Below are 115343 nucleotides of genomic sequence, written 5' to 3'. Positions count from 1 at the left end.
AATACATCTCCTACACTTTTAATTATTGCTACTAATATTCCTACTACTCCTATAGCTACAGCACTTAATATTGGGTCTAAAATTTTATCCATTTTAATTCCTTCTTTCTTAATTATTTAAATAAATTATTTTGTATTGCCCAAAAGAAAAATCCTACTAGGCTACCTGCAAATAGACCTAATGCCCATTTAAGAACTCCTGTAAGGCTTTCTATACTTTTACATAAATTTTGTATTTGTATTCTAAATTCTGCTTGTCCTTGTTCTAATTTATCTAATCTACTTGCATGATCGTTTAATCTTTTATCATGTACCTCTAAAATATGATTATTTAATTCTTCATTCATTTCATTTTGTCCTCACCTTCCTAGAGTTTATTTTTAGGCAATAAAAAAAGACTATCTAAAGTCCTCTAATATTGCCCTTATATTTTATTGTTGATTAACTGTTTCTGTTGGTTGTACTGGTGTAGGTTTTGGAGTAATTAATCCAGTTAGTTCTAAGTACTGCTCTTGTGTAATTTGATTTACCATAAAGAAAACATTAAGTTTATTTTGCATATCTTCCTTTTGGTAATTTCCTGTGCTAATCATTCTTTTTAATAATTCATAAATTGTGTTCATTGTTTATTTCCTTCTTTCTTTTATTTTAATTTTGATATTGCTATATCAGCTGTATTTGTAGCTATTTGAGGTATTAAGACTTCATCTATTAATTTATATATATCATTAATAGACTTAGCATTTTGTTGTATTATTGAACCTAAATTACTTGCTACTTTCATTTTTATATTTGGACTTATAGCATTATTAGAAAATACATAAGTTAAAGCATTGTAAGTATCTAAACTTAGTTTTGTATCAGATATTTTAGTTTCTACTGGTTCAGCAAGTTCATAATAAACTTCTACAGGATTAGCTTGTAACCACTTTTTAAAACCTGCTACATCTTGTGTTTCTAATTTATTTTTAGCTATTTTAAAGTAAATAACGTTATATTGAGTGCTAGGATAAAAACCCTCACCTTTGTGTGTACTATTATATGTCTCAGGATTAAGATTAAATAAGTTACTACATCCATTAGTCCCGCCTAATTTTTGAGCTGTGTGAAAAGTAATATATCCTTCATTCTCAACACCTGATAAATACCAATTTTCATCTACTCCACCATTAAATAGTTTTTTATCTATCCTTTGTTTTACATAACAACCATCATCTTTGTTATAGATTAGGTCTTTTACCCCGTTAGGTAGTCCTTTTAAACCGTCTGAAAATGGTAACTTAAGTTCTCTTTTATCAGATTTATAAGGTTCAAATATATTAGGTATTATTTTATCTTGAATTACAATACATTTAGTAGTATCTATATAAGAACTTATATCTTCTTTTGAACCATTAGTTGTTATTTCGACTCTACAGTATTTAGCATTCTCAGGAACTTTACCTGCTTTAGAATATAAATAAGGCTTAATACCTTTTTTATTAGAATCATAAAAACAATATACATTAAATCGAATAGAACTATTTTTATCATTTGTAACATTACAAGCTAAATAATCCATTCCTTCAACATTTATATAATTAGACCTTATATAAGCTGGATTATTATAATCAATACCAAAATCCCTATCTGTACCATTTGTGCCTCCGCTTTCTAAATGTGCACATAAATTCTTTCCACATGATAATGTATTAACTTTATTTTCTTCTGCTTCTCCAACAGATTTAATTCCTTCAAAGTAGCTAGGAATGTATTTGTTAGTATAATCACCTTCTAATAAATAGACTTCGCACATTTCTATTAGATTATCAGTAGATGATGTATTAAATATATAAATAGTGATACCTAAATTTCTAGAGTCATCTACATTCTCTGATTTAGTTGTAAATCTAGTTTTATTTGTGCCAACAGTTTTTATTAATCCTGCATCAATAAAAGTTGCATTTCCACCTATATTAATGTTATTATTTCTAACATTTTGCTTTACAGTATACACTAAAGTATATGTTGTGCTAGGTTTTAGTTTTTTATTTAATAAGATGGTTTTACTTGATATATTGGTATTTGTGCCATTAGAGCGAATTATAAAACTATCTTTTTGAAATTTTAATAAATTTTGATAAGTAATACCTTCTAAAACAATATCTTCTATTCTTCCATCTAGTGTATTTTCACATTTTAAGGATTGTCCCTCATATGCTAGTTCTTGATTGCTCTTAAGTCCATTCTGTAATACAGTTATATCATCTCTCATTTGAGGTAGATTTTGACTTCCATCTAAGTTTTCAATATATTTCTTTGTTTCATTTAAACTATTATTAAGTGTTGTATTTTTTTCTTCTGCAGTAGCTGTATTTTTAACTAAAGTATCATTTATTGCAGTAGCTCTATTAGTATTAATTTCTAAATCATTCTTTAAGTTATTAGCTTTATTTATATCATTTTCTAAATCATTCTTTAGGGCAGTACCATTAGTTACTAAAGGATTAAGTTCTGCATTTAAATTTGTAGCTTTATCTAATAAAGACATTAACTCTTTATAAGCACTATTTTCTAAAAGCTCTCCACTAACTTTCTCGAATATATTTTCTCTAACATATAAATTAAATGTACCAGTATGTTCTAAATAGCCAGTAGAATTATATATTGCAATCCCACAGCTATATAATCCATCTACTTTAGTTATTCGATTTGTAATAGGAAAATCTATTTCGCCTTGTATTGGATTGCTTACTCTTAAATCTTCTATAATATCTCCAAGATGGCTATCACTTTTAACAAAGGCAAATTTAATATTCTTATCTGTTAAATCTAATCGTCTGCTATTTTCAGTTATGATTAATTTATATGATCCTGTTAAATTATCATTTTGTGTAACTTTTATTGTACTATCAGAGCCATTTACAACATCTATAAATATTTCTCTCATTTAATTGCTCCTTTCTTATAATCAAAAAGAGTAAGGATATATCCTTACTCTAATATAGGTAATTTTCTTATATTTATTAATATCCGTTTTAATATCATAATAATAAATATAGAGGTTATAGTTATTATTGGAATTAATAAAATCTTTCCGATATTAAATATATTATAAAACCCTAGTTTTAATATGAGTTTTACAATAAAACCATGTACTAAATATATACTTAAAGTATTAGCTCCTAAAGTTGTAAAACATTCTTTTTTTGTTGGTATTAAACTAAATACAGCAAACATTATTATAAATTGCACCACATATAAGAAACTTCTATCAATTATTCCATTAAATTGACTTACTTTCAAATCTGAATATGATGAAAAACAATATAGCCAAGAATATTTTATAATTTTAATATTGCTAACTACAATAATAAAAGATATTATCAATATACCTAAAGCTATCAGTTTATTTTTAATAATATTTTTTATATTCAATCCATTTACTCTATAATAGTAACCTAAAATAAAGAATGGGAAAAATACAAAAACTCTACTTAAACTTAATTGAGTCCCTATATTATCTAGTAATCCTATTGCTAGTCCAATTATTAATGAAAATATAAATAATATCTTTAAATTTATTTTGCAGAATATTTTAAAAATAAATTTCCATAAAACTATAGCGAATATATACCAGTAAATATAATATGGAGTAAATAAAGTCCAAGAATAATTATTTACATTAATTAACTTAGTGAATCCAATAAATAATAATTGTACAATTATATACATTATTAAGAATTTAAAACACTCTTTAAAAGTTTCGGTCCAACTCTTTATTTTATTAAAATAACCAGTAGTAAAAATAAAACATGGCATATGAAATATATAAATAAAAGTGAATATGCTTTTAGTAATATCATTTTTATTTATACTTGGTTCTAATAAATGTCCTAAAACTACTAAAAAAATAAGTATAAATTTAGCGTTGTCATAATATGCATTTCTTGTCATAAAATATCACCTTTTAAAATATAGCATATTATTCCTTTTAAGACAATTTAATAATTTATATCTACGCCTCCTATTATCAAACATCTTACATCTGCATTTCCAGGTAATTCATTAAGCTTTAGCCAAGTATTATTTCTACGAAATGCTATTCTTATAGTCCTACCATCTCCGTTTATATCAAAACAAACAGATATTCCTTCTCTAACTAAATCCCAATCAGGTATACCGAAAAATGAAGCTACACTATAGAATGGTATCTTTAAAGTTAAATTTATTTGGTCATTATCTGTTTGAGTAACAGGTTCACCTTCAAATAAACTCTTAACTGATTGTCCTGAACCATTATTCCAATTCTCGAATATCCATTTATTATTAGAGGGATCACCATCTAATTGTTTTATTGTAAATGCAAGAATTTTAGGTACAAGACACTTAGAAGGATTACTATTCCTATACATAAGGTTAAGCATACTGGGAGTTGAAAATTGTTGTGCTTCATTCGTTCTTATTGAATATATTCTGTTGCTTCCATTGTAGCCAACTGCAAGGTAAGGTGTAGCTCCATCTTTTACTAATGTTATACCTTCACTTTCACCTGCTTTTTTCACACTAAAATGCCCTAATATTTCATGACTTTCTATATCAATACAAGTAATTTTATTATTAGTATAGTAATACATAATGCCATTATAATATTCAAGACCTTGTGGAACTCCTTGATTAGCAATTTTAAATTGTGGAGCTAAAGAATTACCATTAAAATCTAATATATTAAATAGTATTTCTCCATTATCCCCTCCTGGAGAAGTATGAAGAATAAGTCTGTCATTATCGTTGTCTATTGCTAATAATGCAGCAGTTCCGTATTTCTCTAAATTTATATCCCTAGTAACTCTTTTGTTATTGAAATCTACTTCATAAACATGAGTTGGATTAGAAGCTCCACCATTTGCTACATATATTTTCCCATTACTTTCTCTAAATCCTAATCCTGCTGCATGACCTATTCCAATGCTTCCAGTTGAATCAACTTTGACACCACTTTTAGTATATTTAACGATATCTCCTTGATTAGAACCAACATCAAATCCAATATAAAAATGGTCTAATGCATATGTTAATCCTTGTTGATTTCTACTATCATCAACATAAAACATTAAATCTGCTTGAACCCCAGTATCAAAATCTATTAATTTTTTAGGAGCTAAATCGCAATTATCAAGATTATTTGTTTTCTTTACAGCTGTATTATTTAGATTTATTAAACTTTTATCTATTTTTTCTTTTTCAGAATTTAACGTTTTTTGAAACCCTAATAGCTTTTCATCGTATTGATCCATTGTATTTAATGCTTCTTTAAAAGCTGTAAATTCATTAGATCCCTCAATTGCACCATCATTGTTTAATCTAGGAGCAATATTTAATTTCATTATTTTAGGTTTCAATTCACCTTGTTGTCCTGTAATTTCCAATTGATATTTTGTTGTTCCTGGTTGTAACATTGCTGTAGTAAGTTTTAATTGTGCTATTCCTCTTTTAGCGTCTACTATGGTTAAGTCATTAAAAACTACATTGTAATTAGAAGTATTAGCGTTAATTCTTACTTTACATCCAGTTAAATCAATATAATTAATTTTATTTTTGAACTGAAAATTAATAACTCTAGCCGTATCACCTTCCATGGCATAAAGCTCTATAAGTTCATCTTCATCTATATCTATGATCTTTAACTTTTCATATAGATTTTTCATCCTATCCCTCCTTTAACAAATTAATTTCCCCTTCATTTTCAAAATTCTTTCTCTTACCTTCTAATTTATATCTAAATCGAATGGGTTTATCACTTATAACAACAAAATATCCAGGATAAGTATTATAATCGTAATCTCCAAATCCTTTTTTATCTATCCACACAATATACTCATCATCTGTATTTATACATTCTTTTAAGTAATTAGGTATCTTAACAACACATTTATACGTTCCGTCTTTTGTAAGTTTTGTTTCGTACCAATCATTTACATTCGTTCTTGTTAATAGAGAATTAATATCCTCAGTTGAATAGAATGGTATTTTCCCATAATTTTTAGTCTGTTGAATACAATTCTTATTACCTAATACTTGCAAGTTTTTTCTTACAACCATAACATCATTAGTTAAATAAGAAATTACTTCTCCATTTATTGAAATTTCTTGAATATTATCTGATTTTAAACGTGCATTATAAATTGTGTTTTTATTCATTTCTATATCTTCATAAACTTTAATAGGTGCTTGTGCTTTATTCCCCATTACATTATATTTATCGAATTTCACATAACTACTATATCCTGTACTTGACGATTTATTTGGATATATTATTGCTATAGCACTATCAAAATCATGTACTAAACCAATCTCTGCTGCTGAATTGCTACTATTTATAAAAGAACCAAGTTCTCCAATGTAATCTCCATACTTTGCATAGTTATAAAACAGTAAACTATGTCCTTTCATTTCCATTGCAAGATTTTTATTAGTAAAATACTTTGCTCCACCAGTACCACTTAAATCTATTTGAAAACTACCATCTGAATTTTGTATTAATATAGTAGATAGAATGCCTGTTTGTATCATACTTGCGTTAAATACACCGTCCATAGTAAAACCATACTCATAATTGCCATTGTAACCAGTTTTACTATAAGCTCCACCATTTAAATTTAATCTCCATAATCTTTTACAGGTTTTAGGATTATCAGTATCCATTATTAATAATTCATTTTGCCTTACAATTACATTAGAATTTTTCAATCCACCTTTTATAACTGTATTTACATATTCACCTAAATTAATATTATTATTTTTTTTAAGCATATCTCTAATGCTACCAACTATTTGACTATCTGTTTTTTCTACATTTACAGGAACATTACTCACAGTCATTTTAGTAACTCTATTTTGTAAATAATCAATTTCCTTACTAATAACTCTAGTTTTTAGTGTAATACCCAAACTTGGGACTATAACATTTAAACTATCTCCTAAAAATAATCTTTCAGCTTGTAAATAATCTTTATATTTATCGGTTTTACTTAAATCTATAAAGTTAATATCATAAGTAGCTTGAATTTCATCTATTTTATTATTTTTAAATTCATTTTTAATTCTTTTATTTAGTTCTGCTTTAGCTTCTTCTAAAGTATCAAATAGCATAGAATTATCATCTGTTTCTTCAGTATCACTTTCTGTTCTAACTTTAACATCAGAATATTCTATTACTTTTACATAAGCTCTATCATATTTGTCCTTTAAAGGACTTTCTATATAATCTCCTAGGATACCGTCATAGCCTTTACCTATTGCAACCGTACATAAATCATCAGTTGATTTATTTCCTTCAAATCCAGTGAGGTTTTTGTTTTCTCTTATAGTAACTCCATTATCATTACCAATATGTTTATTAATTTCTAAGTTATATTGATGTCTATAAACTTCTCCACCCCATCTATTAATGAATGATTGATCAGCTGTGAATAAAGCATCGTGTAAAGTCATAAGTTGATAGTAAGCTGTATTAGTTGTCATTATATCTGAATTAAGCTTTATTTCTTTAGAAAATCCCATACTATCAGATTTATCGTACATATATTGAATTGCACTTAAACCATTCTGATTAGTTGGTCTTACATCAGTTAACCAAAGTGTTTTAGTATCTGTTATAGTAATTTGAAAAGCTATTATAGAAATAAGAAAAGGGGTAGGAGTTATAGTAGTTATTCTAAATATTTCATCTTCATCATATTCATTTTTAACTTTAAGTATTGCACCTTCATTTATAATTTTAAAAATATTATCTTTATTTATAAAATTACCAGTTAATCTAAAGTTACCAGTAAGGTCTTGCTCTCCTTTTAAAGAAGTGCAATATTTATCTAAAATCTTACCATTTTCAGTTAAAACAACTTCCTTAGATGTTTTTGGTAAAAATAAAGATACAGTTACTTTTCCATCGTTAACCAAACTCTTACCTCCTTTTATTTATATAAGGTTTCATATGTTAAATTTATTTTTTCAACATTTCCAACCCAATTTATTAAATTTTCTCCTTTTTTCAAATAAGGAAAATTACCATAATTTTTTAAGTTTAATCCGTTAGAATCTACTATTTCCATTAATTCGCCTTTTATTATTGCTTTATCTTGTACATTATCAATTCTTAAATAATTATCGTTAAAGTTTAACTCAATTGTTCCTGATCCATAAATCTCTAATGTTGGTAAGCTATTTATAGTTCCAAAATAATAAATAGTTGAATTATTTTCTGTAATTTCTAATTCTGTTTTATTTACATCAACTAAAAAAGGGCTACATATAAAGCTAATTTGAAACTCACCTTCGCTATAATATGCTTCCCTTTTTATATCATTTTTTAATACTTTTTTTACTTTATAATATCTATCTAATCTATTATAAAAAAGCTTATTATCTACAATATTATCAAGCCACTCATCAACTAAATCCATTCGCCCCCAAAAATTATCTTTAAAATAAACTAAAGCTAAACTAAATTGTATTGTAATGTCTTTATAAGTACCTTTATTGTATATAATAGAGCCATTTTTACTATCATAAGTTTCATATTCTTCCTGTGCTTTAGGAATATTTGGATACTCTTGAACAACTACTCCAAGCTCTTGGAGAATATTTGTATTGTTAAATATTAAAGTGTTTATATCTAATTCTTTCATTTAAAATCCTCCTTAAGCTAATCCAAGTTGTTTTTTCATCTTATCTATTTCTTTATCTTTTTCAGCAATTATAGTAATTAATTCTCTTTCATTAATTTTAACTATAATAGGTCTATTAGCTATTGCATCTAATTTACTCCATAAAACATTTAAAGGAATTACAGCTTCGGCGTTAGATCCTGTACCTTTAAATTTATCTCCAACAACATTTCCTCCACCTAATAGTGTTGGTTGTGTGAAAATACCACCATTATAAAGGTAATTTAAAGTTGGAAGGTTAACACCAAAATGTTGGCCACCAAATACAGGCACCCAACTAGGAATATCTACACTTAAAGAGTTTATTCCACCTATAGCACCGTTAATTAATCCAATTACAGCGTTAAGTGGTGCTTTTATAACAGCTCCTAATCCATCCATAATTCCACCGAATATATTAACTACACCTTGCCAAGCTTGACTCCAGTTACCAGTAAATACTCCAGTTATAAAGTCTATTAAGCCACCGAAAATTCGTTTTATTGCTCCAAAAATATTAGACATGTTATGCATGAAGGCATTTATAATATTTCCAAACACTCCAAAACTCTTAGTCCAATCTGTAGTAAAAACTCCTGTTAGGAAATCACTAAATTTTTTAAATAGATTAGTTATAAAACTCCAAACTGCATTTACTCCATTTCTAAACCATTCACATTTATTATATAAAGTAACAAAGACTGCTCCTAAAGCTAAAAGAATTGTTATAACAAGTCCTATTGGATTCATTCTCATAGCTAAATTTAAAGCCTTTTGTGCTAATGTCATCGCCTTAGTTGCTCCTGTAACTGCTAATTGTGCTGCTTTAAATGCTAATAATTTAACTTTTTGTGCCACCCATACAGCACCATTTTTTAACGCTACTGCTGTATTTTTAATAATAGCTAATGTAAATTTAGCTAAAGATTTTATACAATTTAAGATTTTCTTTGAAAAATCAGTTATACTTTTAGTTGCTTTCTTTATTGAGTTTGATGCAAACTTTGTCAAGCTCTTAGTTACATTAGATATTTTTCCACCAAACTTCCCAAGTACATTAGTTCCATTTTTAGTAGCTGTAGCAAAATCTTTTATTTTAGTAATACCTTTTTTAATATTTCCAGGAAGTCTTAAAAAAGCACCACCAACTACAGTAACTGATGTTATTAATTTACTTAATATAATTAAAACTGGACCAACAACAGCAAGAATTGCTAAACTTCCTGCAATAAACTGTTGTACGCCTGGAGGTAAGTTTCCAAAAGCTTCTGCTAAAGCTCCTAATTTATCAGCAAAAAAACTTATTGCTGGTGCACAATTTTGTATTATACTAATAGCTGCATTTTCTAAACTACCTTTCATATTTTCTACACTAGCTTTTACACCTTTATTTGCAATATCAGCAGTTCTTTTTGCCTCGCCATTACATTCTTTATATCCTTTAGTAAGCTTTCTTATTGATTCTCCACCTTCAGCCATAAGAGCCATTGTTCCACTCATAGCTTCTTGTCCAAAAACTTGTGCAATGAATTGTTGTTTTTGTTTATCAGTTAAATTAGCAGTAGATTTACTTAAATTATCTATTATTTTATTTAACGGAAGCATTTTCCCATGTGCATCATACGCATTAAAACCATATTCTTTCATTGCTTTTGTTGCTTCTCTTGATGGATTAGAAAGTCTTGTAAACATACCTCTTAAAGTAGTTCCAGCTTGTGACCCCATTATTTGCCTATTAGCCATTACACCTAAGGCGGCTGTTACTTCTTCAAAACTTTGTTTTGCTACATGAGCAGGTGTACCACAATATTTTAAAGATTCCCCCAAGCTTGCAACACTTGCATTTGTATCATTTGCACTTTTAGCCATTACATCAGAAATATGTCCTGTATCTTTAGCTGCAAACCCAAAAGAATTCATTGCTCCAGTTACAATTGCACATGTACTTGCTAAATCTTCACCCGATGCAGCAGCACCATCTAGAACTCCTGGCATAGCTTCAATAATTTGATTAGTATTTAATCCAGCACTTGCTAAGTTTTCCATGCCATCAGCAACTTGACTAGCACTAAATATCGTTTTAGCTCCTAAATCCATTGCTTGGTCAGTAAGTTGTTTTAATTGTGGAGTTGTAGCACCTGCAACTGCTTGAACCCTTCGCATCTTACTATCAAATGTTGCTCCAACATCATATATTTTTTTACCTAAAGCAACTAAAGGAACTGTTACACCTAAACTCATTTTTTTACCGGTTTCGCCCATTCTATCTGCGACATTATTCATTTTATTTCCAAGCCCTGTAAAATGACCACCAGTATTATCTGTGGTTTGGTTAGTATTATGCATATTATTTTCAAAACTTTTAGATTTATCTTCGATTTTATCAAAAGTTGCTACAGCTCTACTTCCATCTATATTTACTGAACCACTAGCATTATAAATTTCAGCCATTTAGTACCTCCTTTCTTTATTATTTAAGGAGTTTTTTAATTAAATTTTTATTTTCATCTTTACGTTTTTTAATTTTTTCATCTATTTCGTATTTACTTATCGAATTACCTGTTCTAATTAATTCTTCAAAGTTAATCCACTTCTCTCCAAATGCATAATTTAGTGCATTAGTTAGACAATATTGTTCAAAATTTCTTTCATTTGAAAATTGAGTTATTAAATCCTCTAATATCTCTAACCCTTCTGAAATATTAGACTCCATAAAAATTTGATAAGCATTATACTTCAATAAAATAGCCCTTACCTTACAACCTGTTTTGTTGTAAAAGTAAGAGCTTATCTGAAAAGACTTATTACATTTGCAATATCCTCACTATCTTTTAAGTGCATAATCATTGCCATTAAAATACCTACTCCCGCATTTGCAATGTCATCTGCCTTTTCATTATATAAATTACCTAACATTTCAAAAAATAAATCTTGATTTGCTGGAAATCTATCAATTAGTAAAGAATATAATATTTCAAAACCATCTGAATTATTCATAACTCCTAATCTAGTTTCTAAATCTATAAGTTTCTTCTCTATTTCTTTTAATTCATTTGTTGCATTTTCTATAAAGAATTTTTCTTTTTCTTTACTTTTTAATTTTTTGTATTCCTCAGCACCAATTTTTTCATTAACTATTTTTTGAACTTCATCTTGATACTCTTTATTAGTGATTTTATATTTAACATTTAGAGTTATTTTTTCTTCATTACTAAACATTTTCTTAAATTCATCTTTAAGACCTAATTTTTTAATAAAATTAAATATTTCTCCTGCTTGTTTTCCTGTAACTTTAATTTCCTTATTATTTATTTCTTCTATTTTTAACATACTTTAAAAACCTCCTTAAATAATAAAAAGAGTAGTTATTAACTACTCTTTTATGCTCCTACTCCACTTACTAATGCACCAAATGTAGGATATATTTCAACTGAATTCTCTGTATATTTATCATATACATTCTCTATATCTAATTTAAATGTGTTATCATCTTTTGCTACTGCACTAAGATTTAAACCTTCTTTATTTAAACAATTTCTAACTAAAATTATTTCAGGCTTATTCTCATCATTATATCCTATGACTATTACATCTTTATAGTCTGTAACATCAATCAATCCCATTTTAGATGCATATTTTGTTTCAGATTTTTCAAATAAACTTATATCTAAATAATTTTTATTAAAGTCTAATAAATCCCCTGAAATTTTAACTGTCCATTCATCTATTGTTTCAAATCCCTTTACTTGTTTAGCAGCATTTTTAATATTTCTAATTTTAGGTTTTGCACTTATTGTAACTTTATCTTTAGTCATACCTAAATAATATTGATCTAATGTTTTAATAAATTCATCTGTATTTTGAATTGTTAATTTACTAAAATCACCAGTGTAAATACTTGCTTCGCTTAATATTAAATTAAGTTCTTTAGCACTTTTAACTTCCATAAGAAACCTCCTATCTATAACTTTTAATTGTATACATTAATACAGAAATATATTTGTCTTTATCTACGAAATTTGTGTTATAAACATTTTCTCTTATTATCCAAAATTCATTTGGCATAATATAATTATTTAAAATTTTATCTATTTTTTTAACTTTATCTAAAATCTTGAATTTATTTTGTAATGATCCTACTACTTTAATTTGCAAATAAACATCATCACGATAAACTTTATCCTTTATGTTATCTCCTAAATTAACTTCTAAAGCATAATCATTATCTTTATAATTAAAATTTTCAGGGATTAAATCAATTGCATCAGGAAATAGCGATTGTAAAAAATCATAATAATATTGAAGATTAACCATTATAATTGAGCTCCTTGAATATGTTTATTTATAATATCCTGTATATCTTCTTCATCATCTTTAAAAGTACTTATTAAATAAGATTTATCTTGAAATTCAACCTTTTTTGCATAAGCTAGTGGAGAACCTATTTCTACTTTTAAAATCCCTTCATTTTTTACTCTATAATGACCTACTATACTTCTTCTTAATGCTCCAGGAGTTTCATCTTTTCTTTTAGGATCACCAACTGGAGTATTAACTTGAATATTAGCAGTTTCAGTAATTTTTATTTCATTAGCTGAATCTCTTAAAGCCTTTAAAAACTTTTCTTTTGCCAAAGGTATATTATCATGTATTATCATTATCTAACACCTCACAATCCCATTCCATAAGAGCATAAAGATAATAATCATCCCATGGTATTTTTTTCTCTATTCTATAAGAATTATTGTTATAAATAATTACATCATCAATATTTAAATTTTCATCACAATACATTTGTAATCTTGATTTTACATCTTCGCCAAATACATATTTGATTGCTTTTTCATCTATTGGTTGAATATCACAAGCAAATCCATATGATTTAACGTATTTTTTGATTACTTGCATATGAATCTTTTCTTCAATTAAAGTTGTTATAAAAAATGTTTTATCATAAAAGCAGTTCATAATATTACCCCATTAACTTTACAAAAGGTTTAGGCAATAAATCTTTAACATCATTACTTAAACTTGCAGAACTATTACTGTATGTAATACTTCTTTGCCCTTGAGTCATAGTCCTAATATTTTTATGCTTATTTCTTTCTATTTCATCACATACACCAACTTTAATTGCAGTTAAGTAATTTTTTATTATTACATCATTTGATGTATTTGTTAAATTTAAATAATTTTTTATTTTGTTTATAACAACATCTTGATAAAGTTGTAATTTAATAATTTCTGTATTTGGATTTAATTCAATTAAGTCTTTTATTAACATTTAACCACCTCAATTAAGGTGAGAGAATTTCTCTCACCTATGCTAGAGTAATAGTAGCTATACCTAATTCATTTCCATTTTCTAAAGTAGGTAAAGCTGTTGCAACCGCTTTAGTAAATCTCTTAACTGGATCTCCTTGTTTTTCAACTCCAACAAAAATATTTCCAACCATTTTAGCTACTTCCATATTTTTAGAACCAATTAGTTCAATTTCTTCTGCTGTAAGTCCATAAATAGTTTCTCCTAATTGATTTTCTGAGAACATAGATAAAATATTTTCAGGGAAGTATCTTTTAGTTGTATATTTGCCGTTTTTACCTTGAACTTTATACTTAGCATTATAAGTAGCTATTTTAGGTAATTCCATTGTTTCTAATAATGTATTTAGATCATTTTTAGTTATTACTCTATCGAAATTTACACCCCAAATTGCTTTTTTAACGCTTTCGCAAGCTAAAATTTTATTTAAAATCTTAGTAGAAGTAAGTATTCTAGTAGGTTTAGTTCCTGAAGTTACTTCAACAGCCTCTGCTAATTTTTGAATATCCTCTAAAGGTTTAGCAGTAGCTGAATCACTCCAGTTAAAAGATTTCCTATTACTATTAGGTACTTTGTAATCTAATGTTACTGCTACTCCGTTTTCATCTATAACAATTTTACCTGAAGATAATAATTCCATTCTCATTGCTTCAATTCTAGTTTGAACTGATGAAACCATTTTATCTCCATCTTTATATAGTTCAGTTACAAGTGCTTTTAACTCTGCATCCATACGAGGATTATTTATAGCAATTATTTCTCTTTCTCCAATTGCTATTTTTCTTTTTATTAACGCTAAATCAGCTGCACCTTTTTGTAATGCTTCTCTACTAGCTATTTCAGTTTCAGTATCAAAAGCATGAATACTTGCTGCAACTGGTAATCCATTTGCACCAGTGATCATATCAAATTTTATGTCTTGAATTTTTCTAGGTGGAAATAGTGTATCTCCAATCATAGCAGGTTGTTGTTTTTTTCTGTAATAATTTAAAAGTTCCTTAGTATTAAATAAATCGTCTATTCTTGCCATATAATTTCACTTCCTTCTTTCTATCTAAATGTTATTTTTGATAATGCTTTTATTGCTAATTCTTCAGGTGCTACTGGTAATCTATCTTTTAAAATATAACCTTCTACTATAAGTGAACCAGGTTGTGGTCCGTTAGTTACATCAACCTCTTCGGCTAAGATACCAATTACTGTACCATCATTTTTAATAGTCCCATCTGCTGCTAAAAGTGAACCTTTAGGTACTATCTTTTTACCTTCTCCATTGACTTCTACAGATGAGTCTGAAACAGTACAAGTGAATGTAACTCTATTTCTGTAAGTAGCCATTATTTCTACTCCATTATCAAATGTGTTTGTTTTTGCATTAAAATACATTTACGTATTCCTCCTTTTTTATAAAAAATTAAGCCCAAGGATTTGGACCTTCGACTTTAGTAGCATTATTTTGTTCTTCAGCAATTTGTTCCCCTATACTTTTAGTTGCTCCATTTCCACTACTTCCTGGAGTCCATGAAGATTGTCCAAGTCTTGTATCAACTTGTTCTTGTATCCATGGATTTATAGATTCAATAAATCCATCTAAATTAGCTTTTGTTTTTTCTAAATCTTCATCTAGGAATTTTTCAACTAAACTAGATGGTATTTTCTTTTCATTAGCATATTTAATAGCTTCTGTAAGTAAATCTTTCTTAGCATTAGCTTTTCTTTCTTTTTCTAGTTCCTTTTCTAACTCTAATAATTTCTTTTGAGTTGGATCTGTAACTAAATCAGGATATTTTTCTTGTATCCAAGGTTCAAATTCCTTCTCTAAATTATTTGTTTTCCAAGTTTCTAAAGCCTTTTGGAAGTATTTATCTTTTTCACTATCCATAAACGCCTTAAAATCTTTATCTTTCATTTTCCCTTTAAATGCATCTAAAGTTAAACCACTTTGTATAAGTGATTTACCTAACTCGTTTTGAGATAAAACTTCATCAACTGAACCTTCATCATCAATATTTTTTATTAATTCTAAAATCTCTTTCTTTAACATTTTCTTTCCTCCTTGTCCTTCTAACTCCTAAGAACTAGAAACATATATTTTAAACAGTTTTACGCCTTATTTAGGGCAAATTTACACTATGTTTATTTTGTAAATTATGGTAAAATATATAAAAAGGGGGTGTTTTTATGAAATTTAATGATAATTATAAAAGTAATCTAGCTAAAGATTTAACTTCATTAGCTATTCAAAATGGTTTGATTACTCGTACTGATAATGCTGAGGATACTGCTAAAGATGTTTGTAAATTTTTTAATACTATATTAGATAACATCGAAAAAAACGAAGCTAATAAATAAGATGTGCTCAAATTTGAGCACATCTTATTTTATACATAATAAAAGTAAGCGTTTTATCCAGCATTAAAAGCTTTTGTTAATACTTGTTCTTTTGTTAAATCTACACTCTTTTTAACTTGCCACTCCCCATATTCTCTATTAGCAAGTTCTATTGCTCTTTTTTCCGATTCTGCTACTATAGTTTGTTCTTTATATTCATCCCAATCAAAATCATCTTTTCTTTCTACTATATAAACATTTAAATGTATTTTAGCACTTATAAAATCTGCATTTATAATACCATTAGGTTTTTCTAAACTTAATTTTTTCAATTTTCACATTTAGCCTTTCTAAAACTCATATTAATTATCTTCCTTCCACTCATTAAAAGTCTTATAATCTATTGTTTCATTATTTATATTGTTAATCCTACGTTTAGGTCTATAATCTTCACTAGGTATTAAAATATAAGTACATCTACATCTAACGTGTTTAGGTAAGCTTGGTCTACTATCATCACTCTTTTTATATGTTCTTCCATCAAGTTCAGCACAATCACTACAAGTATGATTATCTAAAGTAGCACAATAAAGTAAATCTTCAAATTCAGGATTATCTTTAAAAAATTGTTCGTTAATTTCATCTTGAACTCTTGCAACTTGGTCTGAAATTAATCTTGAGCTATTATCTTTATTAATCTTAAATTTTTTATTTAAAATTTTGCTTATATTATTGCAGTTTGTTTCTCCATTTAAAAATCTTTTTATTTCTTTTTTAAGCTCTTTAGCAATTTTATCTTTATTTTTATAAATTCTATTACTATAAGTTTCACCTTGTATAGTATTTTTTAGAATTTTATTTAATTTTGTATCACTAATTTTTTTTATATTAAAATTAACTCCTAAACCTAATAAATAGGCACTGTAATTATATTTACTTTCGCCTACTTCTAATAAAGTTGTTGTTAACGTAGAGTTTTCTCTTCTATATTCATCAGCAAAAACACTATCTATATTTTTAAAGAATTCTTTTTTTAGCTTTCTTATATCTTTAGGTGCTAAGTTCATACAAGTGTTATCAATATCGTAATTTAACATTACTTTAGAAATCATATCAAAGATTTCTTTTGCATTTTTTTCTTGCAATTCTAAGGCAAATTTAAATACTTCAGTTTCTTTTTTATATAGTTTTTCAGTTGCATCAAAGAAATTTTCAACAAAAAAACGTTGATTTTCGCTTAGCTTTTCTATACCTTTAATCTTCAACATGTAAATCACCAGTTTCGTCATTTTCTTCTTTTATTTCTTTAGCAACTTTTTCTCCTTCAACAATAGCATTAGGAATAAAACTGAATAAACTTCTTCCAGTTTCCTTGCTTATAGTTTCATCTGGAACTTGTGATAAAATTTGAGCTGTCATTAAATCATCTTGTGGAATATTTGGAGTATATTTTATATTAATATCTTTAGGATCATATTCCTTACCAAACTTAACTCTTAAATATACACATAAAAAATAAATTCTATTTTTTATAATATCTTTATGTGCATTTTGATTTAAGCTACACTTATTTTCCATTGCATTTAATCTAGCTCTTAATGCTAAGCTTGAAGTATTACTTTGCATTTTTTCATTTGCATTGATATGGCAAGTTAATTGATACATCTTATCTTCAAATGTTGCTAATGTATTTTTAATAAACGTATCATTTATATTTTTAATAAGCCATTTTGCATCTGATTTATCACCAGGAAGTTGTATAACTCCTTTTTTCTTCATATCAGGAATATCTTCTTTATTAACACTTGCATTTAAAAATAAAAGATAAGCATTTCTAAAATCACTTATCTCATTACTTATATCACTTAAATTTGTTTCAGACGCATCTTGTAAGCCTTTTATATCATTGTAAATTGTATCGAATTGTTTCTCGTAACTTAACTCTCCACAACTTACTGGTACTTTCCCAAATATATGTCTAGTAGGCTCTACTACTTGTTCATACTTATCATTTAAATGATATATAAAATTATTTATATAAACATCTATAAACTGTTTATCAGTAATTTTTTGTTTATATGAATGAATAAATAAAATTACATTTCCAAATTCATCATTCAATGCAAATCCTTCTGTTGGTTTTATTATCTTACTGCTAAAGTTACCATCTTTATCTATGTAATAAAGTTCATAGTCCTCACTGAATATCAATAGATATTTCATTAAGTCCGAATTATGACTTGATTTCCAATGTGATATAGTATAATTTATATCTTTTATAAATTGATTGTTGCCTGAGATAGATTCATAAGCAATATCTTTACCAACACTATATGAAACTTCTTCCTTTATAAATTTTTTCATATAATTTAAGTGAATAACACTATTAGACCTTTCAGTAATCATTTTATAATTTTCTGTTGCATCTGTTTTACTTTTATAGTAATCATACATTTTATTATAAATTTCTGTAGAAGCTTGAAACAAATCATATACTTTTTTGACTACTTCTAAATGCTGTGAATTATTTAAATCAATCGTTACTTTTCCAATCATAATTTGTTGTATTAAATCATCAGTTGCACTCAATTTTAACCACCTCCTTATAAACCTAATAATCTTCTATCTAAAATTTTTACTGATTGAACAACTTCTATTTCATCAATTCTATTTGCAAATTCTGCTGTAGCATCAGGGGCATCATCATGCAAACTAAAATCTTGTCCCATAAATTCTAAAATTTGCTCTGTAAATTCTTCATCTTCTTTTGCAAAAATAATACGTCCACCGTTAACATCTGAAACAATAGTCGCAATTTTATCATCTTTATTCTTTTTTTGATGTTCATTTATTATAGTTATATTTCTATATCTTAAAACATCATCTTCTCTAATTCTTTTTTCTAATTGGTTAGCATCAGCACCATTGAAAGTATTCTTTTCAATATAAACATGAGTTATATCTATATACTCTTTTAATAAATTTACTGCTTTATCTATATATTTATCAAAATCAATTCTTGCATTTATTTTTTCAAGTTTAGCATATCTAGCATATTTAAAACTATTATCAGCAAGTCCACCTACTAAAAATGCAGAATAGTCGTTACGCTTTCCTCCACCTGATGCAGGGTCCATACAAAGCATTGTTTTAAGAAAAGTATGTGTTTCAATTTCTTCTCTTTTTTCAAGTCTAATTGATTTAAACCATTTTTCTCCTATGTTCTTTGCATCATTTTGTAACTCTTGCTTAAAAGCTATTGGATTTTCAAAATAATCTATCGCAGTAGAAAGGCAATCAAACTTATCGGGCCATATAGTTTCATATTGCATTTCTTTTTCATGCTGATAATAAAATTCCGTAGCATTAGATACAGGATCATCAGCATTTTTATCAAAATATAAATTTTTAAAATCTAACCAAAGACCTTCATTAAAAAAATCATCAACATTAAAATTACAAACTCTATGTTCTATATGATGATATTCATTTTTCTTAAGAAGCCTACTCATAAAACAATCTGAATGAAGAATTGTTCCAAGTACAATAAATTTTGTAGCTTGTTTTATCTTTTTACCTTTTCTATATACAGCCTTATCACCTGCATACTTAGAATCTTCTTCCCATGTTTTAAACTTTTTATCTCTTGCAGCTTGAGTAATAATATCTGCTTTACCTTGATAGTCATCTGCAATAATACAAGATGGTCTAGAGCCACTATACTTTTTACCTCTCATTGATGAAGTAGATGAAATAGCTTGAACTTTTGTTTTATTAGTTAACTCTAATTCTAATTTATTTACAGTAAAATTCTTTGAATCAACAAGTTCACCAAAACTTTCTATTATATATTTATTTTCAGTGAAGTTTTGTTTTACTTGTGCTAAGAACTCTTCTGAATCTCCCTCTGTACGACCACATACTAATGTATAAACAGATTTCTTATAACAATGTAACCACATACTTAATGCAAAATCTAATACAGTAGTTTTGGCCCATCCTCTTGGAGCTATAAGTTCCAATTTATCAAAAGCATCTTCTATAAACATTTTTTGTACGGATTTCCATAACTCAAAATGTGTATTTGAAAGTTCTCTTGCTGTATTATTAGGTTTTGGGATAAATGTATCTTGAAGATAATATAAACAGAAGAATTCAAAATCCTTCTCTCCTAAAGAATATGCAAGTCCTTTCTTACCCCAAAGATTATTATTATTTTTTATGATGATTTTGTTTGCCTTTTCAACGGAGCCAACTAATCTAGTTAGATGTTTCCTTAAAATATATAATCTATATTGTTCTTCATTCTTAAATTCAAATCCGTCAAACATTATTATATTTAAATTATCCAACATATTATAAGACTCCTTTCCGAGGTTTGAAAATTATTATAAAAAATTGTAGAACTCACGGCAGCACCTCTATGATGTCTAAAAATAGAAGTGTACCCTTATTAAAATATTTCCCAGAGTTAATATTTTTGAATATATTTAAGCGTATAAATTATTTCGCTAAACAAAGGTTTAGTTGAATATTTAAGCATATAAATAATATCAATCTAATTATATCTAAAGCTAGTAATATCAATGCATTAAGGCTAATAGATTTAACTTATTAATAATTTCGCTAAAATCTTTATGCAATTATTCATATAATTTTGCATTAATATTCGTTAATATACTTATTTATTCACCATTTATGCATTAGAATTATATTATTATTTCCCATTACTTAACCTTGCGAATATCTATTATATTATCTATTTCTTTTAACTCTTTATCTATATCTACTTTGCTACTATCCTCCTCATCATTGCTTACACCCTCTGCCTTTGTTGTACTCTTTCCAAGTACTCTATCCACCAGGTATTGCAGTGAACTAGCTCTAACCTTTTCTGATTTGCCTTTAAATGCTATACGCTCTAATTCGTCTATGTAGCTATCTAGTTTACTACTCATCTTTTTCCCAGCTTGGGTTTTTATTTCTGCTAAGCACCTGTCTATTTCACTCTTAACCTCATCATTATTCAACCAGTTATAACAACTCTGTCTAGTAACCCCTATTTTCTTAGCTATAACCGTTAGTTTTTCACCAGTTATATAGATATCTACAAACTCTCTTTGCTTATCAGTAATAGCCATAATTATAATCTCCTTTCCTAATTTACGATTTTACACTTACGTAAATTATATTTGATGCATTCTATGATTAATTCTTTTATATTTATCTCTATGATTTTTACAAACAATTTCTATATCATCATAAGGATTAATAATAATCTCTAGTTCTTCACAATGTTTATGATTATTACATATAGGATTTTTAAATAAACAAGCACATATCATTTCTCCTGTATCTTTATCCCATTTAGTTAACATTACTTCTTTTCTGCTTTTAACTTTACTCATTACTATTTCACCTCACTTGATATATTTATTAATAATAAAATAAGCACCTAGCTAATTAATAACTAGATGCTCTATGTTTGAATTAATATTTTGACTGGTGGAGAATAAGGGATTTGAACCCTTGCTTGATATTATTTAAATACCAACTGGCTGATTAGCAATCAGCTCTCTTAAGCCTGACTTGAGTAATTCTCCATGATAGCGACCTCTCCACACCCCTAGTCGCTTTGTTGCTTTCACCCTGATAAGCAATCCCTTTAGGCTTAATAAACTCCTGTTCCTGGTAGGAGTAACACCGATTGTTTTATTAAGCCCTAAATAGCAAAAATAAAAGCCTTGGTTTTCGTTCCCTTGGCTTTTATCTCTAGCTTAATTATATCACAGCTATATGTACTTTTTCATTTTCAACAAATTATCTTTTTTTTAGCAAAATATTCTCTATATTATTTTATTAAATGAAATTTTATGATAATATAAAAGTAAAGTTTTACAAACAGAGGTGTAATATGGCATTTAAGAATATACAAAAAAACAAAAGCAATATAAAAAGTCCTCAAGAATTATTTGGAGATTTACGAAATAGGAAAGTAGCTGGATTATTAGATCATCAATCTAACATGATTGATGCTTACATTAATAATCATATTGATACTAAAGATATAGCTTTAGAACTACCAACAGGTAGCGGAAAAACCTTAATAGGACTATTAATTGCAGAATTTAGAAGACTTAAATTTGGAGAAAAAATAGTATATTTATGTCCTACTAATCAACTTGTAAATCAGGTTGTAGAGCAATCAAAAGATAAATATGGAATAAAAACAATAGCATTTACAGGAAAATTTAAAGACTATACTCAAATTAATAAATCTTTATATAATTCATGTAAGAGTATAGCTGTAACTACATATAGTAGTTTCTTTAATAATTCTACTTTTTTTAACGATCCCGATGTAATAATTTTTGATGATGCCCACTCAGCTGAAAATTATATTTCCTCATTTTGGAGTGTTAATATAAATTCTGATAACAATAATGTATTATTTAGAAAAATAGTAGAGTTATTCAAAGAGTCTATCGGAGAATTATCTTATAATAAAATGATTAATTCTACTTCAAATAATGCTGATTTAGGTTGGAGTGATAAAATTTCTATTAAAGATATGATTGAAAAAATGAATGATTTGGTAGAAATTATAAACTCAGGTTTAGATGATGATTCTTTATATAGTTGGGTGAATATAAAAGATTATATACATGCATGTAATATTTATATAGACTGCAAAAACATTTTAATAAGACCATATATCCCACCAACTAATACATTTAAACCATTTACAAATGCTAAACAAAGAATATATATGTCAGCTACACTTGGGGAAAGTGGAGAACTTGAAAGAACAATAGGAGTGTCTAATATAAAGACTATTCCAGTACCTTCAGGTTGGGATAAACAGGGTATAGGAAGAAGATTTTTTATGTTTCCTACTGCTAAATATACAGATGAGGAAACATTAGAATTAATGAATAGTCTTATTAAAAAAGTAGATAGGTCTTTAATATTAGTTCCAAACACTAGAATTGGAACTAATATTAAAAAAAGGTTAGAAGATTTTCATGAAGTTAATTTTTTTAATAATTCTGATATTTCAGATTCAAAAGAAAATTTTACACATAGAGAAGGAATTGCAATTTTGGCAAATAGATTTGATGGCATAGACTTCGAAAATGATGAATGTAGATTAGAATTTATTATAGGATTTCCTAAAACAGTAAATTTGCAAGAAAGGTTTTTGATAACTCGATTAGCAACTTCAATATTATTTAATGAAAGAATAAAAACTAGATTAACACAAGCTATTGGAAGATGTACTCGTGGCATGACTGATTATTCTGCTGTTTGTATTATTGGAGATGAATTGTTAAAAGAATTAACTAGCATAAAAAAATTAAAACTACTCCATCCTGAATTGCAAGCTGAAATTTCATTTGGGTTCGATCAATCTATTGAATCAGATTCAATAAATGATTTCATAGAAAACTTTGATACATTCTTAGAACACTCAGATGAATGGGATGATGTAGAATCAGTTATAATTAATGAAAGAAGTGAAAAAATTCAATCTAAAAATCAAGATTATGAAAAACTAAAGAAAGCTGCTTCTCATGAAGTAAAATATCAGTATGCTCTTTGGAAAAAGGATTATAAAAAAGCTATTGACGAATGTGATAAAATTTTAAGTTTAATAAATGGGAATAGTTTAGCTGGTTATAGAGGGTTATGGAATTATTTTGCCGCTTGTAATTGTATAATGGCTGATCATGATGGGATATTTGATTTTAATACTATAAAAAATAGATATATTAATGCAGCTATAACATGTAATTCAAATATTACTTGGTTCAAAAATTTAAAAATTAACGAAAATTCTTCTTCTACGCATATAGATACACAACTAATTAGTTGTCTTGTAGAAGTATTGGAAAATACTTTAGCTCATAAAATAACAAATAGAAATAAGTTTGAAAGTTTAACAAATAAAATACTTATGTTATTAGATGGTGAAGGAACAAACGTTGAAGAAGGGTTAAAATTACTTGGTGAATTAATAGGCTTTGAATCTTATAATAATAAGTCTAATGGAGCACCTGATTCTTATTGGATTTTGGGGAATGAGTTATGTATAATTTCAGAGAGCAAAAAATTAACTAGTTCTAATAAGCCGCTTGATTTAGAAATGATTAGAGAAGCAAAAACTCATGAAGAATGGTTAAAACACAATATACCTAGAGTTAATAATATAAAAACTATGGTTACAGTGTTTGTAACTAATTCAAATTTTATTCACAAAGACGCTGTTTCTGTTTCAAGTGATTTATTTTATTTAAATTTAGAAACCGTAAAAAAATTTGCTAATAAAATTTTTGTTATAATTAGAGAATTATTGAATGTTTTTGTTGAAGAAGGTGATTTAACATGGAGGGATTTAGCTATAGAAAAATTTATTGAAGAAAAGTTAACTCCAAAAGATATTTTAGAGAATATAATCAGCTCTCCATTAAATAAACTTTCTATAAAAAGATAAATATAAAAATGATTCCTTAATTTTAAGGAATCATTTTTTAATATAAGTCTTTAGAAAATATTTTAATAACTTTTTTTCTTTCTCTATATAATGTAGATAGTGAAATATTTAAATCACTACATAAATTTTCATTGTTTAATTTTTCAAATTTATCTTTGGCAAAACATTCAACTAATATTTTTTTAGCAATAGGATCTAATTTACTTAAGGCAGTTTCTATATATTTAACAAAAGCTTTATGAACTTTTAATTTGTTTTCTAATACTGTTTTTTCATCAATTAACTTTTCTTTTTTATAAGATTCTTTTTTACAACCAGTTGGGCTTGGCATATCAGAATATTCCATACCGCTTACACCTTCTAATTCATAATTTATTACTTCTAATTTATTTAATATATTAGGAATTGTTCTATTTTTTAATCTATTATATTTTTTTAATTCCTCAATAACTTTAGATTCTTTCAAATATATTACTCCTTTCAATTTGCAAAAAAGCACTCAAATAGTTCTTATGAAGAATAATAATAGAGATAAAAGGACTTGAACCTTTATCTTAGAATGAAAGTCTATGCTTTACTTAAGCTATATCTCCTTAATGGTAGGAACTTAATCCTACCTATGGGTTAAAAGGGTATTGAAATTTATGAGAGGAAGGTGAATGATTTGCACATTCATAATACTATTCCTTCCATGTTGCAGGGAACTTAATCCCTGCTGATGCTTCTTACATAAGGAGGTTTTCAAGAAAAACTTTAACCATCGACCATATTTATTATCTCATATATTTTCACTTATAATTTATCATCTTTTTATCAAATGTTTATCATTTTAAGCCTTTTTTCTGAACATTAACGTATTTTTATATTCTGCAATTATTTCAATAACTTCTTCTCCCTTTCTGTAAGCTGTAGCTTGAGCCATATTTAAACTTCTCGCTATTTGTAATACACTTTTTTTATCACAATATTTTAGTTCTATATATCTTCTATCTTCTTCATCTAAAGTCTTTAAATTACCTTCCATATTTTCTATATAGTTTTCTTTTTCTCTTATTTCAAATTTTTTTCTAAATATTTTTTTACTGATTATAAGATGTTCTTTTTCTAACTTAGTTATTTCTTTACATATTTGCTCTTCTGCAAAGCTACTACCATTAGGTGATGTTTGTACTCTTTCTGTTATTCCAACTCCATTTTGATAATAATCTATAGTAAAATTAGCGTTCTTTATATCATCTTCTATTTTATTTAATCTTCTTTCTAAACTTTCTATTTGATTTTTTAAATATATTATTTGTTTTTTATATTTAAAATATATCTTTATTTCTTCCTCTGTCTTATCAAACAAAAACTTATCCATATTCATCACCTACATTTATAAAAATCTTTAATTAATTCTTTAACATCATTTACACTATTCTTAGCTTCAATGTTAAATTTATTAAGAAGTATATCTCCAAGTTTTAATTTTATATTATTTATAAAATCCCTAACTGTATCTTGGTTTTCTTCACTAACATGCCATTTTATTAAATTGCTACTATAGTAATTTAGAAAATTTATAAGGAACTCTTTTTCTTCATCATTTAAATTCAACTTTTTCTTTTTGGATCCACTAACTATATTAATTTTTTCTTCAACTTTTACTTCCTTAATATCAAGATCATTATCAAATATACTTGTTTGTCCATCTATCATATAATCACCTTCTACCATTTTCCTAACGTCAGCAATATGCTAATAATTAAGCAATAAATCTAATTCATCTACATCACAATATGTATTATCTAAATATTCTTGAATATCTATTAATTCGATATTTTCTTTAATTGGTAATAGTTTTACACAAGCTTTATGAAGCTTTTCATATTCTTCATCACTTGGCTTTTTCTTGGCATCTATAGTTATTTTTATATAACCATAATCCTTATTTCCTTCTTCATCCTCAGCTAAGCCCCATGCTTTATAACAAAAAGGTACCTTAATTATTTTATCCATTCTTCTATTCCTCCACTTCTAATAACTCTGGATTTTCATATATATTTCCTATTACTTCAACTTCCATAGCCTTTAAGCAACTAGGCTTTATCATCATTGTGTTACCTTTAGCGTTTCTAAGTCTATATCCTAAATTACAGCTTGATTGCCACCATTCTATAAGATTATTTTTATATTCAAATATTTCCTCGTCCTTTTTGAAATACTCATATCCCCTTTTCTTACATTTACAACGCAATATATCTCCCTCATAAATTTCCTTGCCATGCTCATCTTTCAAACCTGTATATTGCATTATTTCCGCTTCTATTCCATCTTCATAATCTAGTGCATAATGTGATTTATTGATTTCTACATCAGCTATTGTAATAACTATTTTATTTTTAGTATCTATCTCAACTCTTTCAAAATCATCTTGATATAACATGTGATTTGATGTTTTGTCCCAAATTCTAAACTTAATCTCTCTCATTTATTTCACCTCATTTATAATAAACTGGCTAAGTCTGTACAAATCGGTATTATGCATGTGATGAGGGTACATCACATCCTTTCATTTTTAAATTTAACCTAGCCAGTTATTAGCTTTATTTTTCTTCTTTTGGTTCAGGTATAGCTCCTTTAGTAACTACTGTTACATTACCAGGAGAATATATTTCTATTTCTTTACCATTTTCCATTTTAAAACTTACTTTTCCATCTTCACTAGTAGAATATTTTTGGATATTATCATACTTTATATACTGTCCATTGAAAAACAAATACGCACTATATCCATTTGTTGATTCTGATTCTGAACAACCTGCTAATCCTAAGGTTGACATTATTATTATTGTTATTAATCCTAAAATTTTTATATTTTTTCTCATATTAATCTCTCCTTATAAACTTACTGTTACAATCTTAAACTTACCTTTTGGTAAATTTCTATCGTTAAAATTTATTATTTTTCTTTTTTCCTTATCTTGACTTGAGCTATAATAAACTATTTGATTATTATTAGTTATTATAGGCATCAAATAAAAAAATTCATTATTTGAACTATATTTGTAAATTTTATAATCATATTTTGCTTTACTATTAAATTTAATATATTTGCTTTTTGAATAAGTATTACTACTGCTATTTACTATTTTGCTTTTATTACTCTTAAAAGTACTATTTGTTTTAAATTTAGAATTACTATAGGCTGATGTTTTAACTCTATTACTCATTGTATTTCTATTACTAGAATATCTAGATGTAGTATTAAATCTTGAATTTACCTTAGTTCCACTAAAACTTCTAGAACTTGTATGTGAGCTTGAATGTGAACTAGCATGTGCTGAACCTTTCGCAAATACTGTAGTAGTATTAATTGTAAATATAATAGTAAATGCTAATAACATTAAAAATACTCTGCTCTTCAATCACTAACACCTCTCTGTATCTCTCTTATAAACTCCATAGAATGTTTTATCTATTAACACAATATAACTATCCTCTTTCTCTAAGAAAACCTCATGTACACTATTTTTAGTTAATAGAGGATGGAGCCTTATCCAATCCTCCAGTAACTTTATTTTTGGTTTATCAAATATACTTATTTGAGCTCCTATCATAATATACCTTCTACTTTTGTAGTTTCCTTAACTATTCTATATTTAGCTTTAGAATTAATCTTCTTTTCTTTTTCTATGAATTTTTTCGCATCTTCTAAAGTTGCAAATGAACACATATAACACCAATTATATGATGGTTTCATGCTATCATTTTGAACCATATATCTAATACTCATTTTCCTTCACACCTTCCTCAAATTACGAATTAATACGCTCTAATAAAACTATAATCATCAGCATGTTCCCAAGTCTTAAACCATTTTGGTGCTAATTCTTCAAAAACCTTATTATATTCCTCTCTATTAGCACATATATAGCACTTCTTTTCTAATCTATATTCATTCAATCTATTTACTTTCCAACAACCATTAAATTCTTTTATATTACTTCTATTAGTTGTTCCTACATACCAATTTTCAATTTTATTATCAAGCAATATAGCATACGCAAATACTATTCTTGGATATTTTTCTTTCATGTTTTTCAATCTTTCCTCATATTCCTTACGACACTCATAAGTACAAAAGTAACCTTCATCATAAAAAGGTGTTTCTTTACCACAATTCAAACACTTTCCTGTTTCCTCTCTCCATTCTGGAATTCTAATTTCAACCATTTCCATATTCTATCCCCTTTAAATTTATATTTTTATGGTATTGTGAATTACTTTGATACTTCATTTTCCCATCTAGTTCTACAATCTTTACAACAAAAACTTTTACCAAATAAAAAATAAGTATCTGCTTTAATTGAATAAACTCCGCAATATTCACATCTATATAATCTATTTTCTATATCTAGCTTTTCTTTTATTTTATTCTTAAGTAACCACCATTCCATAAGCTAAACTCCTTATCATTTTTCTCATATTACAAACTTAACTCATCTTAAAATCATTTATATTTCTAATATTCCTATCTCCTAACATAACTTTAGGTATCATATCCTTTGTTACATTAGTCCAAACTTTATCTTTTTTTATTAAAAATTCTAGTGCATAAGGATCTATTATATCTGCAACATTAAAACACTCATTCCATAGATATTTTTTACGATCTTTATCCATAACATTAACCACCATATAGTTTTTATATATTCCTATAATCTTCCCAAATAACGGTGTATCACCTTTTGTACTTTTCTTTAATATCTTTATGTTAATTCCTTTCTTTAACATCATTTCACCTTCTCGCATTTTCTTCTCTTATTAAATCTTTAACAATTTCTATTGCTCCTTTAATTCCTAATAACTTTCCAACTACCAAATCACACTTAACATTATTTTTAAGCAAAAACTTAGATTCTTCTTCAATCTTATATTCTTCAAGTTCTAAAGCCTTTAAAACATCTGTTTTTCTTTCTTCCGCTGTTATAATTTCTGTTCTTAACATACAATCACCCTCTATTTAAAACTCTTTCTGCATATTTAAATTGTTGTTTAATATAATCATCTTCTAAAGTACCACCAGTAGCTAACCAATCACCTATTCTTTTATCTATATCTTCTAAGACCGATATAGGTAATCTATCAGAATAATTAAGAAAATCCTTAAAGTTATTAATTTTTATCATAATTACAACTCCTTATAAATCTTCACATATTCTGGATTAATAAAATGTAATCCGTACTTTGTATAATGTGCATATACTGGATTTTTCCTATAAAATGTTTTACCAAAATACACTACTTCAACCAAATTATATTTTCTAAAAGGCTTACACACTAAATTGCCTTTAAAATTTTTAATAAACTGAACTATATATCTTTTACCATCAACTGGATTAAACTTATTTTTCATACTTTTCCTTTCTTATCAATTGATTTTCATATGAGAATGAAAGGTTATAACTATAACTCAATTCACTCTCATATTTAGTTAATTAAATATCTATTTCTTTCATCTTTATCTCTACTTTTCAATTAAACTCTTAATATTCTTTAAGACTATATTTATACTTCCATCACCATTACTGATTATTTCAAACTTATCTTTATCATCATAAGAATCATCATCAATATAAATATCAATATCTGTATCAGCTTTTAGTCTTATTCGTTTTAATTTCTTTTCAACGTATGTTTTATCAATTTCAAATTCATCTTCAACATTCTTTAAAATTGTCATTTTAAAATTTTCTTGCATATCTTTAGGAATATTACTTTCAATAAAACCTTCTACATTAATTGCTTCATCTTCTTTAAGAGCAGTTCTTATTTTATCTCTAATATTTGTTGCTTGGTCCGGACTATCACTTAAATATCCTCTTACCCAATTTTCACTAGCTTTTAAAAATGCTTTTGTATTATCTCTTTCATTTATTATTAATGAACAACCTAAGAAATTGTTTATAAAGTAATTAGCACCATATTCATCTTCGTTTTTGCTTTTCTTTTGAGTATCAAGAACCATAAGATTATATTTTTCATCTTTTCTTATCGGTTTTATAAATGCTGCTTTACTTATCTTTTGGGAACTACCTGGTAATCCTGCTGATTGAGGTATTATTCCTATGCCTATCTTGTTATCTATAAAATCAACTTTGTGTGTGAAATTTTTTATATAATCCATTTTTAATATTGCAATCATTGGTCCTTTATCTGTTACTATAGATGCCACAATTAAATCACATGATGGAATATTTGTATTTCCATTCATTATTGCAAACATTTGTCTTGCAAGTTCTTTTGAAAGTCCTAGTAAATTATTATCTATTCCATTTAAAAAGTCTTGTGTTACCTCTTTTACAATGCTTCTTTCCTCATTGAATTTAGCATATTTTAAATCATCATTTTTTAAGCATTTTTCTATATGCTTGTATATAAATTTATAAGCTTCTTCATTCAAATCTAAGTAATACTCATTTAAAATAGGTTCTCCACCATTTGCATCTAAAACATGAATTACAGCATCATTTATGTTTATATCATTAATATATTCCATTTTCTTTCTCCCTTTCCTCATACATAGGTTCTAGTAATATATAAAATGGACAACTTTCTAATCCTTCTCCACTTTTTTCTCTAAATTCAACTTGCAATTTTTGTCGCCAAGTATGGCAACTAGCCTTGTAAGGACAATCGCATTTGCCTTTTTCTTTGTTAGTTTTAACTAAACATTCATCTTGATATTTACAATCATTATGACCTTCACACGTTGGATAATTCATAAAGTTACCAAAACACTTTTTCATAATTTTCTCTCCTTCTAAAATGGTAAATCCCCATCATCAACTGGTGTCATTCCATCATCAAAACTAGCTTGATTGAATCCTCCACCTGTATTATTGTTTTGATTTTTATTTCCTCCACCAACGAATTCAAAACTTTCTAATAGCACATCTGTTGTATATCTCTTTGTTCCATCTTGTGTATCATAACTGCCAGTTTGAATATGTCCTGTAAGAGCTATTTGACTTCCTTTTAGCATATACTGTGCTATTGTTTCAGCTTGTTTCCCAAATGCTACACAATTTATAAAGTCAGCTTCATTCTTTTTAAATTGCCTATTTACTGCTATTGTAAACTTACAAACTCCGTTTCCACTTCCTGCTGCAAATCTCAATTCAGGATCTTTAGTTAATCGTCCTATTAAAATTACTTTATTGATAATAACCACTCCTTAATCATATACATTGTTAATTCTTTTATTTTTAGCTTGTACAACGATTTTTATATTAAAGTAATGTAATTACACTATTTAATATTTAAACCTCTTAAAATTAATTTTAAACGTATTGCAAAACATCTTTTAATTCTGTCATTGTTCTAGCAAATTCTGCTATCTTTTCTTTTTCATATTTTCCTATTTCTTCTACACTTTTAAACTCTTTACCATTTGGGCTTATAACTGTATTATCTTTAACCTTATAAATTCCGTATTCACCTTCTATCTCTAATTCTTTTTTAATAATCTTTAATTTACTCATTTTCTTTACCTCCTTATTTTCTTCTTTATCAAGAACTATTGCTTTATCTCCAATTTCTATATTTTTTGGTATGTCCTTATGTTCCAAATTTTCATCTTCTTTATTATCATCAAATATATAAGCTAAAGCATCTTCAACATCTTTTCTACTTTCATTCATATCTTTAATCTTGACTCCTGCTAATTCATCTTTAAGTTCTTTAAATACTACTACTATATCTTTTTGAGCTATATCCTTAAATTTCTTTTCTGCCTTTATAGCTTTAACCATTGCATTTTGTGATTTAGTTCCACTTTCATAAAGTTTTTTCATTTCCTTTTTCATTTCTTCTCTTTGCTTTTCAAACATAATCATCCAATCCTTTCCGTATTTTCTTATATATTCTCTATCATCAGCATATTTATTAGCTAATACTACTAATTCTTGAATATCATTCATTGTGAATTTATCTTCATGTAATGTTATTAAAGCTGCTGAAAATGACATTTGAAAATTAACCATTTCAGCAAGGTTCATAGCAGCTGCTCTTTCCCTAACAACTCTATCTATTATTTCTTGTTTGTCCTTACTTAAGTTGTTAACCCAATCAATAGTTTTCTGATAAGCTCTCCTTTGTTGCCTATTCATTGTTTTAACTTCCAATGCATTACTCATCCTTTTTCACTTCCTTACACCAATTAGGTGTCCTTATTTTATTAACCTTAGTAGCAAAACCAAAATGATATTTATATTTGCTACATGAAATACTAATGCCATTAAATAATTTGCTTGTATCTTTTTTTAAAAATTTGCATTTATTACAATACATTTTCTATCACTCCATAAACTTTTTAAGTCTGTAGTTGCAATCACCTTTAAATGTTATTCCAAATCTTTTCCCACAACATTCTAGTATTCGCCCTCCAAGTGCTTCGTCTAAGTCTAGTAACATCATTGGAGTACATTCTGTGCTTATTAGCGTTGGAAGATAGTTTAAGTACCTATAATTCAATATTGGATATATATGTTTTAAATCTGCTTCCCTTAATTCTCCAATTAGTTTTCCTTTTTTAACTTTATCTTTGAATAAATCATCAATTATTAAGACCTTTGCTCTTTTGTATTTATCTATTTTCTTGTTGTAATACTCTTCATCCATGCTACAAGCTTTAAGCTCTCTCATCACTTCTAAATAAGGCATATAAACAACTGGTATTCTTTTATCTATTAAAGCCTTACCTACAGCAGTAACTATGTGAGTCTTTCCTGCTCCTGGTTGTCCCATAAGGCAGAAACCATTTTCTCTATCATTTTTTATAGAATCAAAAGAAGTTATATAATCTACTGCGATTTTTCTAGCTTTAGTAGTTATTTCATTCCAAGGTTCATAATCCCTTAAAGGTTTTATATCTTCAGTAGCTACACCAAAGTTTTCCCAAAGTCTATTTGCTAGATCTATTTCATAGCACTCACATCTTTTCAATCCATTTTTGCCTTGAATCCAAGTTGTATCTTTGCACTTAGCACATTTATAATTACTCGAAACATGAGAAGTCTGGCTTTTTAGTTTGGCTTGATTCATTAACCTCTCTAGGATTTCCTGCATTACTTTCACCTTCTTTATCTAAATAGTTACCTTCTAAAACTTTTGTAAAGTTATTAGGTTTAATAAGCCAATTGAATGTTATAATCCAATTCCTATTATTTTGTCCTTTAAGAAAACTGCTCTTTTCTATGCTTTTAATAGTTTCTATAACTGTTTCAATTCCATATTCCTTAATTCTTGCATTAAGCATTTTTAATCTATTGTCCTTAATGCTTTTTATCTTAGATAAGTTTAAAGAGTTCCATGCATTAGCTATAGGTACCAAACTTTTTGGTACAAGTATATCTTTAGATATACTATTATTAACCTTACCTAACCTATCCTTACCTAACTCTAACCTATCCTTACCTAACCTAACCTGGGTTTCCATTTGGTGTACATTTGGTATACCACCCTCGTTATCCCTTATATCTTCAGGTGTTTCGAGTTCTTCTGTTTCATTATTATCTTCTATTAATTTAGCTTCAAATGAATATGCTTTATTATCTTTAACTACCAATTTATTCAATTCTTCTTGATAAACTGTAGGCTTATATCTATCATTTCTAATATAATTGTGTATTCTCCAATGTTTAATAACACATATTCCATTTTCAAAAGGAATTATAAAATTCTTCATAAGAAGTAAATCAAAATCATTTTTTGATGCTCCTATCATTCTCGAGATTTTTTTTGCGTTATTTAAAAATCCATCATCATCAGCCCTCATACTCAAGTGAAAATATAATGCTTGAGTACTTAATGGCATATCTAAAAAAGCATCTGAATCTATTATTGTTTTTGCAAACATTCTTCTTTGTGCCATTCCTTCACCTCCTAGAATGGAAGTTCAAATTCAAAACTTGCTGCTAAACTTAAAGAGCTATATAACTCTTTTGTTTCTTTTGTATTCAGTTTCATTTCAACTCCATCTTTTTCTATTGTGGTTTCACAACCTTCATTTTCTTTTTCATTTGGATATATACTTACTTTAATCATCTTTTAGCACCCCTTCTTCTTTTTTCTTATAACTGCAATAAGTTACTTCAATATGTCGTTCCATAGCGAAAGTATTATCACAGTCATCACAATATATTTCATCTTCTGAATCATCCAATTCCCAACTATCAGTAAACTCATTTCCACAATAAGGACATACAACTTCTTTTGTATACAAACAATTTATATTCTCAAGATTCTTCATAGATAATTCCTCCGTTTTTGTATTACAAATCATTGTGCTATACATACACTACAAGAACAATATGCACATTCCATTTCTTCATCATTACAACTGCACTCTTCACATTTCTTCATATCATTTAACTGTCTTGGTGTTAGTTTTGTTACTATATAGCCACTTTCTTTTAATAACTTTATGGCTCTATCTTCATCTTTTGCTGTTTCAACTAGCATTTTTTCTAAATCATTAATATAGTTACATGCTTTTTTTAGCAACTCACACTCTCTCGTTCCTTCCATCTCATATTCTAAAATAGACAAATCATCTTTCATTTCTTGAACTTCCCAATTTTCCATTTTCAACTCTTCCTTTTCCTCATATTTTTACTCCTGTACCTGCTACATTAACAATGCATCCAGTAGCTTTTTGAATTTCTTCTTTGAAATAATTTGGATCTCCATATTCTCCACTTAAATGGATTAATGTAATATCTTTTGTATTGCTTAAGTCCCAACTTTTAAGAGTTTCTTTTAAAATTTCTAAACTCATATGACTACTTAATGTTCTAACTCTTTCAGGTGGAATCATATTTAAATCTCTTTCACTGTAATTACACTCAATTAAAACGTGTTCTAAGCCTTTAAACGTATACTTAAGGTAATAAGTGTCTGTTGCAAATAAAACCTTTCCTAGAGCCTTATGACTTATTAGAAACCCTAAATTAGGACAAACACTCCCGTCATTGTTTGTATGTTGGCAATCAAAAGGTAATATTGTGAATCCACCAACTTTAAATTTCTTTAATGGCTCTATAACTTTTATTCTTCTCTTATCAGTAGTTACACTATTTGCAACATCTTCATTACAATAAACATTTAAACTATGCTTTAAAGCTTGTTTTATGCCTTTAGAATGGTCTTTATGAACGTGCGAAACCAAACACCCTACTACGTTATTTAAATTGAATTTTAAGCCTTTTAGGACTTCTTTAAAGTTTATTCCAAGTTCAAGGAGAAGAATTTCTTCCCCTGCTTGAACTATATAAGAATTTCCTTTAGATCCTGTAGCTAATACCTTAATCATTCTTCACCTTCTAAATTAATGTTTTTATAATAATCTACTAATCCAGCTTTCTTGATATAGTAATATTTACTGGCACAAACTCCTTGAGTTCTACCTAATGCAAGACTTAAATCTTTGTATTTCATTGTTGGTCTCATTTGGCAAAGATATTGTAATTCTTCATCTGTCCATCTTTTTCCGTTATTTTCATGTAATTCCGGATTATATCTTAACCTATGATTAGATGCTGTATATTCATATCCTTCATCATCAAAATAAGTTTTTACCAAAATACTCACCCCTTAAAATGGAACATCTGCATCTTTTTTAGCTTGTTCTAAAGTTTCTTGAACCTCTTGTACTTCATCTACTTCTACAACTTCTGCATTTACAACTGGTGTATCTTCTTCTAAGTCTAAAGCTACTGTATTAGCATTTTCCTTTATTTCTTCCTTAACTTCTTCGTGAGTAGCTTCAACAATATCCTCTTCTCTATATTCATTAGTTCTATTTATACTTTCAATTAATGTGTCTGAATCGTCTGATGTATTAACAAATCTCTTACAAGCTCTGTTTATTACTGTTTTCTTTACCATTTCATCTTTGAAATTATTATGTGCAGTTGATTTTCCAGTTTTGTATGCTGTGCCTTGATTCCAAGCATTTTGAATTTGTTTCATATTCATTACTTCAACATAATTTGGGGCGTTTTCTCTAACAACTACTGCATAAGCTCCTAAAATATCATTTCCGATATTCTCAAATTTTTGTTCATGCTTAACAATCTCAATTAATCCTGTATCTAAATTAAGCTTGTACTCAAATTCATCACCTTTATAAATTACATTTGCAAATACATCTTTAACACCTTTAAGTCTTTTAGTAGCTGCTATATTGCCTAAGTAGCTTTTCATAAGCTGTAATTTACCACCATAAGGAACAAAGTAACATTGCTTTTTAGCTGGACTTAATCCTTGTATTGTCATATCTAATAATGCATTACATATACTAGCTTTAGAACAACTTTGTAATACTGGAACTTTATTTCTATCAACTGTTTCAGCTAGTATAAGTTGAGCTGACTTTAAAGCATTTGCATAGTTATAATTTGGTGGAAAAGCTATATCTCCACTTTGTTCAAATTCTTTAATTCTTGATAGTACACTATCTGATATACTCTTTTCTTGTTTAGTTTGTAATTGTTTATTCTCTGACATTTTTTAATCCTCACTTTCATAATTTCTTTTTATTATTCTTCTTGTAATTACTAACAGAAGTGATTCTAAAATATATAATTCATCATCACTCATTACTGGTGCTATATTATTTAGTGATTTCTGTATAAATCTTATCCTTCCTAAATCAGCCATTACTCTTCACTTTCTATCGTTTCTGTAGTTTGCTTAAGTATTCTATATTTTATTTTTGGATTAATTTTCTTTTCTTTTTCTATGAATTTTTTTGCATCTTCTAAAGTTGCGAATGAACATATATGACACCAATCATATGATGGTTTCATGCTATCATTTTGGACTATATATCTAACGCTCAATTAATTTTCCTCGCTTTCTTTTTCCATTCTTTCAATAGCACTATTTAAAATTAATCCTATTGCAGTAATTTCATTATCATTTAAATGAGGTGCTATTATTCTTATAGTTTCTAATAAGGTTCTAACCTTTGCTAAATTACTAATTATTCTTCTACCTCAACTTTTAATTCTTTGTCATTGCTAACTATTAAGTTAATTATTTGATTATCAGTTTTTATAATTTCATTTACTGCTTCTCTATTATCAATAAAAATAGGTGCTATTACGTTGTAATGATTACTTAGAGTATTTATAACCTCTAATCCTGCATTTATTTGTGAAGCTGTATTTGCATTACTATAAGGAACTCCCTCTACAAGAATTTCGCAAGTTTCTTCTAATCCACCATTGATTAGTTCATTGAATAGCTTGAATTTTAATGTTTTGAATTTCTTGTTTATTAATCCTTCTGAAAGTTCTACTTTAGTTCTTACAAACTCTTCGCATAAGAATAATTGACCTTCAAGTTCTGCAACTTTATTGCTTAAATCTCTTTCCTCTTCTCCAAGATCCTTAATTCTTTCTTTTAGTTTTTTATTATTATCTTTTGCAACTAAAAGCTTATTAACTTGTTCTAAATCACATTGAAGTTTTCTTTTATTTTCTTTTAGTTCAAAATTGCTCTCTAATTTAAAGTTACTTATATCCTCTTCTGTAGCCTTAATTTCACGTTCTAATTGTTCCTTGCCTTCAAAGTCTAAATTATCATCTAATTTAAAATTATTTATCTTATCTTCTATATTTTTAGCTTCCTGCTCTGCGACTAACTTATTTGAATTTAATTCTTCTAAATCATGTTTTATATCCCATAACTTAGCTTTAATTTCTCCAATAGAATTTTCATTTTCTTTTATTCTTTCATTAAATAAGTTACCTTTAGATACTATATCTTCTTTATTTTTAGCTTTTCTTAAGTTAAATTTTTCTTTTAAATCTTTAACGATTTCTTCTGAATTTTCTAACTCTCTATTGCAGGTAGGACAAACTGTTGCTCTTGAATCAAGTTTAAAAACTTCATTATCAATTTGTGTATACTCCGTTCTTAGTTCTGCAACTTTTATTTCATAATTTTTTATTAACTTTGCAATATCTCTTATATTATTTTCTAAGTTTCTTTGTTCTCTTTCTTTAGAATCTATTTCATAATTAAATTCTCTAACTTTATTTTTACAATCTTGAAGTTCCTTTTCTAATCTATTTAAAGGATTTCTAGCAACTAATTTGGCGTGATTTAGCTTTTCTTGATACTCCTGTCTTAAATCAAATAAGTGTTGCTTATGTTCTATTAAAACTTGATTTCCTTTGCCGTTATCTTCTAGTTGGTCATCAATTGCAGTTATCTCTCTTTCTAAGTTACCTTTTTGAATTTCTAATGCTTTGAAATCTTCATCAACTATGCTGTTATTACATTCATCAATCCTATATGGTATTTGCTTAATTTGTTCATTCAGCTTTTTAATTGTCGCTTTAGTTCTTGTTCTATAGTTATCTACAGAGTCCTCATATTTACCTTTAAGAGCTATAAGACTATCGTTATAGTTAATAACACTGTCGTCATTTATATCACCTATAATCTCTTGAATAATTTCTCTTTGTTCTTTCCAACCTAAACTAGGAAAATAAGTCGGATTAGTAACTAATTTAAAGATTTTTTCAATAAGGATTTCTTTAATCTTTTCCTCATATTCTTTTTTCTTAACTGGAATTTCATTTATGCTATAAAGTGTTTCATGTCCTGTAAATTCTTTAGTAGCCATTCCACGTTTTTTAGTCCACTTTTCTTTATAAACCTTACCTAGAGTAATGTTATTACCATCTATCTCTAAAACTGCTATTACGCTATGTTCTAAGCCATGTAATGCTTGTCCATCTTCGCCTAAAGTTTTAATCTCAAAGTTCTTTCTATCTTTAGAGTCTTTATCAAATAAAAGCCAGTTAAAAGCATCCATTATTGTTGTTTTTCCAAGTCCGTTATCTCCCTTAATGCTTGTTACTTTTCCGAACTCTACTTTAAGCTCTTTAATTCCTTTAAAATTGTGCAGCTCTAAATTTACTAATCTTATTTGCATCCAAATACCTCCTCAATATCTCCTAACGTATCTCCTGTATTTTCTAAATAAACTTGGTTGTTGTCTAAATCCACTCCTGGTGGTAATATATTATTAAAATCATTTTTCTTAGTGTCTTGGTTGTTTTGGTCGACGCCAAGACACATTTCATTTGCTTTTACAATAGATTCTCTAGCTGAAAATCCATCAAAATATAAGTTAACTGCTTCCTTTGCTATTTCAAAATTATCCATAGCTTTAATCCTCCAATGTTAAAGTCCTTATAAAGCTTTTCTTTTCATTTTTAGTCATTCCTAATCCTAAAAATTTTCTTATGAATTTAAGCATTGCTACACCTCATTGATTAATCTACTGCTCCATCATCTAAGTTTTGAAGTACATTTTCTATATTTCTCTTCATTAGTTCACTCACTAATTCATCTGTAGTAAAAGCTCCTGCTCCAAGCATTATTAAGTCCATTACTGCTTCTAAAGCTTTTATATCATTCCCTAATAAGTTTTTATCACTTTTGATGCTTTCAAATTTTTTAAGATCATGATGTAGACATTCTATTTGTTTGTACAATTCTTTCTTATCCATTTCTTAATCCTCCTTATTAATTTCATCTAAGATATAATCAATATCTTTATCACTCCATCTTGAAGGTATAGTACCAAGTTTTACTTTATCTTCTATTTCATCACAAAGTTTATCGTACTTACATTCTCTGCATTGAAATGCATTCCCACAATACTCAACCATGTTTTCTATCTTTTTTCTTTCCAATTTGATATCTCCTTTCTTTTTAAATAATGTAAACTGCTGTGTTTATAAGAACTATAAATCCTGTAAGTGCAGCTAAAAGCATTATTAAATACTCAACTCTTTCTTTTTTCTTAGTAGCATATATAAACTTTTTTGATGCTAAGAAAAAGCTTATTAGCTCTATCCCTAAAACTAACAATATAAAAATTATTTTAAAGTGCATCATTTTGATTACCTCTTAATATCCTTCAAACAGTTCTTACAAATCATTTTCCCTTTGAAATTGATAACTTCTTTAGCATCACCACAGAATATACAAGCTGGTTCATATTTCTTTAATATAATTTGTTCACCTTCCACAAAAATTTCTAAAGAATCTCTTTCTGCTATATCTAGAGTTCTTCTTAACTCTATTGGAAGAACTATCCTTCCTAATTCATCTACTTTTCTTACGATTCCTGTACTTCTCATTTTTAAAATCCTCCTTTAAATGTATCTTTTTACAAGATTTAGACTTCTATTGCATATAAGAATAAATTCTTGAGAGCTAGTCCTCTTATTAAACATAACCTTATTGAATTTAATATCATCTTCTGTAATCTTAAGTATTTCTTTAAATTGCTCTTTAGTAGTAATTTGCTTTAACTTATCCAAATACTTTAAAAGCATATCTATTTCTCCTTAGAATTGAATTTGACTATTAGCACCTTTTATCATTAGTTCTAATTCTCTTGGCGCTTTCCAATCTATTAATATCCTTCTAGCAAAATCTAAATCCTTAACTGCTGTATTCTTATAAGAATTAACTCCTAAAATCCTTTTATAATCCTTCCAAATTTGACTAAAAGCTTTCTTATTTAGTTCTTTATATGCAGGTGTATCTTTACCACCTAATGCTTGTACTACAACTTTTCTTGCTAAACTATTTAGTTCTTCCTGCTGGCTATAATCAATAGTCATAGTATTTTCTAATTTTTTAACTCTGTTATCAATTTCTAATGTTTTCTTATCTAACATTAAAATTGACTTAAGTTCAGGACTCATTCCCTTATAAGGATCTAATGTTTGCTCCATTTTATTAAATGCTTCAATATATTTAAGTTTCCAATTATCAGCCTTTGCTCCTGTGAAACCCATAACCAAAAAACTAAATCCATCTCTAGTTAATAAATATTCTTTAGAATTTCTATTGGATTTATCTTTATACGTGCTTTCTATAAAATATTTAGGTGAACGTAAAATTTCGTTGACCTCCATCTTTTCTTCTATAGTTTTAATAACATCAGCATGTCTCTTTTCAAAATCTTCTGCTACTTGTCTACTACTTACTACAAGTTGTCCTTCTTTAGTTTGAATTTCAACCATTTGTTTCCTTACTAAATCAGTTCCTTTTCGTGTAACCTCTTCCATTACTTCCCCTCCTTAATTTCATAACCTGGACCTAATACAACTAGAACCGCATTATTTAATGCATCATTATTTGCACTTTCATTTGAATTTGCTTTTATAATCATTGTTCTTCTTTTCCCTTTAACTACAACTGTCTTAAATATCATTTTCCTTACCTTCTTCCTCATAAATTTTATTGATAGAACAATCCATAGCTTTACTAATTTTATAAGCATTTTCTACCGTCATTTTTTTAAAATCTCTTTTATCATTAACTAATGTTGATATAACAGATTTATGGACCCCTGCTTTTTTTGCAAAATTTACAACTCCGAGATTAGATGAAGTTATAAATTGCTTTATAGCCTTATTCAACTTAACACCTCTTTTCCCTTCGTTCCTTTCTCGGAACTTATGGCTTTATTATAATTCCGTTTACGGAAATAGACAAATTTTATTTTTCTCTATTTATAGACAAATTTAACTATTTATAAAATTTATATTAATTTTTCTACATTTTTCTACGTTTTACTCAATTTTAAAAAGTTTTCCTAAAAAAATTAATAGTTTTTTCTCTATTTTCTGTTGCATAAACGGAACAATGTGTTAAAATAGTTCTATAAACAGAACAATTTTTATTTAAAAAGGAGTTAATTAAAATGGAAATAAGTATTGTAGGTAAAAATATAAAAAGGTTAAGAGAAGAAAAAAATATGAGTCAAGCAGACTTAGTTAGAAAGGCTGGAGTTGGTAAGGCTACTATAAATGAAATAGAAAATGGAAAAAGAAAAAATTTAAATAGTAATACAATGAATAAAATAAGTACTGCTCTTAATGTAAGTGTAGAAGAATTATTTATGGAAGATGGACAACAAGAATACTGTGTAACTGATATAAAAGAAGCTTTAAACTTAATACTTAGTTCTGATGAGTTAACACTAAATGATAAAGAATTAACTGATACTGAAAGAAATCTAATTGAAGAAACATTAAATGATGTATTTAATTTTATTATTAAAAAAAGAGAGAAATTTAATAAATAGAGGTGATTATTATGAAGAAAGTTGCTTTATATTGCAGAGTTAGTAGTGATGATCAAAAAGAAAGAGAAACTATAGAAAATCAAGTTGAAATACTTAATACTTATGTTGAAATGAAGGACGACTTAAGTATTTATAAAGAATATTTAGATGATGGAATCTCTGGAACTGTTGCTTTTGAAGAAAGACCAGCAGGAAAAGACTTAATTAATGATGCTAAAGAAGGATTATTTGATACAATTTTAGTTTGGAAAATTGATAGATTTGGTAGAGATACATTAAGCGGATTAAGTGCTATTGAAACATTGAGAAAATATGATATAGAAATAATGAGTGTTACAGAACCTTTTGATCTTAACACTCCCACTGGTAGATTCCAATTTATCACCTATCTTAATATGGCAGAATTAGAACGAAATAATATATTAGATAGAATGTTCTTAGGAGCTACAAGAGCAGCTAAGAAAGGTAAATGGCTTGGTGGAATAGTACCTTATGGTTATTTTGTAAATAAAGATGGCTATTTAGAAATAAATGATGATGAAGCTAAAATTATAAAAAAGATATTTGATATGTATGTTAATGATAAATCATCTACATTGGAGATTGCACTTTATTTAAATTCTTTAAATATCCCTACCAATTATTCTAGGGGAAAAGGGAAAGGAAATAGGACTATAACCGGTAAATGGAGACAAAGTACTATATTGAGAGTTCTTACTAATACAACTTATATAGGAATACATGAATACGGGAAAAGAGGTACTAGAAGAAAAGAAACTATAATAAGGAATGTTCCTCAAATAATAGATAAAGACTTATGGAATAAGGCAAAGGAATTAAGAGGACATAATAGAAGTGTAGCTAAAAGAAATACTAAAAATGTAGATTATTTACTAAGAGGGCTTATAAAATGTGCTAAATGCGGACGAGCTTATCAAGGTGTATCTTATAAAAATGGTTCTCTTGCTTACTATGTATGTGCAACTAAAAGAGGTGATAGAAAAAAGATACTTGGAGAGAAATGCGATAATTTAAATGTTCCAAAGAATGAATTAGAAAATGCTATATGGGACATGATTAAAAATGATATTCTTCTAAATGTAGATGAAATAATTAACAATGTTACTATATCTTTAAATAAAGATACTAAACTAAATTCTGTAGAAAAAGATCTAGAAAAAATTGAATGTAAAATTAAAAATGTCGATAATGAAAAAAGTAAAATTTTAAATTTATATAGAAAAGATTTATTAACAGATGATGATGTAGAAAAGGAATTAGAAAAAATAAATATTGAAAAAGAAACTTTAAATGAACTTTATAGGAAAATAGAAAAAAAATACTCTATCGAAAATAATGTAAATAATATAACTGATAATTTTAGAGACTTAATGAAAAAATATTCAACTAACTTAGATAAAATTGATTTTAATAAGAAGAAAGAAATAATAAATTTTTTAATAGAATCTATAGAAATTGATTACGTAAAAAAAGGTTTAGATAAAATTATTACACCTAAAATAAACTTTAAATTCCCTGTTGGTAAGAATTTCAAATATGATTTGGATGTAGATGACGATTTAGATGAAAATGCAAAACTAATAAATTTAAACAAATCAACTTTTAAACTTGCATGGACAAGGATTGTAGGAAGCTACAAGCTGAAAGTCACTTTCCATCTCTAATCTTTCACTTAATCTATCGATTCTAATTATTTTTTCTTCTAATGGTCCTCTCAAAGCCTCTAAAACATCTCTTTTAAATTCCAAAATTTCATCCAAATACAATATTCCATTATGTGCTAAAGTAATTTCTCCAGGTTTTACTTCTTTTCCACCACCAATTAATGCCGTTTTACTTATTGTATTATGAGGCTCTCTAAATGGTATATTTATATTTTTATATTTATCTATCATTCCACATATTGAATATATTTTTGCAACTTCAATTTTTTCCTCTTCCGTAAGTGGTGGTAATATTGAACTCAAAGCCTTTGCAAGCATTGTTTTACCACTTCCAGGATTCCCAAACAATGCTATGTTATGCCTTCCAGCTGCTGCTATTTCTAGTGCCCTTTTAGATGATTGCTGCCCAATTATAGCACTAAAATCTAATAAACTTTCTATTTCTTTTTTATCATTATATTCACTATAGTCAACAGGTAATATATCTTCATAATTTATATAATTTATTGCATCTTTTAAGCTTTTAATTAAATATACCTCTCCTTTAGAAACTTCTAATACTTCGCTTAAATTTTCTTCAGGAATTAAAAATTTTTTTATATTATCCACCAATCCTTGAAGTAAAATTGAAATTACCCCTTTACTTTTATTAAGTCTTCCATTTAAAGATAATTCACCAATTAACAAATAATCTTCTAATTCTTTTTTTGGTATTTGGTTAGATTCCATTAATATACCAATGGCTATAGGTAAATCTAAAAGTGTTCCGACTTTTCTCATGTCAGCCGGTGCAAGATTTATTACTATCCTTCCAAGCGGAAATTCAAATCCTGAATTTATTATAGAAGCTCTAACTCTTTCTTTTGCTTCTCTTACAGACGCATCAGCGAGTCCTACGATTGAAAAACTTGGTATACCTTTTGATATATCAACTTCAACATTTATTACATTACTATTTATCCCAATATTAGTTGCACTATTTATATTTATTGCCATTTTAATCACCTCATAAATATGAGTATTAACACTAAAAAATTTTTTAATCAAATTTTAAATTAATAAAATTTTACTTTTTTGTCTATAATATATAATCGAGGTGTTATATGAAATCTTTTAATAAAAATATTGGTTATTACGGAGAAGAAATTGCTAAAGATTATTTAATTAAAAATGGTTATAAAATAGTTCATAGAAATTATTCAAATAGATTTGGCGAAATAGATATAATTTGCAAAAAAGATGATATCTTAAATTTTGTAGAAGTTAAAAGTAGATATAGTAAAAATTTTGGAACTGGTATTGAATCAATAACTTATAATAAGGTGAAGAATATAAAAAAATTAACAAAATATTTTCTATTAGGTAATAAATATAAAAATTTCTTTATTAGATTCGATGTTTTAGAAGTTTATTTTAATACAAAAAATAACGACTATAAAATTATTTTTACAAAAGATGCTTTTAGATAAAAAAGTAGTAATAGCTTTCGCTATTACTACTTTTATAATATATTTCTTAAAAAACTCATTCTGTGTATAGGTGTAGCTCCAAATTCTTTTAATGCATCTAAATGCTTTTTAGCTCCATATCCAACATTACTTTCAAATCCATACTCTGGATATTCTTTTGCCATACTTTTCATCAAGTTATCTCTATAAACTTTTGCTATTATAGATGCTGCAGCTATGCTAGCACTTTTAGTGTCACCTTTTATAACAAATTTGTTTTCTATTTCTATTCCTTTAATATTGTATCCATCAGATAAAACAATATCGGGTCTTTTTGAAAGTCCATAGGCTGCATCTAAAAATATTTTATTATTACAATATGCTATACCTTTTTCATCAATCTCATCATTAGAACATTCACTAATACAATAAGCTATTGCCTTATCCATTATTATTTTAGATAGCTCTTCTCTTTTATGCTCAGATAATTTTTTAGAATCATTAAGATAAAGTATAATTTCATCATCTAAAGAATCTAAGTCTAATATTACAGCTGCTGACACTATTGGGCCTGCAAGTGGACCCCTTCCTACTTCGTCAACTCCTGCAAGTATTTTTCCTTTAGCAAATCCTCTATCAAAATCATACATCTTCTTTACTCTTATTAGTTCATCTTCAAATTTCTTTTTTTCTTTTAATATTTTATTACCTAAACTTTGAACATTTTTTCTTTTATCATTTAATAAAATATTGCTTAAAAAATCTATATAATCCTTTTTAAAATCAAGTTCTATTTTATCAAATTCACTTTTTATATCTTTATAACTAAATTCTGATAAATTATCTTTTAAAAGATCCATATTTTATAAAACCTCCTTAAATTAAGGTCTTTCTAATGATATATTTCCTATTTTTCCGCCTCTAAATTCATCTAATAAAATAACTGCTATTCTATTATAATCTATTTCTCTACCTTTCATTATAGCTCCTCTTTTTATAGCTATAGCATCTAAAGTTTCTAATGGATTATCATATATTGTATCAATTTTATATCTTTCCATTAATTCATCAGGGTAATATTGTTGTAATCTTTCAACTAACCTATAAGCTAAATCTTCAATATCCATTATTTCATCTTTTATTGCCCCTGTAAAAGCAAGATTTAATGCTGTTTCATCATCTTCAAACTTAGGCCATAAAACTCCTGGTGTATCTAACATCTCAACATCCATGGCTGTTTTTATCCATCTCTTACTTTTAGTAACACCTGGTCTATCACCAGTTTGTGCTATATTATTTCTAGCCATTTTATTTATAAATGTTGACTTACCAACATTAGGTATACCTACTACCATAACTCTTGTCATTATTGTTTTCATACCTTTTTCTCTAAGTCTATCATGTTTTTCTTTTAATAATTCATTAAGAGCTGGCTTTATTTTTTGAAGTCCACTTCCTTTTAAGCAGTTTACTTCTAAAACTTTAACATTATCTTTTGTTAAACTTTTCATCCATTCTCTTGTAACTTTAGATTCAGTTAAATCACTTTTATTTAAAAGTATTAATCTTGGTTTATTTCCAACTAATTTATCTATATCAGGATTAGCAGAACTTTTTGGGATTCTTGCATCTCTAATTTCAATAATTGCATCTACAACTTTTAAATTTTCTTTTATTTCTCTTTGAGTCTTTTTCATATGCCCAGGAAACCAATTTATTGCCATAAAAAATTCCTCCTTTAATTTTTAAATTTATTTATAGAAAAAAAAGAGACTTAATTCTAAGCCTCTTCTTTATGGTTAATTATCTTACTAATAATTCTTTAACCTTAGCAGCCTTACCTACTCTATCTCTTAAGTAGAATAACTTAGCTCTTCTTACTTTACCTCTTCTAGTCACTTCAATTTTTTGAATCATTGGAGCGTTCATTGGGAAAGTCTTTTCAACTCCTGTACCGTAAGCTAATCTTCTTACAGTGAAAGTTTCTCTTAAACCACCGTTTTGTTTCTTAATAACAGTTCCTTCGAATACTTGGATTCTTTCTCTGTTACCTTCTTTTATTAATTGGTGAACTTTTATGTTGTCTCCAACGTTGAATCCTGGTAAATCATTTCTTATTTGTTCTTGTTCGATTGCTCTTAAAATTTCGTTCATTGTGCATTCCCTCCTAAAATTAATTTGACGTTCATTCCGGAGCTTAAAATCCAGAAGAGGACCGCCCGTACTAGCACAAAGCATATTCTATCATAAAATATATTTTTTTGCAATAATTTATTTATTATGACTTTTCAATATTTTTTTATCTTCTTTTGTTAATTCTATTTTTTCAAATAAATCTTTTCTTCTATCTTTTGTAATTATTAAAGACTGTAATCTTCTCCACTTTCTAATATTTTCATGATGCCCTGATAATAGTATATCAGGTACTCTTTTACCTTCAAATTCTTCTGGTCTTGTATACTGTGGATATTCTAATAATCCATTTGAAAATGATTCATCCATAAAGCTTTCTTCTTTTCCTAAAACGCCTGGCTTTAATCTTAAAATAGAATCAATAACTGGAATTGCAGCCATTTCTCCTCCAGTTAATATAAAATCTCCAAGAGAAACTTCTAAGTCTATGTATTCGTATATTCTCTCGTCAATTCCTTCATAATGCCCACATAAAAATATTAGTTCTTCTTCTTTTGCTAATTCCTTTGAAAGATCATGATTGAAATTTTTACCTCTAGGCCCTAAAAAAATTACTTTACCTTTATTTTTTTTCTTACATTCTCTTATGGTATCTATTACTGGTTGAGGCGCCATAACCATACCAGCACCACCACCATAAGGGTAATCATCAACCTTTTTATGCTTGTTTTTAGTATAGTCTCTTATATTTAAAGTTTCTATTTCTATAAGCCCCTTCTCTTGTGCTTTTCCTATAATACTATGATTAAAAATCGAAAACATTTCAGGAAAAAGAGTTAATATACTAACCTTCATCTAACCATTCTCCTACAGGTCTTATAATAATTTTTTCTTCTTCTAAATCAATATCTAAAACTATATCTTTAAGTACAGGTATTAATAATTCTTTTGGTTTTCTTATCCAATATACATCATTATTTTTAGTTTCTATAACTTCATATATAGCTCCAAGGTCATTTCCATCTGTATCAAACACATGAATTCCTATAAGATCTCTAGCATAAAAAGTATCTTCTGGAAGTTCTGGCTCCATATCTCTTGGTACTTCTATAATTTTATTTTTATATTTTTCAGCATCATCAATTGATTCTATTCCTTCAATTTTTAATATAACTCTATCTTTTTGGAATTTTACACCTAATATTTTTCTTTCTATACCATCAACAAAAACAGTTTCATATCTCTTAAAATTATTTACATCTTGAGTAGAAGGTATAACTTTAACTTCACCTTTTAATCCATGAGTATTAACTATTTTTCCTACTTTAAAAAATTCTCTCATATCTTTATCACCTCTTTTTTATAATTACAAATTTTATAAATTATATGCTTTTATTATATAAAAAGAGTTAGGCTTAACCTAACTCTTTAAATAATTTCAACTACTACTCTTTTTTCTTCTTTTATTGCTGCAGCCTTTACTACGGTTCTAATAGCTTTTGCTATTCTTCCCTGTTTGCCAATAACTTTGCCCATATCATCTTGCGCAACCCTAAGTTCTAGTATAATTGATTGTTCACCTTTAATCTCATTTACTGTAACTTCATCTGGATTATCTACAAGGGACTTAGCTATTACTTCTACTAATTCTTTCATAAGTGTCCTGCATTTAGTTATGTACTAAGTTGCAGAATTCACCTCCTAGTATTACTTGTTTAGGCCTGCTCTAACGAAAAGCTTTTTAACTACATCTGTTGGTTGAGCACCATTTTGTAACCATTTGTTAGCTTTTTCTTCGTTTATTTTTATTTCTGCTGGTTCTGAAACTGGATTGTAGTATCCGATCTCTTCGATGAATCTACCATCTCTTGGGCTTCTTGAATCAGCAACAACTACTCTATAGAAAGGTGCTTTTTTAGCTCCCATTCTTCTTAATCTGATTTTTACTGCCATGTTAATTTCACCTCCTTTAAAAGATAATTATATATTAACTCATAAAAGGTAACTTTCCTAAGAGACCCTTTTTGCCTCCCTTTTGCAATGACTTCATTTGTTTCATATTCTTTTTCATCATTTCGTATCCTTTAATAAGTTTGTTAACTTCTTGAATTGTTGAACCTGATCCTTTTGCAATTCTCTTTTTTCTTGATGAATTACTTATTACAAGTGATGGATTTCTTCTTTCTTTTAATGTCATTGAAAGAATTATAGCTCTAACCTTTTCCATTTGTTTTTGACCTTGATCAAAATCAATTCCTTGTAATTCTTTTGAATTTACTCCAGGTATCATTTCCATAAGTTTATTAAGTGGTCCAAGCTTTTTCATTTGTTCCATTGCTGTTAAGTAATCTTCAAAATTCAAACCTTGGCTCATCATTTTCTTTGTAAAATCTGCTGCTTCTTCTTCATCTATTGCAGATTGAGCTTTTTCAATAAGAGATAATACATCTCCCATTCCAAGTATTCTTGACGCCATTCTATCAGGATGGAATACTTCAAAATCATTCATCTTTTCACCGACACCAATAAATTTTATTGGTTTTTCAGTGATTGATCTAATTGAAAGCGCTGCACCACCTCTAGTATCACCATCAAGCTTAGTTAAAATAACTCCTGTTAAATCAAGATCATTGTTAAATGTTTCTGCAACATTTACAGCATCTTGTCCTGTCATAGAATCTACTACAAGTAGAATTTCTGAAGGATTTACAGCTGATTTTACATCTTTAAGCTCTTGCATTAAGCTCTCATCTATATGTAATCTACCTGCTGTATCTATAATAACAACGTTATTACCATTATCTCTTGCATGTTTTATACCAGCTTTTGCAATATCAACAGCTTTAACCTTATCTCCCATAGAAAATACAGGTATATCTATTTGTTTACCTACAACTTCTAATTGCTTTATAGCTGCAGGTCTATATATATCACATGCTACAAGAAGCGGTTTTTTATTATTCTTTCTAAGATTTAATGCTAATTTCCCACACATTGTAGTTTTACCAGCACCTTGAAGACCTACAAGCATTATTACTGTAGTTCCACTACTTGAATAATTTATTTTACTTTCGCTTCCTCCCATAAGTTCAGTAAGTTCATCGTTAACTATTTTAATAACTTGTTGCCCTGGTGTCAAGCTTTGAAGTACATCACTTCCAACACACTTTTCACTAACACTTTTAACAAACTTTCTTACTACTTTATAGTTAACGTCTGCTTCTAATAAAGCAAGCTTTACTTCCCTCATAGCTTCTTTTATATCTTTTTCATTAAGCTTACCTTTTCCTCTTAATTTCTTAAAGGTATTTTGAAGCTTTTCTGATAATCCCTCAAAAGCCATACTAAACCTCCTAATATTATAAATCTTCTAGTTCTTTCTTAAGCATATCATATTCTTTATCAGAAATAGAATACTTTTCTTTAAAGTTTTTTAGAAGTTTTATAATTTTTTCTTCTCGATTTATACTCTTTTGAAGTAAGTTCAATTTATTTTCATAGGTTAAAAGCTGTTTATAACACCTTTTAATTAAATCATGGATTGCCTGACGACTAGTGTTGTTTAATTCAGCAATTTCAGCTAAGGATAAATCATCATCAAAATACAATTCCATAATATTTTTTTGTTTTTCAGTTAATAATGGTTTATAAAAATCCATTAATAATGAAATCTCAACCCTATCTTCCATCATAATAATCACCTTACCACAAAAGAGATGATACCAAATAAATTTACAGGTGTCAAGTATTTTTACTTAACACCTATAAAAAATTTTTTTATTTCTTAAAATAATGCTTCAGCAAAGCTTTTTGCATCAAATTTTTGAAGGTCATCTATACCTTCCCCAACACCTATATATTTAACTGGAATATCAAGAGTTTGTTTTATAGATATAACTACTCCACCTTTTGCTGTACCATCTAATTTAGTTAATATTATCCCATCTATAGGACAAGCTTCCATGAATTGTTTAGCTTGTATAACAGCATTTTGTCCAGTTGTACCATCTAATACTAATAATGTTTGCTTTTTAGCTTCACTATACTCTCTATCAATTATTCTATTTATTTTTGATAATTCATTCATAAGGTTCTTTTTATTATGAAGTCTACCAGCTGTATCACATATTAAAAGGTCAACATTTCTAGCTTTTGCAGCTTGAACTGCATCAAATACAACAGCTGCCGGATCTGATCCTTCACTTTGTTTAACTATATCAACTGAAGCTCTTTCACTCCAAACTTCTAATTGATCTATTGCAGCAGCTCTAAAAGTATCTGCTGCAGCTAATAGTACCTTTTTACCATCCGCTTTATTTTTAGCTGCAAGTTTTCCTATAGATGTTGTCTTACCAACACCATTTACTCCAATAACTAATAAAACTTCTTTTCCTTTTGAATCATTTGATTCATCTTCATCGCTTCCTTCAAGCAACATATCAGTTATTACTTCTTTCAAAGCTGGTTTTACCATTTGAGGATCATTTATTTTTTCTTTTCTTATTTTAACCTTTAATCTATCAATAATTTCTACAGTTGTATCCATACCTATATCTGATATTATTAAAATCTCTTCTAATTCTTCATATAGATCATCATCTATAGTTACAGCTAAGTTTAAGGCCTCATTTATTTTATCTTGTAGCCCATCTCTTGTTTTTGTTAATCCACTTTTTAGTTTATCAAATAATTTTCCAAACATTACTTTACCTCCATAATAACTATTTATTTAAATCAACTGATAATACTTTAGATACTCCTTTTTCCTCCATAGTAACACCATACATTATATCACTTACTTCCATAGTACCTTTTCTATGTGTTATTACTATAAATTGTATATCTTTTTCTGAGAATCTCTTTAAAAACTCTGCATATCTATAGACATTTGCATCATCTAAGGCAGCTTCAATTTCATCTAATATACAAAATGGTGTTGGTTTCATTTTAAGTATACCAAAAAGTAAAGCTATTGCAGAAAGCACTTTTTCTCCACCAGACATTAAATTTATATTTTGAAGCTTTTTGCCAGGTGGCATAACGTTTATATCTATATTAGCAGTAAGTTCATCACCTTCACCTAATATAAGCTCAGCATCTCCGCCTTTAAATAATTCTTTAAAAGTCTCATTAAAGTTTTTATTTAATATTTTAAAATTCTCTTTAAATAAAACTCTCATTTTATCTGTCATTTCTTCAATAACTGAAATAAGTTCTTCTTTAGCTTTTTCAAGATCCTCCTCTTGTGATGACATAAATTCATACTTTTCACTTACTTCTTCATATTCAGCTATAGCTCCAAGATTTACAATACCAAGTGAAGAAATTTTTCTTTTTATAGAGTTTATTACATCTTTAAAGCTTTGTAAATCATTTATAGGCTTAGCTATTTCCTTAGCTTCTTCATATGTTAAATCCATTTCCTCATTAAGCTTCTTATAGTGATTTTCAATTTCCATTTCACTTTTAGCCTTAAGTATTTCTCTTTTATTAAGTTCGCCTTCTTCTTTAGTCAAAATATCTCTAATTTCAGTTATTAAACTATCTATTTTGCTAAATTCCTCTTTAAGCATACCTTTTTTTAAATCATTTTCTTTAAAAATTTCTTCTAAAGTTTCAATTCTTTTATTGTTTCTGTTTATTAATTCTATATTATACTCTATTTTTTCTTTACTATTTGAAATATTTAATACACACTCTGAATTTTCTTTTTTAATTTCTTCAATTTTTGAATCAATCTCTTTAAGTTCTGAATCTTTTCTTAATATATCAGTAATTTTTGATGAAATAAGTTCATTTATTGATGCAATGCTTATTTTTACTTCTGTAAGTTTGCTATTAAGATTATTTAAATATATCTTTTTATTATTTAATGTTTCCTCTAATTTTAATTCTTTTTCTTTATTAAAATCATTTTCACTTGCCAAGCTTATTAACTTACTACTTAATTCATCTAACTTAAGTTTAAAATCAACTAAATCTTTCTCTATTAAATCTTTTTCATCTTTAATCTTTAAGGTACTATAATTTAACTTTTTAATTTGGTTTTCTAAATTCATAATCTCATTTTTATTTGTTGCAAGTTCTATTTTTATAGCATGCATATTATCTGTTAAATTCAAAACTTCTTCATCTATGTTTTTTCTCTTTTTAATCATTTCTTTTATATAATCTGAAGTTTCATCTAACTTAGATTTAGTTTCTTTTATTTTTTCTTGTATTTCTTCTATCTCTCTTTTTCTACTTAATATGTTAGCAGTCTTTCCCTTTATACTACCACCTGTTAATGCTCCACCAGCATTTAATATTTCGCCTTCTAAAGTAACAACTCTATACTTATAGTTTGTTATTTTAGCAATATTAAAAGCACTATCCATATTTTTAGCTATTATTGTTCTTCCAAGAGAATAATTTATTATTTTTAAATACTTATTATCAAACTTTACTATATCTGAAGCAATACCTAAATATCCATCTATATTTTTAACTTTATCGTTAACATCTAATTTACTACCATTTATTATGTTAAGTGGTAAAAAAGTTATTCTACCCAACTTATTAATTTTCAAATAATTTATAAGATCTTTAGCTACTTTTTCTGTCTCTGTAATAACATTAGATATTGAAGCTCCAAGAGCCGTTTCTATAGAAACTTCATATCCTTTTGGTACAGTAAATACTTCTCCAAGTACTCTTATACCTTCAGTATGAGGAGTTAATTTCTTATCAACTCTATCCATAAGGTTTTTTAGTGATCTATTATAACCTTCATAACCATTTTCTAAATCTTCAAGCATAGATTTATTAGCTTCATATTTACTCAATGAAATACTTAAAACTCTTGATTCTTTTTCTTTGTTTGTAATTAATCCATTTATTTTTGATAAATTATGTTTATTCTCTATTAATTTATTACTTAATATTTCATACTCTTTTTCTTGTGATTGGATTTTTAATGTTACTCCATTAATTGATGCTCTATTAATCCCTAAATTATTATCTATACTATTAACTTCTTCATTTATTTTAAATTTTCTTTCTTCTTTAGCTTTTATTTCACCTTTTATTTCAGTTATCTTATTATTTATTGCAGAATTATTTTTTAATAAGTCCAATTCGCTTTTTTTCAAAGTATTAATTTCAAATTCTATTTCTTTTATTTTAGAAGATATAGTTTTAATATCATTTTCTAAACTTTCAACTTCTAATGACTTTATTTTTTCTTCTTCTTTTTTTTCAGAAAGTTCCTTTTTTAAAAGTTCTTTTTCTTTTTTTATATCTACAATTTTATTTTTCAAACCATATTCTTCAAACTTATTTTTTTCAATAGTTTTATTTAAATTATTAATTCTCTCATTATATAATTCTATATCACTATTTGCCTTTGTTACGTCTTCTTTTTTACTAAAGTATTCTAATTTTTCATCTGTACTTTTTCTCTCTAAAGCCTCTAAGTTCTTTTCTATTTCTTTTAATTTTTCTTTCTTTAAATTTAAATCTTCCTTTTTTAAATTTAATTCATTTTTCTTATCATATAATTCTTTATTAAACTCTTGAATTTCTTTTTCAATAACTTTAATATTACTTACTATTAAAGAAACTTCCTTTTCCTTTAAATCATCTGATAAGTCTTTAAATTTTAAAGCTTTTTCTCTCTCTATTCTTAAAGGCTCTAATCTCTCTTCATATGTAGAAATTATATCTCTTATTCTAACTAAATTTTCTTCCGTATTAGAAAGCTTTTTTTCAGCCTCATTTTTTCTAAATTTATATTTAACAATCCCCGATGCTTCTTCTAATAAATTTCTTCTATCTTCTGGTCTTCCACTTAAAATGGCTTCTATTTTACCTTGTCCTATAAGCGAGTACCCTTCCTTACCTATACCAGTATCCATAAATAGACTGTTTATATCCTTTAGTCTACATTTATTATTATTTAATAAATATTCAGTTTCACCTGATCTAAATATTCTTCTTGTTACAGTTACTTCACTATAATCAATTGGTAAAACTTCATCTGAATTATCTAAAGTAAGAGAAACTTGTGCAAGTCCAACCGGTTTTCTATATTGTGTTCCAGAGAAAATTACATCTTCCATCTTTCCGCCTCTTAAAGTCTTGACACTTTGCTCACCAAGAACCCATCTAACAGCATCTGATATATTACTTTTTCCACTACCATTTGGACCTACTACAGCTGTAACTCCCTCTTTAAACTTTAACTCTGTTTTATCAGCAAAAGATTTAAATCCTCTTAATTCTAAAGATTTTAAAAACACAAATCCCACTCCTTTATATAAATATTGGTATTAAGGATATTAAAAATACCAAAACTAAAAAAACTGCAAGGGCTATTTGCATTTTTTCTCTAGTTTTTTTTCTCATTCTATCACCTCTAAATAGTTTAATTATATTTAAACAAAACGAGAGCAAAACCCTCGTTTTATTTAAATTTCTATATTTTTTTCTATTATATTTCTAATTAAAACATTTCCTTTTTCAACTTTATTAGTTATATTAACAGTAATATTATAGCCTTCATCTTTTAACTTATTAAAATAGTATTTCTTTTTAGCATACAGTTTACTAACATCTCTATTATTTATTAAAATTTCAAACTTATTACTTGTAATTTCTTTTTTTATTTTATCTATAAGTAAACTACTCTCCACAAGTTCTCTAAATGCAGGATGAAATGGTCCATCTATAATATCTCCACCTTCATTTATCGTATCTGTAGGCTGAAGTCCTATTCTTACAACATTTATATTTTCTTTTTTATACATACTATAAATTTCTTTACTAACATCAACTGCCATATCTAATGTATAAGGAGTGTACTCTCCTCTATTATACATAATTTCCATAGGAGTGTCCTTAATTACTAAAGATGGATATATCCTTACTATTTTAGGCTTAAGTTTTATAGATAATCTAGCACTTTCTATATCCTTTTCCCTATTTGATTTAGGTAATCCAGGCATTAATTGATGCCCTAGAGTTATACCATATTTCTTTATAAGTTTAGATGCATTTATTACATCTTCTGATGTATGTCCTCTACCAGCTGCTATTAAAACATCATTATCTAATGATTGTACTCCTAATTCAATTATATCAACATCATATTCTTTTAAATATGTTAATATATAATCATTTATATAATCTGGTCTAGTTGACATTCTTATTTTCTTAACTATACCTAAATCCTTATATTTTTTAGCAACCGCCAACAATTCTCTTTGTTTTTCTTCCTTTATTGCTGTAAAAGTACCACCAAAGAACGATACTTCTATAGTAGCATCTTTATTTTCTATAGTAGAATAATATTCTTCTATAATCTCCTTAACCTTTGTTCCGTCAACTTTATCCTTTACTCCTGTTATTCTATCTTGATTACAAAATACACAGTTATGAGGACAACCCTCATGAGGAACAAAAACAGGTATAATATAATAATTTTTACTCATTTATTACCCCCATTTTTTCTAATGCTTGCTTAGCTGAAGCTTGCTCTGCTTCCTTTTTAGAGTATCCCTCTCCTTCTCCCATACATTCGTCATTTATTAAGACTCTAGTATAGAATTTTCTTCTATGAGGAGGTCCTTCAAATTTAACTAAGTCATATTTTATTTGAACCTCACCATTTTTTTGCAAATGTTCTTGTAATTTAGTTTTAAAATCTAATATTATTTCATTGTTTATTGCTTTATCTATTATGTCTTTAAATTCATCTAAAATGAATGTTCTTGTAAATTCTAATCCCTTATCTAAATATATAGCAGCTAACACAGCCTCAACAGCATCAGCTTGTATTGATGTTCTTTGTCTTCCTCCAGTAAGCTCTTCACCCTTACTCATTCTTATGTAATTTCCTAGCTTTAATCTTTTTGCTACTTCAAAAAGTGAATTTTCACAAACGATTAAACTTCTTATCTTTGTAAGTTCACCTTCTGATTTTTCAGTATAATTTTTAAATAAATATTCTGTTATGCATAATTGAAGAACTGAATCTCCTAAAAACTCTAATCTTTCATTATATTCTGTATCTTTGTATTGATTAGCAAAAGAACTATGTGTTAATGCCTTTTTTAAATAACTTAGATTGGTGAATTTTACTCCAAGAGTTTCTTCAAACTCTTTTATCTTTAATTTATTCATACATCCTCACTCCTCTAAGTTTATTCTTCAGTTTGCTCTTTAAACAAATTCAAGAATAAACTATACTACTTATATTTTTCTTTTTTTAAAGTATAAAATCCCGCGATAAAGGCGGGATTTTACTATTCTTCAACATGGTTTTTAACGTATTCTACAACATCTCCAACAGTCTTGAATCCCTCAACGTCTTCATCTGGAATTTCCATATCTAATTCATCTTCTAATGCCATTATTAACTCAACTATATCTAATGAATCTGCATTAAGGTCATCAATGAATGATGATTCCATTGTTATTTCGTCTTTATCTATGCTTAATTTTTCTGATACTATTTCTTGAATTTTTTCGAACATATTATCACCTCCTGAATCCTTCCCTTAGATAATATTATATATTAAATATACAGTCAATATTCTAACAAAATAATTTTTATTTTATTTCTTCTTTTATTTTTTCTATTACATTACCTTTATAGAAAATTCTAGTTTGCTTTATTGCATTTTTAAAGGCTTTTCCATCAGAACTCCCATGAGCTTTTATACAAATTCCATCTACTCCTAAAAAAGGTGCTCCACCAACTTCTTTATAATCAAATTTAATCATAAGTTTTTTAAAAACTGGCTTAAGAAGAGCTGCTCCAATTTTCGGCATAAAAGACGCTTCCATTATAGTATCTTTTATTATACCAAGTAAATTCATTGCAGCACCCTCATATAATTTAAGAGCAGTATTACCTACAAAACCATCACAAACTAAAACATCAACTTCTCCAGTTGGTATTTCTCTTGGTTCAACATTACCTACAAAGTTTAGTGATTCATTACTTAAAAGCTTATAAGTTTCTTTTGTTAACTCATTTCCTTTTTCAGCTTCCTCACCAATATTTATAAGCCCAACAGTTGGATCTTTCTTATCAAATACATTTTCATAATATATTTTTCCCATTTTAGCAAATTGAACAAGGTAATTAGGTTTACAATCAACATTAGCACCTGCATCTACTATCATAAACTTACCTTTTCTTCCTGGCATTATAGGGGCTAAAGCTGGTCTTTCAACACCTTTTATTCTACCAACAATTAAAGTACATCCTGCTAAGAAAGCCCCAGTACTTCCACCTGATATAACGGCTTCACATGTGCCTTCTTTAACTAAATTCAATGCTTTTACTATACTAGAATCTTTTTTTCTTCTAAGGGCCATAACTGGATGTTCATTTGTAGATATAACTTCTGTAGCGTTTACTACTTTAATTCTATCTAAATCATATGAATATTTCTTTAATTCATCATTTATTTTTTCTTCCGGTCCAGTTATATATACTTCTATGTCCTTATACTCATTCAAAGCATCTATAACACCTTCTACAACAGCTTTAGGTGCATTATCTCCACCCATTCCATCTATTGCTATTCTCACTTAACTCACCCCTTTTTATTTGTTTTTTCTATATATAAAGAAAAGAAAGTCATAAGACTTTCTTTTATTCTTCTGAAGCTGCTACTTCTTTACCTTTGTAGTATCCACAACTCTTACAAACTCTGTGAGCTAGTTTCATTTCATGACATTGTGGGCATTCAACTATTCCTGGTAAGCTCGCTTTGAAAGTTTGAGCTCTTCTTGAATCTCTTTTTGCTCTATATGTTTTTCTTGCTGGACATCCCATTGATTACACCTCCTTATTTTCAAGCAGTGCCTTAAGACCTGCTAATCTAACATCAACATCCTCATTATCACAAGTACAACTATCAATGTTAAGATTTTTACCACACTTGTGGCAAAGGCCTTTGCATTCATTACTGCAAAGCTTTTTAATTGGTAAGGTTGAAATTATTTCTCTTTCAACAAAATCTGTGATGTCTAATTCATCACCCTTTACAAATATTACATCATCATCTAATGATTCGTCAACATTTGTAAACCTTTCTTCTATTTCAAAATCTATTGGATAGATGAAGGTATCTAAACACCTTGAACAACAAAGCTTAAGCTCTGTCTTAACATGTAGTTTAACTACAATCTCTTTCTCCTTTGAATATACAGTACCATCAACTAACACTTTAGATGCTGGCTCTACTACTTCTCCTTCAAAGTGAAATTTTTTCATATCAAATTCATAAGAAAAATTTTTTTCTCTTTCTTTTCTTGAAAAAAGATTAGAAAATTGTAATTTCATAAATTTCATGCTCTGGATAAAAATCCTCATGTTTTAAAAACACATTATGTCCCAAAATAAGTGACATAGCTCGAGCGAAAGCTCCTTTTCACCCCTTAGCTTAAAATATTTACTGAACAAACACAATTTATTATATAAAGGGTGACATAAAAAGTCAAGATTTTTTATTAATATTAACTATTTTATTAATTCTAATGTATCTTTAGCAATCATTAATTCTTCATTTGTTGGAACAACATATAACTTAACTTTGCTGTCATCTTTTGATATTTCTCTAAGTTCTCCAAAGACTTTATTCTTTTCAGTATCTAACTCAATTCCTAAGAATTCTAATCCTCTAACTATATCTTCTCTAGTTTCTATTGAGTTTTCTCCAACACCTGCAGTAAATACTACAACATCTACTCCACCCATAATAGCGGCATAAGCTCCAATTTGCTTTTTAACACTATAACTAAATATATCTAAAGCAAGTTGTGCTCTGTGATTATGTTCATTATATGCAGCATTTTTTATATCTCTAAAGTCTGAACTTACTCCTGATAATCCTAAAATACCTGATTTTTTATTTAAAATATCATTTATTTCTTCTCCTGAATATCCAAGTTCTGACATTAAGAATGTTTCTATTGATGGGTCTATACTACCTGATCTTGTACCCATAACTATTCCATCAAGAGGTGTAAATCCCATTGATGTATCTATTGATTTTCCATCCTTAACTGCAGTAACTGATGCACCATTTCCTAAGTGGCAAGTTATTATTTTTAAATCTTTTATATCTTTTCCCATTGCTTCCGCAACCTTTTGTGACACATATTTATGTGATGTTCCATGGAATCCATATCTTCTTACGCCATTATTTTCATAATATTCATATGGTATAGCATAAACATATGCTTCTTCTGGCATTGTTTGATGGAATGCTGTATCAAAAACTACAGCCATAGGAGTTTTTGGCATTAAAGCCTTACAAGCTTCTATTCCTATTATGTTAGGAGGATTATGAAGTGGTGCAAGTTTCACACAATCTTCTAAACATTTCATAACTTCTTCATCAACTAAAACTGATTTTGAATATTTTTCTCCACCATGAACTACTCTATGTCCAACTGCTGCTATTTCATCCATTGATTTTATAACACCATTTTTTTCATCAACTAATGCTTCTAAAACTAATTTTATAGCATCTTTATGATCTTTCATTTCTTGTTCTATTATATATTTATCTCTACCTTCAACTTTTTGAGTTAATATCGAACCATCTATTCCTATTCTTTCAACTAATCCTTGAGCTATTGCACCTTCGTTAGTCATATCTATTAATTGATACTTTAATGATGAACTTCCACAATTTATTACTAATATTTTCATCTTAAGATCCCCCTTAAAAATTATCAAAGTACGTATATACTACTGCTATTATTACTACTATCTATTATTACTTTGAAGCTTGCGCTTGAACTGCTGTTAATGCTACAACGTTAACTATATCTTCTGAACTACATCCTCTTGATAAATCATTAATAGGTTTTGCAAAACCTTGACATACTGGTCCTATAGCATCTGCATTAGCAAATCTTTGAACTAATTTATATCCTATATTTCCAGCTTGTAAATCTGGGAATACTAATACATTTGCATTTCCTGCAACTTTACTACTTGGAGCTTTTTGATCTGCAACTTTTTGAACTATCGCTGCATCTAATTGTAACTCTCCATCTATTTGTAAATCAGGTCTTAATTCTTTAGCTTTTTCTGTTGCTGTTCTAACTTTATCAACTAAGTCATGATCTGCACTTCCCATAGTTGAGAATGAAAGCATTGCAACTTTAGGTTCCATCTTACAAAGATTTTTAGCTGTTTCTGCTGTTGCTATTGCTATAGCTGCTAATTGATCTGAATTTGGATTTGGGTTAACAGCACAATCTGAGAATAAAAGCATACCTTCTTCTCCATATTTTGATCCTGGTACAAGCATTATAAAGAAACTTGATACTACTGATACTCCTGGTGCAGTTTTTATTATTTGAAGACCTGGTCTTAAAAGGTCTCCTGTTGTGTGAACAGCTCCTGAAACCATACCATCAGCATCATCTAATTTTACCATCATTGTAGCAAAATAAAGAGGGTCTCTAACTATTCTTTCCGCTTTTTCCATTGTCATACCTTTGTTTTTTCTTAACTCGTAAAAAGCTTCTATATATTCATTAAGCTTTGGTGATGTCTCTGGATCTATTATATCTACTCCTTCAAGATCAACACCTTGTTCTTTACCAGAATTTAATATTCTTTCTCTATTACCTATTAATACTGGTATAGCTATTCCTTCATCAAATATTTTTCTTGCTGCAACTACCGTTCTAGCCTCGTCGCCTTCAGGAAGGACTATCTTCTTTTTATCAGCTTTTGCAGCCTCCCATATTTTATTCATAAGTTCCATGTTCATTTCTCCTTTCAAAGATCCGTGTATATCTTCACATATTAATATACTCCTAATTGATGTAAATTTTCAACCTTTAAAGAGCATTTTTTTACCTTTTAATTGAATTCATTAGATTTGAAATACTGCAAATTTTCTGAATACTTTCCTTCCAGCCTTTAAATGTGCCATTTCAAAAATTGTATGCTATACTATGAATATTATTTCAATATTTAGGAGGATTTTTTATATGAATTTAACTGGTATTATAACTGAATATAATCCCTTTCATTTAGGTCATAAACATCATTTGAAAAATGCAATAAAAGATACAAACGCTGATGGTATAATTTGTGTAATGAGTGGCGATTTTATGCAAAGAGGTACTCCTGCTATTATAGATAAATATAAAAGAGCTAAAATCGCTGTTTTAAACGGTGTAGATTTAGTTTTAGAGTTACCACTTATATATTCACTATCTTCTGCAGAAAATTTTGCTTTTGGTGGCGTAAAACTTTTAAATAGTTTAAACTGTGTAAACAACCTTTACTTCGGAAGTGAAAGTGGTAATATAGATGATCTATTTAAAATATCTAAATTTTTATCTTTTGAATCTTGTGAATATAAAGAACTTCTGAAAAACGAACTAAAAAAAGGTATTCCTTTTCATATAGCAAGAACCAATACTTTAGAGAACATTTTCCCAAATGATAATATATCTGAAATCCTATCAAATTCAAATAATATATTAGCTATAGAATATATAAAATCTCTTATAAAATTAAATAGTAATATAAAGCCTTTTACACTTAAAAGAGAAGGTAGTAATTATAACGATGAAAATTTAAGCAAAACCTTTTCATCCGCTACATCTATAAGGAAATTTTTAAAAGAAACTGGTAATATAAAATGTTTAAAAAATTCTATTCCATTAGAAACTTATAACGAGTTAGAGACTTTATTTAATGAAAACTATAATTTTGTTTTTGAGGATAGTATGTTTAAATTTTTAAAATATAAAATTTTAACTAATGATTATAATTTAAAAAATATAAATGATTTATCTGAAGGATTAGACAATAAAATAAAAAAAGAAATACTTAATGCAAATTCTATTGATGAACTTATATTAAATATCAAAAGTAAAAGATATACTTATACACGAATAAATAGAATACTTACAAGTTTCTTTATAGGGCTTGAAAATTTCAATTTAAATGATATTAAAAACTATGACTTTAATTTTATAAGACCGTTAGCACTTAATTCTAATGGTATGAAAATATTAAAAGAAATCAAATCTAATTCTAATTTAAAAATATTAAATAAAATTCCAAAACATATTAATGATGATATATTAAAAATAAACTTACTGGGAACAAGGGCTTATTCAAACTTAAATAGTTCAATATCACCTATTGAAGATTATTTGAAAACACCTTATATACATAAGTAAAGTTTATTGAATAACCTGCATATAAATACTATTGATGGGAGTGATTTCATGAATAGTATTTATATTTTTCTTTTATGTTTTTTTATATTTATTTTTATTATTTTATTATCTAGACTTTTAGATATTAACAAAAACAATATATTTTGTTTTTTTATAACTATTTTAATAATATTATTTGTAAGTAATATAGACTCATCTATTAATGCTGCAATAGATGGCTTAAAACTTTGCTTTAAAGCAATAATACCAACAATTTTTTCATTTTCTCTTATATGTAACTTGCTTATATGTTATGATGGTATATCAACATATTCAAAATTAGTAGGACCTCTTATATGCAAACCTTTAAAATTGCCACCCAATTGCTCTTTCCCTATAATTGGAAGCATTTTATGTGGAAATCCATTGGGAGCTAAATTTAGCACTAATCTGTATGAAAGTGGAGGTATTAAAAAAAATGATTATATAAGGCTTATAAACATAGCTTCAAATACAGGTCCTATATTTTTAATTGGTTCTGTGGGAGCTTCATTACTTGGTGATGCAAAATACGGTTATTTTTTGCTTATTAGTAATTATTTATCTATACTTTTTATTGCTATAATAACAATAAAAAAGTCTTCTGCACATAATTATAATGTACAAAAGACTTCATTTAAAAAAGTAAACTTTAGTATTGCCTTAGATAAATCTATTAAAGATGCATTAAATACTACTTTATCTGTATGCGCATATGTTGTTGCTTTTTCAGTAATTATATCTATATTAAAAAATATAAATTTTTTAAAAGACATATTTTTTAATATAGAAAATTTATTCAATATACCAAAAAACATGTTATATGGAACATTTTTAGGTAGCATTGAATTAACAAACGGATGTAATATAATTGCATCTAGTTCTATGTCAATACATTTTAAGTTGTCTATAATAAGCTTTTTAGCATCATTTTCAGGCATATCAATAATTGCCCAAACATTTTCATTTATAGGCAAACATAATATACCATTTATAAGATATATTTTTTTAAAACTTATTCAAGGAATATTTAGCTTTATTTTAACATTTTCATTATCTAATATAATATTTAAAACTGTAGAAACCTATAATACTGTATCTAATTTTAATAAATATGCCAGTACAATTAATTACTTAATTCCAATATTAATATTTTTAATTTTACTTTTCTCTATTCAATATGTTATTAAAAATATTAAGAAAGGCTAGTCCATAGTTCTTAATTCTTTTATGTTTTCTTTTACAATGGAGCAAGCTTTTGTAAGATTTTCATCAATTTCTTTAGCTGTATCTTCGAAACTTACTTGAAGCGATTTTATAAGCTCCATTTTCTTTTTTTCCATTTCTTTATCTAAATCTGTTAGTATTTCATCAGCATAATCTCTAGCACTAACTCTTAAATTTTTAGCTTCTCTTTTTGCAGTTGCTAATATCTCTTGAGCTCTTATTTTAGCTTCTTTAACAATATCATGATTTTCAATATTTTGTCTCATAAGAAGCATAGTTTCTTCTTTAACAGAATCATATTCTCTTTTTGCCTCTGCTAAAATTCTCTCTCTTTCACTCATTACCCATTTAGCCTTTTTAACTTGATCTGGCAAACAGTTTATGACATCATCAATAATTTCCACAAACTCTTTTTTATCTACCATAACTTTACCACTCATAGGAACTTTTGGTGCTCTATCTATAGTATCTTGTAAGTATTCTAAATATTCTATAACTTCAGCTTCTTGTTTATCCATATATACCTCCTATTTATTATTTTTTATTTTGCTTAATATATAATCTCTAATACTTTCTGGCACTAAATTATCTATACTACCATTAAATTTAGCAACTTGCTTAACAGCTGATGAACTTATAAAGGAATTATTAGGTGCTGATATCATAAATACCGTCTCAATATCAGAGTCTAAACTTTTATTTATAAGTGCCATCTGTGCTTCATAATCAAAATCAATAGTATTTCTTAATCCTTTTATTATTAAGTTACTATTTCTTTGTTTTAATAAATCAATTAAAAGCCCCTCAAAACTTATAACTTCAACATTTTCAATATGTGATGTTGCTTTTTTAATAAGTTCTACTCTTTCCTCTATATTAAATAATCCCTTTTTTTCTATATTTATAAGAACAGCAACTACTATCTTATCAAAAATTTTAGAACCTCTTTCTATAACATCTAAGTGTCCATTAGTTATAGGGTCAAAGCTTCCAGGATATATAGCTTCTCTCATTAATCTTCTTCTCCTTCTATTTCATAGAAGCAAACAGTTGTATTTCCATATTTTTTGCTTTTTATAAGTTTAATATCTTCATATCCTTCATATATCTCTTCAATGCTATCAATTTTAGTTACAATTATTCCATCTTCAAGTAATAAATTATTTTCTTTTATAATTTTTAAAGCTTCTGGAATCATTTCTTTACAGTATGGTGGATCTATAAATATTAAGTCAAATTTTTTTCCTTTTCTTGCAAGACCTCTTAATCCATCATAAGCATCTATATTCATCGGGAAACAAAAATCACTAAATTTAAGCTCTTCAACATTCTTTTTTAGTAGTGGAAATGTTGTTTTACTTTTGTCAAATAAATAACACTCCTTTGCTCCTCTACTTGCCGCTTCTAATCCCAAGCTACCAGTTCCTGCAAATACATCTACAACACTAGCATCAGGTATATATCCTTGAATCATACTAAACATTGCCTCTTTTACTCTATCTAAAGTAGGTCTTGTTTCATATGTTGGTGGTGATAATAATTTACGTCCTCTTGCCTTTCCAGCTATTATTCTCACTCTTTTGTCCTCCTTAAGTAGTTATATATATTTAATTCTATCATAATCAACTTTTTTATACAATTTATAATTAATTAAAGCAAATATATTTACTGCTTTTTTCCAAATTATTTTCTATTTCATTTATTAATTGTATGTTTTCTTTTGTTTCATTAAACAATATGTTATTAGCCTCTTCCCTTGCCTTAATAAGTATATTCATATCTTCATAAAGGTCAGCAAGTAAAAATCCTTCATCTCCACTTTGTCTAACTCCAAACATTTCACCTGAACCTCTAAGTTTTAAATCTTGTTCTGATATATAAAATCCATCAGTTGATTCAGTTAAAATTTCCATTCTTCTTTTAGTTGTATCACTTTTTGCTTTTGCAATTAATATACAATAAGATTCATATTCTCCTCTTCCAACACGACCTCTCAATTGATGAAGCTGTGCTAATCCAAATCTTTCTGCATTTTCAACTATCATAACTGAAGCATTAGGTACATTTACACCAACTTCAATAACTGTAGTTGATATTAAAACTTTAGTTTCTCCTAATTTAAATCTATTTATTATTTCATCTTTTTCGTTAGCCTTCATTTTTCCATGTAAATATTCAACTTTTATATTTCTAAATATACCATTTGTTAACTTCTCATATACACTTTCAACAGAGTTTAATTTTTCACTTTCATCTTCTTCAATAAGAGGACATACAATATATACTTGTCTTCCTTTCTCTATTTCACTATAAGCAAGGCTATAAGCACTATCTCTTTCTTCTTCTTTAAAAAATCTAGTATCAATCTTCTTTCTACCAGGTGGAAGTTCGTCTATTGCTGATACATCTAAATCCGAATAAACATATAAAGCTAATGTTCTAGGAATTGGCGTAGCAGTCATTACCAAAACATCTGCTTTCTTCCCTTTATTTATAAGCTTACTTCTTTGCCCAACCCCAAATCTATGTTGTTCATCAGTTATTGCTAATGCTAAATTACTAAATTCTACATCTTCTTGTATAAGTGCATGAGTACCTATAACTACCAAAGGATTATTTTCTTTTATTTTTTCTTTTATTCTCTTTTTTTCTTTGTTAGATGTACTTCCTGTTAAAAGTTCAACATCAATATGGAAGTTTTTAAAAACACTTTTAGCTTCTTTGTAATGTTGATTAGCCAATATTTCAGTTGGTGCCATAAATGCTGATTGATATCCATTTTTATATGCATTAAAAATAGCAATTAAAGCAACAATAGTTTTTCCAGAACCTACATCCCCTTGAACTAATCTATTCATTGGATATTTAGACCCTTGATCTTTAAGTATAGCTCTTACTACTTTAGCTTGTGCATTTGTCAATGAAAATGGAAGGGATTCTCTTAAATCATTAAGTTCCTTACTCCAATTAAATCCAATACCATCCTTTACCCTAGACTTCTTTTTAAGTAAAAGTAATTTCATAGAATATGTAAATAGTTCTTGAAATTTCAATCTATCTATAGATTTTTTTAAGAGATCTTTATCTTTTGGAAAATGTATTTCACGAATAGCATCATCAAATGATATTAAGTTATACTTTTTTATTATTTCATAAGGTAAATTTTCACTTACATAAATATTATCTAAAACTTCTCCAATTATTTTAACTAAAAAATTATTAGTTAATTCTCCTTTTAAAGAATATTTAGGAATTATTTCACTTTTAAGAGATTCATTTGATGCTATTATCGGATTTGTTATTTCCAATGTATTAGATACTTTTTTATACTTTCCTAAAAGATTATAAAATTCTTTAAATTTAAATTTTGTTTTTATATAAGGCTGATTAAACCATTTAGCTATAACTTTAATTCCTTTATAATTAAATTCTATTGTAGTTATTATTTTCCCTGTTTTAGTTCTAAAATCTCCTTTTAACTTAACCATATTGCACTTTAATATTTGTTTTTCATTTTCATCTATTTCATTTATGCTATTGTTTCCATTTACAAATTCATAATCTCTTGGAAAATATAAAAGCAAATCTAATATGCTAAATATACCTACCTCATTAAGTTTTTCTGTAGATTTTAAACCTACTCCTTTAATATTATTAACAGTCGTATATATATTCATGTAATCACCTCTTTTATTTGTGAAATAGCAAAAGCACCTTACGGTGCTTTTTATTATACGTAATTTTATATTTATTATTCTACTGACATTAAGAAGTAATATAAAGGTTGGTCTCCCTTATACAATTGTATATCACAATCTTCATATTTTTCTTCTAACTTAGCTACAAAGTCATCTGCTTCTTCTTCTTTAACATCTTCACCATAGAATATAGTTATTAATTCACTATCTTCATCAACCATGTTTTCAAGTACTTTTTCAGCAGCTTCAAATTTATCATTTGAAACTTCTTTTATTTTACCTTCAACTAAGCCAAGCATATTTCCTTCTTTTATTTCAATACCATCTATTTCAGTATCTCTTACAGCATATGTTACTGAACCAGTTTTTACTGATTCCATAAGTTCTTTTAACTCTTCTTCATTTTCTTCTGGAGATGCATCTCTATTAAACATTGATACACAAGTAATTCCTTGAGGAATAGTTGTTGTTGGTACAACAATAACATTTTTATCTGAAATATCTTTTGCTTGTGATGCAGCCATTATTATATTTTTATTGTTTGGTAAAATAAATATATTTTCAGCATTTATTTTTTCTATACAATCTAAAATATCTTGAGTTGATGGATTCATAGTTTGACCGCCTTCTATAACGTAATCAACTCCTAAATCCTTAAATATATTTGTAATACCTTCACCCATAGCAACAGTTACGAATCCATATTTTTTAGTTTCTTCTACTTCTTTAGTCTCTTCTTGTTCTGCTCTCATTTCTGCTGCTAATATTTCTCTATGTTCTTCTCTCATATTATCAATTTTAATTTTTGAAAGTTCACCAATTTTTACAGCCTTTGATAAAACTAAACCTGGATCATTTGTATGAATATGAACTTTTATAACATCATCATATCCAACAACTATCATAGAATCTCCAAGTGATTCTATTTCACTTTGTAATTCATTTGATTTATTTGCATCACCTAAAACTATAAACTCTGTACAGTATCCGAATTTTATATCTGCATCTTGAGTTGTTTTAGCTCCAGTAGCTTCAATTCCACCTTCACCAATTTTTATATCTTTAACTTCTGCTACAATTCCATCTTTTAATGCTTCAAGCATTCCTTGAAGTATTATATAAAGACCCATACCACCTGAATCAACGACCTTAGCTTTTTTAAGTGCTGGTAATAATTCTGGTGTCTTATCTAACATAATCTTAGCATCTTTATTAACCTCTTCTAAAAGCTCTACTATATTTCTAGCTTTTGACTTAACAGCTGATTCTGCTGATGCTCTTATAACTGATAAAATAGTTCCTTCTGTAGGTCTCATTACAGCTTTATATGCTGAAGTTGATCCTTCCTTAATAGCATTTGCAAATTCTACTACTGAAACTTCTTCATGTCCTGCTAATCCTTTTGAAAAACCTCTAAGTATTTGTGAAAGAATAACTCCTGAGTTACCTCTAGCTCCCATAAGTGCACCTTTTGCAAGTTTTTTAGATACTACTTCTATAGAATCTGAATCTATATTTTCGATTTCTTTAACAGCTGCTTTAAAAGTCATTGACATGTTAGTTCCTGTATCTCCATCTGGTACTGGGAATACATTTAAAGCATTAACAAAATCGCTCTTTTCAGCTAGTCTGTTACTTGCATTTACTACCATGTTATAAAAATCACGGCCGTTTATCTTATTAAATTCCATTAGTTTTTTACCTCCTAGACTCTTACCGCTTGAACATTTACTGTAATTGATGATACTTTTAATCCAGTAAAGTTTTCTACATTATAACGTACTTTTTGAATAATGTTGTTTGCTATAACTGAAATTTTTGTTCCATATTCAACCATAACAAATAATTCAATATCTAATTTATCATCATCATTAACATTTATCTTAACACCTTTATTGAAATGCTCTATTCCAATTAACTCCCAAAGACCTTCTGTAGCATTCTTTGAAACCATTCCTACTACACCGTAACATTCCATTGTTGATAATCCAACAATTTTTGCTAACACTTCTTCTGAGTAATGAACCTTACCATTTTCTCTTGAAAATCCTACCATTACGATTCCTCCTTACACATATCATACATATATTTTATATTAGAAAGCTTTAATATTCAAGATTTATATAAGAATCTTCCAAAATATTATATATTTTTTTTTAATATACTATTGCAAAATACCTATTTGTTATGGTACAATGAATTCTGTCCTATTGAAGAGAATTATATCTTCACTTAACAAGGAGGTGTTTTCAAGTGGCAAGAAGATGCGAAATTTGTAATAAAGGCGTTGTTTCAGGTGTACAATACAGCCATTCACATCGTCAATCAAAGAGAACTTGGGCTCCTAACATAAAGAAAGTAAAGGCTTTAGTTAACGGAACTCCAAAGAAAGTTCATGTTTGTACAAGATGTCTTAGATCTGGTAAGGTTGAAAGAGCAATATAGTTCAAATAAAAAAAATGCACTGCACTAGCAATGCATTTTTTTTACGCCCAAATTTATGTATCTTTTTTCTTTCTTCTAAAAAATCTTATTACATTTGATATACACTTAGGCAACTTTATAGCTACTATTCTCATAAATCCTCCAATTAAATTATTAAAACCAATACTACTATTTATATTATATGCTAAATAGTTAATATTGGTTCTAAATTTATTTAATCATTTGTATATAATACTAATATGATTCCTGAATCAAAAGATATGTTAATATCTCCATCTAAAAATTCATTGCAAATTGCTCTAGGTTCTAATATTTTCATATTATAATTTTTTAATGGATATTTACCACCTGTTATATTAAAATTTTTCACCTCATCACTTAAGGCATGAAATGATATAACTTTTCCAGCATCTTTTTTTATAACAGTACTTTTATTAACAGCAAACATTCTATTATTTTCATTAATAATTTCTAGCTTTATATTATCATTTAATGCATTAATCATAAGGCCTATATTTCCAAGTGTATGGTCTAGTCTTGTACCTGTAGCCCCAAACATAATAATTTCATCCACATTAAATATATCTTTCGCTTTATTATATGCAAGATGAGTATCTGTATAATCTTTCTCAGGATTAAATTTTTCTATAGCAATATTTTTTCCTTTAAAATATGAAATAACATTATCATCTATTGAATCAAAGTCTCCTAAAATCATATTAGGCATTATATTTAATCTTTTAAGAGTATTACAACCTTTATCTACTCCAATTATAATATCATCCTCATTTATGTATGATTTTAATAACTCGTATGAAGGTTCACTTCCTCCAGTAACTATTATTGCTCTCATTTTTTAAGCATTCCTCTTTAATTCACTTATATTTTTCATAACTTCACCATTTTTATAAACAGCAGAACCTGCAACTGCTACATCAACTCCAGCTTCTCTAACAGCTTTTATATTATCTTTGCATACTCCACCATCTATTTCTATTATTAAATCTTTATTATATTTTTTTCTCATTTCATCTACTTCTTTAACTTTTTCTAAAGAATAATCTATGAAACTTTGTCCTCCAAATCCAGGATTAACACTCATAATTAAAACCATATCTATTTTTGATATTAAATCTTTTATCATTATTGTTGGAGTTCCAGGATTTAATACTATACCAGCTTTAACCCCTTTTGATTTTATATATTGAATAGCTCTATCAATATGTTTTTCTGCCTCATAATGAATTGTTATTATGTCTGCTCCTGCATCTACGAAATCATCTATGTATCTTGATGGTGATTCTACCATTAAATGAACATCAAATACTTTATCAGTTCTATTTCTAATAGCTTTAACTATTGGTGCTCCAAGTGTAATATTTGGTACAAATGCTCCGTCCATTACATCTATATGTATATAGTCTGCTCCCCCTTTATCAAGTAATTCTACCTCTTCTCCTAATTTTGAAAAATCTGCTGATAAAATTGATGGTGCTATTTTTATCATATTAATATCTCCTCCCATTTATTATTTCTTCTAGTGTTCTTACATAAAATTCATATCTATATTTATTTATTTTCCCATTTTCTACAGCTTCTTTAACTGCACAGCCTGGTTCTTTATAATGAAGACATCCTCTATATTTGCAACTATCATTAAACTTTTCAAAGTCTGGAAAACAATATCTTAAATTTTCTTTATCCATAAAGTTTACATCTAAAGTTGAAAAACCTGGAGTATCAACTATATACCCATTTGATACTTCTATAAGTTCACTATGTCTAGTTGTATGTTTACCTCTACCTATTTTTTCACTTACTTCACCAGTCTCCATATGTTCTTTATTTGTAAGTGTATTTATAAGAGTTGATTTTCCAGCTCCAGAAGGTCCACAAAGAACTGTTACATTATTACTTAGTCTTTCCCTTAAAGCTTCTATACCTATACCTTTTTTAGCATTTATGAATAAAACTTCATAACCTATAGAGTTAATCCTTTTCTTTAATTCTTCTTTCTCTTCTTCACTTACTAAATCAATCTTATTTAATGCAACAATTACTTTTATATTGTTACTTTCACAAAGCACTAAAAATCTATTTAATAAATCAAAATTCAAATCTGGATTTTTAACAGCAAATACTACAAAAGCTTGTGTTACGTTTGCAACAGTTGGTCTTATAAGTTCTGAACTTCTCTCTTCTATATCTTCTATAGTACCTTTTCCATTTTCAATTTTTATTTCAACATTATCTCCAACTATAGGTTTAAGTGATTTATGTCTAAATTTCCCTCTTGCTTTACATTCTATTATTCCTTCTTCTGTCTTTATATAATAGAATCCACCTATTCCTTTAATTATTTTTCCCTTCATATTTCCTCCAAACTTTTTTCTTCTCTCTTATTAATATAAACACTTTTTATAATTTTTTGCAACAATATTTGTATTAAAATAAAAAAGCAAAGTGATTAACTCACTCTGCTTTTTTATTTTAATTATTTTTCTTATCATTATTATGCTCACCAGTTGTTGGCTTTGAATCATCTAGCTTAGTTGTTATTGTTATATTACTTCCTTTTGGCGCACTATTTGGAGTCCAACCAGTTACAAGTCCTTCTGCTCCATCTCCCCCAAAGGATACACTAAATCCTTTTGCTTCAAGAGCTGACTTTGCGTCTGTACCTTTCATCCCTTTTGATATTATATCACTTATACTTATTTTTTCAGTTTTAGTTGTTATTGTTATAGTACTTCCTTTTGGTGCACTATTTGGAGTCCAACCCGTTACAAGTCCTTCCTCTCCATCTCCTGCAAGTGATACATTAAATCCTTTTGCTTCAAGAGCTGATTTAGCATCTGAACCTGTCATTCCTTTTGATATTATATTCCCTACATTTATATCTTCTTCTTTATATCTTCCAATTGCTAATGTAATTGTACTTCCTTTATTTACTGAAGTACCTGCAGAAGGATTTTGACCAATAACTTTGCCATCTAATGTTTTATCTGTTGTAGTTTTAGTTTCTACATTTACATTGAATCCTGCTAATTTATTTCTAGCTTCACTTTCTGATAAGCCATTTACATTTGGAACCTCAACAGTTTCAACTTTTTTACCTTTACTTACTGTTAATGTAACTGATGATTCTTTTGTTACCTCTTGACCTTGTTCAGGTGTTTGAGTCATAACATTACCACTTGCTATTGAATCACTATAATCCTCTTGAACAATTATGTTTTTAATTCCAAGACTTTCAAGTTTTGCTTTAGCATCACTTAACTTATCTTCAACTAAATTAGGCATAGTAATTTTTTCTTCACTACTAACTTCAACTTCTACAGTTGAACCTTCATTTATTTTTTCTCCAGCCTTTGGATTTGAATTAATTATTGTTCCTTCTTTTTCGTTACTTTTTACGCTTTTTATGCTTAAGTTTATTTTTAAACTAGTAGCTTTTTCTTGGGCATCTTTTATATTCATGCCAACAAAATTAGGTACTATTACTTCTTTCGCTTTGTTTCCTGAAAGCATAAAGTAACCTCCAACACCTAAAATGGCTAATACTAATACTGAAACAATTCCAATTATTATTCCTTTTTTACTTGATTTTTTATTTTTAGGTTTATTTTTTACTTTTTCTTCTGCTTCCTCAGAATCATCATAGTATTCATCGTCATCATCATAATATTCAGCGTCGTCATCATCATAGTATTCATCTTCAAAATCATCTACACTTTCAACAACCGGTTCCTTTACAGGTGCCATAATTATTGTATGTTCTACAGTTTGATCATTTTCATTTATTCCATCATCACCTATTTGAGCGTCTGGATTTTGTTTTATTTTTTGAAGATCTGATATTAGTTCATTTACATTTTGATATCTATTATTTGCATCCTTTTCCATGCATTTTAAAACAACTTTATTAAGACTCTCTGGTATTTTAGGATTTAACTCTTTTGGTGGAACAGGATCTTCTTGAAGATGTTTTAATGCTATTGTTACAGGAGAATCAGCTTCGAAAGGAAGTTTTCCTGTAAGCATTTCATACATAACTATTCCTAATGAATAAATATCTGTCTTATTATCAATGAAGCCACCCTTTGCTTGCTCTGGTGAAAAATAATGAGCAGAACCAAGTATAGTACTAGTATTTGTAAGAGTAGCAGAGTCAGCGATTTTAGCAATTCCAAAATCAGTTACTTTAACTAAACCATCACTTGTAACTAATATGTTTTGAGGCTTAATATCTCTATGAATTATGCCATTTTTATGTGCACACTCTAATGCTTTAGCAATTTGAATGGCAATTGTTAAAGCTGTTTCGCAACTTATCTTGCCAAATTCTTCTACAACTTCTTTTAATGTTTTACCATCTACATATTCCATAACTATATAGTTTATATCACCCTGTGTTCCTACATCTAATACATTAACTATATTATTATGTGATAACTTAGCGATAGCAGTCGCTTCTCTTTTAAACTTGCTTACTATTTCATCATTGTCTGAATATTCATTTTTTAATATCTTTACAGCCACATATCTATTTAGCTTATTACATCTAGCTTTATAGACAACAGCCATACCGCCTTCTCCTACTTTTTCAAGTAGTTCATATCTATCGCCTAATACTTCACCATTCATACGCTCTCTCCTCCAAACAATATAACTGTAATATTATCTCTTCCACCATTTTTGTTAGCTTCATCTACTAACTCACAACAAGCAAGTTTATTATCTTTTTCTCTATCTATAATTTCAGTTATTTTTTCTGTTGACACTTCATTTGTAAGTCCATCTGAACAAATTAAATATTTATCATATTCATCACTATCAAACTTAAATATATCAACTTCAACACTTTCATGTGTTCCAACTGCCCTAGTTATTATATTTTTATTAGGATGATTAATTGCTTCTTCTTCTGATATACTTCCAGAATCTATAAGTTGTTGCACTAACGAATGGTCTTTTGTTAGTTTGAATAAATTATTATCCTTAATTCCAAAACAAGAACTATCTCCAACATTTGCTATAACTATCTTTCCATCGTATCTTAAACATGCTGTTATAGTAGTTCCCATTCCACTTAACTTAAGATTACTAACTGAATAATTATATATTTTTTTATTTACATTTTCTATTGCATCCTCAAGAACGCATTCACCAAGTGAATTAATATTATTTTTTACAAATTCAATAACGTTAGATACCGCCATTTCACTTGCAACTTCACCGGCATTATGCCCACCCATTCCATCAGCAACAATATATATGCTATATGAATCACATTCAAAATGACCCACACTATCCTCATTAAATTTTCTTTTTATTCCAACATCACTCTTATATCCTACCATGTTAATTCCCCCTTAATTTTGGGATTCTAAATAACTTCTTCTTAATTGACCGCAAGCTGCATCAATGTCACTTCCCATTTCTCTTCTAACTGTAGCCTCAATGCCTCTGTCTTTAAGAATTTTTGCAAAATTTTCTACTGTTTTGTTTGATGATCTTTTAAAAGAATTTTCTTTTACTTCATTTACTGGTATTAAATTTACATGACATAAAATTCCTTTTAATAATTGTCCTAATGCTCTCGCATCTTCAACACCATCATTTACATCCTTAACTAATGCATATTCAAAAGTTACTCTTCTGTTTGTTTTATTAATATAATATTTACAAGCATCTAAAAGTTCTTTTATTGTATATTTATTAGCTATTGGCATTATTTCTTTTCTTTTTTCATCATTAAATGCATGTAGTGAAATTGCAAGAGTTATAGTCATGCCTTCATCAGCTAATTCGTATATTTTAGGTACTATACCACAGGTTGATAAAGTTATATGTCTTTGACCTATGTTAAATCCATTTTCTGAATTTACTTCTTTTAAAAATTTAATTACATTGTCATAATTATCAAGTGGTTCTCCACTTCCCATTAAAACAATATTTGATATTCTCTCTCCTAATAGTTTTTGTGCTACCATTATTTCAGAAAGTATTTCTCCAGATGTTAAATTTCTAACTCTTCCATCAATTGTAGATGCACAGAATTTACATCCCATTCTACATCCTACTTGTGTTGAAATACATATTGTATTTCCATGTTTATACTTCATAATAACACATTCTATTAAATTTCCATCTTTAAGAGCTAATAATATTTTCATAGTACTTTTATCTGAAGATTCTTGTGCTCTTACTACTTTAGGAATTATTATTTCAAAATTTTCATTTAGCTTTTCTTTTAATGCTTTTGGAATATTTCTCATATCATCAAAATTCCAAACATCTTTATAAATCCAAGAAAATACTTGTTTTGCTCTAAAAGCACTTTCTCCATTTTCTTTAAGCCAATTTGAAAATTCTTCAGTTGTAAAATCTAATAAATTTTCCATAATGTATTCTCCTATTAACTTTTCTTAAGCTTAGCTATAAAGAATCCATCCATATACTCATTTGGCATAACTGTTACCATACCATTTGTATATTTTATATTCTCACCATTTCCAACAAATATATTTTCTAGCTTACAATCTTTATGTTTGTTTAAAAACCATTCAATATTTTCTTCATTTTCAGCTTTGTTTAAAGTACATGTTGAATATATTAAAGTTCCACCATTTTTAAGATATTGCCATGCATTATCCATTATATCTCTTTGAATTCTTATAATTTCTTTTAATTCGTTACGATTTTTATTCCATTTAATTTCTGGTTTTCTTTTAATTATTCCAAGACCTGAACATGGAACATCGATAAGAACTTTATCTCCAACCCCTATAAGGTTAACATTTAACTCTGTAGCATCCATCTCTTCTAATTTAACATTATTTATACCAAGTCTTATACAGTTCTCTTCTATTAAACCTAGTTTATTTTTATGTAAATCAAAAGCTAAAACTTCTCCAGTATTTTCAAGAAGTTCTGCAATATGAGTAGTTTTTCCACCAGGAGCACTACAAAGATCTAACACAACATCCCCACTATTTACATCTAAAAGAGGAGCAACTAACATTGCACTTTCATCTTGAACAGTTATTTTTCCTTCATTAAAAAGGCTATTACTTTCAATATTCTTTCCACCTTTAATAGAAATAGCTTCAGGACATATATATCCTTCTTCTATATTATATCCGTTTTCTTCTAGTTCTTCAAATACACTATCATAGTCTGATTTTAAAGAATTAACTCTAACAGTTACTTTTGGAGTTGAATTTAAAGCATCAAGTATATTTACTGCATCTTTTTCTCCATATTGCTTTATAAAAAGTCTTATAAGCCATGGTTCAAATGAATACTTGTATTCTAATTGGCTTATTTTATTGTTAAACTTTAAGCCTGACTCACCTTTTTTTCCATATGTTCTTAAAACACCATTTACAAGTTTTCCCCATCTGTCAGATATTTTTTTTGCTTGTTCTACCGCCTCATTACAAGCTGCATAACTTGGAACCTTATCTAAATATTTTAATTGATATATAGCTATTCTTAATATATTTAAAATTCTTTTATCCATTATACTTATATCTTTAACAAATGTAGATATAAGCATATCTAATGAATTTTTTCTTCTTATTGTTCCATATACAATTTCTGTTACTAGACCTTTATCTTTATCATTTAAATCTGAATTATTTAATTCACTTGATAATACTAAGTTTGAATAAGCACCTTCATTTAACACTCTATCTAGTATTTTTAAAGCTATGCCTCTACTGTTCATAAAATACCTCTTCTCTAAGTTTTTATTGATCTCTATTACTTATAGCAAGTAATCTTAATAATTGAGCTATAGCCATAAGAGCTGAAGCAATGTATGTCATAGCTGCTGCTCCTAAAACTTTTTTTGCACCATTTATCTCATCACCATAAAGTATTCCTCTATTACTTAATACGTTTATTGCCCTATTTGATGCATTAAATTCTACTGGTAATGTAATTAATTGAAATATTACTACAGCTGAAAATAATATAATTCCTAGATTAACAAACATATGGTTTCCCATAATTAAACCAACAACAAATAATATCCAAGAAATACCTGAGCTAAAATTCACAACTGGAACTATTGAATTTCTTAATACAAGTGGTTTATATCCTTCCTTATCTTGTATAGCGTGACCAACTTCATGAGCTGCTATTCCAGCAGCTGCAATTGAATTTCCACTATAAACCTCAGGAGATAATCTTAAAACTTTACTACTTGGATCATAATGATCTCCAAGTTTCGTATTAACAACTTCTATGTTTACATAAGATAGTCCTGCTTCATTTAGCATCATTCTCGCAACCTGCTCACCTGTATATCCATTCATAATCCTTACATTTCTGTACTTATTGTAAGTTGAGCTAATTCTACTTTGCGCCCATATACTAACTAAAAGTGCTGGTATTAATATAAGCATAGTTCTATCAAAATAAAATGGATAATACATATTTATACCTCCTATTTACCTAATATAAGTCCATCTTTTACATCATGGCCATTTATATATTGTTCTACCATTAAAGGTTTTGAATTTGGAAATTGAACCTTTTTAATTAAAAGTACCCCTTTGTTTGTTGAAACTTCTATTCCATTTTTAGATACATTTATTATTTTTCCATTTTCTAAATTACTATCTTTATTTAAAACTTCACTTTCAAATATTTTCATAGTATTTCCTTCGTATAAAGTATGTGCAATAGGCCAAGGATTTAATCCTCTAATCATATTATGAATTTCTAGTGCACTTTTATTCCAATCTATTTCTGCTAACTTTTTATTTAACATTTTTGCATAGAAAGTTTCATCTGATTGTTTTTCAGGTTTTATAGAATTATTAACTAATCCTTCTATTGTTTTAATTAAAAGATCTCCGCCTCTTTCTTTTAACAAGTCATAAAGCTCTCCAGCTGTCATATTATCTGTAATTTCAACTTCATCTTTTAAAAGCATATCACCTGTATCTAAACCTACATCCATAAGCATAGTTGTATTTCCTGAAGTCTTTTCTCCCATCATAATAGCCCAGTTTATAGGAGCTGCTCCCCTATACATAGGAAGTATTGAGCCATGCAAGTTTATACATCCGTATTTTGGTATGTCTAACACTTCTTTTGTAAGAATTTGTCCAAATGCTACAACTATTATAAAATCTGGCTCCATAGCTTTAAGTTCTTCAATCATTTTCTTCTCATCTTTAAGCTTTTCTGGTTGATAAATTTTTATATCATGTTTTAACGCTTCTTCTTTTACTGGTGAAAATGCTAGCTTTTTTCCTCTTCCCTTAGGTCTATCTGGTTGAGTAAATACTGCACAAACTCCATATTTATCTATTAAGGCTTTTAAAGATGGAACAGCAAAATCTGGTGTTCCCATAAATACTATCTTCAAAACTATTCCTCCTTTTGTTTTTTATTTCTATTTTACTTTATCTATAAATAAAATTCCATCTAAGTGATCATTTTCATGTAAAACAGCTCTAGCAAGCAATTCTTCTGCTTCTAATATAAATTCCTCACCTTTTTCATTTATAGCTTTAACTTTAACAAAGTTTGGTCTATCAACTTCTTCTGATACTCCTGGGACGCTTAAACATCCTTCTTCTCCAACTTGACTTCCACTTGTTTCTAATATTTCTGGATTTATAAATACTCTTGGACCTTCTCCATCATATATATCTATAACAAATAATCTTTTAAGTATTCCAACTTGTGGTGCTGCAAGCCCTACTCCATCTGCTTCATACATAGTATCTATCATATCTTCAATTAAAGTTAAAGTTCTATTATCTATTTTTTCTACAACTTTACTTTTCTTTCTTAATACATCATCACCATTTTTTCTTATATTTCTAATTGCCATAAAAAATTCCTCCTAGTTTATAAAAAATTGTTTGGATTAATATCAATATTTATTCTTATTTCATTATAAACACTCTTATTCATTTCATAAAGTGTGTCTCTAACTTTTTTAGAATAATCATCAGAAAATTTACCTTTTATCATTATTTGCCACCTAAACTTATCTTTTATTTTAGATACTATGCATTTAGTTGGTCCTAACATTGTTATATCTTCCTCTGATATTTCTTTTATTTTTATAGATGCTTTTTTCATAAAATCTTCTAAATTCTTCTCATCTTTAGATATACCTCTTATTAAAATTATCTTTTCAAAAGGAGGATATCCCATTTGCTTTCTTATACTAATCTCTTCTTTAAACATACCAATATAATCATTATTAACAGCATAATTTAAGCTTGGATTTTCAGGATCATATGTTTGAATAATTACTTTTCCTTTTTTATCTCCTCTTCCAGCTCTTCCAGCAACTTGAGTTATAGTTTGAAAAGTTTTTTCAGAAGACCTATAATCCGGTATATTAAGGGACATATCTGCAGCTAAAACTCCAACAACTGTTACATCTTTAAAATCTAAGCCTTTTCCAATCATTTGTGTACCAATTAAAATATCAGCCTCTTTATTTTTAAAGGCATTATATATTTTTTCATGAGACCCCTTATTTCTTGTTGTATCTTTATCCATTCTTAACACTTTAGCATCTTTAAAGTATTTTTTAACTTCACTTTCAACTTTTTCAGTTCCTGCTCCAAAAAATTTTACATATTTACTCTTACACTTTGGACATACATGAAGCTGTTTTTCTGTTTTACCACAGTAATGACATACTAAATATCCATTTTTATGATACGTCATAGATATGTCACATTTATGACACTTAAAAACATAACCACAACTTCTACAAGATACAAAAGTTGAAAATCCTCTTCTATTTAAAAACAGTATTATTTGTTCTTTTCTTTCTAAAGCTTCTTTTATTTCTTTATATAATTTCCTTGAAAACATAGATAAGTTTTTAACCCTAAGTTCTTCCCTCATATCAACTATCTCCATATTTGGAAGAGGTTTATTATCTATTCTTCTTTCTAAAGTTACAAGTTTGATTTTTGATACCATGGCATCAGCAAAGCTTTCAACAGATGGAGTCGCTGAACCTAATATATATTTACATCCCTTTGTAAAACTTAAAAATTCAACAACTTCTTTAGTATTATATTTAGGATTATGTTCTGATTTATAAGTTCCTTCATGCTCTTCATCAACTATTATCATTCCAAGATTATTAACAGGCAAAAATAATGCACTTCTAGCTCCAACTACAAGTCTACATTTTCCAGATTTCACTCTATACCATTCATCAAATCTTTCTCCATCAGAAAGTTTGCTATGAAATAATGCTACATCTTCTCCAAATCTCCCCTTAAATCTTTCTATCATTTGAGGAGTAAGTGCTATTTCAGGAACAAGTACTATTGCACCCTTTCCATTATTTAAAGTATGTTCAACTAATTTCATATAAACTTCTGTTTTTCCTGAACCTGTTACCCCTTTTAAAAGGAATCCGTTAAATTCAGAATTTTTAATTTCAGATATAGCTTTAATTTGTTCATCTGTCAAATTTTCCACATCATTATCTTCATAAATTTTACTATTATATCTATGTACTATTTTTTCTTCTATAGTTAAAAAACCTTTTTCAATAGCCTTATTTATAGTATACATAGAAAATTTAAAATTTTTATTAAGATCTGACTTTGTATATATACAATTATTATTTTTTATAAAATTTATAAGCTTTATATAATTTTCTTTATTTTTAAATTCATCATCTAATTCTTTATTAAACTTTATAACACTCTTTTTTTTATTTTTAATTCCTTTTATAAGACCTGTTGGTATTAACACTCTTATAGCATCTATATATTTACATAAAGTCTTTGTTCTTAAAAATTCTATCATTAACAAATCTTCTCTAGTTAATATTGGTTCATCATCACATAACTTTTTAATTTCTTTTACTTTATATTTACCTTCAAATTCTGTAGAAAGAGCAATTACAAAACCTTCTATTAATTTATTAGATATACCAAACGGAACTTTTACCCTATGACCGATACTAATTAAATCATTAAATTCTTTTTTTACTTTATAAGTAAAAGGTTTATCTATTTCTACAGCTTCACTATTTACAATTACTTCGGCATATAGTTCCATTTATAAAAATCACCCTTTCTTAAAATTTGTCAATATAGCAGAAGAAAGCGCAATTTAGCGCTTTCTACAAATAGCATCAAATAAATTACTTGCAACATCTCTTTTACTCATTGTATCTAATTCTAAAACAGAACCTTCTTTTGATATTACAAATACTTTGTTATTATCACTTCCAAATCCTGTTTCTGACTGTGTAATGTCATTAGCTACAATGTAATCTAGATTTTTTCTCTTTAATTTACCTTTTGCATTATCTATCAAATTACTACTTTCAGCTGCAAACCCAACTAAAATTTGTTTATCTTTTTTATCACCAAGTTCCTTTAAAATATCATTATCTCTTACAAGTTCAATATTTAAATTCCCTTCGCCTTTTTTAATTTTTTCAACACTATATTCTTTAGGTTTATAATCTGCAACAGCAGCTGATTTTACAACTATATCAGAGTTATCAAAGTTATTTATAACTACTTCTCTCATTTGAGCATTAGTCTCTACTTCTATAACATCAATTCCATGTGGTTTTTCAATCCCTTTAGCTCCTGTAACTAGTGTAACAGATGCTCCTCTATCTCTTGCTTCTTCTGCTATTGCATATCCCATTTTACCTGTTGATCTATTAGTTATAAATCTTACAGGATCTATGTTTGCTCTAGTAGGTCCAGCTGTTACAAGTACTTTCTTTCCATCTAAATCCTTAACAGGATGAAGAGCTGTAAGTACATTCTTAAAAATCACATCTGGCTTTGGCAGTTTACCTTTTCCAACATCACCACAAGCAAGTCTTCCAGAATCTGGTTCAATAAACTCATATCCTAAACTTTTAAGTTTACTTATATTTGATTGAACTATAGGATTTTCATACATGTTTGTATTCATAGCTGGTGCAAATATAACTTTTGCTCTAGTTGCCATTATAGTTGTAGAAAGCATATCATCTGCTATACCATTTGCAACTTTTCCTATTATATTTGCTGTAGCTGGAGCAATAAGCATAACATCAGCTTTTTGAGCTAAACTTATATGTTGAATTTCCCATGCTTTTGGTTCCGCAAACATATCAGTTATAACCATATTTTGACTTATTGATTGAAAAGTCAGAGGAGTTACAAACTGAGTAGCTGACTCAGTCATAATAACTCTAACTTCAATCCCTTTTTTTCGAAGCGAACTTACAACATCTAAAGCTTTGTAAACTGCTATTCCTCCACATACTCCTAATACAACACATTTTCCCTTATACATTTTACTATTTTCCTTCTGAAGCTTCGTAAGTTACTTTTCCTTCGTTCACTTCATTTATTGCTATTGTTAAAGGTTTTTGTGAATCTATTTCTACTAATGGTTCACTTCCAGCTATTATTTGTCTAGCTCTTTTTGAAGTTACTATAACTAGTGAATATCTATCTTCTACTTTCTTTAATAAATCTACTATTGATGGATTAATCATAGAGTTGTTCATGTATAATACCCTCCTTAGAATCTAATATCTTATTTTTCATTCTATCTACTCTACATTTTTCTGCAGCTATAATTGCTTCTATTTTTGATACAGCTGTATCAACTTCATCATTTACTACAGCATAATTATATTTTGAAATATAATTTATTTCTTTATACGCTGATTTAAATCTTCTCATTAATGATTCAGGTGTCTCACTACCTCTTTTTATTATTCTTTGTTTTAATTCCTCCATTGATGGTGGTAATATGAATATAAAAATTCCTTCTTCGCAGTTTTCTTTTACTTTTAAAGCACCTTGTATATCTATTTCTAAAATTACGTCTCTACCTTGATCTATCATCTTTTTGACACTTGATCTTGGTGTTCCATAATAATTTCCATAAACTTCAGCATGCTCTAAGAAATCTCCCTCTTCAACTTTTTGAAGAAAATCTTCTTTCTTTAAAAAGAAATAGTTCACGCCTTCTACTTCACCTTTTCTAGGCTCTCTTGTAGTTGCAGAAACTGATAAATATATTTCTTTATTTTTTTCTAATAATGCCTTACAAATTGTTCCTTTACCAGCTCCTGATGGACCTGATATTACTAATAATACACCTTTTTTGCTCATTATTCATCTACCTCATCATCATGATCATCCTTGTTTGATAATCTATGAGCTACTGTTTCAGGTTGAACAGCTGATAAAATTACGTGATCACTATCTGTTATAATTACAGCTCTTGTTCTTCTTCCATAAGTTGCATCAATAAGCATTCCTCTATCTCTAGCTTCCTGGATTATTCTTTTTATTGGTGCGGACTCTGGACTTACAATTGCAACTAATCTATTAGCTGATACGATATTTCCAAAACCAATATTAATTAATTTTATACCCATGTATTGCCTCCTAATTATTCTATATTTTGCACTTGTTCTCTAATTTTTTCAATTAGATTTTTTATATCAATGACTATATTTGTCATTTTCATATCATTTGATTTTGAAGCAATAGTATTTGCCTCTCTATTCATTTCTTGAACTATGAAATCCAATTTTCTTCCTATTGGTTCATCTAATTCTAATGTATTTCTCATTTGTCCTATATGACTTCTAAGTCTTATAATTTCTTCATCTACTGTAGCTTTATCTGCAAATATAGCTATTTCTACAGCTATTCTATTTTTATCTATTTCAATACCTGAAGTTAAATCTTTTATTCTATCTTCCAATTTAGATTTATATTCAACAGGAACTAAATCTGCAATTTTCTCTATAGAATCAACAAGATTTTCTATAATTATAAGTTTTTCTAATATGTCTTCTTTTAGTTTTTCTCCTTCTCTTATTCTCATTTCAACCATTTTATCTAAAGCTGATTCAATAAGAGATTTTATTTCACTAAATATTTCTTCAATATTTTCTTCTTTTTCAACTATTGAAATAACATCTGGGAATCTAGCTATTTTTGTAGCAGTTATATCATTTAAAACTCCAAGTTCATCTGATAATTTTTGCAAACATTCAAAATAACTTTTAGCAAGTGTTTCGTTAAGTTCTGCAATAGCTTCTCCTTTGTGAAAATTTTTAATATTTATATAAACATCAACTTTACCTCTGTTTAATTTTCCACTTATAATTTTACGAAACTTTTCTTCAAGTTGGAACATTGACTTTGGCATTCTTATATTCATATCTAAATATCTATGATTTACACTTTTCATTTCTATTGAAAATATTCTCTCTAATCCTTCTTCGCTTCTTGCTCTACCGAAGCTTGTCATACTCTTAACCATTTCTAAGCCTCCTCATTACTAATATTATTTCAATTAGCATAAGTACATATTATTTTAGTACGACACTAAAGTCAATACTTTGTTTACAAATTGTTAACAAATTGTATTTTAAACATAAAAAAGCTGATAGAATCAAAATACTATCAGCTTTACAATTTAAATTATATTTTTAATTTTACAATACAAATAATTTTACTAAGAATATTAAAGCTAAAACAATCATTACAATTGATACTTTTTTCTTCTTATCTTTTTCTTTTATAAAGACTATATTATATAAAACATTTACAAATACATAAGCTAAAACACCTAAAGTTAATCCATCACCAATACTATAAGTTAATGGCATAGCAGCTATTGTTACAAAAGCCGGGAATCCTTCTGTAATTTCTTCAAAATCAATATTTTTACAAGCTCCAAGCATTAAATATCCAACATATATTAAAGCAGGTGCTGTTGCACAAGCAGGTATTGCTATAAATATAGGAGAGAAAAACATTGCAGCTAAAAATAGTAAACCTGTTGTTACTGATGTCCAACCAGTTCTTCCTCCTGCTAAAACTCCAGTAGAACTTTCCACAAAAGTTGTAACTGTTGATACTCCCATAACAGCTCCTGTTGTTGTTCCTATTGCATCAACCATTAACGCTTTACTAGCATTTGGTATATTACCTTTTTCATCAAGCATACCAGCTCTTGATGATACTCCAACTAATGTACCTATTGTATCAAAAAAATCAACAAATAAGAATGTACAAACTATAGTTATAAAAGTTCCTATATTGCTTGGATTCATAATATATCCAAAATCTAACTTACCAGCAATAGGAGCTATACTTTCAAATTTTATTATTCCATCTGGTAAAAATATGCCAAGACTTGCTGCATATTCTCTATCAAATAAAGCATATCCCCATGCAATAACTGTAGATACTACTATTCCAAATAAAATAGCACCTCTAACTCCTTTTTTATCTAAAATAGCTATTACTACAACTCCGATTAATGCAACTAACACTGTAGGCACATTAAAATCACCTAATGATAAAAAGGTATCTTTATTAGCTACAACAATATCACTACCAGCAAGACCAATAAAAGCTATAAACATCCCAATTCCGGCAGTAACTGCATATTTCATATTCATAGGTATAGCATTAACAACTGCTTGACGAACTTTAAAAAGTGACATCAATATAAATATTATACCTTCTACAAAAACTGCTGTTAATGCAATCTCCCATGATATCCCTTTTCCTATAACAACTGAAAATGCAAAATACGCATTCAGTCCCATACCTGATGCCAAAGCAAAAGGAAGATTTGCAAAAACTCCCATAAGTATTGTTGCAAAAGCAGCTGATAAACAAGTTGCTGTTACAAGTGCCCCTTGATCCATACCTGTAGCACTTAAAATATTAGGATTAACAGCTATTATATAAGCCATAGTTAAAAACGTAGTACATCCTGCTATAATTTCCTTTTTAAAATCCACATTTTTATTTTCTAAGATCTCAAAAAACTTTTTTTCTTTTTTCATTTTTATTCCCCCCACAAAATGAAAAAGCTGTTATGAATTAAAAGACAACTCATAACAGCTTTATTTTAATTAATAAATTAAAATAAATCACTCATAGCTAGATATTTAAGGTATCTGGTAGACACGATGAACCATATTTTCATCATATATGAGTTAATCTTTACAATATGAATTGTACATAATATAACGAATATTGTCAATATTTTTTTAATTATTATTCATACAGTCCCGAACTTTATTATTTTTAATCATCTTAGCTATTGTTAATAAATATTTTAAATTTGTTCGTGCTCATATAATCCTTGTTCAAATAAGTTTCTTATTTCCTCTTGATTTTTATTAGCATTTATAGCAGCTAATAATTTTATTCTAGCTTTTTGTCCTGGCATATTATCTCCGAATATTACACCTAAATTCATAAGATGTTTTCCGCCACCTTCATATCCATAACTTTCAAAGACTCTACCTTCAAAACATCTAGATACAAGAACTACAGGTATATTCTTCCCTATAGCCCTTTTAACTCCATCAACCATTTGAGGAGGTATATTTCCTCTACCCATACCTTCTATAACTATTCCTTTAAAACCTTTTTCTATAGCAAAGTCTAAGTAAGATGAATCCATTCCTGCAACACATTTAATAAGCGCTACATCCTTGTCCATATTTTTAGGATTTAATTTTTCTCCTTTTTTTCCTTTTCTATAAAAAATAACTTTATTATTATCTACTATTCCAACTGGACCAAAATTAGGTGTTCTAAAAGCATTTAAAGCCATTGAATTAGCCTTTGTTACCTCTCTTGCATCATTTAACTCACCGTTAAAACATACAATTACTCCTCTTCCTATAGATTCTTTAGCTATAGCTGTACATATTGAAGTAGCCAAATTAAATGGTCCATCATATCCAAGTTCCGAACTACTCCTCATAGCTCCAGTTACTACTACAGGTTTTTTAGTTGTAACAACTAAATCTAAAAAATATGCAGTCTCCTCTAAAGTGTCAGTTCCATGTGTTATAACTATTCCTGAAATATCTTCTCTATCTGCTAACTCCTGTACAAAATTTGCTAATTCAAGCATAAGTTTTGGAGTTACATGAGGAGATGGTAATGAAGAAAAATTAAAATTTAAAACCTCGGCATAATCTTCTATACCAGTTACCATAGACATTATTTCTTCTCCACTAAGACTTGGCACCGCTGCCTTTATTCTATCATCAACTTTCATTGAAATTGTTCCACCATTAAAAATAACAGCTACTTTTTTCATTGTAATACCTCCTGTTTTCTTTGGTAATAAAAAGAACTTTTGGATTTACCAAAAGTTTTAATAAGTTTTTGGTAGGTCGGCATTAAAATCCTACATCTCTGTTTACTAAAATATTAGCGCATGAGGAGCCTTTTCTCACCTCAAAAACTTCACCTATACTATTATACATACTTATTTAAATATTTTTCAAGTAGGTATTACTGTTTATCTTATGCTGCTATCTTAAGCTTTCCACTATATATTTTATTTTTCATTTTATTTTTTGTTACAGGATACATGCTAGAAACATAAATATAATTATTATTTAAATCAACTTCTAATACAACCATAATGTAAGCATCTATTTTTTTAACTAATTCTAAAGCTCCAGACTCTTTTCTTTTTTTATTCATTCCTATAAAATCTGGATTACTTATTATTCTTTCAATTATTATTGTTAAATTATCTTTTATATTTCTAGTAAGTTGTTTTCCATGTTTCTTTTTTATGTGTTTTAATACACCTGGTGAAGCATAGACATTTCCATAAAACTCAAACCCTATGCTTTGTGCAATTTCTTTATTTATAGAGCCAACTTTTTTATAAGTTTTATATTTTTCAATCATGTTACCTCACCATGCCTTTTTATTATATTAAATATCTCACTATATATTATTCCAATTTAATTTAATATGATAATATAATTAAACGGTTAGTATAATAATTTAGAATACTAACCGTATTTTTTTATAATATTATGCAGATTAATCCGCCATTACCTTCATTTATTATTTTTTGAAGTGTTTTTTGAATTTTTATCTGAACATCTTCAGGCATTTTATATAATTTATTTTGAAGCCCTTCTTTAACTAATACTTCTAAAGATTTACCAAACATATTACTTTGCCATAATGTTCCTGGATCATTTTCAAATTGCTCTAACAAGGATTTTACTAAATCTTCAGATTCTTTTTCTGATCCCATTATAGGACTAATTTCTGTTTGAATATTTGCTTTAATAAAATGCAATGATGGTGCACTAGCTTTTAATTTAACCCCATATTGTGAACCATGTTTAACTATTTCAGGTTCTTCAAATTTCATTTCTTTAAGTTGAGGTGCTACTAATCCATATCCAGTTTCATTTACATCTTTTAAAGCATCCTTTACTTTATCATATTCTTTTTTAGCCACATTAAGTTCTTTTACTATTGATAATAAATCATTCTCTGATTCTACATCAAGCTCACAAACTTCACTTAAAACCTTGTAAAATACTCCTTCTTTAGGTTTCATAGAAACATTTGCTGTACCAACACCTAAATCTATCTCCTTAACTAAAGTTTCTCCTAAAAACTCTTCATCACATAAAGTTTCAAGAGATATTTTTATATCTCTTATTTTTGATATGTTTTTGCTCATACTTCTTATTATGTTAAAGAAATCTTTTTTTAGCCAATGTTCAGACTCTAATTTTTCAAGCCATTCTGGCATATCAATGTTTACTTCTTTTACAGGAAACTCTTTTAATACATTTTTGAATAACTTTTCTATATCTTTTTCCTGCATATTTGCTATATCCATAACTTGTACTTCTACATTATACTTTTCTTCCATCTCTTTTCTAATATCTTCTGTTTCTTTAGACTCTCCTCTTGCGCTATTAAGTACTACTACAAACGGCTTATTTATAGCCTTTAATTCATATATAACTCTCTCTTCTGCTTCAACATAATCTTCTCTATTAAGACCTGTTATACTTCCATCTGTTGTTATAACCAAACCTATAGTTGAGTGATCTGTTATAACTTTTCTTGTTCCAATTTCAGCTGCATCTTCAAATGGAATTTCATAATCATACCAAGGTGTATTTACCATCTTTAAATTTTCGCCTTCGATATAACCTAATGCTTCTTTTACTATATATCCTACACAATCTACCATTCTAACTTTGAATTTTATCTCTTCATCAAGATTTATTTCAATAGCTTCATTAGGTACAAATTTTGGTTCTGTAGTGTGTATCATTTTTCCTGATCCACTTTGTGGTAACTCATCTTTAGCTCTTTCTTTTTTAAATTCATTTTCTATCTTTGGTATTACCATAAGATCCATAAACTTCTTTATAAAAGTTGATTTACCTGTTCTAACTGGTCCAACAACTCCTACATATATGTCTCCTTGGGTTCTTTCTGATATATCTTTATAAATTTTAAAGTTGTCCAAGAAATCCCCTCCTAACTATCTGTAACAGTATATATATATTCTAAATTTAAAATTTATATACTATTTTATAAAATATTTTTATTATAATTTAAAAATAAAAAAGCAACCTAAAAAGGTTACTTTTTTTAATGAGTTTCATTCTTTTTTTCTCTAAGCATTAATTCGCTTACAACTTCTTTTGGACATTTACCATTAAACAATACATCATAAAGCCCATCAGTTATCGGCATACTAACTCCTATTTCACTATTCAATTCATGAAATGCCTTACATGCCTTTACTCCTTCAACTATCATTCCTACTTCTTTTAACGCATCATCTAACGATGCTCCTTTTCCTATAAGAATTCCAGCTCTTCTATTTCTTGAATGCATTGATGTACATGTAACTATCAAATCTCCCATTCCTGTAAGACCAAAGAAAGTTTCTGCTTTTCCACCAAGTGCCATTCCAACTCTTGAAATTTCTTTCATTCCTCTTGTCATAAGTGCGGCTTTTGTATTATCTCCATATCCAACGCCATCACCAACTCCAGCTGCAAGTGCAATAATATTTTTTACTGCACCTCCAATTTCAACACCTATAATATCTTCATTAGTGTATATTCTAAGGCTAGGTGTCATAAATAATTCTTGAACCTTTTCTGCATATTTCATATCAGTTGATGTAGAAACTAAAGTTGTTGGAATTTCAATAGCAACTTCTTCTGCATGACTAGGTCCTGATAAAATAACTACTGGATTTTTTGGTGCTTCATCACTTATAACTTCTGATAATCTCTTATTACTACCTGGCTCAATCCCTTTAGCAATAGATATTATTATAGTATCTTCACTTATCTTTCCTTTTAATGATTTAGTAACATCTCTTATAACGTGCGATGGAACGGCTAAAACTACATATTCAGCATCAAATACTGCCACATCTAATTTATTAAATGCCTTTATATTTTCTGGTATCTTAAGTCCCTTTATATATTTGTCATTTCTTTTTCTTATATTAATATCATTACAAACTTCAATATCTCTATCAAATATATTTACACAATTATTTTTTTTTGCAAGTTGAATTGCTAACGCTGTACCAAAACTTCCTCCACCAATAAATGCTACCTTACTCATAACTACATTTTCCTTTCTCTATACTCTACTTCTATACCAGTTCCTTCAAAGTCAAAACTTTGTCTAAGCTGATTTTCTAAATATCTCTCATATGAAAAATGTGTTGCATTTTTATCATTAACAAAGAAGATAAACTTAGGTGGTCTAGTTGCAACTTGTGTTGCATAGTATATCTTCATTCTCTTAAGTCCTACTATTGGTGGCTCTTTCATAAGAACAGCTTTATTTATTACATCATTTAATATACCTGTTGATATTCTCTTTGAATAGTTATCATAACACATTCTAGCCATGCCTAAAACTTTTTGTGTTCTTTGTCCAGTAAGTGCTGATATGAAAAGGTATGGTGCATAACTTAAGAATTTAAGCTTCCCTTGTAATTCTTTTTTGTATTTATCAAGAGTTTTATCATCCTTTTCTATAAGATCCCATTTATTAACTACAACCATTATAGCCTTGTTTAATTCATGAGCATATCCTACAATCTTTTCATCTTGTTCTGTAATTCCTTCTTCTGCATCTATCATTAGTATACAAACGTCAGCTCTTTCAATAGCTGTATAAGTTCTTACAACACTATACTTTTCTATTTCTTCTTTTACTTTGCTTTTTCTTCTTAATCCAGCTGTATCTATAAGTATAAATTTGCCTAAATCAGTTTCTAAGTATGAATCTATAGCATCTCTTGTTGTTCCTGGAACATTAGATACTATAACTCTCTCTTCTCCTAAAAGTTTATTTATAAGTGATGATTTACCTACGTTTGGTTTACCAATCATAGCTATTCTTATATATTCATCATCCTCTTCTTCTGTGTTTAGAGCTTCAAAATGTTTAACAACTTCATCTAGCATATCTCCAAGTCCTAAACCTTGAGCTGCTGATATAGTTACAGGATCACCTATACCTAAGTTATAGAATTCCCAAGCATTATCCTCTTCTTTTAGAGAATCAATTTTATTAACAACTAAAACTACAGGTTTCTTACTTTTTCTAAGCATAGTTGCAACTTCTCTATCAGCTGCTGTTAAACCTTCTTTACCATCTACTATAAATACTATAACATCAGCAGTCTCTATAGCTATATTTGCTTGTCTTCTCATTTGTTTTACAATTATATCGTCTCTTTCAGGTTCTATACCACCTGTGTCTATCATAGTGAATTTATAGTTAAGCCAGTCTGCTTCTGCATAAACTCTATCTCTTGTAACTCCTGGTGTATCTTGAACTATTGATATTCTCTTTCCTGCTAATCTATTAAATAATGTAGATTTACCTACATTTGGTCTTCCAACCATTGCAACAATAGGTTTTGCCATATTCCTATTCCTCCTCGTTATAATTATTTATTAAATCTATAAAACCATCTCCTGAGTAATCACACACTAAAACTTTAACATTTAAAGCTTCTTCTAACATATCAATTGTTGTGTCATCTAACATTATAAGTTCCTCTGGAGCTAATTCATAACCTCTTCTGAACATATTATCTGGCATTATAAGATACGGAGTATCTATTTCGTCCTTTAACTGTTCTATAATATCTTTTCCAGTTAAAAGTCCTGCTACAGTAATAGTTTTGCCAAAAAAGTTATTAACTATCTTTTTAACATTTATTTTTATATTATTATTTTTTTGCATTATGCTATCAATAGCTTTCTTTATTTCATCATAAGCTAATGCACCTGTTACTACAGTATAACTACCTTTTTTATTTATATCTAAGTTTTCTAAATCTCTCTTTATAGCTTCTCTATAATAACGAACTGTTCCAACTCCATCTTCTAATTGTTCAAATCCATTATAAAAATCTTCATTTGGAACATCTTGATTTGCAACTAAGTAAAACTCATCTGATAGTCTTACAAAAGGTTCTGATACTTCATTTATAAATTTTTCTTGAAGTTTATTTACCATTTCAATTGTTTCTCTTGAAGTTTCTTTAGTAAATGTATTTACATGTGCTAAGTTTTCTCTAAACTTTGTTATACCAATTGGAACAACAGCAACATTATTAACTTGTGGATAAAGAGTGTAAAGATCATTTATAGTTCTTTTAAGTTCTTCTCCATCATTAATACCTGGTACACATACTATTTGTGCATTCATATAAATACCTGCATCTTTAAGTCTCTTCATTCTATTATATATTTCTCCAGCAAATCTATTGTTAAGCATCTTAACTCTAAGTTCCGGATTTGTTGTATGAACTGATATATTTATTGGACTTATTTTATATCTGATTATTCTATCAATATCAGCCTCTTTCATATTTGTTAATGTTACAAAATTACCTTGTAAAAATGATAATCTTGAGTCATCATCCTTAAAATAAAGAGTATTTCTCATTCCTTTTGGAAGTTGATCTATAAAGCAAAAGATACATTTGTTACTGCAACTTTTCGCTTTATCCATTATACCACCTTGGAATTCAAGTCCTATATCTTCTCCATAATCTTTTTCTATTTCTACGTCCCATATTTCACCATAAGACTTTTCAATTTGTATAGTTAAATCTTCATCAACAGCTAAAAATCTATAATCAATAATATCTTCTATTTCTTTATTGTTAATTGAAAGAAGAAAATCGCCTGGTTCTATTCCAACTTCTTCTGCAATACTATCAGGAAGTACACTTTTTATTAAATTTTTCATATTTTCACTCCCCTTTTTATAAACTAGTGTATCTTTTGTTATATTACATTAATATATGTAGTTAGTCAACAAAACTCGTCAAAAAGGACATTTTTATAAGCTTAAAATTAATTTAATTAATTTTAAACAGTTAAAAACCACACTTCAATAATTAGTGTGGTTTTTCTTTATACATTTAAATCTACATATTCTCCTTTTTTGCTAAAGATTATCCATTCACAAATATTTGTAACATGATCACCTATTCTCTCTAAATATTTAGCTACAAATAATAATCTTGTTCCATCTTCTATCTTATTTTCATCATTTTTAATACATAATAATGTATCTTTAAATGTTTCCTTATATAAAAAATCTACTTCATCATCTAATTTGCATATTGCATAAGCAGATTCTGCATCTCTTTCATCATAAGCTTTAATAGCTAAAGTTATCATATTTTGAATTTTTTCTTCCATAACCCAAAGATCTTTTGCTTCTATTGGGCACGTATCTCCTTGAACTTCTTTTGCAATTTTACATATATCAACTGCATGATCTGCCATTCTCTCTAAATCAGTTACTATTTTAGATGCAGTAAATACTCTTCTCAAATCTTTAGCGACAGGCTGTTCTGTTGCTATAAATTTTATACATTCTTCTTCAATTACTTTTTGAAGATTATCAACTTCATCATCATTTTTCATTACATTTTCAGCTAATTTTTTATCTCTATTCTTTAATGCTTTCATACTATCTTTTATCTGATTTTTTACTATATCAGTCATAACATCTAGATTTTCATTTATTTCATATATTCTTTGATTTTGGGATTCTCTTCTCATATAACCACCTCTTAAGTATTATTAACCAAATCTTCCTGTAATATAATCCTCTGTTCTTTTATCTTTTGGCTTATAAAATATGTCTTCTGTTTTTCCATATTCTATAACTTCACCATTTAAGAAGAATGCTGTTTTATCTGCTATTCTTCCGGCCTGTTGCATATTATGTGTAACTATTATAACCGTATATTCCTTTTTTAATTCTTCAATTAAATCTTCTACTTTATTAGTTGATATTGGATCCAATGCTGATGTTGGCTCATCCATTAATATTATTTCAGGAGATACTGCAAGAGTTCTTGCTATACAAAGTCTTTGTTGTTGACCACCGGATAATCCCATTGCACTCTTTTTAAGTCTATCTTTTGTTTCATCCCAAAGAGCAGCTCCTTTAAGACTTTTTTCAACAATTTCGTCTAACTTCTTTTTATCTTTTATACCATGTATTCTTGGACCATAAGCAACATTATCATATATTGACATAGGGAATGGATTAGGTTTTTGAAAAACCATACCTATTCTTTTTCTAAGATCAATTACATCATAATCATCAAATATATTTTCTCCTTCAAATAAAACTTCGCCTTCTATTTTTACTGAATCAATAAGATCATTCATTCTATTTATAGTTCTTAAAAATGTTGACTTACCACAACCTGATGGTCCAATAAGTGCAGTAACTTCATTTTTATTAAATTTCATAGTTATATTTTTAAGTGCTTTATTAGTTCCGTAATAAAGATTTAAATTTTTAGTTTCTATTATACTCATATGTTCCTCCTATTTACCACTATATGCTTTTAACATTCTATTTCCAATTAATTTTGCTAATATATTAAATAATAATACCATTATTATAAGTACAGCAGCAGTTCCATTCGCTATAGCTGATGCATCTGGAACTACACCTTCTGAATTTAATTTCCATATATGAACTGCCAATGTTTCTGCTGGTCTAAAAAGTGAAAATGCTGATGTTTTCCCAACTAAATTCACATTATCAAAGTTAAGAGCACCTGAACTTAATCCTGCAGTATATAAGAAAGCTGCTGCCTCTCCAAATATTCTTCCTGATGATAATATAATTCCAGTAAGTATATCTCTCATTGCAGTTGGAAGAGTAACTTTCTTTATAGTTTGCCATTTAGTTGCTCCAAGTCCTAATGATGCTTCTTTTACTTTTTTTGATGCATGTCTTATTGCATTTTCTGATATTCTAGTCATAGCAGGAATATTTAGTATACTAACTGATAGCGCACCAGCTATTAATGAATATCCCCAACCAGCTAAATTTACAAAAACTAAAAGACCAAACATACCTATTACAATTGAAGGTAATGAAGACATAGTTTCAAGAGATAATCTAATTATTCTTAAAACAACACCTTCTTTAGCATACTCTGCTAAGTATATTCCAGCTCCAATTCCTATTGGAACCGTAATTAATAATGCTATTACTAACATATATAGTGAATTAAATATTTGAGGCCCAATACCTCCACCAGCACTTGTCATTTTTGGATTTCCAAATAGAAATGATGGAGTAAGCATACCTATTCCTTTATAAAAAATATAAGCGATAAAAGCTCCAAGTAGCGTTACTATAAAAATCGCTATTATATAAAATATTATCGTTGCTACTTTATCTATCTTCTTTGCATTCAACTTAATTAGCTCCTTTCTTTTCTATTTGTCTAACTATTAATATAAATATAAATGATATAACTAAAAGAATTAATGCTAAAGTCCATAATGCATCATTCCAAGCTGAACCTGATACTGTATTTGCCATATCCATTGTTAATATACTAGTTAATGTTGCTGATGGTGATATCAAACTATTTGGCATTTTAATAGTATTTCCTATTACCATTTGAACTGCTAAAGCTTCTCCGAAAGCTCTTGCTATTCCAAGAACTACTCCTGTAAGTATTCCTGATTTAGCTCCTGGAGTTATTACATTTTTTATTGTTTGCCATCTTGTAGCTCCAAGTCCATAAGATGCTTCTATATGTTCTTTTGGTATTCCCTTTATAGCATCAATAGCTAATGTTGCTATAGTTGGTAAAATCATAAGGGATAAAACTATTATTCCAGCCAAAAGAGAAAATCCAATACCGCCAAACTTATCTTTTATAAATGGAACTAATACAGAAACTCCTACCCAACCATAAACTACTGATGGAATACCTACTAATATTTCTAATGCAGGCTTTATTAATTTTTCTCCAAAACCTTTAGATATTACATTAACAAAAATCCCTAATGCAACAGCAATTGGAGCACTTAAAAGCACTGCTCCTAATGATACCAATGTAGATCCTAATATGAAGGCAAAAGCTCCAAAGGTTTTAGGGCTACCTGATGGATTCCAGTTATTTGTAAATAAAATTTCTGTTAAACTGTATTCTCCTTTAGTGAATGTTTGTATCCCCTTAGATCCTATAAATAATATTATTGATACTGTTATTAAAATTATTAATATCCCACAAAAACTCGAAAATCCTTTTCCTAAATATTCATTTAATAGCCTTTCTTTGAAACTTCTTTTCTTCATATTCCTCATTCCTATCTTTATTGCTTATTATTTTTCTTTTATTTCGCTTCCAGGAATTAATCCTAAATTATTTATACTCTCACTATTTTCACTACTTCCTACAAAATCTATAAATTCTTTTGCAAGCCCATTAGCTTCTCCCTTTGTATACATATGTCCCCATGACCAAAAATCATAATTTCCAGCTTTAATATTTTCAGTATTTGCTTCTTTTCCATTTATTTTAACTAGATTTAATGAATTTTTAGCATCTTCATTGTTCATATATGAAAGTGCTACATAACTTATTGCTCCATCATTTTGTTTCATAGCATTTAACACTGCTCCGTTACTATCTTGTGTTGCTCCTATTGAATCATTTTCTAACTTTTTATTTCCATCTAATATTTTCTCTGTAAAAGTTGCTCTTGTACCTGATGATGCTGGTCTATGAACTACTAATATTTCCATATCCTTTCCCCCAACATCTTTCCAATTTTTAACCTTTCCTGAGAATATATCTTGTATTTGTTTCTTTGTTAAATTTTCTATTCCTGAATTTTTATTAACTACAATCCCAAACCCTTGTGCTACAACTTTATGATCCACTAATTGACTTGCTTGATCTTTTGTAAGTTTGTCTTCTGCATAAACATCTGAATTTCCTATATTAACTGATCCTTCTAAAACTTGTGTAAGACCTGTTCCTGAACCTCCTGCCTGTGCATTTATAGTGTTTCCTGGTTTAATTTCATTAAATTTCTCTATTGACTGCTCCATAAGAGGTAGTAATGCTGATGATCCACTTATTGTTATGGAACTACCTTCTGCTTGATTGTTTCCTGAACCTCCACAACCAACAAATAATCCCCCTGCTACAGTTATTGCCAAAGTTACTACTAACATTTTTAAACTTTTCTTTCTCATAAAATTTAACCTCCACAAAATTTACTTTACTTACTTTCTTTTTTATAAATTGTCTATGTCTTAATAATATCTTTTGAAAGTTAAGGTATTATTATACTGAAGTTAAGTTGTTTTAGAATGATGTTAAATAAATTTAACAATTGCATAAAAAATAAAAAGATAAACTTTTAAATTGATAAAAGTTTATCTTTTTTTGTTTATATATGTTTTATTTTTAATGTAAATTCTGTTCCTTCACCTACTTTAGAATCAACTTCTATTTTTCCTCCAAAAGTTTTTACAATATGTTTAACTATAGCAAGCCCAAGTCCTGTTCCACCACTTTTTCTTGCTTTATCAACCCTGTAAAATCTTTCAAATATTCTAGGAAGATCTTCCTTTGGTATTCCAATTCCATTATCCTTTACTTTAAAATAGTAATAGCCTTTACTTGAAAAACTTTTTACATCTATTTTAGTATTATCATTAGAATATTTTATAGAATTTTCTATTATATTTATAGCTATTTGAAGAAACTTATCCTTTTGTCCTAAAATAAGATTACTATTATCAGATTCAAAATTTATAGATATATTCTTTTTCCTAGCATGTTCATTTAATATATTTATTGCATCTGTTATTATTTCATCTGGAAAAATCTCTTCTAATTCCTCTATAGGATTATTTTCTAAATCCGAAAGAACTAAAATATCACTAATAAGCCTAGTAAGCCTTTCTGTTTCTTTATCTATTATATTTAAAAACTTAATTTTAGTATCTTCATCTTCAACATATCTTAATGTTTCAGCAAAACCTTTTATTGATGTTAAAGGAGTTTTTAATTCATGAGACACATTAGCAACAAACTGACTTCTCATATTTTCAAGTCTTTTCATTTCAGTTATATCTTGAATTGCAATTACTCTTCCAATCCTTTTATATCCATTTATAACCATAGCTTTCTTTATTTTTAGAAATCTTCTAAATGGTCTTTTTACTTTAACTTGAGTTTCATCCACTATCTCATTACTCAATATTTCCTTTATTCTTTTATCTTCAATACATTCATTTAAAAGTTTGCCTGTAACATCTACATTTATTCCAAATATTTTTTGTGCATATGGGTTTATAGTAATTATTCTATCTTCATTATCAACAGCTATAACTCCACTTTGCATAGATTTTAATATTGACTCAAGCCTATTTTGTTTATCAACAACTTCATTTATTTTACTTTGAAGCTGGTCTGCCATATTATTAAATGTTTTACCTAGTTGTCCTAATTCATCATTAGATACTACATTTACTCTTGTTTGCAAATTTCCATGAGCAATTTTCCAAGTAACACTCTCTAAATGCTTTATAGGATCTACTATTATTCTAACTAGCTTTAATGCTAAAGCTATTGATAATAGTAAAACTATTATTAAAGCTATAATATAATATTTAGTATTTTGTGCTTGAAATATATTGGTTGTTGGTTCTTCAACTCCACTTCTTATTACATCCCCATTAGCAAGTCTAGTTGAACAATAAATCATATCACTTCTTCTTTTTTCATTATATGTATCTAAATAACCTACACCTTTACTCTCTGCCTCTTTTATTGATTGATCTCCACTTAAATTTCCTTTATTGCCTGATGAATCAAACTTTATATTTCCATCTTTATCAACTATAGTTAATTCTATAACTTTTCCATTTATTTTAAACAATCCTAAATTGCTTGTCTTTTCTATATCCAATTCAGAAATTATAGAATTATATTCTTTTAGCATACTTTTAGAATTTTCTATTTCTTGTATACTATAAAGAGCCATAAATGAAGATGTTATTATTACTAATGCAAATATTACTGTTATTATTACAGATGTTATTATTTTCTTCTTCATACTTTACTACCCATTAAATCTATATCCAACCCCTCTTATGGTTTCTACAAGCTTAGGGTTTTTATCATCTTCTTCTATTTTTTTTCTTAAATATCTAATATGAACATCTACAGTTCTAGTTTCACCAATATATTCATATCCCCATATTTTATCCAATAACATTTCTCTTCTTAGTATTTTACCTTTATTTTTTATTAGTACTTCTAAAAGCTCAAATTCTTTTAATGTCATATCTATTCTTTCATTATTTATAGTAACTTCATGTCTTTCAAAATCAGCTTTAAGTCTACCATTATCATATATATCTTCCTTTTTGTTTGATTCTAAAGAATTACTTCTTCTTAAAACTGCTTTAACTCTTGCTAAAAGTTCTCTAACAGAAAATGGCTTTGTTATATAATCATCAGCTCCAAGTTCTAATCCTAATATTTTATCTAACTCTTCCCCTTTTGCTGTTAGCATTATTATAGAAATATTACATGTATCATTATTTCTTTTTATTTCTTTACATACATCAAATCCATCCATTCCAGGTAGCATTAAGTCTAACAACACTAAATCAGGTTTTTCATTTTTTGCAATATTAAGCCCATCTATTCCATTATTTGCCCAAATAACTTGATATCCTGCATTTTGTATATTAAATTTTAAAAGTTCTAATATATGTTCTTCATCATCTACTATTAATATTTTTTCTTTTGACAATTTAATCCCTCCTATTTTAATATTGCAAATGTAAATAATCTTCCATATGATCCATCTGATTTTCTATATGAGTGTAATTTTATCTCCTCTTCACAATAAGTACATAATGGAATACTATTTATATTTTCATCTTTAACTCCAAAATCTTTTGCATCCTTTTCTATACAAGATTCTAAATTTAAATTTCTTCCATCAAATAATATATCTTTATCTATATCCTTTTCTTCTATAAACTTTTCTTTAAGATCTTCTGAAATTTCATAACAACATTTTCTTATATGTGGTCCTATATATATCTTTGTATTTTTATGATTAACTCCATAAACTTTTGTCATCTTATCTAAGCAAACCTTTGTTATAGATTTAATAGTTCCTTTCCAACCACTATGAACTGCTCCTATTACACCATACTCTTCATTTATAATAATTACAGGAACACAATCTGCTGTAAAAACTCCAATTAAAACATTTTTTAAGTTAGTAATTATACCATCAGCACTATTTTCATTAAAGTCTTCTTCACCATTATATATTAAAACTTCATCTGAGTGTATTTGCTTTAAATATATTACTTTGTCTACATTAAAATCTTTCTTTAAACTATTTAAAGTTTCTAATCCATCAGAAGTATTTCTATTAAAACTTCTATTTTTTTCAGCTGTTGAAAATACAACTGAAGTTTTTTCATTATCAACAATTAAAAAGTCATCTTTTTTATAAATATTATTTAAATTTATTTTTTTCATTTTTCTCCTCCAACTCTTTTAATATTATTTTAACATTTACTGAAATTATTATCTATTTAATAAGATACTTTTTTACTTATCTTTAACGTAAAAAAACTCCTTAAAAGCTTAAAAACTTCTAAAGAGTTAACTTCAAATATATTTAATTATTAAATTTTTGCTCTAAGACTTAATTAATCTATTTATTTCTTCCATAAAGGTATTAATATCTTTAAATTGCCTATAAACAGAAGCAAATCTAACATAAGACACTTCATCTATCTTTTTCAACCTATCCATAACCATTTCTCCTATGTAATTTGACTGAACTTCCGTCATCATTTTATTTGATATAGTCTTTTCAATATCCTCTGCAATATCCTCTATTTGCTTACGTGAAATAGGTCTTTTTTGACATGCTATTATTAATCCATTTACTATTTTTTCTTTATTAAAATTTTCTCTAGTTAAATCTTTTTTTATAACTAAAATTGGAATATCCTCTACTTTTTCATAAGTTGTATATCTTTTATTACAATTTAAACATTCTCTTCTTCTTCTTATTGTAGTATTATCATCTGTTGATCTTGAATCGACTACTTTACTTTCTTGAAAAGAACAAAAAGGGCATTTCATAGATAATTCCCACCTTTCTGTACAGTAATTGACTATTCTATATGGTTATTATACATATTTTTTTCTTCTCTGACTAGATATTATCTGTAAATATTGTCATCTCTTCCTAGAATATTTGATTTATCCATTGATACTAGTATTACATCTATTCCTATTTTCTCTATATTATCCCAGGGTATCTCTATTTCTTCTCCCCTAGAAAACCATCCCTTATTTTCTCCTGGGATAATTAATGATTCAACTTTATCATTCTCACAATCTAATTTTATATCCACAATAAATCCTAATTTTGTTCCAGAATTTATATCTATAACCTCCATATTTTTCATAGAATTTATTGAATGTAAATTTTCTTCCATATATAATCCCCCTCTCTATGTTAAATTTATATTCATTATTTTATAAATTATTATATTTACATAAAAAAAGAACTCTTAAAGAGTTCTTTTTTTAAACATACTTCCTCATGTGCTTAAGTGCCGTTTTTTCTAGTCTAGATACTTGAGCTTGAGATATTCCTATCTCATCTGCAACTTCCATTTGGGTTCTTCCCTTAAAAAATCTAAGATTTAATATTAACTTTTCTCTATCACTCAATCTTTTCATAGCTTCATTTATAGATATATTTTCAAGCCAACTATCATCCGTATTTTTCGAATCGCTAATTTGATCCATTACATATATGGCATCTCCTCCATCATGGTAAATTGGTTCAAATAAAGAAACTGGATCCTGTATTGCATCTAATGCAAAAACTACCTCTTCTCTTGGAAGTTCAAGTTCCTTAGCAATTTGAGATACATTTGGTTCTCTATTATTATCTTTTACAAGCTTATCTCTAACTAACAATGCTTTATAAGCTATATCTCTTAATGATCTACTAACTCTTATTGAATTATTGTCTCTTAAATATCTTCTTATTTCACCTATTATCATAGGAACAGCATAAGTCGAAAACTTAACATTTTGAGATAAATCAAAATTATCTATAGCTTTCATAAGACCTATACAACCAACTTGAAATAAGTCATCAACATTTTCTCCTCTATTATTAAACCTTTGAATAACACTTAATACAAGCCTTAAGTTTCCTTTTATAAAAGTTTCTCTAGCACTGTTGTCACCAGATTGCATCTTTAATAAAAGTTCTCTCTTTTCCTTTTCTTTAAGTATAGGAAGTTTTGCAGTATTTACTCCACATATCTCTACTTTATTAATGATCAAGGTCATCAACTCCTTTGGAAGTAATATCATCTCAATAGAAAGTATTTCCGCAAGGAGTAACTTTTATACTAAAGACAACCTAAACCATTTTACTTATTTCTTTTTTCAATCTACTTATTATCTTTTTTTCTAATCTTGATATATATGATTGTGATATTCCAAGAATATCAGCAACCTCTTTTTGAGTCTTTTCATTATTTCCATTTAATCCAAATCTCAATCTAACAATTTCTTTTTCTCTTTCATTTAAATTTTTTAAAGCAATAAATAATAATTGTTTATCAACTTCATCTTCTATCAAATTATATACAATATCATTATCAGTACCAAGTATATCTGATAATAGTAGTTCATTTCCATCCCAATCTATATTAAGTGGCTCATAAAATGATACTTCGGCTTTTATTTTATTATTTCTTCTTAAATACATAAGTATTTCATTTTCAATACATCTTGATGCATAAGTTGCAAGTTTTATTTTTTTATCTGGTTTAAAGGTGTTAACAGCCTTTATTAATCCTATAGTTCCAACTGAAATTAAATCTTCAACATACACTCCTGTATTTTCAAACTTTCTTGCTATATATACAACTAACCTTAAATTTCTTTCTATTAATATACTTCTTATCCCTTCATCTCCATTACTTAGCTTATTAACTAAATCTTCTTCTTCATCTTTACTAAGTGGTGGTGGTAATGCATCATTTCCTCCGACGTAATGAAGTTTTTTTCTAAATAAACCCAATTTTTCAAATATTCTATTTAATAAAAGTTTTATTTTAATCATATTTTCCTCCTTAATATTAACTATAATTTATATTACGCCTCTTGGTATCAACGCATTAAAATCATTTTCTCTACTTAAATTATCCTTGCATGGACATAATATTACATCTATAACTTTAAATGTTTGTCCACTCTTTTTAAGCTTTATATTATCCACCCTAAAGCCTTTTAAACTTCCATTATATCCTATAGCACTATATGGAATATAATATAAACCATCATGTTCTACATCTATTCCATCTAAATAATCTTCCTCTATTAATATACATGGTAAATTTGTTATAGGCTCTCTAAGCTCATTACCCGAATCTAGAAATCCTTTTATTTTTAAATCTCTATCTTTAATAGAAAATTCTACATCATAATAAAAATTATTAATAATATTTTTTTCTCTTATATATGTTGTAATTCTTTCTAAGGCTATACATAAAATAGATAAACTTAAAATTAAATACTTTACTTTAAAATTCTTTATCATAATACCATCACTTATAGAATATTCATTAGTTATAATTGCAATTTTGAAGCAAAGTCCACTTAATACGCAAGATGATACTATAAATACAGCTCCACTTTTTAAAGATTTTATAATACTTTTATTATTAAGAGGTATATAAGCTATACCAAATGCAACAACAATTTGAATTATATTATTTGATAAAAAACTTATTTCTTGTATAACCATGGTTAATGTATATAATGAACCTAAAATAGCTGACACTATACACATTTTAAATGAATATTTTTCTCTGATAATTTTGTAAGTTGTCAGTAACAAAAATAAATTCACTAGGAAATTTTCAATTAATAGTATATCTACATATATATCCACTTACCTTCCCCCTTAATAAAATTATATAACTATCACATTCAAAATTTTGTCATATTAATTGATATAAACATAATTTTTTAAATCATTTTTTTTACATTTCATTACAAGAAATATGATATTAAAATATTTTTAAACTTTTTATGTATTTTAATTTTAATATATAACTAAATAAAAAAGAGAGAGACTTAAAAATCTCCCTCTTTTTTGTTATTTTATATACTTATTTAACTTAAAATAATTATTTTTAATTAAACTTAGGCTTATCATAAATAAAGTCATTATTTCCTGTATACAGGTGTTGCATTTCTTCCATCTGTGCTCCTATTTCTTGTGCATACCATGGAGTAGTTGCATATTGATGCCATATTAATGATTCATTAGGTGAATATCTCATTTTATATAATGTATTTTGCTTATAAGTTGAGCTTTTAACATAATTATCTGAAACAAATTTAGCTGCACCTTCTATTGCTTTATCAATACTTGTCCATCCATGATTATAAGCATAAGTTGTTCCAAGTATTAAAGCTCTATTTTGGAAAACACTTGAATTATCATATGCACCTATTCCAAATAAATTGTAAACTGTAACTGGTTTATCTAATTTTATCATTTTATAACCAATTAATTGACCTTTATCATTTTTAATTTCTTGACTAGTATCTGCGATTTCTGTTATTCTTACACCTTTAGCTAAAGTGCTCTTACCATATCCAGTTTCATGAATCGATTGAGCTGCAAAATATAATGGGTCTATACCAAACTTTTTTGCTGAATTTATAAATGCATTAGCCTGTCCCATTAATACCCCAGCATTTCTTGATGAAAAATAATTATTTAATCCACTAGCACTAATACTTCTATACTCATCTAATCTTAAATATTGTAATTGATTAGTAGCATACTTTGGATTTATATATTTTTCATAATAAGCATAATCATATGCTGAATTTCTTGATTTTTGTAATTTAATATAAGAATCTAATGACATATTATAATTTGTATAAATAACATTTTGTTCATTTGGAATATTATTTCCTATATCATCTTTTGATACTTCTTTTATATATTCTTTTGAAGAATATCCTATTAAAGATGAATCCTTAATTTTATAAAAACCATTTTCTTCTCCTAATATTTCAACTACTTCACCATTTCTTAAATTTCCTATTATTTTTGCTGAAGTATTAGGCTTTTCCCTAATTCTTAATTCACTATTAACTTGAACTTTTCCATATTTCTCTTTTGATTCTGGTTTATTTTCAGGTTTATCATCTGGTTTTGTATTTGTATCATCCTTTGGATAAAATTTCACATAGTCTTCATGAATATATCCATTTAAATTTCCTTTTTTTATTTTATACCATGAACCGCTTTTACCAGTAACATCAAATTTATCTCCATTTAATAAATATCCAACAACATTATAATTAGTTCCTGGACCTTTTCTAACCCTTAAATTGCTTGTTATATTTATAACTTTTCCTGTTCCTTCACATCTATTATTTGAATTCTCATTATTATTACTGTTACTATTGTTATTACTACTTGTTATTTTTACATAATCTCCATGGACATATCCATAACTACCTTTGTATTTTATTTTATACCATGAACCTGATTTTGAAACTATGTCAAGTTTATTTCCGTTTCTTAAATATCCTATAGTTTCTGAGCTTGTTGATGCTCCTTTTCTTACTCTAAGTTCACTTGTAATATTTACAACTACACCTTGCTTACTTACATTTTCTGATGGTTTACTATTGTTACTATTATTATTATTGTTACTATTATTGTTACTACTTGTTATTTTTACATAATCTTCATGGACATATCCATAACTACCTTTGTATTTTATTTTATACCATGAACCTGATTTTGAAACTATGTCAAGTTTGCTTCCATTTCTTAAATATCCTATAGTTTCTGAGCTTGTTGATGCTCCTTTTCTTACTCTAAGTTCACTTGTAATATTTACAACTACACCTTGCTTACTTACATTTTCTGATGGTTTACTATTGTTACTATTATTATTATTGTTACTATTATTATTACTACTTGTTATTTTTACATAATCTTCATGGACATATCCATAACCATTTTTGTATTTTATTTTATACCATGAACCTGATTTTGAAACTATGTCAAGTTTATTTCCGTTTCTTAAATATCCTATAGTTCCTGAGCTTGTTGATGCTCCTTTTCTTACTCTAAGTTCACTTGTAATATTTACAACTACACCTTGCTTACTTACATTTTCTGATGGTTTATTATTGTTACTATTATTACTACTATTATTATTGTTGTTACTATTTGTTATTTTTACATAATCTTCATGGACATATCCATAACCATTTTTGTATTTTATTTTATACCATGAACCTGATTTTGAAACTATATCAAGTTTATTTCCGTTTCTTAAATATCCTATAGTTTCTGAGCTTGTTGACGCTCCTTTTCTTACTCTAAGTTCACTTGTAATATTTACAACTACACCTTGCTTACTTATATTTTTTTCTTTATTGTCAACTTCTTCTTTGTTTAAAGTTACCTTTATATAATCTTTGTAAATATATCCTTCTTTATCACCAAACTTAATCTTATACCAATATCCATCTCTTTCCAAAACATCAATTGATTGTCCTTCTTTTAAGTATCCTATAATTTCACTACTTGTACTAGCTTTCTTTCTTATTCTAAGGCTAGATTGTACGTTAACAACTTTGCCTTTTCCTATTATATGACTTGAAACAATAGAAGTTTTATGTGTAGTAGCAAAAGCTTCATTATTATTTAATACTATTGATGCTGTCGTTGTTGCTGCAAACATCAATAACATTGTTGATATTTTTTTTCTATTCATAATAATCTCCCCATATAAAACATTATTTTTACAATTTTTCTATCATTACTTTTAATTTTAACATAATTTTCTTAGTCATAAAACATTTTCAAATTCTAAATTAATTATTTTTTTACCATTTTGTAACTTTTATCATAAAAAAAAGTTTTAGATATTAAATCTAAAACTTTTTTAACCTAACACTTGTAAAATTAATTTGATCTTCTTGGTCTTCTTAAAAATGTTGGTATTGATAAATCTTCTTCAGTATAAGTTATTGTTGAACTTACTGTTTCTTCTGCAGTTGCTGCAACTTCTTGTTTAGGTTCTTCAACAGTTTCTTCAACTTGTTTACTTATTTGTTTCTTCACTTCAACTTTAGATGATTCTTTTGGAGCAGCTCCAATTCCATCTTCTTCAAATCCTGTTGCTATAACAGTAATTCTTATTTCATCTTGAAGTGTTTCATCAATAACAGCACCAAATATTATATTTGCATCAGCATCAGCTGCTTCTCTTACAACATCAGCTGCTTCATAAACTTCTAAAGCTCCAAGATCAGCTCCACCTGTAAAGTTTAATATTACGCCAGTAGCACCTTCTATTGAAGTTTCTAATAATGGTGAAGCTATAGCTTCTTTTACTGCATCAGAAGCTCTATTATCTCCTTTTCCATGTCCAACTCCCATATGTGCTAATCCTTTATCTAACATGACAGCTTTTATATCAGCAAAGTCAGCATTAACTACCCCAGGAATAGTTATAAGGTCTGATATTGCTTGTACACCTTGTCTTAAAACATCATCAGCTAATCTGAATGAATCTAAAAGTGTTGTCTTTTTATCTGCCATAAATAATAATCTCTCATTAGGAATTATTACTAATGTATCAACCTTTTCCTTTAACTTAGCAATACCCATTTCAGCATGTCTCATTCTTCTCTTTCCTTCAAATGGGAAAGGTTTAGTTACAACACCTACAGTAAGTATTTCTAATGATTTAGCAATTTCAGCAACAACTGGTGCAGCACCTGTTCCTGTTCCGCCACCCATTCCAGCAGTTATAAATACCATATTAGCTCCTTTAATAGCTGCTGTAATTTCTTCTCTACTCTCTTCTGCTGCTTTTTGTCCAATTTCTGGATTTGCTCCAGCTCCTAATCCCTTAGTAAGCTTTTCACCTATTTGTATTTTCTGATTGGCATGTGATAGCATAAGAGCTTGTTTATCTGTATTGATAGCTATAAACTCTACATTTTTTAATCCTTCAACTATCATTCTATTAACAGCGTTACTTCCTCCGCCTCCACAGCCTATGACTTTTATATTAGTTAATTCTTGCATATCAACTTCAAAATCTAACAAAACAATTCCTCCTTTAGAAAATATCCTCTAGTAAACTTCTTATTTTTCCCCTAATGCCAGTATTCTTTTTTTTCTTATCGTGACCTAAATTTTCTATTTCACACTCGGCTTTATCATTTATATCACTTATTTTTTCAAATCTTAAAGTATTATCTTTAACATCTTTTGTAAAATCCTCATATATTAATTCTACCCTATCATGTACCTCTTTAACAATAGCTAAAGACGTAATATTTGAAAGATTTGGCATATTAAAATCATTTTTTGTAGTTATATTAACATTACAATTTATGATTTCATTAATTAATTCTTGTATATTCTCAAAATTTGTTAAAGAATCACTACATAAAATTATACTACATAAATCATTATAATGACTAGTGTTTTTTAACTCATTATTTACATAATTAAGAATTTCTTCAATTCTAGCTTCACAAACTTTAAAATATAATTCTTTATGAATACTCTTACCATCTATAGATATTTCTTTTTCTGAATCATCATTTAAAATATTAACATAATTACTACTATATTTGCACTTAATTGATTCAGCCTCATCATTCAATAAGCCTGCACATATGGAAAGATCACTAGTAATATTATTACCACCTAATGGAATAGAAATAACTTCCTTAATGTTTCCATTTTCAAATATACCAATTTCAGTTAATCCAGCTCCACTCTCTACAATTGCTCTTTTTCCAGACTCTTCTCTGAATAAAAATATATTTTTCAATGAATTTATATTAGCAATAAATCCTTTAATATTATATCTAGTATCTATGCACAAAGTTTTATATTTATTTAATTCATCTCTATCATATAAAAAAATAGTCACATTTGCATATATTTCTTCTTCTGATACTTTCTTAGGAATTTCAAACTTTATATCATTACCTATTTTATAATAGTTTATTGATATATCACATATTCTTTCATCTTCTCCTAAATTAATATTGTCTTTTAAATTTAATATTGCTTCATTTAAATTTTTCACAAAACTATCATGAGTATTTATTATCTTTATTTCTTTTTCAATCAATATTAAATCAGAAGATGGCAAACCTATGTAAACATCATAAATTTTTTTATTAATTTCTTCTTCTAATTTATATAAAGCTTCGAGAAAGCTTTCCTTACATGCTTTACTGTCAACTATACATCCTCTCTCTATACCTTTAGAGTAAACACAAGAACTTCCTAATATTTCAACTTCTTCACCTAGTCTTGATATACCACTTGATGCTGAAATTTTTTGTGTTCCTATATCTACTGCTGTCACTAAAAATTCTTGCATTTTGCCTACCTTCCCTCCTGTCATTCTATCTTACATTTATATATTCAACATATATTTTTAAATTCCTCTTTATTTTGACTACTTATTAATTTATTAATATTTTCGTTATTTTTTAATATAAAAATATACCTACTGTTATAATAACAGTAGGTATATTTTAACTTTTAAAACTTTATCATTCTATTAATCATTTCTTTATCTACAGCATATGTAACTGCAACTTCTTTATCTATAACACCTAAATTAATAAGATCTACTAAATACATATCCATTGTTTTCATTCCAAACTTACTACCAGTTTGTATAACAGATTGTATTTGATGTGTTTTCCCTTCTCTTATTTGATTTTGAATTGCTGGATTAATTATCATAGTTTCAAGAGCAGCAACTCTTTCACTATTATCAACAGTTGGAATTAATTGCTGAGATATTATTCCTTGCAAAACTGATGCTAATTGAATTCTTATTTGTTGTTGCTGATATGGTGGAAATACATCTATAATTCTATCAATAGTTTGAGTAGCTCCAATAGTATGAAGAGTAGAAAGAACTAAATGTCCTGTTTCCGCTGCTGTAATTGCAATAGAAATTGTTTCTAAATCTCTCATCTCACCAATTAATATAACATCTGGATCCTCTCTTAATGCTGCTCTAAGAGCATTTTTATAACTCTTACTATCTCTTCCAATTTCTCTTTGATTTATTATACTCTTTTTATGCTTATGAATATATTCTATAGGATCTTCTAATGTAATTATATTTTCACTTCTAGTTGAATTAATTTCATTTATCATTGCAGCTAATGTTGTACTTTTACCACTTCCAGTTGGGCCAGTAACTAAAACAAGCCCTCTTTTTTTATTAGCTAGTTCTTTTACTATAGAAGGATGATTTAATTCCTCTAATGTAGGAACATCTAATGTTATACTTCTTATAGCAATAGCATCACTTTCTAACTGCCTAAATACATTAACTCTAAATCGTCCTATTCCATCTAATGAATAAGAACTATCCATTTCTCCTATTTCATTGTATTTTTCAAATTTATTCCCTAATATCTCTTGTGATAAATTCCTTAAATCATCTATAGATAATATTTCTTCACCTAACGAACTTAACATTCCATTTTTCCTAATCATAGGTGGTAAATTAGCTGTTAAATGTAAATCTGAAGCTTTATATAAAATAGTTTTTTCTAAAAGTTCTTTTAAAGTATACATATTTTCCCCCGTACTTTTATAATTTATTTTATAATATATAAATCCCCCTAAATTTAGAGGAATTTATAAAGAAATTTATGTTATTTTACCATACAAAACTTTTTGTAATTTTTTTAATGCCTTTTTTTCTATTCGAGAAACATAAGACCTAGATATATTAAGTTTTGCAGCTATTTCTCTTTGAGTTTTACTCTTTCCATCTTGAAGTCCATATCTCATAACTATTATATCATATTCTCTATCTGTAAGTATTTCTTCCATTTTTTTATATAGAGCTCTAACCTGAAGATTACTCTCAACTTTTTCTATTACAGAATCTTTATCACTACTTAATACATCAATTAAACATATCTCATTTCCTTCTTTATCTATTCCTATAGGATCTTGTAAGTATACTTCTCCTTTTTGCTTTTTATTATTTCTAAAAAGCATAAGTATTTCATTTTCAATACATCTTGATGCGTAAGTTGCAAGTCTCGTTCCCTTATCTGCATCAAAAGAATCAATAGCTTTTATTAAACCTACAGTTCCTATTGAAATAAGTTCATCTACATCTTTGTTTGGAAACGAATATTTTTTTACTATATGTGCAACCAATCTTAAGTTTCTTTCAATTAAAACACTCTTCGCCCCTTTATCCCCCTCTTTCAATTTTCTTAAATACTTTTCCTCTTCTTTTTCATTAAGAGGTGTTGGGAAAGTGTTATTATTAGAGATATAACCACTTAAAAATATTGTATTGCATAATAGATCAATAAAATTTGATATTACTAACACTTTCTTCCTCCCTTATAGTGCTTACTAATATCATATGATTTTTTTTCTTAAAACTTGCTATTAGAAAAAAATATATTTTTATTTACTTTTAAGTTCTAAAACAATATCTTTAAATATAGGTGCTGCAGTAGTTCCTCCACCTATACTTTTTTCTTCAACCAAATCTGGAACAAATACTATCATTGTATATTCTATATTGTTTATTGTAAAATATCCTGCAAACCATCCATGTGTTGTTCCTCTGCTACTTGATGAAGATCCAGTTTTACCTCCAACATTAACATCTTTAACATAAGCCCCCTTTCCAGTTCCATTTATCACTACATCTTTCATATCATTTTTAACTAATTTACTTGTTGTCTCAGTAAATATTCTTTCTTCTGTTGTTTTATATTGTTTTATTTTTTTATCTTCATTATCTACTATACTCTCAACTATATAAGGTTTTATATATACTCCATCATTTACTATGCTATTTACAGCACCAAGCATTTGAATAGGAGATACATTCATTGCTTGGCCTATAGATATTAATGCTATCTTATTATTATTTTTAGGATCATCATTTAAAGGTTTCATACCAGCTGTTTCATTTTTATTTTCTCCTTGAAAATTTAGAACCCTTTTAAAAATCCCAACTCTTTCACTATATTCCATCAACTTATCATATCCAACTTTTCTTCCTATAGCTCCAAATACATCATTACATGATCTTATTAATCCTTCTTCTATTGTTAATGTTCCATGAACTTTACCATTACACATCTTTCCATTACAAGATACTGTATTATACGGGGT

The 115343-nt window shown here is 27.7% G+C and carries 140 protein-coding genes, 2 tRNA genes, 1 pseudogene and 1 riboswitch (2 of these 144 running past the window's edge); of the genes and pseudogenes, 8 read left to right on the top strand and 135 right to left on the bottom strand.

What is annotated here, in order from left to right; genetic code table 11:
* From O212_RS0108575 to O212_RS0108480, 19 genes are all read right to left on the bottom strand, one after another.
* Positions 1-92, bottom strand: the 5' end (the start) of a protein-coding gene (locus O212_RS0108575) for a hypothetical protein (RefSeq protein WP_024614699.1). Its footprint begins 397 nt before the window's first position; only the first 92 of its 489 coding nucleotides appear in the window; its start codon is at positions 90-92; its stop codon lies off the left edge, out of view.
* A 20-nt stretch (positions 93-112) separates the two neighbouring features.
* Positions 113-346, bottom strand: coding sequence for a hemolysin XhlA family protein (locus O212_RS0108570; RefSeq protein ID WP_024614698.1), 234 nt, complete (start codon positions 344-346; stop codon positions 113-115).
* Positions 347-430: 84 nt separating this feature from the next.
* Entirely contained in the window at positions 431-622 is a 192-nt protein-coding gene (locus O212_RS16015) for a hypothetical protein (protein ID WP_035279312.1), read from the bottom strand.
* A 20-nt stretch (positions 623-642) separates the two neighbouring features.
* Positions 643-2928 carry a BppU family phage baseplate upper protein gene (locus O212_RS0108560; RefSeq protein ID WP_024614696.1) on the bottom strand — a complete coding sequence of 762 codons (2286 nt, stop codon included), beginning with the start codon at positions 2926-2928 and terminating at the stop codon, positions 643-645.
* Positions 2929-2972: 44 nt separating this feature from the next.
* A complete protein-coding gene (locus O212_RS0108555) occupies positions 2973-3935 on the bottom strand; it encodes an acyltransferase family protein (RefSeq protein WP_024614695.1) in 963 nt (320 codons plus the stop codon).
* Positions 3936-3982: 47 nt separating this feature from the next.
* Positions 3983-5686, bottom strand: coding sequence for a BppU family phage baseplate upper protein (locus O212_RS0108550; RefSeq protein WP_024614694.1), 1704 nt, complete (start codon positions 5684-5686; stop codon positions 3983-3985).
* A 1-nt stretch (position 5687) separates the two neighbouring features.
* A complete protein-coding gene (locus O212_RS0108545) occupies positions 5688-7937 on the bottom strand; it encodes a phage tail spike protein (protein ID WP_024614693.1) in 2250 nt (749 codons plus the stop codon).
* A 14-nt stretch (positions 7938-7951) separates the two neighbouring features.
* Complete coding sequence (locus O212_RS0108540; protein WP_024614692.1) at positions 7952-8665, bottom strand: distal tail protein Dit; 714 nt, start codon at positions 8663-8665, stop codon at positions 7952-7954.
* 12 nt (positions 8666-8677) lie between these two features.
* Entirely contained in the window at positions 8678-11134 is a 2457-nt protein-coding gene (locus tag O212_RS16215) for a phage tail tape measure protein (RefSeq protein WP_051372998.1), read from the bottom strand.
* A gap of 19 nt (positions 11135-11153) precedes the next feature.
* Positions 11154-11423 (bottom strand): hypothetical protein, encoded by a 270-nt coding sequence (locus O212_RS0108525; protein WP_024614691.1) that lies wholly within the window; start codon positions 11421-11423, stop codon positions 11154-11156.
* Between the two features lie 47 nt (positions 11424-11470).
* Entirely contained in the window at positions 11471-12013 is a 543-nt protein-coding gene (locus O212_RS0108520; protein WP_024614690.1) for a hypothetical protein, read from the bottom strand.
* 50 nt (positions 12014-12063) lie between these two features.
* Entirely contained in the window at positions 12064-12630 is a 567-nt protein-coding gene (locus O212_RS0108515) for a hypothetical protein (RefSeq protein WP_024614689.1), read from the bottom strand.
* Between the two features lie 10 nt (positions 12631-12640).
* Positions 12641-12997, bottom strand: a complete 357-nt coding sequence (locus O212_RS0108510; RefSeq protein ID WP_024614688.1) for a hypothetical protein — start codon at positions 12995-12997, stop codon at positions 12641-12643.
* Entirely contained in the window at positions 12997-13341 is a 345-nt protein-coding gene (locus tag O212_RS0108505; protein ID WP_024614687.1) for an HK97 gp10 family phage protein, read from the bottom strand. Before O212_RS0108505 ends, O212_RS0108510 begins: the two co-directional genes overlap by 1 nt.
* On the bottom strand, positions 13328-13651 hold the full coding sequence (locus O212_RS0108500) for a hypothetical protein (protein ID WP_024614686.1): 324 nt from the start codon (positions 13649-13651) through the stop codon (positions 13328-13330). Before O212_RS0108500 ends, O212_RS0108505 begins: the two co-directional genes overlap by 14 nt.
* Before the next feature lie 4 nt (positions 13652-13655).
* Positions 13656-13967, bottom strand: coding sequence for a hypothetical protein (locus tag O212_RS0108495; RefSeq protein ID WP_024614685.1), 312 nt, complete (start codon positions 13965-13967; stop codon positions 13656-13658).
* Between the two features lie 37 nt (positions 13968-14004).
* The gene (locus O212_RS0108490; RefSeq protein WP_024614684.1) at positions 14005-15036 is read right to left on the bottom strand and encodes a major capsid protein; all 1032 of its coding nucleotides are present in this window, start codon (positions 15034-15036) and stop codon (positions 14005-14007) included.
* 20 nt (positions 15037-15056) lie between these two features.
* Positions 15057-15392 (bottom strand): hypothetical protein, encoded by a 336-nt coding sequence (locus O212_RS0108485; RefSeq protein WP_024614683.1) that lies wholly within the window; start codon positions 15390-15392, stop codon positions 15057-15059.
* A gap of 28 nt (positions 15393-15420) precedes the next feature.
* Positions 15421-16050 carry a DUF4355 domain-containing protein gene (locus O212_RS0108480; RefSeq protein ID WP_024614682.1) on the bottom strand — a complete coding sequence of 210 codons (630 nt, stop codon included), beginning with the start codon at positions 16048-16050 and terminating at the stop codon, positions 15421-15423.
* 137 nt (positions 16051-16187) lie between these two features.
* Between O212_RS0108480 and O212_RS16695 the strand changes: the two genes are divergently transcribed.
* Positions 16188-16358, top strand: a complete 171-nt coding sequence (locus O212_RS16695) for a hypothetical protein (protein WP_160166414.1) — start codon at positions 16188-16190, stop codon at positions 16356-16358.
* Between the two features lie 53 nt (positions 16359-16411).
* Here the strand turns inward: O212_RS16695 and O212_RS0108470 are convergent, their stop codons facing one another.
* The 7 genes from O212_RS0108470 to O212_RS0108440 form a co-directional block, all read right to left on the bottom strand.
* Complete coding sequence (locus O212_RS0108470) at positions 16412-16669, bottom strand: hypothetical protein (protein WP_024614681.1); 258 nt, start codon at positions 16667-16669, stop codon at positions 16412-16414.
* Positions 16670-16699: 30 nt separating this feature from the next.
* Positions 16700-17605: a minor capsid protein gene (locus O212_RS0108465; RefSeq protein WP_160166413.1), complete on the bottom strand. Its 906-nt coding sequence runs from the start codon at positions 17603-17605 to the stop codon at positions 16700-16702.
* Positions 17592-18893 (bottom strand): phage portal protein, encoded by a 1302-nt coding sequence (locus tag O212_RS0108460; RefSeq protein ID WP_024614679.1) that lies wholly within the window; start codon positions 18891-18893, stop codon positions 17592-17594. Before O212_RS0108460 ends, O212_RS0108465 begins: the two co-directional genes overlap by 14 nt.
* A gap of 47 nt (positions 18894-18940) precedes the next feature.
* On the bottom strand, positions 18941-20692 hold the full coding sequence (locus O212_RS0108455; protein ID WP_051372997.1) for a hypothetical protein: 1752 nt from the start codon (positions 20690-20692) through the stop codon (positions 18941-18943).
* A gap of 372 nt (positions 20693-21064) precedes the next feature.
* Positions 21065-21478 carry a hypothetical protein gene (locus O212_RS0108450; protein ID WP_024614677.1) on the bottom strand — a complete coding sequence of 138 codons (414 nt, stop codon included), beginning with the start codon at positions 21476-21478 and terminating at the stop codon, positions 21065-21067.
* Positions 21479-21523: 45 nt separating this feature from the next.
* Positions 21524-21745, bottom strand: a complete 222-nt coding sequence (locus O212_RS0108445; RefSeq protein WP_242829565.1) for a hypothetical protein — start codon at positions 21743-21745, stop codon at positions 21524-21526.
* A gap of 95 nt (positions 21746-21840) precedes the next feature.
* Positions 21841-21940 (bottom strand) — tRNA-Ser (locus tag O212_RS0108440).
* 311 nt (positions 21941-22251) lie between these two features.
* Between O212_RS0108440 and O212_RS0108435 the strand changes: the two genes are divergently transcribed.
* Positions 22252-24831 (top strand): DEAD/DEAH box helicase family protein, encoded by a 2580-nt coding sequence (locus tag O212_RS0108435; RefSeq protein WP_024614675.1) that lies wholly within the window; start codon positions 22252-22254, stop codon positions 24829-24831.
* A gap of 37 nt (positions 24832-24868) precedes the next feature.
* Here O212_RS0108435 and O212_RS0108430 read toward each other — a convergent pair whose 3' ends face one another.
* The 41 genes from O212_RS0108430 to O212_RS0108225 form a co-directional block, all read right to left on the bottom strand.
* Positions 24869-25297, bottom strand: coding sequence for a hypothetical protein (locus O212_RS0108430; RefSeq protein WP_024614674.1), 429 nt, complete (start codon positions 25295-25297; stop codon positions 24869-24871).
* A gap of 60 nt (positions 25298-25357) precedes the next feature.
* A tRNA-Glu gene (locus tag O212_RS0108425) sits at positions 25358-25424 on the bottom strand.
* A gap of 236 nt (positions 25425-25660) precedes the next feature.
* Complete coding sequence (locus O212_RS0108420; protein WP_024614673.1) at positions 25661-26191, bottom strand: hypothetical protein; 531 nt, start codon at positions 26189-26191, stop codon at positions 25661-25663.
* Positions 26192-26196: 5 nt separating this feature from the next.
* Positions 26197-26529, bottom strand: coding sequence for a hypothetical protein (locus O212_RS0108415; protein ID WP_024614672.1), 333 nt, complete (start codon positions 26527-26529; stop codon positions 26197-26199).
* 39 nt (positions 26530-26568) lie between these two features.
* Complete coding sequence (locus O212_RS0108410) at positions 26569-26829, bottom strand: hypothetical protein (RefSeq protein ID WP_024614671.1); 261 nt, start codon at positions 26827-26829, stop codon at positions 26569-26571.
* Positions 26830-26833: 4 nt separating this feature from the next.
* Complete coding sequence (locus O212_RS16210) at positions 26834-27301, bottom strand: YopX family protein (RefSeq protein ID WP_024614670.1); 468 nt, start codon at positions 27299-27301, stop codon at positions 26834-26836.
* 115 nt (positions 27302-27416) lie between these two features.
* Complete coding sequence (locus tag O212_RS0108400; RefSeq protein ID WP_024614669.1) at positions 27417-27698, bottom strand: hypothetical protein; 282 nt, start codon at positions 27696-27698, stop codon at positions 27417-27419.
* 12 nt (positions 27699-27710) lie between these two features.
* Positions 27711-28238, bottom strand: coding sequence for a hypothetical protein (locus O212_RS0108395; protein WP_024614668.1), 528 nt, complete (start codon positions 28236-28238; stop codon positions 27711-27713).
* A gap of 3 nt (positions 28239-28241) precedes the next feature.
* A complete protein-coding gene (locus tag O212_RS16005; protein ID WP_024614667.1) occupies positions 28242-28430 on the bottom strand; it encodes a hypothetical protein in 189 nt (62 codons plus the stop codon).
* Positions 28427-28606 (bottom strand): hypothetical protein, encoded by a 180-nt coding sequence (locus tag O212_RS0108385; protein ID WP_024614666.1) that lies wholly within the window; start codon positions 28604-28606, stop codon positions 28427-28429. The genes O212_RS16005 and O212_RS0108385 overlap by 4 nt, the downstream gene beginning before the upstream one ends.
* Positions 28607-28635: 29 nt before the next feature.
* The gene (locus tag O212_RS16000; RefSeq protein ID WP_024614665.1) at positions 28636-29052 is read right to left on the bottom strand and encodes a hypothetical protein; all 417 of its coding nucleotides are present in this window, start codon (positions 29050-29052) and stop codon (positions 28636-28638) included.
* A 41-nt stretch (positions 29053-29093) separates the two neighbouring features.
* Positions 29094-29270, bottom strand: a complete 177-nt coding sequence (locus O212_RS16690) for a hypothetical protein (protein WP_160166412.1) — start codon at positions 29268-29270, stop codon at positions 29094-29096.
* 37 nt (positions 29271-29307) lie between these two features.
* Positions 29308-29610, bottom strand: coding sequence for a hypothetical protein (locus O212_RS0108370; protein ID WP_152524857.1), 303 nt, complete (start codon positions 29608-29610; stop codon positions 29308-29310).
* 1 nt (position 29611) lies between these two features.
* On the bottom strand, positions 29612-29821 hold the full coding sequence (locus tag O212_RS0108365; protein ID WP_024614663.1) for a hypothetical protein: 210 nt from the start codon (positions 29819-29821) through the stop codon (positions 29612-29614).
* Between the two features lie 4 nt (positions 29822-29825).
* Positions 29826-30002 carry a DUF6877 family protein gene (locus O212_RS16840; protein ID WP_173391482.1) on the bottom strand — a complete coding sequence of 59 codons (177 nt, stop codon included), beginning with the start codon at positions 30000-30002 and terminating at the stop codon, positions 29826-29828.
* Positions 30003-30004: 2 nt separating this feature from the next.
* Positions 30005-30229: a hypothetical protein gene (locus O212_RS0108355; RefSeq protein ID WP_024614662.1), complete on the bottom strand. Its 225-nt coding sequence runs from the start codon at positions 30227-30229 to the stop codon at positions 30005-30007.
* Between the two features lie 111 nt (positions 30230-30340).
* Positions 30341-31372 carry a nucleoid-associated protein gene (locus tag O212_RS0108350; protein ID WP_024614661.1) on the bottom strand — a complete coding sequence of 344 codons (1032 nt, stop codon included), beginning with the start codon at positions 31370-31372 and terminating at the stop codon, positions 30341-30343.
* Entirely contained in the window at positions 31359-31622 is a 264-nt protein-coding gene (locus O212_RS0108345) for a hypothetical protein (RefSeq protein ID WP_024614660.1), read from the bottom strand. The genes O212_RS0108350 and O212_RS0108345 overlap by 14 nt, the downstream gene beginning before the upstream one ends.
* Positions 31623-31636: 14 nt before the next feature.
* Positions 31637-32038, bottom strand: a complete 402-nt coding sequence (locus tag O212_RS0108340; RefSeq protein ID WP_024614659.1) for a single-stranded DNA-binding protein — start codon at positions 32036-32038, stop codon at positions 31637-31639.
* A 118-nt stretch (positions 32039-32156) separates the two neighbouring features.
* Complete coding sequence (locus tag O212_RS0108335) at positions 32157-33011, bottom strand: hypothetical protein (protein ID WP_024614658.1); 855 nt, start codon at positions 33009-33011, stop codon at positions 32157-32159.
* The gene (locus O212_RS16685) at positions 33004-33165 is read right to left on the bottom strand and encodes a hypothetical protein (protein WP_160166411.1); all 162 of its coding nucleotides are present in this window, start codon (positions 33163-33165) and stop codon (positions 33004-33006) included. Before O212_RS16685 ends, O212_RS0108335 begins: the two co-directional genes overlap by 8 nt.
* 6 nt (positions 33166-33171) lie before the next feature.
* Positions 33172-33918 carry an ATP-binding protein gene (locus O212_RS0108325; RefSeq protein ID WP_024614657.1) on the bottom strand — a complete coding sequence of 249 codons (747 nt, stop codon included), beginning with the start codon at positions 33916-33918 and terminating at the stop codon, positions 33172-33174.
* A complete protein-coding gene (locus O212_RS15995; protein WP_024614656.1) occupies positions 33872-34747 on the bottom strand; it encodes a hypothetical protein in 876 nt (291 codons plus the stop codon). The genes O212_RS0108325 and O212_RS15995 overlap by 47 nt, the downstream gene beginning before the upstream one ends.
* Positions 34748-34758: 11 nt before the next feature.
* Complete coding sequence (locus O212_RS16680; RefSeq protein WP_160166410.1) at positions 34759-34920, bottom strand: hypothetical protein; 162 nt, start codon at positions 34918-34920, stop codon at positions 34759-34761.
* Positions 34913-35125: a hypothetical protein gene (locus O212_RS0108310; protein WP_024614655.1), complete on the bottom strand. Its 213-nt coding sequence runs from the start codon at positions 35123-35125 to the stop codon at positions 34913-34915. The genes O212_RS16680 and O212_RS0108310 overlap by 8 nt, the downstream gene beginning before the upstream one ends.
* A gap of 29 nt (positions 35126-35154) precedes the next feature.
* Entirely contained in the window at positions 35155-35460 is a 306-nt protein-coding gene (locus O212_RS0108305) for a hypothetical protein (RefSeq protein WP_024614654.1), read from the bottom strand.
* 19 nt (positions 35461-35479) lie between these two features.
* A complete protein-coding gene (locus O212_RS0108300) occupies positions 35480-36187 on the bottom strand; it encodes an MBL fold metallo-hydrolase (protein WP_024614653.1) in 708 nt (235 codons plus the stop codon).
* On the bottom strand, positions 36184-36456 hold the full coding sequence (locus tag O212_RS0108295) for a hypothetical protein (protein WP_024614652.1): 273 nt from the start codon (positions 36454-36456) through the stop codon (positions 36184-36186). Before O212_RS0108295 ends, O212_RS0108300 begins: the two co-directional genes overlap by 4 nt.
* A gap of 12 nt (positions 36457-36468) precedes the next feature.
* Complete coding sequence (locus O212_RS0108290) at positions 36469-37383, bottom strand: RecT family recombinase (protein ID WP_024614651.1); 915 nt, start codon at positions 37381-37383, stop codon at positions 36469-36471.
* 3 nt (positions 37384-37386) lie between these two features.
* A complete protein-coding gene (locus O212_RS16675) occupies positions 37387-37536 on the bottom strand; it encodes a hypothetical protein (protein WP_160166409.1) in 150 nt (49 codons plus the stop codon).
* Positions 37536-37718: a hypothetical protein gene (locus O212_RS0108280; protein WP_024614650.1), complete on the bottom strand. Its 183-nt coding sequence runs from the start codon at positions 37716-37718 to the stop codon at positions 37536-37538. The genes O212_RS16675 and O212_RS0108280 overlap by 1 nt, the downstream gene beginning before the upstream one ends.
* Before the next feature lie 143 nt (positions 37719-37861).
* Positions 37862-39826, bottom strand: coding sequence for an AAA family ATPase (locus tag O212_RS0108275; protein ID WP_024614649.1), 1965 nt, complete (start codon positions 39824-39826; stop codon positions 37862-37864).
* On the bottom strand, positions 39817-40059 hold the full coding sequence (locus tag O212_RS0108270; protein ID WP_024614648.1) for a hypothetical protein: 243 nt from the start codon (positions 40057-40059) through the stop codon (positions 39817-39819). Before O212_RS0108270 ends, O212_RS0108275 begins: the two co-directional genes overlap by 10 nt.
* Before the next feature lie 110 nt (positions 40060-40169).
* Positions 40170-40406, bottom strand: coding sequence for a hypothetical protein (locus O212_RS0108260; RefSeq protein WP_024614647.1), 237 nt, complete (start codon positions 40404-40406; stop codon positions 40170-40172).
* A gap of 3 nt (positions 40407-40409) precedes the next feature.
* Positions 40410-40592, bottom strand: a complete 183-nt coding sequence (locus O212_RS0108255; protein WP_024614646.1) for a hypothetical protein — start codon at positions 40590-40592, stop codon at positions 40410-40412.
* 19 nt (positions 40593-40611) lie between these two features.
* Complete coding sequence (locus tag O212_RS0108250; RefSeq protein WP_024614645.1) at positions 40612-40797, bottom strand: hypothetical protein; 186 nt, start codon at positions 40795-40797, stop codon at positions 40612-40614.
* Between the two features lie 5 nt (positions 40798-40802).
* Positions 40803-41042 carry an AbrB/MazE/SpoVT family DNA-binding domain-containing protein gene (locus tag O212_RS0108245; protein WP_024614644.1) on the bottom strand — a complete coding sequence of 80 codons (240 nt, stop codon included), beginning with the start codon at positions 41040-41042 and terminating at the stop codon, positions 40803-40805.
* Between the two features lie 15 nt (positions 41043-41057).
* Positions 41058-41240, bottom strand: coding sequence for a hypothetical protein (locus tag O212_RS0108240; protein ID WP_024614643.1), 183 nt, complete (start codon positions 41238-41240; stop codon positions 41058-41060).
* A 12-nt stretch (positions 41241-41252) separates the two neighbouring features.
* Positions 41253-41981, bottom strand: a complete 729-nt coding sequence (locus tag O212_RS0108235; protein WP_024614642.1) for a Rha family transcriptional regulator — start codon at positions 41979-41981, stop codon at positions 41253-41255.
* Positions 41981-42127, bottom strand: coding sequence for a hypothetical protein (locus O212_RS16670; protein WP_160166408.1), 147 nt, complete (start codon positions 42125-42127; stop codon positions 41981-41983). The genes O212_RS0108235 and O212_RS16670 overlap by 1 nt, the downstream gene beginning before the upstream one ends.
* On the bottom strand, positions 42117-42335 hold the full coding sequence (locus tag O212_RS0108225) for a helix-turn-helix transcriptional regulator (protein WP_024614641.1): 219 nt from the start codon (positions 42333-42335) through the stop codon (positions 42117-42119). The genes O212_RS16670 and O212_RS0108225 overlap by 11 nt, the downstream gene beginning before the upstream one ends.
* A 284-nt stretch (positions 42336-42619) precedes the next feature.
* Here O212_RS0108225 and O212_RS0108220 point away from each other — a divergent pair, with 284 nt between their 5' ends.
* Together O212_RS0108220 and O212_RS0108215 are read left to right on the top strand one after the other, a co-directional pair.
* Positions 42620-43003: a helix-turn-helix transcriptional regulator gene (locus tag O212_RS0108220; protein WP_024614640.1), complete on the top strand. Its 384-nt coding sequence runs from the start codon at positions 42620-42622 to the stop codon at positions 43001-43003.
* 11 nt (positions 43004-43014) lie between these two features.
* On the top strand, positions 43015-44688 hold the full coding sequence (locus O212_RS0108215; RefSeq protein WP_024614639.1) for a recombinase family protein: 1674 nt from the start codon (positions 43015-43017) through the stop codon (positions 44686-44688).
* On the opposite strand, the gene O212_RS0108210 is transcribed toward O212_RS0108215, so the two are convergent.
* Positions 44620-45684 (bottom strand): YifB family Mg chelatase-like AAA ATPase, encoded by a 1065-nt coding sequence (locus O212_RS0108210; RefSeq protein WP_024614638.1) that lies wholly within the window; start codon positions 45682-45684, stop codon positions 44620-44622. The genes O212_RS0108215 and O212_RS0108210 overlap by 69 nt on opposite strands.
* 107 nt (positions 45685-45791) lie before the next feature.
* Here O212_RS0108210 and O212_RS0108205 point away from each other — a divergent pair, with 107 nt between their 5' ends.
* Entirely contained in the window at positions 45792-46157 is a 366-nt protein-coding gene (locus tag O212_RS0108205) for a YraN family protein (RefSeq protein ID WP_024614637.1), read from the top strand.
* 32 nt (positions 46158-46189) lie between these two features.
* Here the strand turns inward: O212_RS0108205 and O212_RS0108200 are convergent, their stop codons facing one another.
* The 19 genes from O212_RS0108200 to pta all read right to left on the bottom strand — a co-directional run bounded on the left by O212_RS0108200 (position 46190) and on the right by pta (position 63049).
* Positions 46190-46996 (bottom strand): ribonuclease HII, encoded by an 807-nt coding sequence (locus O212_RS0108200; RefSeq protein WP_024614636.1) that lies wholly within the window; start codon positions 46994-46996, stop codon positions 46190-46192.
* 21 nt (positions 46997-47017) lie between these two features.
* Positions 47018-47860 (bottom strand): ribosome biogenesis GTPase YlqF, encoded by an 843-nt coding sequence (gene ylqF, locus O212_RS0108195; RefSeq protein WP_024614635.1) that lies wholly within the window; start codon positions 47858-47860, stop codon positions 47018-47020.
* A 79-nt stretch (positions 47861-47939) separates the two neighbouring features.
* A complete protein-coding gene (rplS, locus tag O212_RS0108190) occupies positions 47940-48290 on the bottom strand; it encodes a 50S ribosomal protein L19 (RefSeq protein ID WP_024614634.1) in 351 nt (116 codons plus the stop codon).
* 117 nt (positions 48291-48407) lie between these two features.
* Positions 48408-49124 (bottom strand): tRNA (guanosine(37)-N1)-methyltransferase TrmD, encoded by a 717-nt coding sequence (gene trmD / locus O212_RS0108185; protein ID WP_024614633.1) that lies wholly within the window; start codon positions 49122-49124, stop codon positions 48408-48410.
* Entirely contained in the window at positions 49114-49611 is a 498-nt protein-coding gene (gene rimM / locus O212_RS0108180; RefSeq protein ID WP_024614632.1) for a ribosome maturation factor RimM, read from the bottom strand. Before rimM ends, trmD begins: the two co-directional genes overlap by 11 nt.
* An 86-nt stretch (positions 49612-49697) precedes the next feature.
* A complete protein-coding gene (locus O212_RS0108175) occupies positions 49698-49925 on the bottom strand; it encodes a KH domain-containing protein (protein WP_024614631.1) in 228 nt (75 codons plus the stop codon).
* Between the two features lie 51 nt (positions 49926-49976).
* Positions 49977-50222: a 30S ribosomal protein S16 gene (gene rpsP / locus O212_RS0108170; protein WP_024614630.1), complete on the bottom strand. Its 246-nt coding sequence runs from the start codon at positions 50220-50222 to the stop codon at positions 49977-49979.
* A gap of 34 nt (positions 50223-50256) precedes the next feature.
* Positions 50257-51612 (bottom strand): signal recognition particle protein, encoded by a 1356-nt coding sequence (gene ffh, locus O212_RS0108165; RefSeq protein ID WP_024614629.1) that lies wholly within the window; start codon positions 51610-51612, stop codon positions 50257-50259.
* Positions 51613-51628: 16 nt separating this feature from the next.
* Positions 51629-51958: a putative DNA-binding protein gene (locus tag O212_RS0108160; protein WP_024614628.1), complete on the bottom strand. Its 330-nt coding sequence runs from the start codon at positions 51956-51958 to the stop codon at positions 51629-51631.
* Between the two features lie 95 nt (positions 51959-52053).
* Positions 52054-52971: a signal recognition particle-docking protein FtsY gene (ftsY, locus tag O212_RS0108155; protein WP_024614627.1), complete on the bottom strand. Its 918-nt coding sequence runs from the start codon at positions 52969-52971 to the stop codon at positions 52054-52056.
* Positions 52972-52990: 19 nt separating this feature from the next.
* Complete coding sequence (gene smc, locus O212_RS0108150; protein WP_024614626.1) at positions 52991-56548, bottom strand: chromosome segregation protein SMC; 3558 nt, start codon at positions 56546-56548, stop codon at positions 52991-52993.
* A gap of 168 nt (positions 56549-56716) precedes the next feature.
* Positions 56717-57739: a radical SAM protein gene (locus tag O212_RS0108140; RefSeq protein ID WP_024614625.1), complete on the bottom strand. Its 1023-nt coding sequence runs from the start codon at positions 57737-57739 to the stop codon at positions 56717-56719.
* Positions 57732-58430 carry a ribonuclease III gene (gene rnc / locus O212_RS0108135; protein WP_024614624.1) on the bottom strand — a complete coding sequence of 233 codons (699 nt, stop codon included), beginning with the start codon at positions 58428-58430 and terminating at the stop codon, positions 57732-57734. Before rnc ends, O212_RS0108140 begins: the two co-directional genes overlap by 8 nt.
* A 122-nt stretch (positions 58431-58552) precedes the next feature.
* Positions 58553-58783, bottom strand: coding sequence for an acyl carrier protein (gene acpP / locus O212_RS0108130; RefSeq protein WP_024614623.1), 231 nt, complete (start codon positions 58781-58783; stop codon positions 58553-58555).
* 76 nt (positions 58784-58859) lie between these two features.
* A complete protein-coding gene (plsX, locus tag O212_RS0108125; RefSeq protein ID WP_029699253.1) occupies positions 58860-59849 on the bottom strand; it encodes a phosphate acyltransferase PlsX in 990 nt (329 codons plus the stop codon).
* 64 nt (positions 59850-59913) lie between these two features.
* On the bottom strand, positions 59914-60096 hold the full coding sequence (gene rpmF / locus O212_RS0108120; RefSeq protein WP_024614622.1) for a 50S ribosomal protein L32: 183 nt from the start codon (positions 60094-60096) through the stop codon (positions 59914-59916).
* 3 nt (positions 60097-60099) lie between these two features.
* Positions 60100-60606: a DUF177 domain-containing protein gene (locus O212_RS0108115; protein WP_024614621.1), complete on the bottom strand. Its 507-nt coding sequence runs from the start codon at positions 60604-60606 to the stop codon at positions 60100-60102.
* A gap of 177 nt (positions 60607-60783) precedes the next feature.
* Positions 60784-61980, bottom strand: coding sequence for an acetate kinase (locus O212_RS0108110; protein WP_024614620.1), 1197 nt, complete (start codon positions 61978-61980; stop codon positions 60784-60786).
* 67 nt (positions 61981-62047) lie between these two features.
* Positions 62048-63049, bottom strand: coding sequence for a phosphate acetyltransferase (pta, locus tag O212_RS0108105; protein WP_024614619.1), 1002 nt, complete (start codon positions 63047-63049; stop codon positions 62048-62050).
* A 229-nt stretch (positions 63050-63278) separates the two neighbouring features.
* Between pta and O212_RS0108100 the strand changes: the two genes are divergently transcribed.
* Both O212_RS0108100 and ylbJ read left to right on the top strand, forming a co-directional pair.
* Complete coding sequence (locus O212_RS0108100; protein WP_024614618.1) at positions 63279-64484, top strand: nucleotidyltransferase; 1206 nt, start codon at positions 63279-63281, stop codon at positions 64482-64484.
* 48 nt (positions 64485-64532) lie between these two features.
* Positions 64533-65711 (top strand): sporulation integral membrane protein YlbJ, encoded by a 1179-nt coding sequence (gene ylbJ / locus O212_RS0108095; protein WP_029699251.1) that lies wholly within the window; start codon positions 64533-64535, stop codon positions 65709-65711.
* Here ylbJ and O212_RS0108090 read toward each other — a convergent pair.
* The 6 genes and pseudogenes from O212_RS0108090 to O212_RS0108065 form a co-directional block, all read right to left on the bottom strand.
* On the bottom strand, positions 65708-66247 hold the full coding sequence (locus tag O212_RS0108090) for a hypothetical protein (RefSeq protein ID WP_024614616.1): 540 nt from the start codon (positions 66245-66247) through the stop codon (positions 65708-65710). The two genes, ylbJ and O212_RS0108090, sit on opposite strands and share 4 nt — an antisense overlap.
* Positions 66248-66256: 9 nt before the next feature.
* Positions 66257-66742, bottom strand: coding sequence for a pantetheine-phosphate adenylyltransferase (coaD, locus tag O212_RS0108085; RefSeq protein ID WP_024614615.1), 486 nt, complete (start codon positions 66740-66742; stop codon positions 66257-66259).
* Positions 66742-67308, bottom strand: a pseudogene (rsmD, locus tag O212_RS0108080) (16S rRNA (guanine(966)-N(2))-methyltransferase RsmD); the annotation flags it as partial. The pseudogene rsmD and the gene coaD, both read right to left, overlap by 1 nt.
* Positions 67309-67375: 67 nt before the next feature.
* Positions 67376-69406, bottom strand: coding sequence for an ATP-dependent DNA helicase RecG (gene recG, locus O212_RS0108075; RefSeq protein WP_024614613.1), 2031 nt, complete (start codon positions 69404-69406; stop codon positions 67376-67378).
* Positions 69407-69480: 74 nt separating this feature from the next.
* The gene (locus O212_RS0108070; RefSeq protein WP_024614612.1) at positions 69481-71118 is read right to left on the bottom strand and encodes a DAK2 domain-containing protein; all 1638 of its coding nucleotides are present in this window, start codon (positions 71116-71118) and stop codon (positions 69481-69483) included.
* 14 nt (positions 71119-71132) lie between these two features.
* Complete coding sequence (locus O212_RS0108065; RefSeq protein WP_024614611.1) at positions 71133-71483, bottom strand: Asp23/Gls24 family envelope stress response protein; 351 nt, start codon at positions 71481-71483, stop codon at positions 71133-71135.
* 197 nt (positions 71484-71680) lie between these two features.
* Between O212_RS0108065 and rpmB the strand changes: the two genes are divergently transcribed.
* A complete protein-coding gene (gene rpmB, locus O212_RS0108060; RefSeq protein WP_024614610.1) occupies positions 71681-71872 on the top strand; it encodes a 50S ribosomal protein L28 in 192 nt (63 codons plus the stop codon).
* A gap of 214 nt (positions 71873-72086) precedes the next feature.
* Here the strand turns inward: rpmB and O212_RS0108050 are convergent, their stop codons facing one another.
* The 42 genes from O212_RS0108050 to O212_RS0107840 all read right to left on the bottom strand — a co-directional run.
* Positions 72087-72725 (bottom strand): thiamine diphosphokinase, encoded by a 639-nt coding sequence (locus tag O212_RS0108050; RefSeq protein ID WP_024614609.1) that lies wholly within the window; start codon positions 72723-72725, stop codon positions 72087-72089.
* A 3-nt stretch (positions 72726-72728) separates the two neighbouring features.
* Positions 72729-73379, bottom strand: a complete 651-nt coding sequence (gene rpe / locus O212_RS0108045; RefSeq protein WP_024614608.1) for a ribulose-phosphate 3-epimerase — start codon at positions 73377-73379, stop codon at positions 72729-72731.
* Position 73380: 1 nt separating this feature from the next.
* Complete coding sequence (gene rsgA, locus O212_RS0108040; RefSeq protein WP_024614607.1) at positions 73381-74244, bottom strand: ribosome small subunit-dependent GTPase A; 864 nt, start codon at positions 74242-74244, stop codon at positions 73381-73383.
* Positions 74245-74362: 118 nt separating this feature from the next.
* Positions 74363-76519 carry a Stk1 family PASTA domain-containing Ser/Thr kinase gene (pknB, locus tag O212_RS0108030; protein ID WP_024614606.1) on the bottom strand — a complete coding sequence of 719 codons (2157 nt, stop codon included), beginning with the start codon at positions 76517-76519 and terminating at the stop codon, positions 74363-74365.
* Positions 76516-77235: a Stp1/IreP family PP2C-type Ser/Thr phosphatase gene (locus O212_RS0108025; protein ID WP_024614605.1), complete on the bottom strand. Its 720-nt coding sequence runs from the start codon at positions 77233-77235 to the stop codon at positions 76516-76518. The genes pknB and O212_RS0108025 overlap by 4 nt, the downstream gene beginning before the upstream one ends.
* 12 nt (positions 77236-77247) lie before the next feature.
* A complete protein-coding gene (rlmN, locus tag O212_RS0108020; protein ID WP_024614604.1) occupies positions 77248-78279 on the bottom strand; it encodes a 23S rRNA (adenine(2503)-C(2))-methyltransferase RlmN in 1032 nt (343 codons plus the stop codon).
* A 14-nt stretch (positions 78280-78293) separates the two neighbouring features.
* Positions 78294-79607, bottom strand: a complete 1314-nt coding sequence (gene rsmB, locus O212_RS0108015) for a 16S rRNA (cytosine(967)-C(5))-methyltransferase RsmB (protein WP_024614603.1) — start codon at positions 79605-79607, stop codon at positions 78294-78296.
* A 22-nt stretch (positions 79608-79629) separates the two neighbouring features.
* Positions 79630-80319, bottom strand: a complete 690-nt coding sequence (locus tag O212_RS0108010) for a zinc metallopeptidase (protein ID WP_024614602.1) — start codon at positions 80317-80319, stop codon at positions 79630-79632.
* Between the two features lie 11 nt (positions 80320-80330).
* Entirely contained in the window at positions 80331-81260 is a 930-nt protein-coding gene (gene fmt, locus O212_RS0108005; RefSeq protein ID WP_024614601.1) for a methionyl-tRNA formyltransferase, read from the bottom strand.
* A gap of 27 nt (positions 81261-81287) precedes the next feature.
* Entirely contained in the window at positions 81288-81731 is a 444-nt protein-coding gene (gene def / locus O212_RS0108000; RefSeq protein WP_024614600.1) for a peptide deformylase, read from the bottom strand.
* A gap of 17 nt (positions 81732-81748) precedes the next feature.
* Complete coding sequence (priA, locus tag O212_RS0107995) at positions 81749-83944, bottom strand: primosomal protein N' (RefSeq protein WP_024614599.1); 2196 nt, start codon at positions 83942-83944, stop codon at positions 81749-81751.
* A 54-nt stretch (positions 83945-83998) separates the two neighbouring features.
* Positions 83999-85189, bottom strand: a complete 1191-nt coding sequence (gene coaBC, locus O212_RS0107990) for a bifunctional phosphopantothenoylcysteine decarboxylase/phosphopantothenate--cysteine ligase CoaBC (protein ID WP_024614598.1) — start codon at positions 85187-85189, stop codon at positions 83999-84001.
* A 4-nt stretch (positions 85190-85193) separates the two neighbouring features.
* Entirely contained in the window at positions 85194-85406 is a 213-nt protein-coding gene (gene rpoZ / locus O212_RS0107985) for a DNA-directed RNA polymerase subunit omega (protein WP_024614597.1), read from the bottom strand.
* Positions 85387-86019, bottom strand: a complete 633-nt coding sequence (gene gmk, locus O212_RS0107980; protein WP_024614596.1) for a guanylate kinase — start codon at positions 86017-86019, stop codon at positions 85387-85389. The genes rpoZ and gmk overlap by 20 nt, the downstream gene beginning before the upstream one ends.
* Entirely contained in the window at positions 86019-86288 is a 270-nt protein-coding gene (locus tag O212_RS0107975; RefSeq protein WP_024614595.1) for a DUF370 domain-containing protein, read from the bottom strand. Before O212_RS0107975 ends, gmk begins: the two co-directional genes overlap by 1 nt.
* Positions 86289-86302: 14 nt before the next feature.
* Positions 86303-87184 carry a YicC/YloC family endoribonuclease gene (locus tag O212_RS0107970; protein WP_024614594.1) on the bottom strand — a complete coding sequence of 294 codons (882 nt, stop codon included), beginning with the start codon at positions 87182-87184 and terminating at the stop codon, positions 86303-86305.
* 175 nt (positions 87185-87359) lie between these two features.
* Positions 87360-88724, bottom strand: a complete 1365-nt coding sequence (locus tag O212_RS0107965) for an NCS2 family permease (protein WP_024614593.1) — start codon at positions 88722-88724, stop codon at positions 87360-87362.
* A 74-nt stretch (positions 88725-88798) separates the two neighbouring features.
* Positions 88799-88896: riboswitch (purine riboswitch) on the bottom strand.
* A 103-nt stretch (positions 88897-88999) separates the two neighbouring features.
* Positions 89000-89998, bottom strand: a complete 999-nt coding sequence (locus O212_RS0107960; RefSeq protein WP_024614592.1) for an asparaginase — start codon at positions 89996-89998, stop codon at positions 89000-89002.
* A gap of 209 nt (positions 89999-90207) precedes the next feature.
* Positions 90208-90603, bottom strand: a complete 396-nt coding sequence (locus O212_RS0107955) for a PBECR2 nuclease fold domain-containing protein (RefSeq protein ID WP_024614591.1) — start codon at positions 90601-90603, stop codon at positions 90208-90210.
* A gap of 121 nt (positions 90604-90724) precedes the next feature.
* On the bottom strand, positions 90725-92203 hold the full coding sequence (spoIVA, locus tag O212_RS0107950) for a stage IV sporulation protein A (RefSeq protein ID WP_024614590.1): 1479 nt from the start codon (positions 92201-92203) through the stop codon (positions 90725-90727).
* A 125-nt stretch (positions 92204-92328) separates the two neighbouring features.
* Positions 92329-93324 (bottom strand): NAD(P)H-dependent glycerol-3-phosphate dehydrogenase, encoded by a 996-nt coding sequence (locus tag O212_RS0107945; protein ID WP_024614589.1) that lies wholly within the window; start codon positions 93322-93324, stop codon positions 92329-92331.
* A 2-nt stretch (positions 93325-93326) separates the two neighbouring features.
* Complete coding sequence (gene der / locus O212_RS0107940; protein ID WP_024614588.1) at positions 93327-94643, bottom strand: ribosome biogenesis GTPase Der; 1317 nt, start codon at positions 94641-94643, stop codon at positions 93327-93329.
* A gap of 4 nt (positions 94644-94647) precedes the next feature.
* Positions 94648-95979, bottom strand: a complete 1332-nt coding sequence (locus O212_RS0107935; RefSeq protein WP_024614587.1) for a DUF512 domain-containing protein — start codon at positions 95977-95979, stop codon at positions 94648-94650.
* A gap of 167 nt (positions 95980-96146) precedes the next feature.
* Positions 96147-96803, bottom strand: a complete 657-nt coding sequence (phoU, locus tag O212_RS0107930; RefSeq protein ID WP_024614586.1) for a phosphate signaling complex protein PhoU — start codon at positions 96801-96803, stop codon at positions 96147-96149.
* Positions 96804-96824: 21 nt separating this feature from the next.
* Positions 96825-97574 (bottom strand): phosphate ABC transporter ATP-binding protein PstB, encoded by a 750-nt coding sequence (gene pstB, locus O212_RS0107925; RefSeq protein ID WP_024614585.1) that lies wholly within the window; start codon positions 97572-97574, stop codon positions 96825-96827.
* Between the two features lie 9 nt (positions 97575-97583).
* A complete protein-coding gene (pstA, locus tag O212_RS0107920; protein WP_024614584.1) occupies positions 97584-98468 on the bottom strand; it encodes a phosphate ABC transporter permease PstA in 885 nt (294 codons plus the stop codon).
* 1 nt (position 98469) lies between these two features.
* Positions 98470-99360 carry a phosphate ABC transporter permease subunit PstC gene (pstC, locus tag O212_RS0107915; protein WP_024614583.1) on the bottom strand — a complete coding sequence of 297 codons (891 nt, stop codon included), beginning with the start codon at positions 99358-99360 and terminating at the stop codon, positions 98470-98472.
* 27 nt (positions 99361-99387) lie between these two features.
* Positions 99388-100266: a phosphate ABC transporter substrate-binding protein gene (locus O212_RS0107910; protein ID WP_024614582.1), complete on the bottom strand. Its 879-nt coding sequence runs from the start codon at positions 100264-100266 to the stop codon at positions 99388-99390.
* Between the two features lie 197 nt (positions 100267-100463).
* On the bottom strand, positions 100464-102137 hold the full coding sequence (locus O212_RS0107905) for a HAMP domain-containing sensor histidine kinase (protein ID WP_024614581.1): 1674 nt from the start codon (positions 102135-102137) through the stop codon (positions 100464-100466).
* A 6-nt stretch (positions 102138-102143) separates the two neighbouring features.
* Positions 102144-102842, bottom strand: coding sequence for a response regulator transcription factor (locus O212_RS0107900; RefSeq protein ID WP_024614580.1), 699 nt, complete (start codon positions 102840-102842; stop codon positions 102144-102146).
* Between the two features lie 11 nt (positions 102843-102853).
* A complete protein-coding gene (gene pgeF / locus O212_RS0107895) occupies positions 102854-103588 on the bottom strand; it encodes a peptidoglycan editing factor PgeF (RefSeq protein ID WP_024614579.1) in 735 nt (244 codons plus the stop codon).
* A 162-nt stretch (positions 103589-103750) separates the two neighbouring features.
* Entirely contained in the window at positions 103751-104203 is a 453-nt protein-coding gene (nrdR, locus tag O212_RS0107890) for a transcriptional regulator NrdR (RefSeq protein WP_024614578.1), read from the bottom strand.
* Positions 104204-104283: 80 nt separating this feature from the next.
* Positions 104284-104562, bottom strand: a complete 279-nt coding sequence (locus O212_RS0107885) for a YlmC/YmxH family sporulation protein (protein ID WP_024614577.1) — start codon at positions 104560-104562, stop codon at positions 104284-104286.
* A gap of 91 nt (positions 104563-104653) precedes the next feature.
* Positions 104654-105427, bottom strand: a complete 774-nt coding sequence (gene sigG, locus O212_RS0107880; RefSeq protein ID WP_024614576.1) for an RNA polymerase sporulation sigma factor SigG — start codon at positions 105425-105427, stop codon at positions 104654-104656.
* A gap of 79 nt (positions 105428-105506) precedes the next feature.
* Positions 105507-106214, bottom strand: coding sequence for an RNA polymerase sporulation sigma factor SigE (gene sigE / locus O212_RS0107875; protein ID WP_024614575.1), 708 nt, complete (start codon positions 106212-106214; stop codon positions 105507-105509).
* A 27-nt stretch (positions 106215-106241) separates the two neighbouring features.
* Positions 106242-107045 carry a sigma-E processing peptidase SpoIIGA gene (locus O212_RS0107870; RefSeq protein ID WP_024614574.1) on the bottom strand — a complete coding sequence of 268 codons (804 nt, stop codon included), beginning with the start codon at positions 107043-107045 and terminating at the stop codon, positions 106242-106244.
* 244 nt (positions 107046-107289) lie between these two features.
* Positions 107290-109908: an SH3 domain-containing protein gene (locus tag O212_RS0107865; RefSeq protein WP_024614573.1), complete on the bottom strand. Its 2619-nt coding sequence runs from the start codon at positions 109906-109908 to the stop codon at positions 107290-107292.
* A 191-nt stretch (positions 109909-110099) separates the two neighbouring features.
* A complete protein-coding gene (ftsZ, locus tag O212_RS0107860; protein ID WP_024614572.1) occupies positions 110100-111251 on the bottom strand; it encodes a cell division protein FtsZ in 1152 nt (383 codons plus the stop codon).
* A gap of 13 nt (positions 111252-111264) precedes the next feature.
* Positions 111265-112548: a cell division FtsA domain-containing protein gene (locus tag O212_RS0107855; RefSeq protein ID WP_024614571.1), complete on the bottom strand. Its 1284-nt coding sequence runs from the start codon at positions 112546-112548 to the stop codon at positions 111265-111267.
* A 164-nt stretch (positions 112549-112712) separates the two neighbouring features.
* Complete coding sequence (locus O212_RS0107850) at positions 112713-113768, bottom strand: type IV pilus twitching motility protein PilT (protein ID WP_024614570.1); 1056 nt, start codon at positions 113766-113768, stop codon at positions 112713-112715.
* Between the two features lie 75 nt (positions 113769-113843).
* Positions 113844-114545 carry an RNA polymerase sporulation sigma factor SigK gene (sigK, locus tag O212_RS0107845; RefSeq protein ID WP_024614569.1) on the bottom strand — a complete coding sequence of 234 codons (702 nt, stop codon included), beginning with the start codon at positions 114543-114545 and terminating at the stop codon, positions 113844-113846.
* 78 nt (positions 114546-114623) lie between these two features.
* On the bottom strand, positions 114624-115343 hold the 3' portion of the coding sequence (locus O212_RS0107840) for a penicillin-binding transpeptidase domain-containing protein (protein WP_029699248.1). The gene runs 882 nt beyond the window's last position; the window shows 720 of its 1602 coding nt (coding positions 883-1602); its start codon lies off the right edge, out of view; its stop codon occupies positions 114624-114626.

Source organism: Clostridium sp. Ade.TY, assembly GCF_000498355.1.
Classification (GTDB): Bacteria; Bacillota; Clostridia; order Clostridiales; family Clostridiaceae; genus Clostridium.
Note: the sequence above shows the minus strand (reverse complement) of the source record. Positions and strands in the feature narration are given on the sequence as shown.

Excerpts from the sequence above, each read along its gene's own strand:
- O212_RS16840 (WP_173391482.1), bottom strand. The coding sequence starts at position 30,002 with ATGATAAAAATTAATAACTTTAAGGATTTTCTTAATTATTCTGATAGA.
- def (WP_024614600.1), bottom strand. The coding sequence starts at position 81,731 with ATGGCAATTAGAAATATAAGAAAAAATGGTGATGATGTATTAAGAAAG.
- O212_RS0108205 (WP_024614637.1), top strand. The coding sequence starts at position 45,792 with ATGAAATCTTTTAATAAAAATATTGGTTATTACGGAGAAGAAATTGCT.
- rlmN (WP_024614604.1), bottom strand. The coding sequence starts at position 78,279 with ATGGAAAATTTATTAGATTTTACAACTGAAGAATTTTCAAATTGGCTT.
- O212_RS0108090 (WP_024614616.1), bottom strand. The coding sequence starts at position 66,247 with ATGGATAAACAAGAAGCTGAAGTTATAGAATATTTAGAATACTTACAA.
- O212_RS15995 (WP_024614656.1), bottom strand. The coding sequence starts at position 34,747 with ATGGCACAAAGAAGAATGTTTGCAAAAACAATAATAGATTCAGATGCT.
- O212_RS0108410 (WP_024614671.1), bottom strand. The coding sequence starts at position 26,829 with ATGGATAAAATAATTAAGGTACCTTTTTGTTATAAAGCATGGGGCTTA.
- O212_RS16000 (WP_024614665.1), bottom strand. The coding sequence starts at position 29,052 with ATGGAAATGGTTGAAATTAGAATTCCAGAATGGAGAGAGGAAACAGGA.
- O212_RS0108070 (WP_024614612.1), bottom strand. The coding sequence starts at position 71,118 with ATGGAATTTAATAAGATAAACGGCCGTGATTTTTATAACATGGTAGTA.
- coaBC (WP_024614598.1), bottom strand. The coding sequence starts at position 85,189 with ATGTATAAGGGAAAATGTGTTGTATTAGGAGTATGTGGAGGAATAGCA.
- O212_RS0108355 (WP_024614662.1), bottom strand. The coding sequence starts at position 30,229 with ATGAAAAATAAGTTTAATCCAGTTGATGGTAAAAGATATATAGTTCAG.
- O212_RS16685 (WP_160166411.1), bottom strand. The coding sequence starts at position 33,165 with ATGTATTGTAATAAATGCAAATTTTTAAAAAAAGATACAAGCAAATTA.
- ffh (WP_024614629.1), bottom strand. The coding sequence starts at position 51,612 with ATGGCTTTTGAGGGATTATCAGAAAAGCTTCAAAATACCTTTAAGAAA.
- O212_RS0108485 (WP_024614683.1), bottom strand. The coding sequence starts at position 15,392 with ATGTATTTTAATGCAAAAACAAACACATTTGATAATGGAGTAGAAATA.
- O212_RS0108300 (WP_024614653.1), bottom strand. The coding sequence starts at position 36,187 with ATGATTAAGGTATTAGCTACAGGATCTAAAGGAAATTCTTATATAGTT.
- O212_RS16210 (WP_024614670.1), bottom strand. The coding sequence starts at position 27,301 with ATGAGAGAGATTAAGTTTAGAATTTGGGACAAAACATCAAATCACATG.
- O212_RS0108175 (WP_024614631.1), bottom strand. The coding sequence starts at position 49,925 with ATGAAAGAATTAGTAGAAGTAATAGCTAAGTCCCTTGTAGATAATCCA.
- O212_RS16005 (WP_024614667.1), bottom strand. The coding sequence starts at position 28,430 with ATGATAGGAGCTCAAATAAGTATATTTGATAAACCAAAAATAAAGTTA.
- O212_RS0108160 (WP_024614628.1), bottom strand. The coding sequence starts at position 51,958 with ATGGAAGATAGGGTTGAGATTTCATTATTAATGGATTTTTATAAACCA.
- O212_RS0108250 (WP_024614645.1), bottom strand. The coding sequence starts at position 40,797 with ATGATGCACTTTAAAATAATTTTTATATTGTTAGTTTTAGGGATAGAG.
- O212_RS0107910 (WP_024614582.1), bottom strand. The coding sequence starts at position 100,266 with ATGAGAAAGAAAAGTTTAAAAATGTTAGTAGTAACTTTGGCAATAACT.
- ylbJ (WP_029699251.1), top strand. The coding sequence starts at position 64,533 with ATGAATAGTATTTATATTTTTCTTTTATGTTTTTTTATATTTATTTTT.
- O212_RS0108235 (WP_024614642.1), bottom strand. The coding sequence starts at position 41,981 with ATGGAAGAGGTTACACGAAAAGGAACTGATTTAGTAAGGAAACAAATG.
- O212_RS0108260 (WP_024614647.1), bottom strand. The coding sequence starts at position 40,406 with ATGGATAAGAAAGAATTGTACAAACAAATAGAATGTCTACATCATGAT.
- nrdR (WP_024614578.1), bottom strand. The coding sequence starts at position 104,203 with ATGAAATGCCCTTTTTGTTCTTTTCAAGAAAGTAAAGTAGTCGATTCA.
- rpmF (WP_024614622.1), bottom strand. The coding sequence starts at position 60,096 with ATGGGATGTCCAGCAAGAAAAACATATAGAGCAAAAAGAGATTCAAGA.
- O212_RS0108050 (WP_024614609.1), bottom strand. The coding sequence starts at position 72,725 with ATGAGAGCAATAATAGTTACTGGAGGAAGTGAACCTTCATACGAGTTA.
- O212_RS0108550 (WP_024614694.1), bottom strand. The coding sequence starts at position 5,686 with ATGAAAAATCTATATGAAAAGTTAAAGATCATAGATATAGATGAAGAT.
- O212_RS0108400 (WP_024614669.1), bottom strand. The coding sequence starts at position 27,698 with ATGAGAAAAAATATAAAAATTTTAGGATTAATAACAATAATAATAATG.
- O212_RS0108490 (WP_024614684.1), bottom strand. The coding sequence starts at position 15,036 with ATGGCAAGAATAGACGATTTATTTAATACTAAGGAACTTTTAAATTAT.
- O212_RS0108365 (WP_024614663.1), bottom strand. The coding sequence starts at position 29,821 with ATGTTAAGAACAGAAATTATAACAGCGGAAGAAAGAAAAACAGATGTT.
- O212_RS0108335 (WP_024614658.1), bottom strand. The coding sequence starts at position 33,011 with ATGAGTAATGCATTGGAAGTTAAAACAATGAATAGGCAACAAAGGAGA.
- O212_RS0108500 (WP_024614686.1), bottom strand. The coding sequence starts at position 13,651 with ATGAACTGCTTTTATGATAAAACATTTTTTATAACAACTTTAATTGAA.
- O212_RS0107945 (WP_024614589.1), bottom strand. The coding sequence starts at position 93,324 with ATGAGTAAGGTAGCATTTATTGGTGGAGGAAGTTTTGGTACAGCGTTA.
- O212_RS0108115 (WP_024614621.1), bottom strand. The coding sequence starts at position 60,606 with ATGAAATTACAATTTTCTAATCTTTTTTCAAGAAAAGAAAGAGAAAAA.
- pknB (WP_024614606.1), bottom strand. The coding sequence starts at position 76,519 with ATGAATGGTGAAGTATTAGGCGATAGATATGAACTACTTGAAAAAGTA.
- O212_RS0108110 (WP_024614620.1), bottom strand. The coding sequence starts at position 61,980 with ATGAAAATATTAGTAATAAATTGTGGAAGTTCATCATTAAAGTATCAA.
- O212_RS16215 (WP_051372998.1), bottom strand. The coding sequence starts at position 11,134 with ATGGCTGAAATTTATAATGCTAGTGGTTCAGTAAATATAGATGGAAGT.
- rsgA (WP_024614607.1), bottom strand. The coding sequence starts at position 74,244 with ATGAAGGGAAAAATAATTAAAGGAATAGGTGGATTCTATTATATAAAG.
- rpe (WP_024614608.1), bottom strand. The coding sequence starts at position 73,379 with ATGATAAAAATAGCACCATCAATTTTATCAGCAGATTTTTCAAAATTA.
- priA (WP_024614599.1), bottom strand. The coding sequence starts at position 83,944 with ATGGAACTATATGCCGAAGTAATTGTAAATAGTGAAGCTGTAGAAATA.
- pgeF (WP_024614579.1), bottom strand. The coding sequence starts at position 103,588 with ATGAAAAAAATAAATTTAAATAATATTTATAAAAAAGATGACTTTTTA.
- O212_RS0108345 (WP_024614660.1), bottom strand. The coding sequence starts at position 31,622 with ATGAAAAAGTGTTTTGGTAACTTTATGAATTATCCAACGTGTGAAGGT.
- O212_RS0108140 (WP_024614625.1), bottom strand. The coding sequence starts at position 57,739 with ATGAGTAAAAATTATTATATTATACCTGTTTTTGTTCCTCATGAGGGT.
- O212_RS0108505 (WP_024614687.1), bottom strand. The coding sequence starts at position 13,341 with ATGATAATACATGATAATATACCTTTGGCAAAAGAAAAGTTTTTAAAG.
- O212_RS0108100 (WP_024614618.1), top strand. The coding sequence starts at position 63,279 with ATGAATTTAACTGGTATTATAACTGAATATAATCCCTTTCATTTAGGT.
- O212_RS0107865 (WP_024614573.1), bottom strand. The coding sequence starts at position 109,908 with ATGAATAGAAAAAAAATATCAACAATGTTATTGATGTTTGCAGCAACA.
- O212_RS0107855 (WP_024614571.1), bottom strand. The coding sequence starts at position 112,548 with ATGCAAGAATTTTTAGTGACAGCAGTAGATATAGGAACACAAAAAATT.
- sigE (WP_024614575.1), bottom strand. The coding sequence starts at position 106,214 with ATGATTAAAATAAAACTTTTATTAAATAGAATATTTGAAAAATTGGGT.
- O212_RS0108555 (WP_024614695.1), bottom strand. The coding sequence starts at position 3,935 with ATGACAAGAAATGCATATTATGACAACGCTAAATTTATACTTATTTTT.
- O212_RS0108240 (WP_024614643.1), bottom strand. The coding sequence starts at position 41,240 with ATGCTTTTAAAGTATTTGGATAAGTTAAAGCAAATTACTACTAAAGAG.
- rimM (WP_024614632.1), bottom strand. The coding sequence starts at position 49,611 with ATGAGAGAATTTTTTAAAGTAGGAAAAATAGTTAATACTCATGGATTA.
- O212_RS0107885 (WP_024614577.1), bottom strand. The coding sequence starts at position 104,562 with ATGGAAGAAAATTTACATTCAATAAATTCTATGAAAAATATGGAGGTT.
- O212_RS0107965 (WP_024614593.1), bottom strand. The coding sequence starts at position 88,724 with ATGAAAAAAGAAAAAAAGTTTTTTGAGATCTTAGAAAATAAAAATGTG.
- O212_RS0107935 (WP_024614587.1), bottom strand. The coding sequence starts at position 95,979 with ATGAAAAATTTAATAAAAAGTGTACTTCCTGATAGTATTGCAGAAGAA.
- O212_RS0108065 (WP_024614611.1), bottom strand. The coding sequence starts at position 71,483 with ATGGTAGGATTTTCAAGAGAAAATGGTAAGGTTCATTACTCAGAAGAA.
- phoU (WP_024614586.1), bottom strand. The coding sequence starts at position 96,803 with ATGAGAAGAGAATCCCAAAATCAAAGAATATATGAAATAAATGAAAAT.
- O212_RS0108560 (WP_024614696.1), bottom strand. The coding sequence starts at position 2,928 with ATGAGAGAAATATTTATAGATGTTGTAAATGGCTCTGATAGTACAATA.
- O212_RS0108210 (WP_024614638.1), bottom strand. The coding sequence starts at position 45,684 with ATGGCAATAAATATAAATAGTGCAACTAATATTGGGATAAATAGTAAT.
- O212_RS0108270 (WP_024614648.1), bottom strand. The coding sequence starts at position 40,059 with ATGGATAATTTTGAAATAGCAAAGGAAGCAGTTAACTTATATTTTGAT.
- O212_RS0108415 (WP_024614672.1), bottom strand. The coding sequence starts at position 26,529 with ATGATAGATGGACAAACAAGTATATTTGATAATGATCTTGATATTAAG.
- gmk (WP_024614596.1), bottom strand. The coding sequence starts at position 86,019 with ATGAGCAAAAAAGGTGTATTATTAGTAATATCAGGTCCATCAGGAGCT.
- O212_RS0108510 (WP_024614688.1), bottom strand. The coding sequence starts at position 12,997 with ATGGTTAATCTTCAATATTATTATGATTTTTTACAATCGCTATTTCCT.
- pstC (WP_024614583.1), bottom strand. The coding sequence starts at position 99,360 with ATGAAGAAAAGAAGTTTCAAAGAAAGGCTATTAAATGAATATTTAGGA.
- rplS (WP_024614634.1), bottom strand. The coding sequence starts at position 48,290 with ATGAACGAAATTTTAAGAGCAATCGAACAAGAACAAATAAGAAATGAT.
- O212_RS0108215 (WP_024614639.1), top strand. The coding sequence starts at position 43,015 with ATGAAGAAAGTTGCTTTATATTGCAGAGTTAGTAGTGATGATCAAAAA.
- O212_RS0108290 (WP_024614651.1), bottom strand. The coding sequence starts at position 37,383 with ATGTCAGAGAATAAACAATTACAAACTAAACAAGAAAAGAGTATATCA.
- ylqF (WP_024614635.1), bottom strand. The coding sequence starts at position 47,860 with ATGGCAATAAATTGGTTTCCTGGGCATATGAAAAAGACTCAAAGAGAA.
- O212_RS0108460 (WP_024614679.1), bottom strand. The coding sequence starts at position 18,893 with ATGATTGGAAAAGTAACGATTGATTTAAATAATTCACAGCATTTAGAA.
- O212_RS0107955 (WP_024614591.1), bottom strand. The coding sequence starts at position 90,603 with ATGATTGAAAAATATAAAACTTATAAAAAAGTTGGCTCTATAAATAAA.
- O212_RS0108570 (WP_024614698.1), bottom strand. The coding sequence starts at position 346 with ATGAATGAAGAATTAAATAATCATATTTTAGAGGTACATGATAAAAGA.
- O212_RS0108455 (WP_051372997.1), bottom strand. The coding sequence starts at position 20,692 with ATGTTGGATAATTTAAATATAATAATGTTTGACGGATTTGAATTTAAG.
- O212_RS0108245 (WP_024614644.1), bottom strand. The coding sequence starts at position 41,042 with ATGAGAAGTACAGGAATCGTAAGAAAAGTAGATGAATTAGGAAGGATA.
- O212_RS0108305 (WP_024614654.1), bottom strand. The coding sequence starts at position 35,460 with ATGGAAAATTGGGAAGTTCAAGAAATGAAAGATGATTTGTCTATTTTA.
- rsmB (WP_024614603.1), bottom strand. The coding sequence starts at position 79,607 with ATGAACAGTAGAGGCATAGCTTTAAAAATACTAGATAGAGTGTTAAAT.
- O212_RS0108435 (WP_024614675.1), top strand. The coding sequence starts at position 22,252 with ATGGCATTTAAGAATATACAAAAAAACAAAAGCAATATAAAAAGTCCT.
- O212_RS0108480 (WP_024614682.1), bottom strand. The coding sequence starts at position 16,050 with ATGTTAAAGAAAGAGATTTTAGAATTAATAAAAAATATTGATGATGAA.
- O212_RS0108025 (WP_024614605.1), bottom strand. The coding sequence starts at position 77,235 with ATGGTAGGATATAAGAGTGATGTTGGAATAAAAAGAAAATTTAATGAG.
- pstB (WP_024614585.1), bottom strand. The coding sequence starts at position 97,574 with ATGAGTATAATAGAAACTAAAAATTTAAATCTTTATTACGGAACTAAT.
- trmD (WP_024614633.1), bottom strand. The coding sequence starts at position 49,124 with ATGAAGGTTAGTATATTAACTCTTTTTCCTGAAATGTTTTCGATTTTT.
- O212_RS0107960 (WP_024614592.1), bottom strand. The coding sequence starts at position 89,998 with ATGAAAAAAGTAGCTGTTATTTTTAATGGTGGAACAATTTCAATGAAA.
- pta (WP_024614619.1), bottom strand. The coding sequence starts at position 63,049 with ATGGAACTTATGAATAAAATATGGGAGGCTGCAAAAGCTGATAAAAAG.
- O212_RS16670 (WP_160166408.1), bottom strand. The coding sequence starts at position 42,127 with ATGATATTTAAGACAGTTGTAGTTAAAGGGAAAAGAAGAACAATGATT.
- ftsY (WP_024614627.1), bottom strand. The coding sequence starts at position 52,971 with ATGTTTGGAAAATTATTTGATAAACTAAAAAGTGGATTAACAAAAACA.
- acpP (WP_024614623.1), bottom strand. The coding sequence starts at position 58,783 with ATGTTCGAAAAAATTCAAGAAATAGTATCAGAAAAATTAAGCATAGAT.
- O212_RS0108540 (WP_024614692.1), bottom strand. The coding sequence starts at position 8,665 with ATGAAAGAATTAGATATAAACACTTTAATATTTAACAATACAAATATT.
- O212_RS0108370 (WP_152524857.1), bottom strand. The coding sequence starts at position 29,610 with ATGATGTTAAAGAAAGGAATTAACATAAAGATATTAAAGAAAAGTACA.
- O212_RS0108465 (WP_160166413.1), bottom strand. The coding sequence starts at position 17,605 with ATGTTGAAGATTAAAGGTATAGAAAAGCTAAGCGAAAATCAACGTTTT.
- O212_RS0108200 (WP_024614636.1), bottom strand. The coding sequence starts at position 46,996 with ATGGATCTTTTAAAAGATAATTTATCAGAATTTAGTTATAAAGATATA.
- O212_RS0108325 (WP_024614657.1), bottom strand. The coding sequence starts at position 33,918 with ATGAATCAAGCCAAACTAAAAAGCCAGACTTCTCATGTTTCGAGTAAT.
- O212_RS0108310 (WP_024614655.1), bottom strand. The coding sequence starts at position 35,125 with ATGAAGAATCTTGAGAATATAAATTGTTTGTATACAAAAGAAGTTGTA.
- O212_RS16690 (WP_160166412.1), bottom strand. The coding sequence starts at position 29,270 with ATGGAATGGTGGTTACTTAAGAATAAAATAAAAGAAAAGCTAGATATA.
- O212_RS0108520 (WP_024614690.1), bottom strand. The coding sequence starts at position 12,013 with ATGTTAAAAATAGAAGAAATAAATAATAAGGAAATTAAAGTTACAGGA.
- O212_RS0108450 (WP_024614677.1), bottom strand. The coding sequence starts at position 21,478 with ATGGCTATTACTGATAAGCAAAGAGAGTTTGTAGATATCTATATAACT.
- O212_RS0108495 (WP_024614685.1), bottom strand. The coding sequence starts at position 13,967 with ATGTTAATAAAAGACTTAATTGAATTAAATCCAAATACAGAAATTATT.
- O212_RS0108515 (WP_024614689.1), bottom strand. The coding sequence starts at position 12,630 with ATGGAAGTTAAAAGTGCTAAAGAACTTAATTTAATATTAAGCGAAGCA.
- rpsP (WP_024614630.1), bottom strand. The coding sequence starts at position 50,222 with ATGGCAGTAAAAATCAGATTAAGAAGAATGGGAGCTAAAAAAGCACCT.
- O212_RS0108385 (WP_024614666.1), bottom strand. The coding sequence starts at position 28,606 with ATGAGTATTAGATATATGGTTCAAAATGATAGCATGAAACCATCATAT.
- coaD (WP_024614615.1), bottom strand. The coding sequence starts at position 66,742 with ATGAGAGAAGCTATATATCCTGGAAGCTTTGACCCTATAACTAATGGA.
- O212_RS0107975 (WP_024614595.1), bottom strand. The coding sequence starts at position 86,288 with ATGGGTATAAAATTAATTAATATTGGTTTTGGAAATATCGTATCAGCT.
- O212_RS16680 (WP_160166410.1), bottom strand. The coding sequence starts at position 34,920 with ATGATTAAAGTAAGTATATATCCAAATGAAAAAGAAAATGAAGGTTGT.
- recG (WP_024614613.1), bottom strand. The coding sequence starts at position 69,406 with ATGAATATATATACGACTGTTAATAATATTAAAGGAGTAGGTTTAAAA.
- O212_RS0108010 (WP_024614602.1), bottom strand. The coding sequence starts at position 80,319 with ATGTATTATCCATTTTATTTTGATAGAACTATGCTTATATTAATACCA.
- O212_RS16015 (WP_035279312.1), bottom strand. The coding sequence starts at position 622 with ATGAACACAATTTATGAATTATTAAAAAGAATGATTAGCACAGGAAAT.
- O212_RS0108445 (WP_242829565.1), bottom strand. The coding sequence starts at position 21,745 with ATGAGTAAAGTTAAAAGCAGAAAAGAAGTAATGTTAACTAAATGGGAT.
- O212_RS0108275 (WP_024614649.1), bottom strand. The coding sequence starts at position 39,826 with ATGCAAATAAGATTAGTAAATTTAGAGCTGCACAATTTTAAAGGAATT.
- O212_RS0108350 (WP_024614661.1), bottom strand. The coding sequence starts at position 31,372 with ATGGAATATATTAATGATATAAACATAAATGATGCTGTAATTCATGTT.
- O212_RS0107905 (WP_024614581.1), bottom strand. The coding sequence starts at position 102,137 with ATGAAGAAGAAAATAATAACATCTGTAATAATAACAGTAATATTTGCA.
- O212_RS0108220 (WP_024614640.1), top strand. The coding sequence starts at position 42,620 with ATGGAAATAAGTATTGTAGGTAAAAATATAAAAAGGTTAAGAGAAGAA.
- rnc (WP_024614624.1), bottom strand. The coding sequence starts at position 58,430 with ATGAATAAATTAAAGATAAAAGAGTTTGAAGAAACTCTTGGAGTAAAA.
- der (WP_024614588.1), bottom strand. The coding sequence starts at position 94,643 with ATGGCAAAACCTATTGTTGCAATGGTTGGAAGACCAAATGTAGGTAAA.
- O212_RS16695 (WP_160166414.1), top strand. The coding sequence starts at position 16,188 with ATGAAATTTAATGATAATTATAAAAGTAATCTAGCTAAAGATTTAACT.
- O212_RS0108420 (WP_024614673.1), bottom strand. The coding sequence starts at position 26,191 with ATGGATAAGTTTTTGTTTGATAAGACAGAGGAAGAAATAAAGATATAT.
- rpoZ (WP_024614597.1), bottom strand. The coding sequence starts at position 85,406 with ATGAACAACTCTATGATTAATCCATCAATAGTAGATTTATTAAAGAAA.
- O212_RS16675 (WP_160166409.1), bottom strand. The coding sequence starts at position 37,536 with ATGGCTGATTTAGGAAGGATAAGATTTATACAGAAATCACTAAATAAT.
- O212_RS0107850 (WP_024614570.1), bottom strand. The coding sequence starts at position 113,768 with ATGTATACTTTAAAAGAACTTTTAGAAAAAACTATTTTATATAAAGCT.
- O212_RS0107970 (WP_024614594.1), bottom strand. The coding sequence starts at position 87,184 with ATGGTTAAGAGTATGACAAGCTTCGGTAGAGCAAGAAGCGAAGAAGGA.